Source organism: Arthrobacter sp. 05T45 (assembly GCF_056395875.1).
Genome location: NZ_JBFTKI010000008.1, coordinates 1 through 115,343 on the forward strand (window position 1 = coordinate 1; position 115,343 = coordinate 115,343).

Sequence of the window (115,343 nt, forward strand, 5' to 3'; positions counted from 1 at the left end):
AGTTCACGTTGGACGAACCGGGCCGCTGTGTCCCGGAGGCGTAGGCGGTGATAAACCCGATCAACCGTGGCTCGGTGACGGTGAGGTTGAAGGTCACGGCGGAAACCTTCGCCGGAATCCCGTGGGCCCCGCCGGCCTGGAAGGACACGGTCCCGTCCGGGCGCACTGCAGCAGAAGTCCGCGTGTCCAGTGCCCGGAAGGGCGTGACCGGGACCAAAGCACCCGGCACGGTCGGCTTCGCGTACGTCTCGGCCACCGCGACAGGGGACGTCAGCACGTCGTTTGCCTTCGCCGCTGGCGCGGCCACCGCTGATGCTGCAAGCAAGACACCCAACGCGGCAGCCAGACAGGCGGTCCGCCGCCGAAATTGCGCACTCAAAGCAGCCATGATTCCCCCAAAACATGGCCCCGGGACAGCAGACCGCGGATACTTCTCGCGAAGCTACCACATAAGCGCGCCCCGTCAAGGTCTACTCCCCGGCCCGGCCGCCGCCACTTCGGCGTCGACCGGTCCGCGGGACGATCAGCGCGCCGGCGACGTGCCTGGTGTCGTCGGCGGCATTCCGCCCGAGGCTGCTACCCGATCAGCGCGAGCACCGCGCCGACCGTGACAACCCCGCCCGCTTTGGTGCGGACGTCGGTGACGGTGCCGTCCCGGTGCGCGGAGACCTGGGTTTCCATCTTCATGGCCTCAAGGACCACCACCGGGTCCCCGGCCGATACTTCGGCTCCCGGCTCGACGAGCCATTTCACGACTGTCCCTGCCATGTCCGCACGCAGCTCCCCCGGGTCGCCAGCGGCGGCGGCACCGCCGTCGGACGCTACCGACACTCCGGCGGGCGCTGAGCTGCCCGAGCGGGCCCAGGCGTCGAGCAGATCGGCCGGAAGGCCGACGGCGAGGCGCCTGCCGTCCACGTCGACGGTGATGGTGCGGCGTTCGCCGTCGGGCGCGGTAGTGCTGTAGTCGGGATCGGCAGGGATGCTGTCCGCGAAGTCGGTTTCGATCCAGCGGGTGTGGATGCCGAGGCCGTCCTCGGAGGTGAAGTCCGGGGATTCCAGCACGGCCCGGTGGAACGGTAGCACGGTGGCGACGCCGGTGATCCGCATTTCGGCGAGGGCCCGGCGGGCACGGCGCAGGGCCTGCTGGCGGTCCGCGCCGGTGACGATCAGCTTCGCGAGCAGGGAATCGAACTGCGGCGCGACGAAGGACCCGGAGCGGACGCCGGTGTCGAGGCGGATGCCCGGGCCGGTGGGACCGGCGAATTCGCCGATGGTGCCGGGCGAGGGCAGGAAGCCGCGGCCCACGTCCTCGGCGTTAAGCCGGAATTCGAAGGCGTGTCCGTGCGGTGCCGGGTCTTCGGCCAGGCGCAGCGGCTCCCCCGCGGCGATCCGGAACTGTTCCTGGACGAGGTCGATCCCCGTGGTTTCCTCGGTGATCGGGTGCTCCACCTGGAGCCGGGTGTTGACCTCCAGGAAGGCCACGGTGCCGTCCGCCGCGACGAGGAATTCCACCGTGCCGGCGCCGGAGTAGCCCGCTTCCCGGCAGACGGCCTTGGCGGCGTCGTAGATCAGCGTGGTCTGCTCGTCGGTCAGGAACGGCGCGGGGGCCTCTTCGAGGAGCTTCTGGTGCCGGCGCTGCAGGGAGCAGTCACGGGTTCCGACGACCACGACGTTGCCGTGCGCGTCCGCCAGGACCTGCGCCTCGACGTGGCGCGGACGGTCCAGGTAGCGCTCCACGAAGCACTCGCCCCGGCCGAAGGCGGCAACGGCTTCGCGGACGGCGGAGTCGAAGGCTTCCTCGACCTCGTCGATGATCCGGACCACTTTCATGCCGCGGCCACCGCCGCCGAAGGCGGCCTTGATGGCGATCGGCAGGCCATGCTCTTCGGCGAAGGCGCGGGCCTCGGCCGCCGTGTCGACGGGACCGTCGCTGCCGGCCACCAGGGGTGCGCCGGCCCGGACGGCCGCGTCGCGGGCCGTGATCTTGTTCCCGAGCAGCCGGATCGCGTCCGGGGTCGGACCGATCCAGGTCAGCCCGGCGTCGAGGACGGCCTGGGCAAAGTCGGCGTTTTCGGAGAGGAAGCCGTAGCCGGGGTGGACGGCGTCCGCACCGGACTGGGCCGCCACGGCGAGGAGCTTGGGGATGTTCAGGTACGTGTCCGCGGGCGAGTTGCCGTCCAGGCTGAAGGCCTCATCCGCGGCCGAGACGTGCAGGGCGTCGGCGTCGATGTCGGCGTAGACAGCGACGGACGCCAGCTGCGCGTCGTCGCAGGCCCGGGCTATGCGGACCGCGATTTCTCCACGGTTGGCGATCAGGACCTTGCGCATCAGTTACTCGCTTCTTCTGTGGTGGTGGCGTGTTCAGTAGTGCCGTGTTCGGTGGTGTGTTCGGTGGTGGCGGATTCGGCCCAGCGGAAGCGGATCCTGCCGCCGATCGGGACCTGGGCGGCGAGGTCCAGCTGGGAGTCGACCACCACGGCGATCACCGGGTAGCCGCCGGTGATCGGATGGTCGGCCAGGAAGAGCACGGGCAGGCCCTCCGGCGGGACCTGCAGGGCTCCGGCGACGGTGCCTTCGCTGGGCAGTTCGCCCTGGCGGCTGCGCTGCAGCGGCGTACCGTCCAGCCGCATGCCGACGCGGTTGGACTGTGGCAGCACGGCCCAGTCCTGGGCGGTGAAGGAATCCAGTGCCGCCTGATCGAACCAGTCGGCGCGGGGGCCGGGGACGACGTCGAGGACGGTCACCCCGGTGCCCGGGTAGTCCGGCTGCAGTTCGGGATTTCCGACGACGCCGGTCTCGGCTTCTCCGCCGGCGCCCAGTTGCTGCCCGGCGGCCAGGGGCGCAGGACCGATCCCGGACATGGTGTCCGTGGAGCGGCTGCCCAGTACCGGGGCGGCATCCAGCCCGCCGCGGACCGCGAGGTAGCTGCGGAAGCCGCTGTGCGGCGCACCGATGCTGAGCGTTTCGCCGTCGAGCAGCGCGAAGGGAGTGGCCACCGGCACGGTGCGCTGCCACGTATCGCCGGCGTCGTCCGGTGCGGACGCGATGCTCAGTTCCGACGGCGCCCCGGCGACGGCGAGGACCTGGTCCCCCACGGCCTGGACCTTGAGTCCGCCCGCGACGGTCTCGATGCCGGCTGCGCCGGTGGCGTTGCCGACGAGGCGGTTGGCCCGGCGCAACGAGGCCCGGTCCAGCGCGCCGGCGGCGGAGACGCCCAGGCCGGAGTGGCCGTCCCGGCCGAGGTCCTGGATCAGGCTCTGAAGGCCCGGTGAAACGATCCGGATCCCGGCCATGACGTCCTGCCCGGCAACCGGTTCCGGCGCGGTGCCCTCGGCCGCAGGCACCGCGGCCGGCTCGACAGCTGGCTCGGTGGCTGGCTCGGGGGCCGGCTCGGCCGCTAGGGCGAGTGCATCCCGGACCGGACGGAACTGCACCCGGTGGCCGGGGGCGGCCAGGGCGGGCGGCTCCCGGTCCAAGTCCCACATCTTGGCGTTGGTGCGCCCGATCAGCTGCCAGCCGCCCGGGGAACGGCGCGGGTACACGGCCGAGTAGTTGCCGGCCAGCGCCACGGAGCCCGCGGGAACTGCGGTGCGGGGCGAGCTGCGGCGCGGCACTTCCAGCTGCTGGTTCTCCCCGACCATGTACCCGAATCCTGGGGCGAAGCCGGCGAAGGCCACGGTCCAGATCTGCCCGGAGTGGGCGGCGATCACGCCGTCGGTTCCCAGGCCGGTGAGCCGTCCGACTTCGGCGAGGTCCTCGCCGTCGTACACGGTGTCAATGACCACCAGCTCGCCGTCGCGTTGGACGGGTGCGGTGAGGTCGAGCTGCATCAGGCGGGCGGCGATGCGCCGGGCCGAGGCCGGGGATTCGGCCTTGACCAGGACGGTCTCGGCCGCGGCCAGGATGTCCTGCTGGCCCGGCAGCGGTTTCTCGAGGAGCAGCGCCTGCAGGGCGAGCACGTCCTGGGTGCCGGAGAGCTCAGCGAGGACCGCGCGCGTCCCCACGGCCCGCACGGAGCGGACCTTGTGAACTGCGGTTTCGCCTGCTGCGGCGGCTTGTACCTTCAGGGGTTCCCCTGCTGTCTCAATCACGAGTTGCCTCAATCATTGTGCCGGTGAAATCATGCCGGCGGACAGGATCCGCCGAAGAAGATCCGCGCCGCTCAGGCGCGGGCTTCCTGCAGGAGCCGCTCCTCCTCGTCGGTATGCGGGTTGCGCCCGATGGCCAGCCCGATCACGGTCACGATGGAGGCGACCGCGAGGTAGCCGGCGATCAGGAACCAGTTGCCGCTGACAGCGAAGAGGGCAGTGAAGACCAGCGGTGCGATGGCGCCGCCGACCACGCCGGCCAGGGTGTAAGCCAGCGAACTGCCGGCGTAGCGCAGCCGCGCCGGGAACTGTTCGGTGATGTAAGCCGCCTGCGGGCCATACATGAAGGCGTGGAAGGCCAGCCCGATCACGATTCCGATGGTCAGCGTGAGGACCGACTTGTCCTGAATCATGACGAAGAACAGCGGAATGTAGACAGCGGTTCCGACGGCGGCGATGCCGTATACGAGGCGGCGGTTGACGCGGTCCGTGAGGGCGCCCGCCGCCGGGATCAGGAACAGTTGGAAGGCTGAGCCGATCAGGATGGCGGTCAGTACGTTGCTGGTGCTCATGCCCAGTTCCTTGGTGGCGTACACGGCCATAAAGACGGTGAGCAGGGAGTACAGCACGTCCGGGCTGATGCGGGACAGGGCGGCCGAGACGAGGGCGCGCGGCTCCTTGGTGAAGACCTCCTTGATGGGGGCCTTGGGCTGTTCGCCGTGGGCCTGGATGGCCTTGAAGACGGGAGTTTCCTCGAGCTTCAGCCGGATCAGCAGGCCGAAGCCCACCAACACCGCCGAGGCGAGGAAGGCCACGCGCCAGCCCCAGGAGAGGAACTCTTCGTTGCTGAGCGTCGCGGCGAGCACGGCCAGAACGCCGTTGGCCATCAGGTTGCCGGCGGGCGGGCCAATCTGCGCGGCGGAAGACCAGAAGCCGCGCCGCTTCGCGTCGCCGAATTCGCTCGAGAGCAGCACGGCCCCGCCCCACTCGCCGCCGACGCCGATGCCCTGCGCCAGGCGCAGCAACACGAGGATGATGGGTGCGGCTATACCGATGGTGGCGTAGCCCGGGAGCGCGCCGATCACCACCGTAGCGATGCCGATCAGCAGCAGGGTGGTCACGAGGACCTGCTTGCGGCCGATCTTGTCACCGAGCCGGCCGAAGATCACGCCGCCGATGGGACGGGCGAGGTAGCCAACCGCAAAGGTCGAGAAGGACAGCAGCAGCCCGACGTATTCGTCGTTACCCGGGAAGAAGACCTTGGGGAACACGAGGGCCGAGGCCACGGAGTAGATCGCGAAGTCGTAGTACTCCAGCGAAGTGCCGGTGAGGCTCGCGACATAGGCCTTGAGGGCACCAGGCGGGATCCTCCTCTTGCCGGCGGCCGGGGTGGCCTGATGCGGTGCTGCAGTCATGGTTTTCCTCCAGGTGTGCGGGGTGCTGCCTGTTGCTTGGGTTTAGGTGCGGGTGGTCCCGGCAGAACCGGGGTGTGAAGCGTGAAGCTGCGGCCTAGACGAAGGCGGCGGTGGTGATGTCTGCGGCGTTGAGCGCTTCGCGGACGGCAGCGGCCATGGCGACGGCCCCCGGGGAGTCACCGTGCACGCAGATGCTTTCGGCGCGGATTTTCAGGATGGAGCCGTCGATGGTGCGGATGGCGGAATCGGTGGCCATCCGGAGGACATGCTCAGTGACGAGAGCGGGGTCCTCCAGCACGGCTCCGGGAAGCGTACGGGACACGAGGGTGCCGTCCGGGTTGTAGGCCCGGTCCGCGAAGGCTTCGGTCACCGCGCGGAGGCCGGCGGCCTCGGCCAGGCGCAGCACTTCCGAGCCCGGCAGGCCCAGGATGGGCAGGTTCGGGTCAACGGATTTCACGGCGTCGACGACGGCCTTCGCCTGGCCGGTGTGCGAGACGATCGCATTGTAGAGGCCGCCGTGCGGCTTGACGTACTTGACCGTGCCGCCCTCGACGGCAGCCAGCGCCTGCAGCGCACCGATCTGGTAGACGACGTCGTCGGCCAGTTCGATCGGGTCGATGTCCAGGAAGCGGCGGCCGAAGCCAGCGAGATCGCGGTAGCCGACGTGGGCGCCGATCACGACGCCGGCGGCAACCGCCTCGCGGCAGGTCCGGCGGATGACGCTGGGGTCGCCCGCATGGAATCCGCACGCCACGTTGGCGCTGGAGACCGAGCGGAACATCGCCGAGTCGTCGCCCAGGGTCCAGCGGCCGAAGGACTCGCCAACGTCGCTGTTCAGGTCAATGGTTGCCATTTGTGATCCTCGTCTCATGATAGCCCCCTACTAGGATGCATCAATTTCTCGGATTGTTCAACAATCCGACGATTCAACATTGGGACAATCGTGTAGATTCGGCACTATGACCACTCCCGATGCAGCTGCCGGCTCTGCCCTGGGCGCAGCCGCGGCGCGACTGCGCGTGGCCGTCCCATCCGTGGCGGACCGGGTGGCGGCCGAGCTGCGCCTGCAACTGGCGGAGGGCCTGCTCCTGCCGGGAGCCCGGCTCACGGAGTCGACCATCGCCGAAGACCTGGGCGTCTCCCGCAACACGGTCCGCGAGGCCTTCGCCGAGCTGGCGGCCGAGCGCCTGGTGGTCCGGCACCCCAACCGCGGCGTCTTCGTGGCCAGACTCGAGGCCGGCGACATCCACGACGTCTACACCGTGCGCCGCGCCATTGAAGTCAGTGCGATCCGCGGCGGCGGGAGCCCGGAGCGCGTGGCCGCGGTCCGCGCTGCCGTTGAAGAGGGCAAAGCCGCCGCCGCCGCCAATGACGAGGAGGGCCTGGGCAGCGCCAACCAGCATTTCCATGGCGCGATCGTGGCCCTGGCGGGCAGCCGGCGGCTGGACACGATCATGTCCCAAGTGCTGGCCGAGATGCGGCTGTTCTTCCACAAGGCCACCGTGGACGCGCACTTCTACCGGGGCTACCTGCCGGACAACGAGGAAATCTGCACAGCCCTGGAAGCCGGAGACCTGGACCAAGCCGGCGCGCTGCTGCTGGCCTATTTGAACCGGTCCGAGGAGCGCCAGGCCGCCGTCCACGGCGAGTGAACGATTCCATGGAATCGATTCCATGAATTGGTTTGAGCGCGAAAGGCGGCAGCAGTGATAGGAACATCCATCACATCAAGGACGTGGCGGCACTGGCCGGCGCCTCCCCCGCCACGGCGTCCAGGGTGCTCTCCGGAAACCCGGCAACCTCCGCCGAGTCCCGCCAGAGGGTGGCCGCCACCGTCACCCAGCTGGACTTCCGCCCCAACGCCCAGGCGCGCGCGCTCCGTTCCACCAGGACCAACGTCATCGTGACGGCAGCGCCCCTCAATTCCGCCCCTATGTACTGCGGCTTCGGGCACCGTCCCGCACCACCGAAGGAGCAGGTCCAATGAGCACGGTTTTTGTGGTCGGAAGCCTCAATATCGACCAGAACATCCGCGTCAGCGCCCTGCCCCGGGCGGGCGAAACCGTCCGGGGCTCGGACGCAACGTACAGCCCCGGGGGCAAGGGCGGCAACCAGGCCGTCGCGGCCGCCCGGGCCGGCGCCGCGGTGAGGTTCACCGGCGCCGTCGGCGACGACGCCCATGGCCGGCGGATTCTTGAGGTCCTCGCCGAGGCCGGCATCGATGCCGGCCACGTTCGGGTCAGCGGCACCGCCGCCACCGGAACGGCGGTCATCGCGGTCGATGACCAGGACGAAAACCAGATCATCGTGAGTCCGGGCGCGAACGCCGGGCTTACCGCCGCCGACGTCGAAGCGGGACTCGCCGGCGTCCAGCCCGGCGACGTCCTGGTCCTGCAGCTGGAAATCCCGACGGCGCTGGTCCGGCAGGCCGCGCGGACCGCGAAGAATCGCGGGGCATTCGTCATCCTCAACGCCGCGCCGGCCCCCCGGCAGATCGAGGCGCTGCTCGACGACGTCGACCTCCTGGTGGTGAACGAACAGGAAATCCAGGTTCTCGCGGCCCTCACCGGCCTGGCCGGAATCCAAGGAAACCACCGGGACCTGGTCATGTCGCTCCCGCCCGTCCTGGGGCCCGCCATCGTGTGCACCGCCGGCGCGGAAGGATCCTTCACCGTCGTCGACGGCAGTCCCGTGCACGTGCCGGCAACGAAAGTGGACGCCAGGGACACCACCGGAGCCGGCGACACGTTCGTGGGCTACCTCGCCGCATCCCTCGCCGGCAGCGACCGCGAGATGCCTGCGGCAATGCTCCACGCCACCCATGCCTCCGCTATCGCCGTGACGCGCCCCGGCGCTATGGAATCGATTCCATGGCGCGATGAAGTACCGGCATAGCCGCCAAACCCCGCAGCACCCCGCCTGAACGTCCCGCACTAAGTCCCATACGAAGGAGACCCATGAAAACGCACTCGGGCAACCCGTTCCTGATCGTGCTGGCGTTCGTGATCGGCATCGGCATCATCCACGCGACCTTTACCGGCACGCAGGGCGCCTGGTTCGCGGAGCTGTTCCGGACCAACACCAGGACGTCCGGCGCCTCCATCGGATACCAGGTCGCCGCCTCCATTTCCGGATTCGCGCCCTTCCTCGCCGTGCTCCTGGCCTCCATCTTCGGGTGGGCCAGCGGCGCCTCGCTGTACGTCCTGGTGGGTGTCATTGGCCTGATCGGCGTGCTGAACACCCGCGAAACCTGGGGCGCCAAGGAAAAGGCTGAAGTGGACGCCATCATCGCCGGCGAGCCGGCCGCCGCCGCGGAGGACCAGACGGCGCCATCGGCTGCCCGGTAGCCGCACAGCAAAGACCCGCAATAAACGTCCGACCGGGGCCGGCCTCTTGGAGGCCGGCCCCGGTCGCAGCAGTCTGAAGTATCCCGTGCTACTTTCCGGCCGCAACCGGCGCGGCGGGCCCGGGCGCGGCAGGCACCGGCGCGCAGCCGCAGGACGCGCGCAGGACCAGGTCCACGGGGAAGATCCTGTTCCGGGTGGGAGACACGCCGTCAAAGCCAATGAGCGCTTCGACGGCGGCCTCGGCCATGGCCTGGACGGGCTGCGCGACCGTGCTCAACGGCGGCCAGCTGAACTCCGCCTCAGCCGAGCCGTCGAAGGAGAAGACCGCCAGGTCCTCGGGGACCCGCAGCCCGGCCTCGGACACGGCGCGCAGCAGGCCGACGGCCTGCAGGTCGGAACTGACGAACACGGCGGTGGGTCGGTCCGCGGCCGCGAGCAGCCGCTGCCCGGCCCGGTAGCCGCCCTGCCGGTCGAAGTCACAGCGCAGAATGGGTCCTTCCGGGAGGCCGGCCTCCGCGAGCCCCTGCTGCCACCCGACCTCGCGGGCATCGAGATCATTGCCGGCGTTCATGCCCATGACCAGTGCGATGTTGCGGTGGCCGTGGCCCACCAGGTGCTCGACGGCACGCCGGGAGCCTTCCAGCAGCTCCACGCCGACCGAGTTGAAGCCCGGCACCTCGGTGCTGTGGTTGAGCAGCACGGCGGGGATCTCCGAATGCTCCAGCTCGGTCAGGTCGGGTTCGAACAGCACGCTGGAGAGGAAGACCCCGTCAACGCGGCGGCTCGCGAGGTTCCTGACCTGGCGCCGCTCATTGGCCGCCGATCCGCCCGAGTTCGCCAGCAGCAGGGCATAGCCGCGCGCCGCCGCGGCTTCCTCCACGGCGCGGGCCAAAGTGGCGAAGAAGGGGTTGGTGGTGTCCGGGACCACCATGCCGAGCATCTCGCTGGAGCCAAGTTTCAGTGCCCTCGCCGCGGCGTTCGGACGGTACCCCAGGGCGCTGATGGCCTCGCGGACTTTCGCAGCGGTCACCGGGGAGACCCGCTTGGGGCCGCCGTTCACCACATAGCTGACGACGGCGGTGCTGACGCCCGCCAGCCTGGCCACGTCTTTTCGGGTGATCGTGGGCCTGGCGGAGGCGGGCGAGTGTGGCACAGTGACCATGCTACCGCCGGAGTTCCCCGGCTAAGCCTTCCTCGTTGGTTCCCAGCGCAGGCAGCAGGACGGGGGCGTCGCCGTGGTCCGGCACGGGCAACCGCTCCCCGCCGCGGAGGGCGGACTCGTGCGCCACGATCCCCGGCAGCGTGTAGCGGGCGGCTTCCCAGGCGTTGACGGGCGGGAGCGTTCCCGTGTCGACGGCCGTGGCAAAGTCGTCCACCAGGAAGTGGTGGCTGCCCTCGTGCCCGTTGTGAAGTCCGCGGAACTCGGCCGGAAGCCGGCCGGCGTCATGCACGGGTGCCATTCCGGAGCTGAAGGCGTCCCGCAGTGCCGGTGCGACACTGGCCAGCGAAGGATCGTCGGCAGCCAGCGTGGCCCCGGTGGCCAGTTCCGCGCTGACGTCGGTCACGGACTCCTTGTCCTGCCACACACTGACCGTGGCCAGCTGCTCGAAGCTGGCGTCCGTGCCGAAGTACCGGAAGCGGCTTTCGCGCAGGTGGGAGGGGTAGCCGACGCGGCGCATCTCGTTGATGCGCATGGACCCGCCGGTTGAGAGTTCGAACAGCGCGGTGGCATTGGAGAAGTCGTTGCCGAACATGCTGACATCCTTATCGAACACGCCGTCGCCGCGCTCGTCGGAGACGCCAATGCAGCTGACGCTGACGGCATGGCCGCCGATTGCGCCCAGTACCCCGCCGGTGGAGTGAGTCGGATACAGCATGGGCGGGTAGCTGGCGGTGCGTTTCCAGTCCTCCCCGCCGCTGTACTGGTAGGCCTCGTAGAAGCCGAGATCCATGTCGTGGACGTAGTCGCCCTCGGCGTAGAAGATGCGGCCAAAGGCGCCTTCAGCCTTGCGCTTGCGGGCATAGACGGTGGCGGGGTTGTAGTAGCTTGTCTCGCCCATCATGTAGGTCAGGCCCGTCTCCCGGACAGCCTCGATGATCCGGGCGATCTCGTCCTCGCTGATGGCCATCGGCACTGCCGAATACACATGCTTGCCCGCCCGGAGCGCCTGCAGCACCAGCGGCCCGTGCGTCCAGCGCTGGGTGAAGATCGCCACGGCGTCGAGGCCGCCGTCGAGCATGGCCTCAAAGCTGGGATAGGTCCCCGCCAGGCCGAGCCGCTCCCGGAGGGCCTCGGCCCGTTCCGGCAGGACGTCCGTGACATGGACTTCTGAAATCGCGGGATGGGCGTCGAAGAGTTTGGCGAAGGCGCCTGCGAACTGTCCGGCGCCGACAATGCCTAGTGAGAAAGTCATGCACGCAAGTTTTACACCAGTTTCTACTCGAGTCAATAGCAGAAGATGAGCAGAAAGATTCCTCCCGGAAACATAAAAGAAACGCTTGCGCATAAGAAAGTTACTCGTGTAGATTCAGGCCTCAGTTGTAATCCACGTCACAGCATCCACGTAACTGCGGAGGACCCATCAATGACCACCACAACTGCCCGCGGAGCCGTTCCGGCCCGCAAGGCGCCCGGCACGGGAACGGGCAATGCTGCCCCCCGCGGCCGGCGCCGAACCCGCAGCGACCTGAGGGTCGCCCTTCTCTTCATCGCCCCGGCCTTGCTCGGCTTCGTTGCCTTCTACCTGGTGCCGAGCATCCGCGGCGTCTACCTCAGCTTCACCGAGTACAGCGTTTTGGGCGATCCCACCTGGATCGGCACCAAAAACTACACCGCGATCTTCGCGGACGATCTCTTCTGGAACGCCATGGCCGTGACGGTCCAGTACGTGGCACTGAACATCGGCTTCCAGACCGTCATCGCGCTCGGACTTGCCCTGCTGATGCACAACGTCGCCAAGTCCACGCTAATCCGCGGCGCCCTGCTGCTGCCCTTCCTGGTGGCGAACGTGATCGTCGCGCTGCTCTGGTTCTGGATGCTCGACTACCAGCTGGGAATCGTCAACGAGGTCATCAACTGGCTGGGCCTGCCGCGCATCGCCTTCTTCGGCAGCGAGCAATGGGCCATCCCCACCATCGCCGGCGTCAATGTCTGGCGGCACATGGGCTACACCGCCCTGCTGATCTTCGCCGGCCTGCAGTCCATCCCCAACCACGTGTACGAGGTCGCCTCGCTCGACGGCGCCTCCCCGACCCGGACCTTCTGGAGCATCACGATGCCGCTCCTGCGCCCGGTGCTGGTGTTGGTCCTGGTGGTCACCGTCATCGGCTCCTTCCAGGTCTTCGACACCGTGGCAGTGACCACGGGCGGCGGCCCGATCAATGCCTCCCGCGTCATCCAGATGTACATCTACCAGAAGGCCTTCGGTGAATCCGACTTCGGCTACGCCTCGGCCCTGTCCGTCATTCTCTTCGTCATTCTCGCTCTCGTGGCCTTCGTCCAGATGAAGTTCCTCAAGGGCAACGAATCGGATCTGGACTAAGGAACCCCAGCCATGACTACCCTCGCCCCTTCCCGCAAGAAGCCCGCCACCTCCGCTCCCGCTCCCAGGAAGCCGGTCAACTGGCGCCGCGTCGGCGCCTGGACCCTCGTCGCCATTGCCGTCGCCGTGACGATCGCGCCGTTCCTCTGGATGCTCCGCACCGCACTGTCCAGCAACGCCTCCCTGGCCTCGAATGCCAGCAACCTCCTGCCGGCCGATTTCAGCCTCGGCGCCTTCAAGCGGGTCCTGGGGCTGCAGAGCCCCGAGGAAGCAATCGCCGAGGGAGGCTCCGGCGCCGCCATCAACTTCTGGCTGTACCTGCGGAACTCCGTCATCTTCGCCACCGTCACCACCGCCGGGCAGGTCTTCTTCAGCGCGATGGCCGCCTACGCCTTCTCCCGGCTCCGCTGGCCGGGCCGGAACGTGGTGTTCGGCCTGTTCCTGGCCACCATGATGGTCCCGCCGATCTTCACAGCCCTGCCCAACTTCCTGATGATCAAGAACCTCGGCCTGCTCAATACCTTCGCCGGTCTGGCCCTGCCGTTCCTGTTCATGACCCCCTTCGCCATCTTCTTCCTGCGCCAGTTCTTCCTCTCCATGTCCCGCGAGGTGGAAGAGGCCGCCATGCTCGACGGCGCCAAGCACGTGCGGATCTTCTTCCAGATCGTGCTCCCGAACGCCGCGGCCCCCCTGGCCACCCTTGCGCTGCTGACCTTCATCGGCCAATGGAACGAGTACTTCTGGCCGCTGCTGGTGGGCCAGGACGAAAGCGTCCGCGTCCTCACCGTGGGCCTGGGCGTCTTCAAGTCCCAGTCCCCGCAGGGCGCCCCCGACTGGTCCGGCCTGATGGCCGCCACCCTGATCGCGGCCCTGCCCGTCCTCCTGCTCTTCATCGCCTTCGGCAAGCGGGTGGTCAACTCCATCGGCTTCTCCGGCATCAAGTAACCCCGGCCCAACACGCAGTGCCCCGTTAACAAACATTCCCCTCAAAGAAGCACTTCCATGAAAGGTCCACCATGAAGAAGACCCTCGGCGCCGTCGCTGCCGCTGCAGCCATCGCCATCTCCCTCTCCGCCTGCGGCGGGTCCGCCCCGGCATCCTCCGAAGCCAAGGGGGAGATCAACTACTGGCTCTGGGACGCCAACCAGCTCCCGGCCTACCAGCAGTGCGCCGACGATTTCACCAAGGCCAACCCGGATATCAAGGTCAAGATCACCCAGCGCGGCTGGGACGACTACTGGACCACCCTGACCAACGGCTTCATTGCCGGCACGGCGCCGGATGTCTTCACCGACCACCTCTCCAAGTACCCCGAGTACGCGGCGAAGAAGCAGCTCCTGGCCCTCGATGACGCCGTGGCCAAGGACGGCATCAAGCTGGACAGCTACACCAAGGGCCTGGCCGAGCTCTGGGTCGGCCAGGACGGGAAGCGCTACGGGCTGCCCAAGGACTGGGACACTGTAGGCCTCTTCTACAACAAGGCCATGACCGACTCCGCCGGTCTCACCGCCGAGCAGATGGCTACCCTGGACTGGAACCCGCAGGACGGCGGCAGCTACGAAAAAGCCATCGCCCACCTGACCGTGGACAAGCGCGGCAAGCGCGGCGACGAGGCCGGCTTCGACAAGAACAACGTGGCCGTCTACGGCCTCGGCCTGGAGTCCTCCGGCTCGGGCCAGGGCCAGACGCAGTGGAGCTTCCTCAGCGCCACCACCGGCTGGACCCACACCGACAAGAACCCCTGGGGCACCAAGTTCAACTACGACGACCCCAAGTTCCAGGAGACCATTGCCTGGTGGGCCGGCCTGGCGGACAAGGGCTACATGCCCAAGCTTGAAACCACGGTAGGCGCCAGCATGTCGGACAACTTCGGCGCCGGCAAGGCCGCCATCAACACCTCGGGCGACTGGCTGATCGGCCAGTACACCGGATACAAGGGTATCCAGACCGGCTTCGCACCCACCCCGACAGGGCCGGACGGCAAGCGTGCAAGCATGTTCAACGGCCTGGCCGACTCCATCTGGGCCGGCACCAAGAAGCCCGCAGCAGCCACCAAGTGGGTTGAATACCTCGCTTCCACCGCCTGCCAGGACGTCGTAGCTTCCAAGGCCGTCGTGTTCCCGGCTCTCACCAGCTCCTCCGAGAAGGCAGCCGAAGCGTTCAAGGCCAAGGGCACCGACGTCTCCGCCTTCACCACCCACGTCAAGGAAGGAACCACGTTCCTGTTCCCGATCGCGGACAAGGCGGCCAAGGTAGACGGCATCATGAAGCCGGCTATGGACGCCGTCCTCTCCGGCAAGCAGCCGGCCAGCTCCCTCTCGCAGGCCAACGAGCAGGTCAACTCACTTTTCAACAAGTAAGCCTGTTCAACAAGTAAGCCCCTGAAGCCACAGCCGCCCGCAACGGCGGCGCCCGGTGCGCGGGGTCCCCAACCCGGGATCCCGCGCACCAGCACCTGACTTCCGCACTACTGAAAGCGAATCCCCATGCACCCCGTGCACCTGCGTTCTGCCGGCACCAGCGTCCTGCTGGCCTTCGACTCCGGCGAGGCCGAGATCGTCCATTGGGGCGCCGACCTCGGGGAGAACCTCCCCGATCTGGCGATCCTCCACGGGGCCGTCCAGCACTCCGCCCTCGACATCCCCGTCACCGCCGGACTGCTCCCTCAGGCCTCCTCCGGCTGGGCCGGGCGGCCGGGCCTGCGCGGGCACCGGAACGCCGCCGGCGGCCCCGGCCTGGACTTCTCGCCGGCCCTGCGGGTGGTTGCCGCCCAAGTGCAGGACGGCGGGCGCACGGTGGTGATCATCCACCTGGACTCCGAGGCCGGGCTGGAGGTCAGTTCCGAACTCACCCTGCACCCCGGCGGCCTCCTGGAGCTGGCTCACACGCTGACCAACAGCGGCACTGCCGAATACCAGCTCGACGAACTCGCCACGGTGCTGCCGGTGCCGCGGGACGCCACGGAACTGCTCGACCTCACCGGACGCTGGTGCCGCGAAAACCACCCGCAGCGGCACGCCGTCCAGCAGGGCACCTGGGTCCGCACCGGCCGGCACGGCCGGACCGGCCACGACTCGTCCCTGCTGGTGGCAGCCGGGACCGCCGGCTTCGCCAACCGCACAGGCCAGGTCTGGGCCACGCACCTGGGCTGGAGCGGCAACCACGAGCAGTACCTCGACAGCCTCGCGGACGGCCGGCGCATGCTTGGTGCCGCCGAGCTGCTCGGCTCCGCCGAAGTGGTGCTGCGCCCCGGCGGCAGCTACCGGACGCCGTCGCTCTATGCCGCCTACTCCGGCCGCGGCCTGGACGGCATCACCGAGGCCTTCTACCACTGGTTCCGTGCCCGGCCGCAGCATGTGGACACCACCTCCGGCCGGGTCCGCCCGGTGGTGCTGAACACCTGGGAGGCCGTCTACTTCGACCACCGCCTCGAGCCCCTGCTCGAACTCGCCGAAGCGGCCGCCGGCCTCGGCGTGGAACGCTTCGTCCTCGACGACGGCTGGTTCCGCGGCCGCCGCGATGATCACGCGGGCCTTGGCGACTGGTACGTCGACGAGGGCATGTGGCCCGAGGGCCTCACGCCGCTGATCGACGCGGTCACCGGCCACGGCATGGAGTTTGGGCTGTGGGTGGAGCCGGAGATGGTCAACCTGGACTCCGACGTCGCGCGCGAGCACCCGGACTGGATCGTGGGCCCGTCGCTGCTTTCCCACAAGGACGGCGGCCGGCTTCCGCACGCCTGGCGCCATCAGCACGTCCTGGACCTCGCCAACCCGGAGGCCTGGCAGTACATCTACGGCCGCCTCGATGCCCTGTTGCGCGAGAACAACATCGCCTACCTCAAATGGGACCAGAACCGCGACCTCACCGAGCACGGCCGCGGCGGCCGGCCGTCCGTCCACGAGCAGACGCTGGCCGCGTACCGTCTCTTCGACGCGCTCAAGGCAGCCCACCCTGACGTGGAGATTGAAAGCTGCTCCTCCGGCGGGGCCCGCGTGGATCTCGGCATCCTGCAGCGAACCGACCGGGTGTGGGCCTCGGACTGCAACGATGCCCTGGAGCGCCAGACCATCCAGCGCTGGACCCAGGCCGTCCTCCCCCCCGAACTCGTCGGATCACACATCGGCCCCACCACCTCGCACACCACGGCCCGCACCCACGACATCTCCTTCCGCGCCATCACGGCCCTCTTTGGCCATTTCGGCATGGAGTGGGACATCCGCGCAGCCACGGACGAGGAACGGGCCACGCTGCGCCGCGCCATCGCGCTCTACAAGCGCCACCGCGCACTGCTTCACTCCGGCAAGCGCGTCAACGCGGACACCGCCGAGCCCCCCCTGAGGGTCCACGGTGTAGTTGCGCACGACGCCGGCGAGGCCCTGTTCGCTGCCGTGTCCCTGGCCTCCGCCCCGGCTGAGGTTCCCGGACTGGCCTCACTGCCGGGCCTTGACCCGAAGCGGAACTACCGCGTCCGGGCCGAACTGCCTACCCTTCTCGACGGCGACTACGCGCACACCTTTACCCAGATCCGGCCGCCGGCCTGGCTGGAAGACGGGGCCGTTGCCACCGGCGCCTTCCTGCAGCACGTCGGCCTGCCCCTGCCGGTCCTGAACCCGGAGCACGCCCTGCTCCTCCACGTCCAGGCCCTCTGACCGTCAGGTCCCGCCACCTGCTTCCGGGTCGGGCACCGACGTCCCCTCACTTTCGAAGGAACCCCATGACCAGCATCATCAGCCGCAGCGACGCCCCGGCGTCGGTGTCCGCGGTGACCAGTACGCGCCTCGCCGACGGGCGCGAGCTCCTGTATTTCGACGACACTTCCCATCCCCTGCAGCGCCCGTCAAGGGACCGCCGCGACCTTCCCGAGCGCGGCCCGTCCGGGGAAATCCGGTACGACGCGCTGACCGGGGAGTGGGTGGCGGTCGCCGCGCACCGGCAACACAGGACGCATCTTCCGCCGGCGGACGAGTGCCCGCTGTGCCCGAGCACTGACGCGCGGCCCTCGGAGATCCCGGCGGATTACGACGTCGCCGTGTTTGAAAACCGCTTCCCCTCACTCGGCCCGGATCTCGCCGCCGCCCCGGCAACGCCGGGCTGGGGTACCCGCGGGACCGCCGGCGGCCGGTGCGAGGTCGTAGCCTTCACACCCGAGCACACCGGGACGTTCGCCGCCCTCAGCACCCGGCGGGTGCGCACCGTGATCGACGCCTGGGCGCACCGCACCGAGGCCCTGAGCGCGCTGCCCGGCGTGGCGCAGGTGTTCTGTTTCGAGAACCGCGGCCAGGACATCGGCGTGACACTGCACCATCCGCACGGCCAGATCTACGCCTACCCCTACGTCACGCCGAGGACCGCGGTGATGGCCGCGGCCGCCCGGCAGTTCCATGAGGCGGCAGGCGGGACGGCCACCCTGACCGGGGCGATTTTGGCGAGTGAACGTGCCGACGGCGCCCGGATGGTGCTCGAGAGCGATTTCTTCAGCGCCTACGTGCCGTTCGCGGCGCGCTGGCCGCTGGAAATCCATCTGGTCCCGCACCGCCAGGTTCCGGACCTCGCCGCGCTGACCGGCGCCGAGCGTGACGAGCTCGCCGTCCTGTATCCGGACCTGCTGGGCCGCCTCGACAGCCTCTACGGCAGCCCGACGCCGTATATCAGCGCCTGGCACCAGGCCCCCCTTGACCCGGTGCTGCGCCGGTCCGGGTACCTGCACCTGCAGCTCACCTCCCCCCGGCGGGCCGCGGACAAACTCAAGTTCCTGGCCGGCTCCGAGGCCGCCATGGGCGCCTTCATCAACGACACGACTCCCGAAGAGGTTGCGGCCCGGCTCCGGGACGCCAGGAAAGGAACGGCATGACCACCACCGACACCGCAGGAACGGCCCTGGCGGACGCGGTGACCCGCGCCTTTGCCGGCCACTTCGGCCATGACGCCGACGGCGTGTGGCAGGCGCCGGGACGGGTTAACCTGATCGGCGAGCACACGGACTACAACGACGGCCTTGTCCTGCCGTTCGCCATCAACCGCACCACCACCGTGGCCGTGTCGGCCCGGGCGGACCGCACCGTGCGGCTGGCCTCGGCGTTCGCGGCCGCTGACCCGGTCGAATTCGATCTGGATACCTTCGCCCCGGACCAGGCGGCCGGCTGGTCCGCGTACCCGGCCGGAGTGGCGTGGGAGCTGGAACGTGCCGGCATCACGGTGCCGGGCTTTGACCTGTACGTGACCTCCGATGTCCCGGTCGGCGCCGGGCTGTCTTCCTCCGCCGCCCTGGAATGCGCCGTCGCGTTGGCCCTCTCCGACCTCACCGGAGCGGGCCTGGGCCGGGCCGAACTGGCGGACATCGGGCGGCGGGCCGAAAACAACGTCGTCGGCGCCCCCACCGGGATCATGGATCAGTCCGCGTCGATGCTCGGCACCCGGGACTGCGCGGTCTACCTGGACTGCCGCGAACTCAGCTCCCGCCCGGTGCCGCTCGGCCTGGAGGAGTCCGGGCTTCTCTGCCTGGTGATCGACACCAAGGTCTCGCACGCCCATGCCACCGGCGGGTACGCCGAACGCCGGTCCTCCTGCGTCCGCGGCGCCCGGGCCCTGGGCGTCGGCGCCCTTCGCGATCTTGACGCCGCCGATCTGCCGCGGGCCGGGCGCGTCCTCGACGACGTGACGTTCCGCCGGGTCCGGCACATTGTCACCGAGAACGAACGGGTCGCCCGGGCCGCGGAACTGCTCACGTCCCATGGGCCGCTGGCAATCGGAGACCTGCTGGACGCCAGCCACCGCTCCATGCGGGACGACTTCGAAATCTCCTGCCCGGAACTGAACCTCGCCGTTGACACCGCGCGCGCCAACGGGGCCATCGGGGCCCGGATGACCGGCGGCGGGTTCGGCGGCTCCGCCATCGCCCTGGTTCCAGTGGACGACGCCGATCAGGTCCGGTCCGCGGTCCTGGCCGGCTTCGCCGCCCGCGGGCTGCAGGCGCCCGATGTCTTCGCCGTCCTGCCGGCAGAGGGGGCGCGCCGGCTGTGATCAGGCCGCCGGCCGGGTGGTCAGCGCCCGAAGCCGGCGCAGCGCAGTCCTCTGCTGGGTCCCAGCCATCAGTACTTCCTCAGATCCAGCGGATCCTGGCCGTACCAGCGCTTGCGCAGCAGGGCGGTGGCGGCTCCCAGAACACACCTCAGTTCCTCCGTGCTGTTCGAGAGCGACCTCAGCACCAGCCCGGCCGTTCCCAGCACGGCGGCGGTGAGCGAGATGCCGGTATGGGCACCGAGCCCGGCCGTGATCTCGTGGAGTTCGTCGGCAAGGGCTTGGTCCACCCGCGGGTCCACCACGATCAGCGACCCCAGATGGCTGAAGCCCTCCATGAACGCCAGGCCCGTCACATCGCCCAGGGGCGGCCGGATGAGCACGTTGTCCAGGGCCAGCAGCCCGCCCGCCTCCCCGACGGACGCCTCCGACTCGACCCGGATCTCGGTCCGCAACCGCAGCTCCTCGTACCGGAACGAGGCCCCGTCCGGCGACCACCCCGGGGTCACAATTTCGGCCATGATGAGGCTCGACGACGGCCGCACCGTCACGTGCGTATTCTGCCGGTAGCTGGCCTCCCGGTAGGCGATCACCTGATCCGGGGCGAGCTCCAACCGGGCCCCCTCCCCGAGCCGCAGCCGCATCCTCTGCTCGGCAAACGAGTCCGGAGTCCGGTAGATCTTGGTGGCCGACTGCGTGGCGAGCAGCAGCTTCGCCCCATCGGCCACCTCCACGTCAATCACATACAGGTCAGCGCCCAGATAGGCACCGCCAGGATTGACGAGCACATAACAAACCTGCCCGCTGCCATCCAAGTAATGCGGCCGCAAAACCCTCAAAGCCCCCCGATGGAACTGATGCGTGGCGACACAACGTCCGCCCCGATTTTCGACGACGAGTTCCAGTTCCCCCATCGGCGACTTAACCGCTGAGGCGGCGAGGCCGGATTTTGGGGCCGCGGCGTGGCGGGCACCGCGGGGGGCCCACTGCCGCGAGGGTCCCGACTCGAGCTTGCGAGAGTCGGGAGCGGCTGGGGACGGGCACGGCCCCAAATCCGGCGAAGCCGCCGGACTCCGCACAATCGCCGTCACGACGCCAGGTCGAGCATCAGGACGTCCCGCCGCACCCATTCGATGACGCGGTCCAGCCCTTCGTCGGTCTTGAGGTTCGTGAAGCAGAACGGCTTCTCGCCCCGGAATTCCTTGGAGTCCCGCTCCATGACGGCCAGGTCCGCGCCGACGTGGGGTGCGAGGTCGGTCTTGTTGATGATGAACAGATCGGACTTGATCATGCCCTGGCCGGCCTTGCGCGGGATCTTCTCACCCTGGGCCACGTCGATGATGTAGATGGAAAAGTCCACCAGTTCGGGGCTGAACGTTGCGGAGAGGTTGTCGCCGCCGGATTCCACGAAGATCACCTGCAGGTCAGGGTGCCGCTTTTTCAGCTCCTCGATGGCGGCCGTATTCATGGACGTGTCTTCGCGGATGGCGGTGTGCGGGCAGCCGCCGGTTTCAACGCCGATGATCCGGTCGACAGGCAGGATCCCGTTCGCGGCGAGAATCTTGGCGTCCTCGATTGTGTAGATATCGTTGGTGATGGCCGCCATGGAGATCTCCCGGCTCATATGACGGGTGAGCCGCTCCACGAGCTGGGTCTTGCCGGCACCCACCGGGCCGCCGATGCCGATTTTGACGGGCTCAGACATATTCTTCTCCAGACATATTTCGTGTAGCTCGGTTAACTCATGAACATGCGGGCGCGCTGGCGTTCGTGCCGCATTTGCGAAATTTCCAGCCCGGGGCTGACGGCCCCAAAGTCGTCAGGCGTGAGGAGACTGATCCGCTCGATAGCGGCGGCGACGCCGTCGGCCGCCTTCCGCAGGATCCGCTGGCCGGCGTTCTGCCCCAGGGGGATCGCCCGGACGGCGTTCTGCGTCAACGACGTCACAGCGGCGAACAGGTAAGCGGCGAGGGCCTCCGGGAGCGGTACGTTCAGGGACCGTGCGACGACGGCGAACGCCAGCGGCTGATGCCCGGCGGCACGGCCGGAACCCACCAGCTCCCGGTACTCCGCCAGATCTGCGGACGGAAAGATCTCAGCGCCGATCTCCAACAGACGCCCGCCCATCTTGGTACTGGCCTCGCGCAACTGCCGTGGCAACAACTGGGCGGTCAACAACGCATCCAGTTCGGCAACCGGAACGTCCTCATAGAGGAACCGTATTGCCAGGGCGTCCGAGTACGTCAGCTGCTGTGAAATGAACGCCGCCAGCCACACCCCAAAGGACTCCTCGTCGTGCACCAGCCCGCGCTCCACATACGTCTCAAACCCCAGAGAGTGAGCAAACGCCCCGGTAGGCAAAGCAGAATCCGTCAGCTGCTGCAACGCCAACTGGTACTGGGTCACGACCGCCCCCGAATGCGCGAAGCTGGGAAGGGGGCTGCGGTGTGGTGGGCACCGCGGTGGGCCCACTGCCGCGAGGGCCCCGACTCGAGCTTGCGAGAGTTGGGAGCGGCTGGGGACGGGCACAGCCCCCTTCCCAGCGGAGCGCCCAGCGCGGCCGCGGCGAAACTAGTGCGAGTGTTCGGCATGGCGGAAGGGGACGGGCATCACGCGCTCCTGGCGGTTGTAGGGCGCTCCGACGTGTTTGAGATAGTCCTCCACGGTGTGGTCGTACTGGCAGACCATCACCTCCGCCCCGTACTCCGAGGAAGCGTCGAAGAACTGGGCCTGCAGGTGCCGGTTGCCCAGGGAGTGGGCCACCACCCCCATCTCGTGGATGGAGCGCGGGGCGATCACCAGGACGTCGGTGGGCAGGACCGACACCACGATCATGTTGGTGCCGGCCACGTGCAGGATGTCGCCGTCGCGCAGGTCCCCGGAACCGGCGGGGAGGCGGATGCCGAGTTCCTTCCCGTGGTCGGTGGTGACGCGCTGGATGCGTTTGACCAGCTGGGCGCTGGGCAGCACCACCTTCTCCCGGTGGAGCCCAAAGTAGGGGTCCGGACCGGGAGGGAGGTCGTGGGTGTTGCCGAGGACCTTTTCGATGATCATGGTGGTCTCCTCTGGAAGCCTAGAAAAGGAAGTAGCGCTGCGCCATGGGCAGCACGTCTGAGGGCTCGCAGGTGACGTCCTCGCCGTCAACGCTCACCTGATACGTTTCCGGGTCCACCTCGATATCAGGGGTGGCGCCGTTGTACTTGAGGTCCGCCTTGGTAAGGTTCCTGATTCCGGACACCGGCCGGATGACCTTCTCCAGTCCGAGCTCCGCCGGGACCCCGGCCTCGATGGCGGCCTGGGAGAGGAAGGTGATGGAGGACTGCTGCAGCGCCTTGCCATAGGCGGCGAACATCGGCCGCATGGTGCGCGGCTGCGGGGTGGGAATGGAGGCGTTGGCGTCACCCATGAGGGCGTAGGCGATCTGGCCGCCCTTGAGCACAAGGTCCGGCTTCACTCCGAAGAACGCGGGGTCCCAGAGCACAAGGTCGGCGAACTTGCCGACCTCCACGGAGCCGATGGAGTCGGCCATGCCCTGCGCGATGGCGGGGTTGATGGTGTATTTCGCCACGTAGCGCTTGAGCCGGAAGTTGTCGCTCTCGGCGCCCAGGCCTGACGCGGCCCCGTGGCTGCCGCCGTCGGGATCCTTCAGGACGCCGCGCTGTTTCTTCATCTTGTCCGCCACCTGCCAGGTGCGGATGACCACCTCGCCCACCCGGCCCATGGCCTGCGAGTCCGAGGACGTGATCGCGAAGATGCCCAGGTCCTGCAGGACGTCCTCGGCGGCGATGGTCTCGGCGCGGATGCGGGAGTCCGCGAATGCCACGTCCTCCGGGATGTCCGGGTTCAGGTGGTGGCAGACCATGAGCATGTCCAGGTGCTCTTCGATGGTGTTGCGCGTGTACGGCAGGGTGGGGTTGGTGGACGCCGGCAGGACGTTGGGCAGCCCGGCGATCTTGATGATGTCCGGGGCGTGGCCGCCGCCGGCGCCTTCGGTGTGGAAGGTGTGGATCACGCGGCCGCCGATGGCCCGGATGGTGTCCTCCACGAAGCCGCACTCGTTCAGGGTGTCGGTGTGGATGGCCACCTGGACGTCGTACTGGTCCGCTACCTGCAGCGACGTGTCGATCGAGGACGTGGTGGAGCCCCAGTCCTCATGGACTTTCAGCCCGATCGCGCCGGCGCGGATCTGCTCGGCCAGGGGTTCGACGGCGGACGCGTGGCCCTTGCCGAACAGGCCGATGTTGATGGGCAGCCCTTCGGCGGCCTGCAGCATCCGCTGGATGTGCCATTTTCCGGGGGTGACGGTGGTGGCCTTGGTGCCTTCGGCGGGGCCGGTGCCGCCGCCGACCATCGTGGTCACGCCGCTGCACAGGGCGGCAGGGACCTGGTCCGGGGAGATGAAGTGGATGTGCGAGTCCACCCCGCCGGCGGTCAGGATTTTCCGCTCACCCGCAATGATCTCGGTGCTCGCGCCGATCACGATGTCCACGCCGTCGGTGATCTGCGGGTTGCCGGCCTTGCCGATCCGGAAGATGTGGCCGTCCCGGAGCGCGACGTCGGCCTTGTAGATGCCGGTGTAGTCCAGCACCACGACGTTGGTGATCACGGTGTCCGGGACTCCGCCGCCGGAATCGGTACTGCCGGAACCAATACCGCCGGAACCGTCACCGTCCCGGGTCACCTGGCCGTTCTGGCCCATGCCGTCGCGGATCACCTTGCCGCCGCCGAACACCACTTCCTCGCCGTAAACGGTAAGGTCCTTCTCGATCTCAAGAAACAGATCCGTGTCGGCCAGGCGGATGGCGTCGCCCGTCGTCGGGCCGTAGAGGTCCGCATACTGCCTGCGGGATAGTTCGAAACTCACTTTGCGTCACCTTCCCCTTCGGAAACAGGGAGTCCGCTCTTGCGGAGTGTGCCGTTGACGGCGTTGCTGAGGCCGTACACTTCCCGTCTGCCCGCGAGCTCGATCAGCCGGACGGTCCTGCTGTCCCCGGGTTCGAACCGCGCGGCCGTGCCGGCCGGGATGTCCAGCCGGCGGCCGTAGGCGGCCGCCCGGTCAAACTGCAGCGCGGAGTTGGCTTCGGCAAAGTGATAATGCGAGCCCACCTGGACGGGCCGGTCTCCGGTGTTGGTCACCGCGACGTCCACCGCCTCACGGCCGGCGTTGATGAGCAGCGGCGCGGAACTGAGCACGTATTCTCCCGGAATCATCGAAGCTCCTAACGGATCGGGTCGTGAACGGTGACGAGCTTGGTGCCGTCCGGGAAGGTTGCTTCGATCTGGACGTCGTGGATCATTTCCGGCACTCCCTCCATCACGTCGTCGCGGCCAAGGATGGTGGTTCCGTAGCTCATGAGCTCCGGAACGGTCCGGCCGTCCCGGGCGCCCTCGATCAGTTCGTAGCTGATCACCGCGACGGCCTCGGGGAAGTTCAGCTTCAGTCCGCGTGCCTGGCGGCGGCGGGCGAGATCCGCCGCGACCACGATCATGAGCTTTTCCTGCTCACGGGGCAAGAGGTGCATGACGGTATCCCTTCAAGAACCAGCCGACTGGCGGACCGCAGAAGCCGCGGTGTGACCAGAGTAGGCCGCGGAGATTTCCTGCAGGTTTCCGGGACCCGTCAGCATCTCAGGAGCTAACCGCTGACAGCCCTATCCGGTGATCCGCCAGTGCGCCTGGAATTCGGGGTGGTCCGCATACGGCAGCGCCAGGGTGTGCAGGGAGAGCGTGGTCCATTCGATGACGTCCGGCACCCATCCGGCCTCGGCGGGTTCCTGGCTGACCAACATGGCCAGCACGGACTGGCGTGCGGATTCAATGATGCCGATGAGCTGGCGCTTGGCCTCGCACTCACGGAGCAGGCGGCGTTCATACCACTCGCCGGAGACGGCAAGCGTGGGGTCGCCGAGCAGCTTTAGGGCGACGGCTTCGTCTTCTCTAATGCGCGCGGTCAGGAACTCGACGATGTCCACTCACCGAGCCTATGCGCGCCGGTGCCCACACGGCTACGGCCTGGCGTTTGCCCTTTTTCCTCAGGCCGGCACAAGCCGCGCTTGTTAGGGTGGGTGGATGAAACGACGTCTCGCCGCCCTTGCCGCTGCCGCCTTCTTGATCGGACTTACCGGCTGTGGGCAAGTGCAGGACGCTACCGAAAAGGCCGTCAACGACGGGGCGTCACGGGCTGCGACGGCGGCCGGCAATGAAGTGAAGAAGCAGGCCTGCGCCATCGTGAAGAACGGCCTGGTCAGCGCCAAGGACAAGGAACTGCTGGGCGGTCTTGTCACCAGCGCGGAAGCCGCGGGTGCACCCGCTGAGATCACCACCCCGCTGCGCCAGATCGCCGACTCCGGCGACCAGGTTCCGGCCGAATCCGTCAAGGCCCTTCAGGACGCCTGCGCCAAGTAACCCACGTCATGCGAGGCATGGGTTTCGAGGCACGGGGGTTATGAGGCAGGCCGCCCGCAAGGGGACCGTCAGCGGTCGGTGTCGGAATCGGTCCGGTTTGTTGGCCAACGCTAGTCGTGGATTGGCTTGCGGCCAATATCCGCACGGTTCGGGGCGTGCGTGCCGGGGAGGTTCTCGGGTTCGTTCAGGAGAGTCCCGGCGACGACCCTGTTTTCGAACACTCTGAGTGTCGGCGATGTTGCGGGATCTCAAGGGCGGCGATCGAGAGGGCGGCGAGCCGAACCTGACGCCGTCGTGACCAGCCCGTGCGAACCCAGCGTCAGCCGCCGGCCGGCGGGACCGTCTTGCGCATCACGGTCTTGCTCTTGCCGATGTGACGCTCGAACGTGAATCCAGCCTTCTCGAACATGGCCCTCGTACCGTTGTGGAGGAATGAGGACGACGTCCTCTTGCCCGGGGCGAGCTCGTTGGGGAACGAGACCACCTCGCCCCCGCCGGCCTGCGCGATCAGCTCGAGCGCGCCATCCAGCGCCTCCCGTGCCACTCCCGAACGTCGGTGGTCGCGGTCGACGAAGAAGCATGTGATGCGCCACGGTGCCGGCTCGGTCTCGGCCGCATCGTACTCCTTGCGGTGATAGATGCGCGGCAGCTCGACCGGACTGCCGTACTCGCACCACGCGATCGCGTCGTCGCCGTCGAAGACGAGCGCGGCGTGCGCGACGCGCTCCGCCACGAGTCTCTGCTTGAACGTCGGCCCGTCGTACTCGCTCTTGACGGTGCGCTCCGTGTCGTCGTGGAAATACGAGCAGTAGCACCCACCCCAGACCCCGTTGTGCTTCTGCGCGAGCGCCAGCCACGCCGGGAAGGTCTCGGCCGTGAGCGGCTTGATCACGTGCGAAGTCGTCACGCCCACCTCAGGGGTTGTCTCGGGAACGAGTTGAAGAAAGTCAGGAGGTAGCTCTCGTCGCGGGGGACTCAGCGAAGCATAGGACTCCTGTGTTGCCGTCCTGGTCGGCGATCACGGTGAGCGACGGCGCGCCGGTGTCATCGACGACAGTCCCGCCCGCGGAGACGGCAGCGGCGATTCGTTGCTCGGCCACTTCGGGCGCCACATAGATCTCGACGTGGAACCGCTGGCTCGGGGTCTCACCGGCGTCCCCAAACCACAGGTTCGGTACACGCCCTGTGGCGTCCCGGATCTCGTCGCTGGGCGACCCGTGACCCTGGGCCTCGGCGTTCCCGGTCAACAGGGCGGCCCACACTGGGGCGATGGTCGCGGAGTGGGCCGTATCGAGACCGAGCTCGATGACGCTGACCGAGGCCGGGTCGGCGTCGACCTCGTGGTCGGCGGCGATCTCGGAGATCCGTCGCGCGAGGTCGACGTCCTGCTGGGTTACCCATTCGACGACGTGCTCGGTGCCCTCGTCGTCGCGGTAGATGGCGTCGGCGCTGACCATCTTGAGGTCGACGTACCCATTGCCGATCGACACGCTCGGGTGGTGTCCGAGCGCATCGCCCGCCTCGCCTACCGCGGTAACGAACCGTGCACCGGTGCCGAAGTCGTCGACCAGGTAGCGGGCATGGAGTCCCTGGGCCAACTTGCGCCAGTCGGTCAGCCTGGCCTCGGCGATCTCCTCGCCGTTCAGCATGTCCATGTTCGGGACCTCATCTGTGATTCAGTCTCAGCGCTGGAGCTCGTCATTTGTAAGTGCCTCCCGCCCCTTTGCCAACAGTTAAGCCGATACCAAAGGCATCTTCAAGGGAAGTCTGCGCCTGCTGCCCAAGCAAGGGCGTCTCCACGAGCGCGGATACTGGGCAACCGCCCGTAAGCCGGTCCCTCACCGGCCGCTTTCCTAATATTTCCACTACGGTGGCAGGATGATCGCTGACTTCATGAGAGACGATGCTCGGTCACTGCCTGCGCATCCGGCCCCAGCTGAAGTGACTGCTCTGCGGGTGTGGCACTGCAAATACAAGTCCCTGGCGGGCCTATCGGAATTCGTCAATCTGAAGACCCTTATCATTGCAACATATCCGGATATGGGCCTGGCGTCCTTGGGAGGTCTGGGCCGGCTCGATTATCTAAGCATCATGCACTTGCCTAACGTGTCGGACCTCGGCCCGCTCAGTCAACTGCAACGTCTAAGAACGATCAGACTCAGCACGCTGCCTAGTTGGGACTCATCTGGGAAGAAAACAATCGTTCAATCGCTGGCCCCGCTAACTGAGTTACCGGTTCTGGCGCACATTGAGCTCTTCGGGGTGCTCCCCGAAGACGGCACACTCAACGTCTTGGAGAACTGTCCGTCTCTGGAAACAGTCCGCGTGAGCAAGTACAGGAAACCTGAGACCGAACGCTTCTACCAAGTCACGGAACTTCCCAATTCATTCGCGCCCTCACCAGACATACCTGGCTGGTCCTGATACGCAGATATTTGACCGCATAGGACGGCGATCAAGATTCGTGCGCCATATACAGACGTGAGAATGGGCTACCCCGGCTTTCGTTAGCTCTTTCCTGAAGCGCCGGATGACTGGAGGTGTCCAGTGAAGGATCGTTGGGTGGGACACGTCAAGACGGGTTTCGATGCTCCGCAACGTGTCCGTAAGCCGACCCCTCATCGGGCAGCTCAGTTGAAACGCGGACCGAAGGCTATGGCATCCAGACCATGGGCGGTTACGGTGGCTCCAAGAGGGACAGGATGCTGCCGATCATATGCGGGACGACAGAGTTCCATGATGCCCTCGACCACGACAAGACGGAAGGCTGGCGCCGTGCGAAAACTGATCTACGGCATGAATCTGACCTTGGACGGCTACATCGCCGCGGCCGGCGACGACATCAGCTGGGGCGGGCCGAGCGACGAACTGTTCCAGTTCTGGCTCGACCAGGAGCGGGCCAGCAGCCTGTCGTTGTACGGCCGCAAGCTCTGGGAGACCATGAGCTCCTACTGGCCGACCGGCGACCAGCAGCCCAACGCCACCCCGGCGGAGATCGAGTTCGCGCGGAACTGGCGGGACACGCCGAAGGTGGTGTTCTCCTCGACGATCGACAAGGTCGACTGGAACACCCGCCTGGTCACCGGCGACGCGATCGCCGAGATCACCCGGCTCAAGTCCGGCGACGGCGGACCGATGAGCGTCGGCGGCGCAACGCTCGCCGGGGCGGCCATGCGGGCCGGGCTGATCGACGAATACGCGCTGGTCACCCATCCGGTCGTGGTGGGCGGCGGCACTCCGTTCTTCACCTCGCTCGACAGCTGGGTGAACCTGAATCTGGTGGAGACGCGGACGTTTCCCGGCGGCGTGGTCCTGACCAGGTACGAGACGAGGCGCTGAGCGCGATTGCTCCGCGCGGTCGGGGAAGTACTTCACCACCCGCGGCCCCACGTCGACGGGCAGCAGATAATCCGGAATGTGCCTGCGCACCGCTGCTGCGAAGCTCCGGCTGGGCAGAATGCAAACACCAGCCGAGATGCCGTTAAGGTCGCGTTGTCGCATAGAGCAGCATGTCGCGCCGGGTGTTACCAATCTCCTGGTGGCTGCGGAGCAGGCCCTCCCGCTGGAAACCAGACGCCTCGGCAACGCGACTTGAGTTGCTGTTCCACGGCTCGATGTACAGCTCGATCCGGTGCAGAGTGGGGATGGTCCAAGCGAACGCGGTCAGTGCCTTTAACGCGCTGGTGGCAATCCCGCGACCCCGGTGCGCGGGGGCAACCGAGTAGCCGACCGTTGCGCGGCCGGCCGACATGTTCTGAAGCCACAGTCCAATCGCACCGACGGCATTGTCGGATTCGGCATCGGCGATGGCGAAGGACAGCCCTTTTCCTTCGGCGAACCGGCCGCGCTGCCGGTAGATCCACTCCAGAGCCTGCTGTGCCGTGGGGAGTGCGGGAAGGCTGCCAATGAGAGGGATGTAAGGATCGTCTCCCAACTCGGTGGCGAGATGTACGTCGTCGTCGGTGAACTCGCGCAAAACGACTGAACCGTGGGTCGGTGGTGTGGTCGGCCAGGACGGTAAGTGCTCAGTCATGCGTCGATTATCGTCGTGATCATCGTCCCGGGCTGCTCAGATTCACCCGATCATGCCGCTTTCTCGCTTGATCGCGGAGACGAGAATTGGATGTTTCTCTGCGCCCAACCAAAAACCACAGAACCGAGCCAAATAGCGGTACTGCAAGAACGATGAGGGCCCAAACGACAGTACCGCCAGTGGTATGAGTCCTATTGCGCGCAATGCTCACGAGCGCTGCAATGAACAAGATTGCGTTCAGGATCAGCGGGAATCCCATGATGCCCCATGACGGCACCAGTGGATTCACTTCCGATGTAGAGAGCGCCAATATCATTTTTCCCCAAGATAGTGCGGCTACTGATGCTCAACCATATCGCCAGCTCTTAGCACTATCTGGAAATACCAACAGCGCAACAGCCACGGCGCCGCGGCAGCCTTAGCTCCTCGCCAACGTTTTGTAGGGGGTCTCCTCAAGTGATTGGAAGCGTCTCGTTAGCCGGTCCTCACGGGCCAGCTCGCCACTGACATGATTTCCTTCGAGTGTGAATCGCTGCAATAAGTGGCGGCATTTTCGCAGCGCTAAATGCAAAATCGTTGCGAAGGGAACGTCCGATGCTCCGTCGGCAGTTTCCGAGAAGACCCTGAACATATCCGTATCCGGGACGAGGAAGCCCGTTCCGATGGTTTATCAGCCGTATACGAATGCTGTCGAGTACAAGACCTTTATTCCGGACAACAGGGTCACTCTGGACGTCGCCGGGGGCGATCAGCTGCGGCGTAGTAGGCCAGGATGGCTGGAGCTTTGGCGGCGACAACAGGAGCTACCGGGCGCCGTCAACAGCAGCGCCCGCCGGAGCGGTTCCTATGCTCAGGTCAGGTTCAAGCACAACGTTGGAAACCCTTACTGCGGGATCGGGTCCATCCAGTCAACGTAATGAACCGGATCTACCGCTCGGGTCTCATTGAAATGGTTGGCTGGCGGATCCAGGCTCCCGCGCACGAAGCGTATGCTCGTTTCAACACGACAGGATCTGACACTTGGAAGACAATGATTCAGCGTCCCAACGGCGGGTTCTCTTGCCTGTTCGAGCCGGCCTGCGCCACCGACAACATCAACGTCTCTATGGCTGGATGAGAAGCCTCATCCAGATTCACGAGCTGAAGGTTTATGCAGTCTTCCTCGGCGCATCACTGGTTCTGTGCTCGGTGTATCTCTTCGTCATTCTGGCCAAGCCGGTAGAGCCCGGAAGTATCTTGCCGTCCTACGTGATTGCGCTGGCCGCGGCACTGGCGATGACCCAGATTCTGTGGGCCCCGACATTTTCTCTACTAAAACGTTCCGAAACTCCGAAAATATTGACTCCGGCGGTCCTCACGGCAGCAACCGTGGCTGTCGCCCTGAACTTCGGTGTTTTTGAACTGGCGCTCGTTCATTCGGCAGCAGTTGCCATTCTCGTGGGAATCTATTTGAGTTCTGTTGCCCTTTTTGGAGGATGTATTTTGATGGCGATAGAAACGAACCTGTCCGCATGAGCGGGCCAATCTGACGGCCTATCTTCGCCGTTCCCGCAACGGCTGAGCGCCACGTCGACTCCACAGGCCTAGCGTTTCCCCTTCTTCCGGGATCCCTTGCCGCGGCCCTTGTCCGGGTTGGGAGCGTAGCGCTGCGCCACCTTGGGCTTCTTCGCGGCTCCGGTGCCGCGCCGGTCCGGCTTGGGCTCGCGTTTGGGTTTCTCCTGCTGCGCCGAGGGCTGGCGGGAGCTCGCGGCGGTGCGTCCGCGGACAATACCGATGAATTCCTCGATGACCTCGTCCGTGGCGTCGCTCGGCCAGGCCAGGGCGATCTCCGTGCCGGGCGCCCCCGTGAGTTTCCGCGCCACGGTGTCCTTGACGTTGAAGTGCCGGGCCACGGACATCGGCAGGATCACCAGCCCGGCACCGGACGCCACCACCTGCAGCGCCATCGCCGGGCCGCCGAGCTCCTGCACATCGAGAAACGTCTCGGCGGACAGGTCCGCCAGGTCCACTTCTTCAAACAAGGAGACCTCGTGCCCCTTCGGTGCCACCACCACGGGCTGCTCCTCGTAGAGCGGGATCACGCTGAGGCCCTCGCGTTCCACCGGGAGCCGGACGAAACTCAGGTCCGCGGTACCGTCGCGGAGCACGGACAGTTGCGCGCCGTCGTCGGACATAAAGGAGTGCAGCGGAACATCGGGCATCCGTTCTTCCCAGCGGCGGATCCATTTGCCCGGTGTCACACCGGCGACGTACGCGAAGCGCAGCTCCCGCCCGACTGCGACGGCTGGGACGACGGCGGTTTCGTCGGGGGTCTGGGATGGTTCTTCTGCTGCGGACACATGTTCACAGTACCGCCCGGGGTGGCGCGGGGGTCCGTCTCGATGGCGGCACCGTGCTGATCGGGCGCTGGTTTGGTACTGGGTTGGTGCCCTGCGGGCATCCCGGCAGATACCCTAGGACTATGACCTCTGCAAACTCCCAGTCCATGAAACCGGCCACCGTTGCCAAGAAGCTTGGCATCTACCTGCCGGCGACACCCCAGGAGTTCCAGGATTCAACCATCACCCGCGCTGATTTTGCCGATCTCCAGGCCAACCCGCCGGAGTGGCTCGCGGAACTGCGCCGCAACGGCCCGCACCCGCGCCCCGTGGTCGCGCAGAAGCTCAACGTCTCCATCGCCGGCCTGGCCCGCGGTGGTGTTGAGGAAGCGCTGACGACGGCGGAAATCACCGCACTGCTCCAGGCTCCCCCGGCCTGGCTGGTGGCCGAGCGCGCCACCCACGCCGCCGTCCGCGCCGAGGCCCAGCGGGTCAAGGACGAGGCCGCCAAGAAGGACGCCAAGAAAGCCCGCGCCAAGGCCGAATAGCGGCACGCGCTTTCTCCCGACCCCTCTTTTCAACCCGCGGACGCAGGACTACGCTCGCGGAATGGGTCGGGGCCGCCGGTCCGATCCCCTCCATATCCCAATTCACCTGCCACCGGCGGCGTATCGGGAAGGAACAAGGCCATGGGCTTCAAGATCGGATATTTTGTCGGGAGCCTCTCGAGCAATTCCATCAACCGCACCTTGTCCAGGGCGCTGATCCGGCTTGCACCCGCGGAACTGGAGTTCACGGAGATCCCCATCAGGGATCTGCCGTTGTACAGCCCGGATTTTGATGCCGCTTTCCCACCCGTTGGGCAGGCCCTCAAAGATGCCATCTCGGCTTCCGACGGCATCCTGTTCGTCTCGCCCGAATACAACCGGTCCATCCCCGGAGCGCTCAAAAACGCCATCGACTGGGGATCCCGGCCCTGGGGCACGAACTCCTTCGCCCGCAAGCCCACCGGGATCATCGGCGCCTCCCCGGGCGGCATTGGGACGGCCGTGATGCAGTCCTCGTTCCGCAGTGTGCTGAGCTTCCTCGACGCGCCGCAGCTGAATGCTCCGGAGGCGTACATCCGCTTCGTCCCGGAGGCCTACGGCGAGGACGGCGAGGTCAAGGACGAGGCTACGGCCGGGTTGCTGCGCCACTATATGGAGGAGTATGCCTCCTTCGTGGCGCGGGTCCTGGCCGCCAATGCACCGGGCCATATCGGCGACGAGCACCCGGACAAGGACAAGACGAGCCGTTAGGCAGAGTCAGGGCGCGGTTCTCCGGCATCTAGTCCTGGTGCAGCTGCACGAAGTTCCCGCAGCCGTCATCCAACACCACACTGGTCCCGCCGGGCCCCTCGGACGGTTCCCCCTGGAACATCACGCCCTTGGCCGCCAGCCGGTCGTATTCGGCGCGCACGTCCGGCACGCCAAAGACGATCGCGGGAATCCCGGCGTCGTGCAGACCGTTCATGTAGGCCGCGCCGATCGGGTTGTCACTGGGTTCCAGCAGCAGTCCGGCGCCTCCGGCACCATCCGCATCCTTGATGATGAAGAGGTTGTGCTCCGGCATGGCCATCAGCGTTTCGAAGCCCAGCGTGCCGGTGTAGAACTCATGGGCCGAGGCTGGATCCTTGACGTGGATACTGCACATTTTCAGTCGCATGGCCCCTAGGCTACGCCGGGAGGCTCGGGGTAGGAACCGCGACGCGGCCTCCGCACCGGGCCTTGGCGCCTGGGTTTGCGTCAGCGCTGGCGCCGGGCATTGCCCCGGCCCGGCAGGCATTGACGGCCCCGCCGCCAGGGATTCCAATGGAACTAGCGGAACAGCGCCCGCCCGGGACCGTTCCGGGGAGGTGTGCAATGACGCTTTCACTATCCGGCGCCCTCGCGGCCTGGCAGTTCCTGGCCCTCGCCATTCTGGTTGCCGGGGCAGCGTTCGCCTCGGTCTATTTCGCCCGCAAGCACCTGGCGGCCGACGACGGGCCTTCCGAAGGCGCGGACGGCGCGTTTTGGGACGCATTCGCCGGACTCGCCGTCATTGTGCCCGCCATCGTCCTGGCCTCCTCCACATGGCCCTGGGCCGGCCTGGCGCTCGGGATGCTGGCCGCGGGGGCTGCCCTGGCGGCCGTGGCTGCGGCACCCCGGCTGCTCCGCCGGCAGGAAGCCCGCCGGGCCAGCCGGGAAACCCGGCTCTTGAACGAGGCGGCCGCCGCACGGCACCGGAGCGCCCTCGCCCGGTGGCAGCGGTACGAACTGGATCCGGGGTTCTCGATTGACTATCCCGCGATGAGCGATACCCGGCAACCGGAAACCGCGGCACTGATCCGGGCGATCAAGGCCGCCGAGGGCCTCGGCGGCCGTACGGACCGCGCCTGCACCGATGCCGCCTACGCCCCGGCCGTGGAACGGCTGGAACATGCCCTCGCTGCCGCCGAACGCGCGGCCGGCGTCAGCGCCGCCGGGCCGCCTGGCCCGGACCACGCGCACGGCTGATTCCCCGGAATTGCCGATCCGGCAGTTCGCGGCCACCTTGGAAAGGTTCCATCATGACTGACATCACGATCATCGGCAGCGGCAATATGGCACGGGCGATCGGAACCCGGGCTGTCGCCGCCGGGCGCTCCGTCCAGATCCTGGACCGGACGCCGGAGAATGCCGCCAAGCTCGCTGCTGAACTTGGCGGCACCACCAGCTCCGGCGGCCTGAGCGAGGTTCCCGAGGGAGACATCGTCGTCCTCGCGCTGTACTTCGGCCCGGCCAGGGAAGTTGCCACGCATTTCGGCGACACGCTCAGCGGCAAGACGGTGGTGGACATCAGCAATCCGATTGACACCGAAACCTTCGACTCGCTGGTGGTCGCCCCGGGGACGTCGGCGGCGGAGGAAATCGCCGGACTGCTCCCGGGCGCACGGGTGGTGAAAGCCTTCAACACCACCTTTGCCGGCCCGCTCGGGTCCGGGGCAGCCGGCGGCCAGCCGATGGATGTCTTCATCGCCTCGGACTCCGAAGAGGCCCGCAACGAGGTTGCGGTCTTCGCCGAAGCCGCCGGGCTGCGTCCGCTCCAGGTGGGCGGACTGCGTCACGCCCGAGAACTCGAGGGCTTCATGCTGCTGGTCATGGCGCTGCAGGCCAACCCCGCGTATCCAACCTTCAACTGGGGCACCGGCCTGAAAATCACCGACTAGGAGCAGTCCGGTCCCGATCGGCCGTCATCGGCCCAGAGCGGTGATATCGAGCGGCAATATCCACCGGTGAGACCGGGCGGTGGCCCGGGTTCGGCGCGCTACAGCTCGACCGTTCCGCTGTTGCCCACGCTCATCCGGCTGTTGGTCACCTTGGACTTGATCCACTGCAGCACGGTGGCCGCCGTGCCGCCCGGGCTGGTCCAGTACTCGGCGGAGTCCGAGTCGACGTGGAGCAGGACCACCTCAGGGGTGTCCGGCCCGTCCGGGAACCAGGCCTCCACCACCTGATTCCACATGTCGTGGATCAGTTGCCGGTCAGTGACCACTTCAGCGGTCCCGGCCACCGAAACCCACTCGGTGCGCTTGCCGAAGGAGACGTTCACCGCCGGGTTGGCGCGGATGTGGGCCACCTGAGAGGTGGTCGCCGACGTGAAAAACCACATGTCGCCGTCGTCCTTGACCTCCTGGACGGCCAGTGGCCGGCTGACGAGCGCGCCTGCTTCGTTGATGGTGGTGAACATTCCGATGTGCGAATCGTTGATGATGTCCGTGACCTTGCTGATGCTTTCGGCATCCGACATGCTCTCACCTCGTTCTGGTTCCAACGGAGGAAGGTCCCCCTCCGGACAGCCTATTGGTAAGTGTGCTTACTTTCCAATGGCTGCCGGCCGGAGACCTTCCCGGGACCTTCCCTGAACCGGCAGTGGACTCAGTGCCCGCGGGTCAGGACCTGGCCCCTGAAGAACTCGGGGCGGAGCTTGGCCATGACCAGCATGAGCACCACGCCCAGCAGGAGGACGCCCATGCCCAGGATGAAGACCAGCCCCACACCGCCGATCGACGACCCTGATCCGTACGCGGGATCCATGGAGTCGTAGGCGGTCTTGACGAACATGACCAGCAGGATGACGCCGCCCAGGAGTGGCGCGAGGAACTTGAAGAAGAAGGCCCTCGCTCCGCTGAACGCCTCGGCGCGGAAGAACCAGACACAGGCCAACGCGGTGATGCCGTAGTAGAAGCAGATCATCATACCCAGGGCCGTGATGGTGTCCCACAGTGCGTTTTCCGACGTGGTCCGGGTGATGACATAGAACGCCGCGGCCGCGATGGCAGAGGCGATCGTGGCATAACTCGGCGACTTGTATGTGGGGCTGATCCTGCCGAACTTCTGCGGCAGCGCCCGGTAATGGCCCATGGACAGCAGGGTGCGCGCCGGCGAGACAAATGTGGACTGCAGAGACGCGGCGGAGCTGCTCAGGATAGCCAGGGACATCAGGATGGCGAACGGGCCCATTACCGGTCCCGCCAGAACGGCGAAGATGCTGCCCTGGTTCTCCGGGTTGCCGGTGCCCAGCCCCGTGTCGCCGACGCCGGCGTAGCTCAGCGTGGCCAGGGCAACCGTCATGTAGATGATCACGATGACCAGCACGGTGATCGTGGCGGCACGTCCCGGCGTTTTCTCCGGGTTCTTGGTCTCCTCGTTCATGGTCAGCGTGACGTCCCAGCCCCAGTAGATGAAGATGGACAGCGAAACGCCGGCGGCGAAGGCGGAGAAGGATCCCACGGCGAACGGGTTAAACCAGTCCGGGGAGATGGCCGTGGCGTCAAAGGCGGTTCCGTTGGCGACGTGGCTGAACGCTGAGATCGAGAACCAGGCGAGGACCAGCAACTGAAATCCCACGAGAACGTACTGGACGGTCTTGGTGGTTTCCATGCCGCGGTAGGAGATCCAGCACGCGAGGGCGATAAACACCAGCGTGGTCGCGATATTCAGCGGCAGGTTGGTGGTGAGGTCGGCGAGTTCGGGATTGCCGAAGATCTGCGCCAGCATGAGGTAGAAGAAGTCCACCGCTACGGCGGCCAGGTTCGAGAGCACGATGATGGTGGCGGCGATGAGTCCCCAGCCGCCCATCCAGCCAATCCAGGGGCCGAACGCCCGCGACGCCCAGGTGAAGGAGGTCCCGGCGTCGGGCATGGCGTTGTTCAGCTCCCGGTAGCCGAAGGCCACCAGCAGCATGGGGATAAAGCCCACCAGGAAGATCGCCGGCAGTTGCACGCCGACCTCGGCCACGGTGGGACCCAGGGCGGCCGTAAGGGTGTATGCCGGGGCGATACAGGAAATGCCGATGACGACGGCGCCAATGAGCCCCACCGATCCGGCTTTCAGGCCCTTCTCACTGAGTCCGTGCTGCTGTTCGGTGTGCTGTCCTGTCGGCTGCCCTGTCTGCGACGGCTTGGACATCGCATGGTCTGCGCTCATTGTTGTGCCTCTCGGGGGGTGTCACTCGACGCTGAATGATTGAGGTGCTTGAGTTCATAGTCGCTGGGGACCACGATCATCGGCACCGGCAGGGCGCGCAGAATGCGGCCCGCTGTGCTGCCGAGGAAGATGGACCGGCCCTTGGCAAGCCGGCTGGATCCGATCAACAGGACCTCGCCGTCTTCCCAGTCCAGGCGGTCCACGGCTTCCTCGATGCTGCGCCCGTGGGCGACGACGATTTCCGTCTTCGCCTCCACCTGGGCTTCCGTCTTGGCCTCCCCCGGGACCTCCGCCTTCGCCTCCCCCGGGACTGCCGGCCCGCCGGCAGCCAGTGCGTCGGCAAGGCACTTGGCCGCATACTCCCGGGCCGCGTCGGCTGAATCGGCCGCGTCGCCGTCGAGGGCCAGAAGCGACACCACCCGCAGTGGCACGTCCCGGTTCGACGCCATGCCTAGGGCGAATTCGAGCAGCTTCTCCGCACCGGCCCGGGTTCCGAGCCCGCAACTGATCCGGGTCAGAGCCTCCTGGCGGTGATAGCCGTGCGGTGCCAGGGCCACCGGAACGGTCGAGGCGTGGAGCAATGCACTGGCCACCGACCCGATCGTGAACCGTTTGAAGAGTCCGGTGCTGGTGGCCCCGATGATGAGCATGTCCGCGCCCAATTCCTCGGCCGCCTCGATCAGTGCGTGCGCGTCGGAATCATGGCTGCGGATGTGTGCCTGCGCCGGGACACTGGATGGAACCAGCGCCAGGGCCTGGTCGAGCCACTCCTGGGCCTGCTCGGTGAGCAGATTTTCGAAGCCGGCCTTCGGCGCGAGGGCGTGCCCGGACTGCTGCACTTCGGGCACCACCAGCACAAGGTCCAGGCTCGCCCCCCGCCCGAGCGCCAGGGAGACGGCCAGATTGACCGCATCATGGCCCCTGGCATTGGCTGAATACCCCACTACGTAACGCATCTGGCCGCTCTCCTAACTGAACTGGACTGCATTCAACTGAATTGTTGGGATTCTCTACGAGGCGACGGACGCACGGTCCGCAGCAGCGACGATCCGGGCCGCCGTGAGCTGCCCCATCCGGACGGCGCCGTCAACATGCTGGTAGCCCTCGGCCGCAAGATCCGAGCAGGACCAGTAGATCGGCCCGACCGGCGTCAGCTGGTCCTTGCCGTAGCGGTGCAGTCCGCCAAGGTCGTAGCTGGCGGCGTAAGCCCCCCGGGTCCATTCCTCCGAACCCCAGTCGGACTCGTAGTAAACCTCGGGATCCAGGGCCTTTTCGCCGAGGAAGGACGCAATCGACTCGAGGATGGCGCGGCGGCGGTCCTCCGCGCTGAGCTCGAACATGGCGTCGGCCTTCTCATCCGAGACAAAGCCCACCAGCGTGCCGCGCGGGTCCTCGTGGTTGGTGTTGTCGTAGACCTCCTGCACAATGGCGCCGGCGCCGAAGGCCGTCCCGGACAGGCCGTCTTCGCGCCAGAACGGGCTGCTGTAGACGGCGTGGACCTTGATGACCAGGCCAAGTGACTGGTGCTGGTGCATCTGGTGCTGGCGGCGGGGCAACGGCGGGTTAAAGGACACCCGGGTGTAGAGGTTTGGCGGCACGGCCATGATGACGAAACGTGCGTTCACCGTGGCCCGGTCGGAGACGGCAGTGACACGGTAGCCTCCGCTCGCGTCATTGGCCCAGTTGATGGTGCGGACCGGGCTGCCGAGGACGACGTCGTCGCCCAGTTCCGCTGCCTGCAGCAGCGAAACCTGCTGCATCCCGCCGACAACCCGCTTGTCCAGGATGAAGTCCTCATCCGTGAGGTTGGTGAAGGACCCCGCCGAGGCAGCCATGAGGACGGCCTGCAGGGCGGAGAAGGCGTGGGCCGGTTTGGTCAGCATGCCGCCGGCGATGAACAGGCCGATGTTGTTGCAGGCTTCCTCATCTGTTGAGTTCTGCCGCAGCCAATGGTGAAAGGAGATGGTGTCCAGCTCGCGGGCCTTGGGGTGGGCCCACGGCTCCTCGGGAACCATCTCCGCGGCCAGGGAGTCCAGCAGTGCCGTGAGCTTGTCCATTTCAACGGCGGTGGTTTCGCTGACCGGGAAGGTGTCACCGGTGTACAGGGTGCGCCTGCCGTCCGCGCCAATGTAGACGGATTCGCCGTCGCGGTAGCGGGAATAGGTCTGCAGTCCGAGCTCATCCAGGAGCCCCAGGAGCCCGGTCTGGTCCGGCGAAACCCACTGGCCGCCGATCTCGAGCATGGCCCCGTCAACCGTGTCGGTCCAGGTCCGGCCGCCCACGCGGTCCCGCGCCTCGAGCACCGCCACACTGAGTCCGGCCTTTTTCAGCTCGCGGGCGGCGGTCAAGCCTGACGGGCCGGCTCCTACGATGACGACGTCGCGGTCAAGTTCCAGCATGATGTTCCTCCCCGTGGCCGCTAGAGTGATGCGGACCACAAAATGAATGGCGTTCATTTAGAATGATAGACCTTCCACACGCTTCGGGGAAGACCCTCCGCCTAATGAATTTCGCCCGTAAAGTAGGGGCAGAACGGGCTCACCCCGAACCCGCCAGCCAAACTGAGAAGCCAAGCAGAGAAGAAAGGCCCGGAATGACGGCAGCAACCAGCGCCCCCGCCGATCCGCACGGCCCCGCAGCCAGGCCCCGCCGCCGTGCGGGACGGCCCGCCGCGGCAGTGCTGGACCAGAACGGCATCACCGTGGCGGCCCTGCAGCTGATTGGCAAGAGCGGCTACGACGGGTTCACCATGGCTGCCCTGGCGCGGACCCTCAACGTGGCTCCCTCGGCGCTGTACAACCATGTCTCGTCCAAACGGGACGTGCTGGTCCTCGTCCAGGACCACTTGACCTCGTTCGTGGACGTCACCGCCTTCGAGGCCGGGGACTGGGAACAGGCCGTGAGGGATTGGGCCTGGAGCTACCGCGACGTATTTTCCAAGCACACCCCGCTGATTCCCGTCATTGCCGTACTGCCCGTGACCGACGCGCCCAAGACACTGGCCATGTATGAGGCCGTCAGTGCCGGTTTCAGCCGCGCAGGCTTTCCGCAGGAGCGCATTGTCCCGGCCATTGTCGCGATCGAATCGTTCATCTTTGGCTCCGCCTACGACGTCACCGCACCCGCGGACATCTTCGATTCCGGCACCATGGCCGCGTCGACACCGCATTTCACCGCCGCCGTCCAGCGCCTGGCCGAGGAAGGCCATGAAAAACCGGCCGACGTCGCCTTCAAGCTGGGACTCGAGGCACTCCTCGCCGGGCTCGGGGCGCTGCGGGCAGCCTAGCGGTCTTGCCGCGTGGTCTTGCCGCGTCGTCCGCTGCTGCGGAGTCCGCTGCTGCGGAGTTTCCCCACTTTTGACGGACCGGCGCCGCCCCACACCGGCGGGTCGGCGCAACACGCCGGGCCAAGCCTTCGAATGTGGGGAAACCGGGAAACCCCGACGCCGGCTGCCCCCGTGCGGGTTAAACAAAAGAACCCCGGTCCAAGACCGGGGTTCTTTCGATTGCGTGCGCGAGGGGGGATTTGAACCCCCACGCCCTTTCGGACACTGGCACCTGAAGCCAGCGCGTCTGCCGTTCCGCCACTCGCGCGCAACTTCTTCCACTCGGATAGGGCCGGTTTCCCGGACCGCCAACCTCGTAAAAGCAGCGAGATCAAGCATAACGGACAATTGCCGGAAAACACCAATCGAGCCCCAGAGCCCCCTGAATGGGGTCGTTTGCCGGCCACGCTTGCCCCGCCGCCGGGCGTCAAGCGGGGACCCGCCGCGGCAGTCCCGGCGGCGGTGTCCGCGCACGTCAGGGCGCGGCGGGCACTCATTTTGACGTCGCCCCGGCGGCGTCCGTTGAGGCCATTCCCAGACACGCCCAGTAGTATCTGATGTAGGAGTGTCCGCTGAGCGCGGGCTCGCAAAAGTTGGAAACCGAGTTCCGGAACGAACGCTGCCCCGCAGCCAACAGGAAAGGAGAAGGACCATGGGATTGCTGGACAAAGTCGAGCGCGGCATCGAAAAGGCCGTCCGCGGAGTCTTCTCCACCGGTTCCCGCGCCCAGGTTGAGCCTGTCGAGATCGCGAGCCGCCTCCGCACCGAGGTGGACAACAAGGCCATCACGATCGCCGCGGGACGCACCTTGGCCCCTAACGTTTTTGACGTACTCCTCAGCAGCGAGGACTTCCAGCGCGCCCAGGAATGGGGCACACCGCTCGCGGAGGAACTGTGCGACGTCGTCATCAACCATGTCCGCAGCCAGGGCTACACCCTCCAGGGCCCGGTCCGGATCAGTTTCCGCCGCGATGAGGAGCACCGCGCCGGGAATTTCGACATCACCTCGCGGACCGAGAAAGCCTCCGCCCCTTCCGTCCCGGCGCAGCCGGGTATTCACGGCAACGTACCCGCGGCTCCGACACGCCAGCCGGCGCAGCTTCAGCCTGTACTGGACATCGACGGCCAGCGCTATTCGCTGAACGCGCCCTCAATCGTCCTCGGACGGTCCTCCGAAGCAGACATCCTTATTGACGACACCGGCGTTTCGCGCCGCCACCTGGAAATCCGGACTGGGCCTGGTACGGCCCAGGCGATCGATCTCGGCTCCACGAACGGCAGCTACGTCAACGGCCAAAAGATCGTGGGCAGTTCGGATCTTGCTGACGGCGCCACGATCATGATGGGACGAACCAAAATCATCTTCCGCCTACTGCCCGCCCACCCAGGCGGCCACGCATGAGCGAATTGACCATCACGGCCCTGCGTTTCGGGTTCCTCATCCTCCTGTGGGTGCTGATCTTCAGCATTGTCTCGGCCATGCGCCGCGACCTGATGATCGGCCGCAAGGCGGCGGCCGGTGCCCCCACGGCACGCCAGGTGCGCAAGAATCCTTCCCTTGCCGAACCGCCGCCCGCCCCCGTCAAACAACAGGCCCGCCAGCTGATCGTGACCGAGGGACCGTTGAAGGGCACCACCATCGCCCTCGCGGCGAGCCCCATCCTCCTTGGCCGGGCACAGGAAGCCACCCTGGTCCTGGAGGACGACTACGCCTCGGGCCGCCATGCCCGCCTGTTCCCGCAGGGCAGCCGCTGGTTCATCGAGGACCTCGGCTCCACTAATGGCACGTATCTGGCAGACCAGCAGCTGACCCGGGCCCTCCCGGTGGAGCTGGGCGTCCCCGTGAGAATCGGCAAGACGGTCATCGAATTGAGGCCGTAGCCGTGGCTGCCCCGGAATTTCCCGCAGACAGGGCCGAAGGCAAGCCAACTGCCCCGAAGCGGCCGCTCATCATGCGCTACGCCGCGCGGTCAGACGTCGGCCGCATACGCGCCAAGAATGACGACTCCGCCTACGTCGGCCGGCACCTCGCCGTCGTTGCCGACGGCATGGGTGGCCATGCCGGCGGCGACGTCGCCTCCGCCGCGACCGTCCTGGACATGATCCACCTGGACCATGACGACTACGACGGCGACGCCGGCACCGTGCTCGCCGACGAAATCCAGACGGCCAACTCCCTGCTGTCCGAACTGGTGCACATGAATCCCAAGCTCGCCGGGATGGGCACCACGGTCACGGCCCTGCTCCTCGCCGAAGGAAAGCTCCACTTCGCCCACATCGGCGACTCCCGGGCCTACCGGCTGCGCGACGGCGAGTTCGAACAGGTCAGTGTCGACCACACCTTTGTCCAGCGGCTCATCGATGAGGGCAGGCTCCGCCCCGAAGAGGCCGAAACGCATCCGCACAAGAACGTCCTCATGCGCGTGCTGGGCGACGTCGATGCCAGCCCGGAGCTGGATCTTGACACACTGGCAGTCCAGGCCGGGGAACGATGGCTGCTCTGCTCGGACGGCCTGAACTATGTGGCCGGCCACGTCGTGGAGCGCACCGTCCGGGAGACGAAGGACCTGGGCGAATGCGCCGAACTGCTGGTTGAACTCACGCTGGAGGCCGGCGCCCCGGACAACGTGACCGTGGTGGTACTCGACATCGCCGAGCCGACACGCGATGACGTCCGGACCGCCGCCGTCGACGTCGTGCCCGCGCCCGCAGCGGCCGCCGGGACGTCAGCGCCCGCCGCCCCGGCCGGACCCCTGGCCGGGCCCCTGGCCGGCAGCACCGTTGGTGCCGCGAAAACCCCCGGCGAGTCCGTAAAGAAGGACAACTCCGCCCAGGACACCGGGTCCGCCGCGCTGGCCGCCGCGGCACGAGCCTCGGGGCCGCCGGCCGACCCGGCCCCAGGGTCCCCGGCCGACGGCACATCGCCGGCCGCCGCCACACAGAAGGCCGCCGAGGGCAAGGAACCCGAGACCACCACCGACCCGCATCTGGGCGAACACCTCTCGGCCGAAGTCCTGCGGGAAGAACTCTCCATGCGCCCGCACGAACTTGTCGGGGCCGCCGCCGCAGCGGCGGAATCAGGGTCCATTCCTTCCATCGCCGGACGCACCGTGGCCCGGCGCGCGGCCACGGTCCTCACGCACAAGTCCGAACAGGACCGCGAGGAGGCAGACGACTTCAGGCCCGCCGGACGGCCGCGCCGGTGGCTTACCGTATCCATTGCCGCCGCGATCGTCGCGCTGCTGGCCGTCGGACTCTGGCTTGGCTACGCCTGGACCCAGACGCGCTACTACATCGGCGAACACGATCAGCATGTGGCCATCTTCAACGGCGTCTCCCAGCGTCTCGGGCCCATCCAGCTTTCCACTCTCGAAGCGGTAACCGATATCAAGATGTCCGACCTTCCCGAATTTTCGCAGCAGCGGGTGCGCCAGACTGTGCCCGCCCGCGACCTCTACGACGCGCAGCGGATCGTCAAAAACCTGGAACGCACCGGCACGACCGCCCCGGCCGATGAATGCCTCACCCCGTCCCCCGCAGCGACGGCCGCCGGTGCCACCCCCTCCCCCGGCACCACGGCCAAGCCGGGCTCCACGGCGTCGCCAAGTGCCACAGCCTCCCCAGGAGCGGCGGCCAAGCCGTCGCCATCCGCCACCCCGACTACGAATTGCGAGGGGGCCAAATGACACCCATCGACCCCGTGCCCAGGCCACGACGAAACGTGGAGCTTGTCCTCCTGGTCCTCGCCCTCGCCGTAGGGATTGGTGCCCAGGCACTCGTGGGCGTGGACCGGCAAAAAGCGTTTGACACCGACTTCTGGTTCCAGTCCGGACTCCTGGCGTTGGCCGCCCTCGCCTTCCATGTGGTGCTGCGGCTCCGCGCAAAATATGCCGACCCGGTAATACTTCCGCTCGTGGTCGCCCTTAACGGGCTGGGCCTGGCCATGATCCACCGGCTGGACAGGGTGGGCGAAGACACCGGCAACAACCAGCTGCGCTGGACCCTGGTGGCCATGGCGGTCGCGATCGCGGTCATTTGGTTCCTCAAGGACCACCGGATCCTGCGCCGCTTCACCTATATCTCCCTGGCCATCAGCGCCGTGCTCCTCATCCTGCCGCTGGTTCCCGGCGTCTCCGCCGGAGAGGTCCTGGGTGCCAGCGTCTGGATCAAGATCGGTTCCATGACCTTTCAGCCGGGTGAAATCGCCAAGATCACGCTGGCCATCTTCTTTGCCGGCTATCTGTCGTCGAACCGGGACCTCATCCTGCTGGCGGGCCGCAAGATCGGCCCGGTGCAGTTCCCGCGGTTCAAGGACATGGGCCCCATGATCACCGCCTGGCTCGTGAGCATCGGCGTGCTGGTCTTCCAGCGTGACCTGGGATCCTCGATCCTGTTCTTCGGCCTGTTCCTCGTCATGATCTACGTCGCCACGAGCCGCATCAGCTGGGTGATCATCGGCCTCGTGCTGATTGCCGTCGGCGGCGTCGTCGCTGCCCGCGTGTTCTCGCACGTGGCCCTGCGGATCGACGGCTGGCTCAACGCGTTCACCGATGAGGTCTACGGCCGGCAGTTCGGCGGCAGCCTCCAAATTGTCGAGGGCCTGTTCGGCATGGCCAACGGCGGCCTGGTCGGCACCGGCCTCGGCCAGGGCCGGCCCAACCTCGTCCCCTTCGCCAACAGCGACATGATCATCGCCTCCTTTGGTGAGGAACTGGGCCTGATCGGCGTCTTCGCGATCGTCCTGATGTACCTGCTGCTGTTCACCCGGGGCTTCCGCGCCGCGCTGGGCACCCGCGACGCGTTCGGCAAACTGCTCGCCACCGGGCTCTCCTTCGCGATCGCGCTGCAGTGCTTTGTGGTGATCGGCGGCGTGACGCGCCTGATCCCCCTGACCGGACTTACGACGCCGTTCCTCGCCGCCGGCGGGTCCTCGCTCCTGGCGAACTGGATCATTGTGGGTCTGCTGCTCATGATTTCGCACTCCGCGCGCGGCCCGGTGGATACAACGCCGTTGCCGCCCGGCCAGGAACCCGGTGCGCGCAAGAACTTCCCCGTGCTGCCTGCCAAACCGGCGCCGGATCCCCGTAACAGTCCCGACGCACCCACCGAGGCGGTGAAACAGCTGTGAACCAGGCCATCCGCAATTCATGGATTGCCGCCATCGCGATGTTCGTGCTGATCTTCGGCGCGCTCAGCTATGTGCAGGTGGTTGGCGCCGACGAGCTTAAGGCCAACGCCTGGAACAGGCGCGCCATCCTGCAGAACTACTGCAACGACCGCGGTGCGATCATTGTCGGCGGCACCCCGGTGGCAGAGTCCGTGCCCGCCACGGAAAGCTGCAAATTCCAGCGGACCTACTCCCAGCCCGAACTCTACGCGGGCGTCACCGGCTACTTCTCCAAGAACTACGGCCTCACCGGACTCGAGAAGTCCATGAACGATGTCCTGGCCGGCAGCTCGGACCAGCAGTTCCTGGACCGGGTGGGCCAGTTGTTCCTCGGCAACCAGCCCAAGGGCGCGTCCGTGGAGCTTACCCTGGACCCCAAGCTCCAGAAGCTGGCGTACGACCTCATCCCGGACGGCATTCGCGGGCACATCGTGGTCACCAACCCGAAGACCGGCGCGGTCCTGGCCATGGTGTCCAAACCGTCCTATGACCCCAACCTGATTGCCACCCAGGACGCTGCCGCCGAACAGGCCAACTACACCGAGCTGAACCAGGTCCCCGGGATCAACCTGAACCAGAACGTCTCTGGACCCACGGGCGAGCTGCTGGCACCGGGATCGGTGTTCAAGCTCATCGACACCTCTGCGGCGCTGAAATCGGGCAAGTACAACAAGGACAGCGACCTGCCCAACCCGGCCGAGATGTCCTTCCCCGGCATCGACTACAAGCTGCCCAACTACGCGGGCGGCAACTGCTACACGCGCACGACGGCGTCGTTCGCGTTTGCCCTGCAGCAGTCCTGCAACACACCGTTCGCCAGCATCGCCCTGGACCTGAAGCAGAAAGCCATCGCGGACGAGGCGGAGAAATTCGGCTTCGGCCAGGACTTCGGCGACCAGCTCAAGCTGGACAGTGCCCCAAGCTTCTTCCCGACCGAACCGCTGGACGACGCCGGGCTGGCGCAGTCCTCGATCGGCCAGCGCGACGTCCGCGCCACGCCGCTGCAGATCAACACCATGACGGCGGCGATCGCCAACGACGGAGTGCAGATGCAGCCGAACCTGATCAAGGCCGTACGCGCCCCCGACCTGCGGACGATCAACGAACCGAAACCCCAGGCCCTGCGCACCGCCACGACTCCGGAGATCGCACGGCAGATCAACGAGTGGATGGTCAGCGTTGTCGACGACGGCATCGCACACCGTGCGGCCGTGCCCGGTGTCCAGGTGGCCGGCAAGACCGGTACCGCGGAACTCGGCAACGGCCTGAACAATTCTTGGTTTACCGGGTTTGCCCCGGCAAATGACCCGCAAGTGGCCGTCACCATCGTCATGGAAGGCGTAGACATCACCACTGGCGCAAACCTAACCAGTCCGAACGCGAAGAAGATTTTTGAGGCGGTGTTGAATAAGTGAGGCCTACTTCGGGAATCACCCTCGGCGGCAGATTCCAGCTGACCACGCGCATTGCGATCGGCGGCATGGGAGAAGTCTGGAAAGCCAAAGACCTGATCCTTGGCCGCATCGTCGCCATCAAGGTGCTCAAGGAGGAATACACGGGCGACCCCGGTTTCCTGCAGCGCTTCCGCGCCGAGGCACGCCATACCGCCCTGCTGAACCACGTGGGCATCGCCAACGTCTTCGATTACGGCGAGGAAGAGGGTTCCGCCTACCTGGTCATGGAACTGGTTCCGGGCCAGCCGCTGAGCAGCATCATCGAGCACGAACAGGTGCTTTCCCCGGACCGCACCCTTTCGATGATCGCCCAGACGGCGCGGGCCCTGGCAGTCGCCCACGCCCAGGGCCTCGTGCACCGCGACATCAAGCCGGGGAACCTGCTCATCACCCCCGACGGCCGCGTCAAGGTCACCGACTTCGGCATCGCGCGCCTGGCCGACCAGGTTCCGCTGACCCAGACCGGCCAGGTGATGGGCACCGCCCAGTACCTGGCACCCGAACAGGCCACGGGGCAGACTGCCACCGGAGCCTCGGACATCTACTCCCTCGGCGTCATCGGCTACGAGTGCCTCACGGGCCACCGGCCGTTCTCCGGGGAATCCCAGATCGCCATCGCGCTGGCCCAGGTCAACGATGCGCCTCCGCCCCTGCCGGACACGCTGCCCAGGCCCGTCCGCGCCCTGCTGATGTCCATGCTGGCCAAGGATCCGAAGAACCGCCCGGCCGACGCCATCAAGCTGTCCGAGGCGGCCGAGGCCATCCGCAACGGTGATATCGCCGCCGCACACGCAGCCGTACCGGGCATGCTGCTTTTCGAGGCAGCCACCGGGCCCATCACGGCCCCCGTCGACGTCCCCACAGCGGCCACCAGCGTCATTGGCTCCAGCGCCGCGGAGGACAAGTCGACGTCGGCGACGTCCGCGCTGCCCGTCGTGGGCGCCGCCGGTGCAGGTGCGGCCGCGGGCTTGGCAGCAGGCGCTGCCGCAGCCAGCGGCTACGGCGCCCGCAACGCTCTCAACCGCGCCGATGCCCTGGCGGCCGAGCGAAGCTGGGTGCAGGAAGAGGAGGAAGAAGACTACGACGAGCCGGAGGAGGAGCCGAAGCGCCGCGGACGCAGCCCGTGGACGTGGCCGCTGATTGCGCTGATCCTGCTGGTGGTGTTCGCCCTGGTCGGTGTGGTCCTGAGCCAGGCCGGCAGCCTCTTCCCCTCGCAGGGTCCGGCCACGAGCAGTGCCACGTCCAGCATCGCGAAACCGAGCAGTGCCACGCCGTCGGCGTCGTCGGCTTCCCCGACCGAGACCCCCACCCCCACGCCCAGCTCAGCGACACCCACCGAATCCACCCCGGCCGCGGTCAACCTGATCCCGGACGCCTACCTCGGGCGGCCGTACAACGATGTCCGCAATGAGCTGATTGGCAAGGGGCTGCAAGTCACCGGTGTCGAGGTCGTCAACGACGCGACGCCAGGCACCGTCACCAACATCGATCCCTCCGGTGCCGTCCAGCCGGGCACCACCATCACGGTCAGCTACTCCAAGGGCCCGGAAATGGTCGACGTCCCGTCCATCAAGGCGGGCGCCAGCGAGGCTGAAGTCCAGCAGGCAATCCAGGACGCCGGGCTGCGCTGGGCCAAGGGAGCCGACGTCAGTCCCACGAACAAGAAGGAAGATCCGGGCACTTTCGTGAGCTCGCAGCCTCCTTCCGGGTCCAAAGTGACCGCGGGAAGCGTCGTGACCTACCACCTCGCCAAGGCCACGGCCGCATCCCCTTCACCTTCAGCTACCAAGTCCGGACCCTAAGCGATCATGAGCAATACACCCCGCACTCCCTCGCACAGGGAGGAACGCCCGGCGAACACGCAGCGCGTCCTCAGCGGGCGCTATGAGCTGGGTGAGCTGATCGGCCGTGGCGGCATGGCGGATGTTTTCCGCGGCCTCGATACCCGGCTGGGACGTACCGTGGCCGTCAAGCTGCTGCGCCCGGACCTGGCCCGGGATCCGCAGTTCCAGGCCCGCTTCAAGCGCGAGGCCCAGGCTGTCGCGGCACTCAACCACCCCTCGATTGTGGCTGTCTTCGACACCGGGGACCACGCGGTCCCCGGTGATCACGACGACAGCGTCCGGGTGCCCTACATCGTGATGGAGTTCGTTTCCGGCAAGACCATCCGCGACATGGTGCGGGCCAAGGACGTCACCATCGACCAGGCGATCGACTTCACCCTGGGCGTGCTGTCCGCGCTCGATTACAGCCACAAGGCCGGGATCGTGCACCGCGACATCAAGCCCGCCAACGTGATGTTTTGCCCCGATTCAAACAACGTCAAGGTCATGGACTTCGGAATCGCCCGCGCCATTGCGGATTCGTCCGCCACCATGACACAGACGCAGGCCGTCGTCGGCACGGCGCAGTACCTGTCCCCGGAACAGGCCCGGGGCGAAGCCGTCGACGCGCGCAGCGACCTGTACTCCGCCGGATGCCTTCTCTACGAGATGCTGACCGGCCGGCCGCCGTTCATCGGCGACAGCCCCGTCTCCGTGGCCTACCAGCACGTTCGTGAGATCCCCGAGCCCGCCAGCAGCCTCAATCCCGAAGTCTCCGCCGCGCTGAACAGCGTGTTGATGAAGGCGCTGCAGAAGAACCGCGCAGACCGTTTCCAGGACGCCGCCGCCTTCCGCCGCGCCCTGCGGGCCGCGCGCAGCGGCGTTCCGGTGACGGCGCCGTCCGCCAGCGAGGCCCCCACTGACCCCACCAACGAGGTTCCCCGGCACGACCCCCTGGCGCCCACGGCAGCTTTCTCCCTGACCGGCGCCAAGTTCCTCGACGATTCCCCCGGCGGCCGGCTGCGGCCCGCCGAAGAAATACCCGACGACGAGGAAGTGCTGCAGCCGGCGGGCACCGAACTCTATGGCATTGCGGACACCGGCAGCCTGCCGCTGGCGCTGCCGGTCGAACGCGAGCACACCCCTCGCCAGAAGACGCGCCGCCGCACCTGGATCGCGACGCTCGTGGTCCTCACACTGCTGGTGCTGGCCGGCGGCGGCCTGTGGCTGTACAACCTCATGAATCAGGCCCCGCCGCAGGCAACCAAGGTACTGGTTCCCACGGTGACGTCCCTGACGGAATCAGAGGCCCTGCAAAGGCTGTACAACGCAGGTTTCAAGCCACAGCTCCAACGGCTGCAGCACGAGAGCATTCCCAAAGGCACCGCGATTGGCACCGTGCCGACGTCGGGGAGTTCCATGGACGCCAACTCGGACATCATCCTCAACATCTCCGAGGGCCCCAGCGCGATCACCATTCCGACGGACCTGCCCGGCCGGACCGAGGCGGCAGCCCGGGATCTTCTCCACCAAACGGGGCTGACTGGCGTCCTCACCACCAAGATGTCCAACAACCCCACCGTTCCGGTCGGCATTGTCATCACCACCAACCCGGCCCCGGGCCAGGTTGTGGCCGTGGCGGACGCGGTCGAAATCGTCGTCTCCACCGGCAAGGTTGCTGTGCCGCAGCTGATCGGGCTGCCGCTGGCGGAGGCGGAGGCGAAACTGAAGGAACAGGGCCTGGTGCTCAAGGCCACCGAGGTGGAGAACTCCCAGGTGGCTCCGGGCAAGGTGACAGGCCAGGCCGATGCCGCGGATTCGCTCGTCGAACAGGGCAAGACCATTACCGTGACCGTGGCGAAGGCACCGGCGCCGCCGCCGCCCCCGCCGTCGCCCACACCGACGCCGACCAAGAGCGCGTCCAAAGAGGACGCGGCCCTGGGCGGACTGTTCCCCTAACCCGGTCGGGAAAAACCTAAGGTGCCGGCTACCGCCGCGCCCGCGCTTTCAGTGCCTGCCGGGTCAGTGTTTGATGAGCGGGCTCAGGTCCGCTGCCCGTTCGGCAGCGCCCGCCATGCCCAGTGACTCCAGCCAGTTGCCGAGCATCTGGTAGCCGCCTTCGGTCAGGACGGATTCCGGGTGGAACTGGACGCCGCACAGCGGGGCGGTGCGGTGCTGCAGGCCCATCACCACACCGGTGCCCGTTTCCGCGGTGATCTCCAGGACCTCCGGGATGCTCTCGCGGACAGCGGCCAGCGAATGGTAACGGGTGGCCGTGAGGGGCGAGGGGAGCCCCGCAAAGACGCTGGTTCCATGGTGTTCGACGAGGGAAGTCTTGCCGTGCATCAGTTCGGGAGCGTGCGTCACGGTTCCGCCGTAGGCCTCCGCCAGCGCCTGGTGCCCCAGGCAGACACCCAGCATGGGCTTGTCGTAGCTGCCGCACCACTTGATCAGCTCAATGCAGACGCCGGCCCCGGCTGGATTCCCCGGACCGGGAGAGATAAGGACCCCGTCCCGCGCCTCGGCCATTTCGATCGCCTCGGCGAGCGTGACGTCGTCGTTGCGGACTACGGTGGTCTCCGCACCGAGCTCCTGGAGATAGCCGACCAGGGTGTAGACAAAGCTGTCGTAGTTGTCTACGACCAGGATCTTCGTTGTGCTCATGGGTGCCTTGCCGAACCAATCGTTGAATCTGTTAACTGGGTGAATTGCGCCAGCCAGGGAAAAAGGAACTGAACCATCAATACCAGTGCTCCGGCCGCCAGCACCAGCGCGGTCGCAATCCTGAGCCACAAGGGCCCGGGAAGGCGGCGGAAAAGCCAGCCATACATTCGTCAGCCTTCCCCGGCCGCGCGGGCCGCCCGGGAAATTTCAGCCGGCGGTCCAGCCGAAAGGGACTGCCACCGCTCCAGCAGGGCGTAGGCCACAAAGCGTTCCTCGGAGCCTAACCGCGGGTTGCAGGTCGTCATGGTCAGGTAGCTCTCTGTCGGCGCGGCGCCCGGCCGCATCGGCACCGGCAACAGCACATCGGTCCGCGAGGGGAGGACTGTCTGGCTGTTCCGGAACACGTAGACATAGTAGCCCTCACGGGTCTGGACGTAGATCCGGTCCCCGGGCACCAGGGCGTCGATATGGTCCAGGACGGCGCCGTGGGTCTGCCGGTGCCCTGCCAGGGCGAAGTTTCCCGCAGCCCCTGGCATGGCCGTGCCCTGATAGTGCCCGATGCCCAGCGTGTCCAACACCGCCGGAGTGGTTCCCTGAACGATTGGACGCGTGTATCCGGCGCCGAAACGGGGAACATACAGGATGCCGATGGTCGCGCCCTCGGCCGGTTCGGGAGCGTCGGCGGGATCCGGGGCAACAGCCGACGGCAGAGGCGGCGCTGCGGGAGCGGCTGTTCCAATCCCGCGGGCAAAGTCGTGCACCGCCTCGCGCTGCCGGGCGTCGGAGGCCACATTCGTCCACCACAACTGCCAGGCTACAAAGAGCAGGACAATGACGCCCACGGTCAGGAGCAGCTCGCCCGCGACGTGGATGGTGCGCAGGAGCAGCCCGCGGCGGCTGCGCGCCGTCCGGCCGGATTCCTGCTCCAACTCCAGCACTGCGGGTTCTCCTCCAGGACGGTTGCGCGGGTCCCCGGCGTGGCCGGAACTACAGCTAGAATTGTGCGACACAAGAATTCAAGCTCGACCAAGAGCACGTTGGCCGGCGGGGGCTCGTTTCCTGCAGGATACCAAGCCACGTTGGCCGCTCTTGTTCCAGCCCGCCAAGGAGGATCAGTGCCCGAGTCGAAGCCGCGTAAAAGGACTGCCCGTGTGGCCCCGCAGACTTCTGCCGCGGAGGCCTACAAGCCCAATCCGGTCTGGTTCAAGCCCGTCATGTTTGGCCTGATGATCATTGGCCTGCTGTGGATCATCACGTTCTACATCACAGAGGGCGCCTTCCCGGTTCAGGCTTGGGGCTCGTTGAACATCGTCGCCGGCTTCGGAATCGCGATCATCGGCTTCCTGATGACCACCCGCTGGCGTTCCTGACACCAGGCCCGCGCGGCGCAGATCCCTGACGGGCCGGTACACACAGTGTGCCGGCCCGTCGCCGTTAACCCACAGCATTAGTCCCTGCCCAGCGAAGGAATCCAGATGACCCCGGCAGTAAACGGCTCGACCATTGGCGACGACGGACTGGCGCGGCCGGCGTGGGCCGCCGTGGATCCCATGCTGCGCGAGTATTACGACTCCGAGTGGGGCATGCCCGTCCGGGACGAACAGGGCCTCTACGAACGCATCAGCCTCGAGGGATTTCAGGCGGGGCTTTCATGGGCGACGATCCTGCGCAAGCGGCCCGCTTTCCGCGCGGCGTTCAAGGAGTTCGACCCGGAACTGGTGGCGCGATTCACGGACGCCGATGTGGAGCGGCTCATGCTCGATGCCGGGATCGTCCGGAACCGGCTGAAGATCCAGGCAACCATCACCAATGCCCGCGCTACTCTGGCGTTGAGGGACGACGGCGGCCTGGTTGACTTCGTATGGGCGTTCCAGCCGCCCGCCACACCCCGGCCGAACTCCCTGGATGAGGTCCCCACCACCTCGGCCGAGTCCGTCGCGCTCTCCAAGGCGCTGCGCAAGAAGGGCTTCGCCTTCGTGGGGCCCACCACGATGTTCGCGCTCATGGAGGCCATCGGAATGGTCGACACCCATCTGCTGGACAGCCACAGGCGCGGGTCATCGGGCGTCTGGCCGCAGTGACCCGGCGGTGACCCGGCGAGGTCCCGCCTCATTATCCACAGCTGTGCACAAGGCTGGGGAAACTTATCCACACTGTTCATAAGTTTCCGGGTCTTCATGCGGTTCAGCCGGGTTCGGCGGCCACAGCGGGGCGCAAAGCCACGGTTGAGATCCCCGGCCGGTCCTGAATTACACGGCTGTAAGTTATTAACAGTGTGGATTTCCTGTGGACAAGTTCCCTGATCCCGGCAACAGGCCGCGGATGGCACCGCGGTCCCGCCGCACGGCCGGCTCACGGCAGCCTCGGGGCCGCCTCGGGGCAGGCCGGCCGCCCGCCGTTGTGGCCCGTCCCGACCACAGCTGCACCGGACGAGTTATCCACTTAATAACAGCTCACTACCCACAAGTTATCCACAGCTGGGGATAACAGCCGGCGCATCGGAGCCGCAACCCCCTCTGCCGGGCCATGAGCCGGGTTAAATCCCGCGGATGCTCAGACCATCAAGTTATTAACACTGTGAATAACCCTGTTGAAACACACACCGCGGCCGTCCCACGGCCCGTCGCGACCTGCCGCCGCCGCGCGCGGGCCCTGTGGGGGCGACGGCGCTGGGAGAACGTCGGGGAGACGCGGCGCCGCCTGGAGGTCCTGAGGCACCGGTCCTGGTGTGCCCGTGGCACCGTTCTGTGGAGTACTCCCTGGGGTGCCCGCGGCGCACGGCCGGAACAGGGCTGGTGCCGCCCGGCGCCAGGCAACAGGGCCTGGGCGGGCACAGTTGTCCACTTACTCACAGGGCAACCCACAGAAGTTATCCACAGGTGTGGAGATCGGGTCGGCAGCATCGCCTGCAAGCTGGATAATCGCCAGCCCGGGCGGTCAGAACCGGGTCGTCACAGTGAACTACACGCTTGTAAGTTATTAACAATGTGGATAACCGCTGTGGAAAACTCTCGGATCCGCACCTGTGATTTCAGGTTCGGGGCGCGGCCCGGGTGTACAGGGGGAAAGATCCACAAAGCGGAGGGAACAGCCAAGGAACACCAGCGAGGGAAACACTGCAAAAGAGTGAAGGGGCCGGGCGTTCAATTCCGGCCGGTTACGGCCGATTGCGGCCGGGGACTTCGGCAGGAGCGGGCTAAGCGCCGGCGCCGGCCATCCGCACGACGGACACGGCGATCACCAGGGCCAGGACCACCGCGAGGCCGATGGCCTGCAGCAGGGTCTGCCGCGGGCCGCGGGGGGTGTAGGCAATCACGGCGGCGCTCAGGGCGCCGGTGACGAGGCCGCCAAGATGGGCCTGCCAGGCGATCTGCGGGACCATGAAGCCGATGACGCCGTTGATGGCAATCAGGACCAGGAGCTGGCGGACTTCGCCGCCGCGCTGGCGCTGGACCACCAGCAGGGCGCCGAACAGGCCGAAGATGGCGCCGGAGGCGCCGACGAGGCCCACCGGGCCGTTCAGCGGATACACCGGGGTCAGCAGGAGGAAGCCGACGGAGCCTCCGACGGCCGAGAGCAGGTAGATGGCCAGGAAGCGGGCGTGGCCCAGCAGCGGCTCGAGGATCTGGCCGAATATCCACAGCGTGTACATGTTCAGGACGATGTGGAGCAGGAATCCCTGCGAGTGCAGGAACGCCGAGGTGAGCATCCGCCACGGTTCAACGCCGGTCAGGGCGGGAGCGTAGGCCAGTTGCTGGTAAATCCCGTCGTTGGGGACTATCCACTGCAGCGCATAGACAAGGGCACACAGCGCGATGATCACGTAAGTGACCACGGGTTTGCCGGCGGTCACGGCGCCGCCGTAGACGGTCCTGACGGCCGGCGTCGTGCGCTTGGTTTCGTTGACACAGTCAACGCATTGGAATCCGACGGCGGCCGCCCGCTGGCAGTCGGGGCACGCAGGGCGCCCGCACCGCTGGCAACGCACATAGGCGGGCCGGTCCGGGTGCCTGGGGCATACCGGGACCTCTGCGGACGGCTCTGCCGCCGGAATTCCGTAGCTCATGGTGGTGGGTTAGAGCTTTTCGATGTCAATGCTGTTAATGGTGACATCCTCGACGGGGCGGTCGCCCATGCCGGTGCGGACGCCTTCGATCGCGTCGACGACCTTCTTGGATTCGTCATCGGCGACCTCACCGAAGATGCTGTGCTTGCCCTGCAGCCAGCCGGTGGGGATGGTGGTGATGAAGAACTGCGAGCCGTTGGTGCCGCGGCCCATCTGGACGCCGGCGTTGGCCATGGCCAGCTTGTACGGCTCGTTGAAAGTCAGTTCCGGGTGGATCTCATCGTCGAACTTGTAGCCCGGTCCACCGGTGCCGCGGCCCAGCGGATCGCCGGCCTGGATCATGAAGTCCTTGATGATGCGGTGGAAGATGGTGCCGTTGTAGAGCGGCGTGCCGGTCTTGTCCTCGCCCGTTTCCGGGTGGGTCCAGGCCTTCTCACCGGTGGCCAGCCCGACGAAGTTGTCGACGGTCTTCGGCGCGTGGTTGCCAAAGAGGTTGACGACGATGTCGCCGAGGCTCGTGTGGATAGTGGCTTTTGCGGTTGCGTTGGCAGTCATAGGGCCCATTCTTCCATGACGGCTACGCCCGCATAGGGCCGCACAGTCAGTTCCGCGCTGGGTGAAATCCACTGGAAATCGGCCTGAAGAATAGCCGGTGCGTTCCTAGACACGTAGGCTAACAGCAGAACCGTCACATTAATCGGGAGGTAGTTGTGAAGAAAACGGATCGTATTGCCCGTGACTTGGAGCAGTCAGTCAGCACCGGAGTAGACAGCGCCAAGGATTGGGCGGCCCCGCGGGTTGAGGCTGCCGTGAACTGGGCTGTTCCCCGCCTGCAGCACGGACTGGACACCGCCTCTCCCAAGATCCAGGAGGGCCTCAAGTCGGCGGCCCACAATCTGGCCGGCGGCGTTGCCACTGTCACTCCCCGCCTTCAGGATGGCCTGGCCCAGCTGGCGCCGAGGATCCACGATGCCGCGGACAGCGCTACCCCGCGCCTGCACGAAGCTGTGGACAAGGCAGCCCCGGTCATCGCCAATGCACGCGACCGGGTTGTTGTCGAGTACCTGCCCAGGCTTTCCGACCAGATCGGGCAGGCTTCCGTGGCCGTCCACCGCACGTTGGAAAACGCCCCGGCCCACGTGGACGCCGTCGCACAGAAGCTTGTTGATTCCGGTGTTGTCACCGGCGTCCAGACGCAGGCCCAGGCCGTCAAGGGACACGCCAAGAAGGCAGGCAAGAACGCCAGCAAGAACATCAAGGCGGCCGCCAATGAGATCACCAAGACGGCTAATGCCAAGCTCGCCAAGCAGCAGAAGCCCAAGCACCGCGGCCTGCTGATCTTCGGCATCATCGCTGCCGCCGTTGCAGCCGGTGTCGCCGCCTGGCGGGCGTCCAGGCCGGTGGAGGACCCCTGGAAGGTACCGACGCCGGTAAAGCCCGCCCCCACGGCCGCCCCGGCCGGCGAATCGCTGAAGGACGCCGCCGACAAGGCCGGTTCCGCGACTGTAGCGGCAGCGGACTCCGCGGCTGAGGCATCCAAGGAGGCTTCCGATTCCGCAGCCACCGCGGCGGACAACGCCACGGAAACGGCCAAGGACGCCGCCGGCAACGCCGCTGAGGCCGCCGACAAGGTTGCCACCGACGCCAAAACGGCCGTACGCAACATCGCGGCCAGCCTGAACAACGGCGCAGACAAGCCCGGCAAGTAGAACCTGGCCGGCACAGGCCGGCTGAGTCGAGACCCTGCGCCGGGCAGTCCCGCTGCCGGCAGGTGACCTGCACTCTCCCAAGGAGGGATTCCGCCACGGTGCGGGATCCCTCCTTTTGTTTGACGCGGCCTCCGCAGGCACGTCAAGGTCCGGCTTGAAACGCCAGGCTAGATGCTAAATTTGTGGTGATGTCACCCCATAGATCACCCCAGGATGCCTTGCTCCTTGCTCCGCCGCCGGCTGTGTCTATCGTCATCCCGGCGTACAACGAGGAAAGCGTCATCCGGCAGTGTCTGATCGCCGCGGTTTACCAGTCGGTGCCCGCCCACGAAATCATTGTGGTGGACAACCTGTCCAAGGACCGCACGGCGGAAATCGTGCGGCAGATGCAGCTGGAGTATCCGGAGAGCCCGATCGTCCTGCTCAGCCAGGACCGCGACCAGGGGCTCATCCCCACACGCAATTTCGGTTTGGACCATGCCACGGGCGATATCCTCGGCCGGATCGACGCCGATTCCGTGCTGGAACCGGACTGGGTGGAGCAGGTGCAGAAGGCCTTCGCCGACGAGTCTGTGCACGCTGCGACCGGTCCGGTGGTCTATTACGACATGCCCATGCGCCGGTTCGGGCTTAAGGCCGACGACAAAATGCGCCAACTGATGCTCAGGCTTGCCAAGCACCAGTATCACTTCCTCTTCGGTTCCAACATGGCAATGCGCCGCTCGGCCTGGGAGACCATCCGCACAGAAGCCTGCCGCGACGAGCGGGACGAGATGCACGAGGACATCGATCTGTCGCTGCACCTGGCCGACCACGAGCTCCGGATCCAGTACTGGCCGCAGATGATCTCGGGCATGTCGGCCCGGCGGCTGGAGGACTCGCCGCGGGATTACCGCTACTACGTGACGCGCTTTGACCGCACCTACAAGGCCCACAACGTCAAGAAGATGGCACTGAAGGCGCCCATGGTGGTCTTCTTCTCGGTCTACTTCCCGGCGAAACTGCTCCGTGCCATCCACACGGTCAACGTTCCCCAGCCGGCCCGCCGCGGCGGCCAATAGCGGCCAATGACGGCGGCCACGCGGCCACCGGGAGATGCGGCCGCCGGGAGCGGCCTAGTCGGTGCCGAGCTCCGCCAGCCGCTCTTCACCGGCTCCCTCGCCCGTTCTCCGGGCGGAGCGTGAGCCTCGCTGCCCCAGGACCACGACGGCGAGCCCCACCAGGATCATCGCCAGCCCCGCGTTGGTTCCGGCCGGCAGCGTCTCGTCCAGGAAGGCTGCGGCCAGGAGCGCCGCTCCGGGGATTTCCAGCAGGATGATCATGGACACCAGCAGCGGGCTCATGGTCGCCAGCAGATAGTTGAACGCGGTGTGCCCCACCAGCTGTGCGCACACGGTAATGGCGAGGATCCCCAGCCAGCCGGTGGCTTCGAACCCTGCCAGCGGCTGTCCAGCCAACAGCGCCATCCCGGCCACAATCGCGGCGCACATGCCGTAGCACAGGGTCGTATAGACGCCGGTGCCCATGCTCTGCCGCGCCTTGCCTCCGGCGAGCGTGTAGATGCCCGCCAGGGCGCCGCCGGCGACGGCCAGGAGATCGCCCACAAGCGCCTCGGGCGAGGAACCCATATCAAAACCGGTGATTGTCACGACACCGCCGAAGGCGAGCCCCAGCCCTACCAGGACCGGCCAGCGGAACCGGACTCCCCGGAAGAGTTGGAAGATCGCGATCCAGCCTGACTGAAGGCACACCAGCGCCGTCGCCGCCGCGACCGACGTCAGCTGCAGGGAGGTAATGAAGCACGCGAAGTGCAGGGCCAGGGCCACCGCCGCGGCGAGCGACCAGCGGAACTCGGCTCCGGTCACCTTTCCGAACTGACGGGGGTTGCGGACCACAACCGGACCGGCCATCACGACTGCTCCAATGGCGTTGCGCCAGAAAGCGATGGCGAGGGCACTGACCGACGTGGCGCCCAGCGTGGCGGCAATGAGGGGCCCCGACGAGGCCACACCCAGCACGCCTACGGCCGCAAGTAAGAAGTTCACGCTCCAACACTAATGGGACGGACAGCAGGGGCCCTTACGGCCGCTGCTCCTTGACGGGTGCATACCGCGGTGCCAATCTTAAGGCGCGGTCTCACGTTCCGGTCTCGCCATCATCGAAGAAGGAGACCATCATGGCGTCAATGATCCGCAAGAGCCTGGACGATCCCGAAGAGACGCGCCCCGTTGCCGAGGGCATGGGTCAGGTGGATCTCGTCAACCTCGAGGCCGGCCCGGTTGGACGGGCCACCTTCCTTCCGGGCTGGAAATGGTCAGACCACGTCAAGCCGATCGCCAAAACTGACAGCTGCATGGCCAGCCATACCGGCTACACGATTTCCGGCCGCATCAAAGTCGTCATGGACGACGGCGAAGAACTCGAATTCGGGCCCGGCGACTTCGGTGTGATTCCGCCGGGCCACGACGCCTGGGTCCTCGGCGACGAGCCCTACGTGTATATCGACTGGCAAGGGATGGCGGACTACGCCAAGCCGAAGGAGTGAGTGGGGAAGGCATGAAAAAAGCCCCGGACAGCGTTTCCGCTGTCCGGGGCTTTTCCTATGGTGGAGGCACGGGGACTCGAACCCCGAACCCCCTGCTTGCAAAGCAGGTGCGCTACCAATTGCGCCATGCCCCCATAAGAAGCAACCAGACAATCATACCCTAGGTCCGGAGAGCCGGTTTCCAGCTTCCATCCCCAGATTCCGGGCTAGTCAACCGTATCGGTTGAATTGCTCCAGACCACTTTCCGGGCTTCGGATTCCTGCACTTTCCTGTAGAGGAGGACGCCTGCGACCGTGGCTGCGATAACCAGCAACTTCTTCACATGCACCCCGTTCCGGTTCTGTCATGGACGAACCTTCACTAACCTCTGCCAGAACCAGTACAGGTTCCGTGGGCGTACCAGGACTTGAACCTGGGACCTCTTCGTTATCAGCGAAGCGCTCTAACCGCCTGAGCTATACGCCCCGATGCCTCATCGGGCCGAGATATGACTGTACAGCACATCCCGGCCCGATCTCAAATCGAGGCCTTTTTCCGCGGGAATCCGCGGAAAAGTACGGGAATTAGTCGTCCGTGAGGGTCACGCCGATGCCGCCGACGAGCGTCGCGGCAATGTTGTAGAGCACCGCCGAAAGCATCGACAACGCCGTCAGCAGCACCACATTGATCACGGCGATGATGGTGGCGAATGAAGCCACCTGGCCCAGGGATGCCACCTTCTTCAATTCGAAGCCGCCGCCTTCAGAGCCCGCGAGGGTCCCGAGCAGGCTGTCCACCTGGTCAAAGATCCCGGTCAGGTCCAGGACGGTCCAGAGCACGATCGCCGCCACGACGGTGACGATTCCCAGCGCTACGGAGAGCAGGAAGGCCATTTTCAGCACGGACCAGGGGTCCACCTTGCTGACCAGCAGCCGGGCACGGCGCACCTTGGCCTTGGGAGCGGGCTTGATCAGCCCGGCAGTGCCTTGCCCGCCGGACTGGGCGGGGCGCTGCCCCGGGACGGCTGGGCGCTGGCCGGGGACCGTGGGGCGCTGGCCGGGTGCGGCGGGCCGCTGGCCCGTTCCCGTGGCTGCGCCGGACACGCCGGGGCGCTGCTGCGGACGCGAGGGGGCGCCTACGCGCGGTGCGGCGGCGGGCTGCCGCACTCCGCTCGGCACGCCGCTGCTCGGCTTGGGATATGAGTCGGAATTACTCACTCGTTACCTCCGGTATTGTCTTCGTCCAGCTCGGCATTGCCTGATGACTCATCTGACTCCGGGGCCGGTACTGATTCTGCCGCTGCGGACTCCTCATGCAGTCCGCCATCTTCAGCCAACGTTACGTCATCGGGCGTGGATGCCCGATTTTCGGTCACGTCTGCGGTATTTTCGCCGGTGTCTTCACCGGCATCTTGACCTTCGGCCGGTTCCTCGACTTCGAGCCCGCGTTCGCTGTTGCGCGCGACGGCGATGATGCGGTCGTTCTTGTCCGGCTTGGCAAAGATCACGCCCATGGTGTCGCGGCCCTTGGCCGGCACGCCGCTGACCGACGAGCGGACCACCTTGCCGCCTTCCATGACCACCAGGACTTCGTCTTCCTCGTTGACAATGAGGGCCCCGACGAGGTGGCCGCGTTCTTCCTGGTACTTGCCCACCTTGATGCCAAGGCCGCCGCGGCCCTGGAGGCGGTATTCCTCCACAGCGGTCCGCTTGGCGAAGCCGCCTTCGGTGACAATGAAGACAAACGAACCGTCCTGCACGACGTCGGCCGCCAGCAGTTCGTCGTCCTCGCGGAACTTCATGCCGGTCACGCCCGAGGTGGCACGGCCCATCGGGCGCAGCGCATCGTCCGTCGCGGTGAAGCGGACGGACTGGCCCTTGCGGGAGACCAGCATGAGGTCATCGGTCTCGGACACCAGCTGGGCCGAGACAAGCTCATCGCCGTCGCGCAGGTTGATGGCGATGACGCCGGCGGACCGGTTGGTGTCGTAGTCCTCCAGACGGGTCTTTTTGACGAGGCCGCGTTTGGTGGCGAGCACCAGGTACGGGGCGTGCTGGTAGTCGCGCAGGTCCAGCACCTGGGCGATGTGCTCGTCCGGCTGGAACGCCATCAGGTTTGCCACGTGCTGGCCCTTGGCGTCGCGGCCGGCTTCCACGAGCTCGTACGCCTTGGCGCGGTAGACCCGGCCCAGGTTGGTGAAGAAGAGCAGCCAGTGGTGGGTGGTGGTGACGAAGAAGTGTTCGACGACGTCGTCGCCGCGCAGCTGCGCGCCCTTGATGCCCTTGCCGCCGCGCTGCTGCGAGCGGTAGTTGTCGCTGCGGGTGCGCTTGACGTAGCCGCCGCGGGTAATGGTGACGACCATTTCCTCCTCGGGGATCAGATCCTCGATGGACATGTCGCCGTCGTAGCCCAGCAGGACCTTGGTGCGGCGGTCATCGCCGTGCTTGGCCACGATCTCCGAGAGTTCGGTGCTGATGATCTCGCGCTGGCGTTCCTCCGAGGCCAGGATCGAGTTGTATTCGACGATCAGGGCCTCAAGTTCGGCGTGCTTGTCCTGGATCTTCTGGCGCTCCAAGGCGGCGAGCCGGCGCAGCTGCATGTCCAGGATGGCCCGGGCCTGCACCTCGTCGATGTCCAGCAGCTCCATCAGCCCGTCGCGGGCCGCTTCGGTGGTGGTGGACGCACGGATCAGGGCAATGACCTCATCGAGCGCATCCAGCGCCTTGAGAAGTGCCCGCAGGATGTGCGCTTCCTCCTCCGCCTTCCGCAGCCGGTACCGGGTGCGGCGGGCAATGACGTCCATCTGGTGCGTGACCCAGTGCCGGATGAAGGCATCGAGGCTGAGCGTGCGCGGCACGCCGTCGACGATCGCGAGCATGTTGGCGGCGAAGTTGTCCTGCAGCTGGGTGTGCTTGTAGAGGTTGTTCAGCACCACCTTGGCCACGGCGTCGCGCTTGAGCACGATCACCAGTCGCTGGCCGGTGCGGCCCGAGGTCTCGTCGCGGAGGTCGGCGATGCCGGAGATCTTGCCGTCCTTGACGAGTTCGGCGATCTTGATGGCCAGGTTGTCCGGGTTGGCCTGGTACGGCAGCTCGGTGACCACCAGGCACGTGCGGCCCTGGAGTTCCTCGACGTTGACCACGGCGCGCATCGTGATGGAGCCGCGGCCCGTGCGGTAGGCGTCCTCGATGCCCTTGTGGCCCAGGATCGTGGCGCCGGTCGGGAAGTCCGGTCCCTTGACGCGCTGGATCAGCTCTTCGAGCAGCTCTTCGCGGCTGGCGGTCGGGTTGGCCAAGTACCACTGCACACCGTCGGCGACCTCACGGAGGTTGTGCGGCGGGATGTTGGTGGCCATGCCGACGGCGATGCCCGAGGAACCGTTCACCAGCAGGTTCGGGAACCGGGCCGGCAGGATGGTCGGCTCCTGGTTCTTGCCGTCGTAGTTGTCCTGGAAGTCGACGGTTTCCTCGTCGATGTCCCGGACCATCTCCATGGCCAGCGGCGCCATCTTGGTTTCGGTGTACCGCGGGGCGGCCGCGCCGTCGTTGCCGGGCGAGCCGAAGTTGCCCTGGCCCAGTGCCAGCGGGTAGCGCATGGTCCAGTCCTGGATCAGGCGGACCAGGGCGTCGTAGATCGCGGTGTCGCCGTGCGGGTGGTACTGGCCCATGACCTCGCCCACCACGCGGGCACACTTGTTGAAGGAGCGTTCCGGGCGGTAGCCGCCGTCGAACATCGCATAGAGCACGCGGCGGTGGACGGGCTTGAGGCCGTCGCGGACATCCGGCAGGGCACGGCCCACGATCACAGCCATGGCGTAGTCGAGGTAGGAGCGCTGCATTTCGGTCTGCAGGTCCACCTGCTCGACGCGGTCGGTCAGTACGTCGCCATCGAGGATGGCGCCTTCAAGGACGGGCTCGGAGCCGGCCGGCACCTCTGGTGTTTCGTCACTCATAGTCTATATTTTCCGTTTCAGGTATATATCAGTCCGGGCATATTCGGGGCTTGACTGCCCTCTAGATGTCCAGGAACCGAACGTCCTTGGCGTTCTGCTGAATGAAGTTTCGGCGCGATTCAACGTCCTCGCCCATCAGGACCGAGAAGATCTGGTCCGCCGCCAGGGCATCGTCCATCGTCACCTGCAGCAGGGTCCGGTGGTCCGGGTCCATGGTGGTGTCCCACAGTTCCGTGTAGTCCATTTCACCGAGGCCCTTGTAGCGCTGAATGCCGTTGTCCTTGGGGATGCGGCGGCCGGCGGCCTGGCCCGAGAGCAGCTTCGCGTCGCGTTCACGGTCGCTGTAGACGTAGTCGTGCGGGGCATTGGACCACTTGATCCGGTACAGCGGCGGCTGCGCGAGGTAGACGTAGCCGTTTTCGATCAGCGGGCGCATGTAGCGGAACAGCAGCGTCATCAGCAGCGTCGTGATGTGCTGGCCGTCGACGTCGGCATCGGCCATGAGCACGATCTTGTGGTAGCGCAGCTTGGCGATGTCGAAGTCCTCGCCAATGCCGGTGCCGAATGCCGTGATCATGGACTGGACCTCCGCATTGCCGAGCGCCTTGTCCAGCCGGGCACGCTCGACGTTCAGGATCTTGCCGCGCAGCGGCAGGATGGCCTGGGTCTCCGGGTTGCGGCCGCGCTTGGCGGAGCCGCCGGCCGAGTCACCCTCCACGATGTAGACCTCGCACCTCTCCGGGTTCTTCGAGGAGCAGTCGGACAGCTTGCCGGGCATGCCGAAGGATTCCAGCGGGCTCTTGCGGCGGGCGTTGTCCCGGGCCTTCCGGGCGGCCATGCGCGCCTGGGCTGCGGAGATGGCCTTGCGGATGACGTCCCGGGCGGGGCCGGGGTTGCGCTCGAGCCAGTCGCCCAGGCCGTCGGTGACAACGCGCTGGACAAAGCCCTTGACCTCGGAGTTGCCGAGCTTGGTCTTGGTCTGGCCCTCGAACTGCGGTTCGGAGAGCTTCACGGAAATGACTGCCGTCAGGCCCTCGCGGATGTCGTCCCCGGTGAGGTTGTCTTCCTTTTCCTTGATGATGTTCTTCTCCCGCGCATAGCGGTTGATGAGTGAAGTCATCGCGGCGCGGAAACCCTCTTCGTGGGTGCCGCCCTCGTGCGTGTTGATCGTGTTGGCGTAGGTGTGGACGCTTTCGGAGTACGCGTTGGTCCACTGCATCGCCATTTCCAGGGCAATGTGCCGTTCCGTGTCCTCGGTTTCGAAGGCGATGACGTCCTCGTGGACCACATCAACCTTCTTGCCGGAGTTCAGGTGCTTGACGTAGTCCAGCAGGCCGTCGTCGTACTGGTAGACCACGGTGTGGAATTCCGCGGCGATCTCACCTTCGGTGGGGACGGTGTCCAGGTCCAGGTCGTCGTCCTCGGACGATTCCTCCGGAGCGCGGCGCTCGTCCGTCAACGTGATGCGCAGGCCCTTGTTGAGGAATGCCATCTGCTGGAAGCGGGCCCGCAGTGTTTCGAAGTCGAAGTCGGTGCTCTCGAAGATGCTGGCATCGGGGTAGAACGTCTGGGTGGTGCCGGTCTCGGTGGTTTCCTCGCCCTCGACCAGGCCGCCTTGCGGCTTGCCGCCGTCAGCGAAAGACATCCGCCAGACGTGTCCCTGGCGGCGGACCTCGGTGTCGACCCGGCTGGAGAGTGCGTTGACCACCGAAATGCCGACGCCGTGCAGGCCGCCGGAGACAGCATATCCGCCGCCGCCGAACTTGCCGCCGGCGTGCAGGATCGTCATGACGACTTCCACGGTGGGCTTGTGCTCGGTGGGGTGCATGTCCACGGGGATGCCGCGGCCGTTGTCGACCACCTTGACCCCGCCGTCGGCCTGCAGCACGATTTCGATGTGCGTGCAGTAGCCGGCCAGGGCCTCGTCCACCGAGTTGTCCACCACTTCATAGACCAGGTGGTGCAGGCCGCGGGGGCCGGTGGAGCCGATGTACATGCCGGGACGTTTCCGGACAGCTTCCAGGCCTTCAAGTACGGTGATGTCGCTGGCGCCGTATTCGCGCGATGTCGCGGTCCCCGACGGCGCCGCCACCGCAGCCTCTTGTTCCACCGCTTCCGCTACGTCTTCCACTGCCGGGATCTCTGCATTGTCGTTAGCCACAGGCGCTTTCGACTCCTCTATGTTCGTTGAAGGCCGGCGGTTGCCCCTTCCGTGGAAAAGGCTCCTGCCAACAGGCACGTCACTGACGACGCCGGGTGTTTCCGCTGACTTGGGGATCCCGTCCGCCGCACGCTGAAATTGCGTCGGAAACGGACTCAGTCAACGCTTCACCGGCGCCCAGTTATCTACACCGATTCTATCGTGTTATAGGGGCCAAACTTGCATTCCAGGGCGCCAAACGGGCGGGAAAGTGCCGCTGGGAGGGCGCTGGCTCCCCCTGCAAGGCTTTCGGGGTCCAGCCCTAGGGTTCCTATACGACTCCGGGAGGTTCAAGCGCCCTACACGCCGCTTGCGGATTTTTCAAGGGTTTTTGCAAGAAGTGCTTCAGATCCGGTGCCCGCCATTGGGCCGGGGCTATCCGTACGTGTCGCGGGGACCCCGGCCGTTGACCGTCCGGAGGCCCTTGCGCCAGCTCGGGGCGGCGGGTCCGAGCACCTGGATGCTGGTGACGACGCCATCGCCAAGCTCGGTCCGGAATTTTTCCACCAGGCTGCTGCTGAGCAGCCGCAGCTGGGTTGCCCAAGCCGTGGAATCGGTCCGCACATGCAAGGTGGTGTCGGTAAAACTCTCGGGAGTGCAGTGCGCCGAGATCTCCGGGCCCACCAGCACGGCCCACTGCGCCATGACGGACCCGACGGCCACCGGCGAGCTCCAGCCGCGTTCGACCACGAGGCGTCCCACGACTTTTCCGAGGCCCAACGGATCCCTGCCGGTACCGTGGAATTGGGAGAACCCGCGGGTTCCAGCGCTGCGGGCAGGCTTTTGGGTACTGCCGGGCCGCGGCGGCGCCTTTCGGCGGATTTCGCCCCGGGCCCCGGCGGCGTCGCGCATCCGGTTCAATGCGGCCTGCGCGGCATCGATATCGTCGGGGTCACGGCCGGGCTGCAGGCCGCCGTCGGTATCCTTATTCATCGATTTTCCTGCTCATCGATTCCTCCCGGGATGACCTTCACCCGCCGTCCGGTCAGCTCCGCCGGGATATCGTCCTCGACGGCGGCAGTGACCAACACTTGCTCGGCGCCGGATACTATTGCCGCCAGTTTACGCCGCCGCTGGACGTCGAGTTCGGCAAAGACATCGTCCAGAATCAGGATCGGGGGCGAGCCGCCCGTGCGGGCATCGTCGAGCATGACGTAGTAGGAGGCCAGGCGCAGGGACAGGCACATGGACCAGGTTTCCCCGTGGGAGGCGTAGCCCTTGGCCGGCGCCGATCCAAGCACGAGCTCAAGTTCGTCGCGGTGTGGCCCGACCAGCGAGATTCCCCGTTCCAGTTCCTTGCGCCGGGCTGCGGCGAGGGCCTGGATGTAGCGGTTGGTGAGCTGCTCCACCGAGAGCACGCGCAGGTCGTCCGCCGGTGCGGCCTCATCGGCTGCGGTTCCGTCCGCAGGCCTGGAATCCGCTGGTCCTGAGGTGGCGCCGTCGTCGTCCAGGCTGTCCTGCAGCGTGGAACGGTACACCGCAGTGGCCTCCTTGGAGCCGTCGGTCAGCTGCGCGTAGGCGTTTTTCAGGTGCGGTTGCAGCCGGTCCACCAGCTCCAGGCGCGCGTGCAGCAGCTCAGCCCCGGCCCGGGCCATGTGCTGGTCCCAGACATCGAGCGTTGCCTCGTGGCCGGTGCTGAATTTTCCGGCGCGGACCGACTTGAGCAGCGCGTTGCGCTGCTTCAGGACCCGGTCATAGTCGCTCCTGGTCGCGGCGTGGCGCGGCATGAGGCTGACCAGGAGCTCGTCCAGAAACCGGCGGCGGCTGGACGGATCGCCCTTGACCAGCGCCAGGTCCTCCGGCGCGAAGAGCACCGTCTGGCAGATCCCGAGCAGGTCCCTGGCACGGACCGGATTGCTCCGGTTGATTCGGCCGCGGTTGGCCCGGCCCGCGTTGATTTCCAGCTCCAGCACGGTGGACTGCTCGCCACGGACCAGCTTGGCCCGGATCATGGCCCGCTCGGCACCGAACCGCAACAGCGGCGCGTCCGTGCTGACCCGGTGCGAGTTGAGCGTGGCCAGATACCCGATCGCTTCCATCAGATTGGTCTTGCCGATGCCGTTGGAACCCACCAGCACGGTGACTCCGGGCTCAAGGCTGAGATCGACCTGGGCGTAGCTGCGGAAATCGGTGAGCGAGAGCTTTTCTAGGTACACGCGGGATTCAGGACTTCACAGGCAGGATCAAGTGGCCGGGCAGGATTATTTGGCCGGCCGGGTCGCGTGGCCGCCGAACTGGTGGCGCAGCGCCGAGACCATCTTCATGGCCGGCGAATTGTCCTCGCGGGAGGAGAACCTGGCGAACAGCGCAGCCGTGATCGCCGGGGCCGGCACCGCGTTGGCAATGGCCTCCTCGACGGTCCAGCGGCCTTCGCCCGAATCCTCGACGTAGTCGGAGATCGATTCCAGTCCGGGATCCTCGTCAAGGGCCTTGACCATGAGGTCCAGGAGCCAGGAGCGGACAACCGTTCCCTTCTGCCAGGCCCGGAATGTCCCGGGAAGATCGGCGACGATCTCCTTGGCGGCCAGGAGCTCGTACCCCTCGGCGTAAGCCTGCATCAGGCCATATTCGATCCCGTTGTGGACCATTTTGGCGTAGTGGCCGGCGCCGACGCCGCCGACGTGCACAAAGCTGTCGGCCCGCTCACCTGCGGGACGGAGCGCATCGAAGACGGGGAGTGCCCGTTCGATGTCCGCGGCATCGCCGCCCGCCATCAGGCCGTAACCGTTCTGGAGGCCCCAGACCCCGCCGGACACGCCGCAGTCCGCAAAGCGGATTCCCTTTTCGGCCAGCGCGGCACCGTGCTTCTGGTCTTCCGTGAAGCGGGAGTTGCCGCCGTCGATCACGAGGTCACCGGCGTCGAGCTTGGTGCCCAGTTCGGTGATCACGGCGTCGGTAATCTCGCCCGAGGGGACCATGACCCAGATCAGGCGCGGCGCCGGGACGGCGGCGATGAGTTCGTCCAGGGTGGCGACGTCGGCAACGTCGGGGTTGCGGTCAAACCCGGTGACCTCGATCCCGCCGTTGCGCAGCCGTTCACGCATGTTGAAGCCCATTTTTCCAAGGCCGATTAGTCCGATGTGCACGGGGATGAACTCTTTTCTGCGCTGGGGTGCTTCGTTGGAGACGGCCGTGATGGCCCGCAGGTGCCGTGCTCCGGAGGTCCGGGGCACGGCAATGACGGGCTAGTTGGGCAGCCGGACGGGCATGACGAGGTAGCGGTAGTCGCCCTGGTCCTCGCCCTCGGCGTCCTGCTGGGCAGTGATCATGGCCGGCTTGGGTGCGGTGGTGAAGGAGAACCGCACAAACTTGGTTTCGATGACGCTGAGGCCCTCGATCAGGTAGTGCGGGTTGAAGGCCACGGTGATGTCTTCACCGGACAGCTGGGCTTCGAGCTCTTCGGAGGCCTGGGCGTCCTCGCCGGTGCCGGCGTCCAGGTGCAGCTGGCCCTGGGTGAAAGCGAGCCGGACAGGCGTGTTGCGTTCGGCCACGAGCGAGACGCGGCGCACGGCTTCGACCAGTTCCTGGGTCTGCACGGTGGCGTGGATGGGGGTCGAATCCGGGAAGAGCGAACGGATCTTCGGGTAGTCGCCGTCGACCAGGAGTGAAGTGGTGGTCCTGCCGCCGCTCTCGAAGCCGATCAGCCGGCTGTCGTCGTCGGCGAGGGCGATGTTGATGTCGCCGCTGCTGCCCAGGGTCTTCGCCACTTCGTTGAGGGTCTTGGCCTTGACCAGGGCGCTCGTGGAGATGCCCGGCGTCGCAGGCTTCCAGGGGACTTCCCGCATGGCCAGGCGGTAGCGGTCGGTGGCCAGGAGGGTGATGAGGTCGTCCTCGATTTCCATCCGCACACCGGTCAGGATCGGCAGGGTGTCGTCCTTGCTGGCCGCGATGATCACCTGGGATACGGCCTGGGCGAACGAATCGCCGGGCACGGTGCCGCTGATCGTCGGCAGGGCCGGCAGCGGCGGGTATTCAGCCTCGGGCATCGTGGCCAGGTGGAAGCTGCTTCGGCGGCAGGTGAGCGTCACTTTGTTGCCGTCGGTTTCGACCTCGACGGGGGCGGACGGCAGGCTGCGGCAGATGTCCGCGAGCAGGCGGCCCGATACCAGGATAGTGCCCTCGGCGCTGATGTCAGCGGGGATTTCGAGCCTCGCGGAGGTCTCGTAGTCGAAGCTCGACAGGCTGACGGTACCGGCTTCAGCTTTCAGGAGCAGGCCCGAAAGTACGGGAACGGGCGGCCGCGGAGACAACGACCGGGCGGTCCATGTCACGGCTTCTGCCAGGACGTCCCGTTCGACTCTGAACTTCACGGAAGGGTGCCGCCTTTCATTGCTGCTGTTAGTGCTGAAAATCGCTGAAACTGCTCGAGCTGCGGCGGACCTCGGCAGGGACGCCGAATTCCGTCAACAAAGGAATCGTCCGCCCGCCCGGGCCCCATGGCCCGGTAGGAACCACAAAAGATGTCCGGGACGGACGCACTGCAGACAGCTTAGCCCCAAGGTGAGCGTTTCTCCCATCCCCGGGTTACATCGGTGTTGTTCGCGGGGCCGGTCTCCTGCGCCGGTCCGGAACGGGCCTGGGCGCTGCTTGGAGGTGGGATGGAGATTGTTGTTTGAGGGAATTTCATTTTCTTGGGATTAGTAGTGTTAATAACTGCTGTGGAAACTGTGGATAACTCGATCCTGCCGTGCGAATCCGCGGTTAAGCCCTGTTCATGGACTGTGGGCGGAGCAGGTTTTAAACAGGGTGTGGATGGGGACAAGATTTTTGGCCGACTGGCCAATCCACAGGCGCCTTAAGGGTTTTAAGCCCATTAACCGCGGTTGTCCCCTTAACTATCCACAGGGTTGTCCACAGGGCCCTGTTAATAAGGTATGAGTGCGCCGGCCGATGGCTCAGGAATTGCGCTGCTGCTGCTTGATCCGGTTGGTCAGCTCGGTCACCTGGTTGTAGATGACCCGGCGCTCGGCCATGAGTTCGCGGATCTTGCGGTCGGCGTGGATCACGGTGGTGTGGTCGCGGCCGCCCAGCTCCTGTCCGATCTTGGGCAGGGACATGTCCGTCAGCTCCCGGCACAGGTACATCGCGATCTGCCGGGCGGTCACCAGCGTGCGGGTGCGCGACTTGCTGCAGAGTTCTTCCATGCTGAGCTTGAAGTAGTCGGCTGTCTGGGTGAGGATCTGCGCAGAGGTGATTTCCTGGGCACCGTCGTCGGTGATCAGGTCCTTGAGCACCATCTCGGCCAGGGCCACATCCACCGGCTGCCGGTTCAGGCTGGCGAACGCCGTGACGCGGATGAGGGCTCCCTCAAGTTCGCGGATGTTGCTGGAAATCTTGGAGGCGATGTATTCGAGCGCATCGTCCGGCGCGGAAAGGCCCTCGCTGAGGGCCTTCTTCCGGAGGATCGCAATGCGGGTCTCCAGTTCGGGCGGCTGGATGTCGGTCAGCAGGCCCCATTCGAAGCGCGACTTCATCCGGTCCTCGAAGCCGGCGAGCAGTTTCGGCGGCTGGTCCGAGGTGATGACCACCTGCTTGTTGTTGTTGTGCAGGGCGTTGAACGTGTGGAAGAACTCCTCCAGCGTCCGGTCCTTGCCGGCCAGGAACTGGATGTCGTCGATCAGCAGCACATCCACGTTGCGGTACGTGGTCTTGAAGCTGGTGCCTTCATCGTCGCGGATGGAGTTGATGAAGTCGTTGGTGAATTCCTCGGAATTGACGTAGCGGACCCGGATCCCGCTGTAGAGCCGGCGCGCATAGTGGCCGATCGCGTGAAGCAGGTGGGTCTTGCCGAGTCCGGAGTCCCCGTAGATGAACAGCGGGTTGTAGGCCTTCGCCGGCGCCTCGGCTACTGCCACGGCGGCTGCGTGGGCGAACCGGTTGGAGGAACCGATCACGAAGGTGTCGAAAACGTACTTCGGATTAAGCCGGCCGAATTCATGCGAGGTGCTCGGCAGCATCGGCTGCGGCTTCAACTCCACGGTCGGGTCGGCGGCCAGGGAAAGTTCGACGGCGGGTTCGGGTTCTGTGTGCAGCGGCACCAGATCCGTGTCGACGTCGATCGCGCAGCGGATTTCGTCGGAAAACACGCTGCGGAGCGCGTCGTCGAGGGCTTCCTTGACCTGGGTCTGCAGCACTTCGCGGGTGAGCTCATTCGGAACTGCCACCAGCAGGGTGGAACCGATGAGCCCCTGCGCCTGGGCGAGGATGACGAAGCCGCGCTGCCGGGGAGAGACACGGTGGTCGTTCTCCAGGAGGCTCACTACCCGCCGCCAGGAACTTCCGACAGTGTTGGCTTGGTTGGCTTCGTCTACTGTCATCAATCAGTTCCTCAAACTTGCTGGCCTGCATTACGTGCATCCACGCGGTCCGGAGCTGTCCACCGGCCGGCTCAATCCACAGGGTTATGCACAGTCCGTGGATAAGGGGTTACTGAGACACTGTAGGGGATGAAAACGCCAGAAGATAGCTGGGTTCAGTCCTGTGGATAATTACACCGTTGTGGTTCTGAAATGGGGCGCGTGACGCACTTCATCCACAGGCTGCGGGAGCAGTTAGCCACAGCTGGGGATAGCGTGCGGAGCGGTCCCCGGTTTGACTCGGGAGGTTGGCAAGCCCTAACGTTGTGAAGTCCCATGTGTACGCTTTTCGCCTCATCTGCATCTTTCCTGACGCCCCGCGTCGTGTGAGATACGAGGGAAGCGGCACATACCAAAACTTAGCGTCGGCCAGTTCTTCCCCTTGATCGGGTGGGCGCACCTTTGATCCACTGGAGTAACTAACGTGAGCAAGCGGACTTTTCAGCCGAATAACCGCCGTCGAGCCAAGAAGCACGGCTTCCGCCTTCGTATGCGTACCCGTGCCGGCCGTGCCATCCTGGCAGCCCGTCGTGGCAAGGGCCGCACCGAACTGTCGGCCTAAATAACTGACTCGTCGGTCCATATCCCTGTGCGAGTTGAACGGTGCTAGCCACCAGGAACCGTCTGCGGACATCAACCGATTTTTCAACAACTGTACGTTCCGGTGTCCGCAATGGACGCCGGAACGTAGTGTTATATGCGGCAGCTCTCGCTGCCGATGAACCAAGCCGGATCGGATTCATCGTTTCCAAGAGTGTCGGGAACGCTGTTGTCAGGAACCTCGTTAAGAGGAGACTGAGAGAAGCCGGTGCATTGTCGTTGCAGAAATACGGCAGCGGGTTCGCCATTGTGGTCCGGGCCCTGCCCGCCGCAGCGGGAGCCAGCTGGGACCAGCTGCTTGCCGACTATGACGCCGCTTTGGAGACGACCATGAAAAGGCTGGGCAACCGCCTTTCGCAGGCTGCTTCACCAGGTTCTAACGAGACGACACAGGAAGGGACCCCGCGTGCGTAACTCAACTGCCGCCGTCGTCCCTCCTGCAAGATCCGCAGCAGCATGGTTGGGCCGGGCAGTCTGGAACCTGCCCCGCGATGTCCTCATCCTGTTGCTCCTGGCGTACCGCAAGGTGATCTCACCGCTGTACGGCCAGGTTTGCCGTTTTTTCCCCAGCTGTTCGGCCTATGCCCTTGAAGCGATCACCGTCCACGGCGCGGTGAAAGGAAGCTGGCTCGCTGCGAGGCGCCTGTTGCGCTGCCATCCATGGAATGCCGGTGGTGTGGACCATGTCCCCGCCGGGCATCGGGAATGGCCCGCGGGCCGCACCCCCACAATTGTTGTGCTGAACAATCCGGACATATACCTGGCTGCTCAGCCTGATGGAGAAGGCCGCACTGCGGCCTGACGAATAGGGAATCGTATGGACATCTTTGGAACAATCTTGGCCCCGTTCAAATGGCTGGTCTCAGCCATCATGGTCGGCTTCCATGACGGACTCAGCGCCATTGGCATGCCGGCGGCCAGCGGCTGGACCTGGACCCTGGCCATCATCGGGCTGGTGCTGGTCATCCGCGCCGCCCTGATTCCCGTCTTCGTCAAGCAGATCAAGGCCCAGCGCGGGATGCAGCTCCTGCAGCCGGACCTGAAGAAAATGCAGGACAAGTACAAGGGCAAGACGGACCAGCTCTCCCGCCAGGCCATGGCGCAGGAACAGATGGCGCTGTACAAGAAGCACGGCACCAACCCGTTCTCCGCCTGCCTGCCCATGCTGATCCAGATGCCCTTCTTCTTTGCGCTCTTCCAGGTGCTCTCCGGCATCAGTTCGGCTAAGGCGGGCGGCCAGGGCATCGGCGCCATGAGCCCGGAACAGGTCAAGCAGTTCGACGAATCCACCATCTTCGGTGCCCCGCTCTCCGCCTCCCTGCTCCACGGCGGCGGCGGGAACCAGATGTCGGTGTGGATCCTCTCCATCGTGATGATCCTGGCCATGACGGCCTCGCAGTTCATCACGCAGAAGCAGATCATGGCCAAGAACATGTCCGAAGAGGCCCTGGCCAGCCCGTTCATGCGCCAGCAGAAAATGATGCTCTACATCCTGCCGGTCGTCTTCGGTGTGGGCGGTATTAACTTCCCCATCGGCGTCCTGATCTACTGGACCACCACCAACCTGTGGACCATGGGACAGCAGTTCTTCGTGATCCGCCGGATGCCTACGCCGGGATCGCCGGCGGCCAAGGCTCTCGCCGAGCGCCGGGCAGCCAAGGGCCTGCCCGCCCTGCCCCTTTTGGGCGGCAAGAAGGTCGACGCCGAGGCCGAAGCCTCCGCCGCGGCCGCCGTCGAAGCCAAGACCCAGCGCGTCCAGCCGCAACGCAAGAACAGGAAGAGGAAGTAATGTCCGCCGAGAGCACCGAACACGCTATTTCCGCCGAGTTTGACGAGGACCGGGACGACGCCCAGAGCGCGGCCGACGACTCGTCACAGGGTGCGGACGCCGGCACCGGCAAGAGTGTTTCCGCCAGCCGCCTCGAAGAAGAAGGCGACGTCGCTGCGGACTACCTCGAGGAACTGCTGGATATCGCGGACATTGATGGCGACATCGACATCGAGGTCCGCAACGGCCGCACCTACATCTCGATCGTCGCCGAAGAGGAAGCCGCCGGGCTGGACAGCCTGGTGGGCCGTGACGGCGAAGTCCTTGAGGCCCTCCAGGAGCTCACGCGGCTCGCGGTCCTCTCCGCGACGGAGAACCGCTCCCGCCTGGTGCTGGATATCAACGGCTACCGTGCCGAGCGCGCCGGCGACCTGCAGAAGATCGCTGAAGACGCCGTCGCCGCTGTGAAGGATTCCGGTGAGGCAGTTGCCCTGGCTCCGATGAGCGCCTACGAACGCAAGATCGTGCATGACGCCGTCGCTGATTTGGGACTCGTGAGCGAGTCCGAAGGCGAAGGCGCCGACCGGCACATCGTTGTCTCCGCAGACTGAACCGTTGACTAGCTTGATGGTTGAAATTACCGCGCCGGAACTCAAGGCAGCAGAGTCCATCTTCGGCGACCGCCTGGAACTGGCGAAACGCTACGTCGAGCACCTGGCGACATCCGGGACCGAGCGGGGCCTGATCGGGCCCCGTGAGGTGCCGCGGCTTTGGAGCCGGCACGTGCTTAACTGCGCCGTCATTGAGAGCCAGATTGCCCACGGAAGCCATGTCGCCGACGTCGGCAGCGGCGCCGGCCTGCCTGGCCTGTGCCTGGCCATTGCGCGGCCGGATCTGGAACTGACGCTGATCGAACCACTGGAGCGCCGCGTCATCTGGCTCCAGGAGGTGGTGGATGATCTTGGCCTCCAGAACGTCACGATCATGCGCACCCGCGCGGAACTCGCAGTGGGACTCGTGAACGCCGACGTCGTGACTGCCCGCGCCGTATCCGCGCTGTCCAATCTCGCCGGGCTGACCATTCCGCTCCTGGCCGGCAAGGGAGAAGTCGTCGCCATCAAGGGACGCAGCGCCGGCGAGGAAATCGAAAAGGCCGCCAAGGTTATCCGCAAACTGGGCGGCATTCAGACGTCCGTGGTGGTGGTGGGTGAAGACCTGCTTGAGGAACCCACCACCGTTGTGCGAATCGTAGTGAACAAGCCTCAAAAGATTACCTAGCACCGGCCCCGGTGCCCGGGGAGTCTGAGGGGAAGAGGTTAGGCTAGTAACCGGCAGTAAGAGCCGAATGAGAGTGAGCGTGTCATAGTGAGCAGTAGCGAAGCCTCCACACAACGGATCCCGCCGTTTGTGTCCCTGGGGTCCGCACGGGCGTTTACGGCTCCTGCAGTAGCTTTTGACTACTCCGGAAATCACACGGCTTCGGTTGCGAAGACGACCGGGATGGCCGGTGTTTCACGTGAAACATCCCTTCCGCACACGGGGAACGTGCTGGATTCCATCGACGATTCCAGTCCCATCGCCCGCGAACTCGCACACGAAAACAAGCGCCGCGAGCGGTTGCTCGGCCGGCAGCTCCCCAAACCGGAGAAAACCCGGATCTTCACCGTTTCCAACCAGAAGGGCGGCGTCGGCAAGACCACGACGACCGTGAACATCGCCGCCGCGCTGGCGGCCGCTGGCCTGAACGTGCTCGTCATCGACATCGATCCGCAGGGCAACGCCTCCACCGCCCTGGGAATCGAGCACCACGCCGATGTCGACAGCATCTACGATGTGCTGATCAATGATGTCCCGCTGAAGGACGTCGTGGCCCCGTGCCCCGACATCGACAACCTGATCTGTGCGCCCGCCACCATCCACCTTGCCGGTGCCGAAATTGAACTCGTCAGCCTGGTGGCCCGCGAGCAGCGGCTGCGCCGCGCAATCGATGTGTACTCCAAGGAGCGCGCCAAGAATGGCGAGGAGCGGCTGGACTACATCTTCATCGACTGCCCGCCGAGCCTCGGGCTCCTGACGGTCAATGCGTTCTGTGCGGCCGGCGAAGTCCTCATCCCGATCCAGTGCGAGTACTACGCCCTCGAAGGCCTCAGCCAGCTCCTGAAGAACATCGAGATGATCCAGAAGCACCTGAACGCTGATCTGGTTGTTTCCACTATTCTGCTGACCATGTATGACGGCCGCACCAACCTCGCCGCCCAGGTGGCAGCCGAGGTCCGGGAACACTTCCCGAAGCAGGTGCTCGGCGCTGTGGTGCCGAGGTCGGTCCGTATTTCCGAGGCGCCGAGCTACCAGCAAACTGTCATGACGTATGATCCTTCTTCCAGCGGTGCCCTGTCCTACCTGGAAGCCGCCGCGGAAATCGCGGAACGTTAGAATCTTTCAAGAATTGCACTAACCAGAGCCAGGTGAATCCCGGCTCTTCCACTGGAGGGATTTATCCATGAGCGATAAGCGACGCGGCCTCGGCCGTGGACTTGGCGCACTCATTCCAAGTTCCGCCGCGGCTAATGCCTCCGGAAACGGTGCTGCCCCGTCCCGGCCCGTGGACCTCTTCTTCCCTGAAGCCCGAAAAAAGACCTCCGACGCCGAGACGCTCGCGGACACCAAGGCCGCGCTGGCCAAGGAGCCGGAGTCCACACCTGTCAAGGCCGACGATTCCGCTGATCTCACGGTTGACACCACTGAAGCAACCAGCGCTGCTGCCGGAGCCGACGTTGCTGCCGACAAAGCCGACGCAGCTGCCGCCGCCGTGACCAAGAAAACCCCCGCCCGAAAGTCGGCTGCCTCCAAGCCGGCGACCGCTGCTGCCAAGGCGGCCGCATCCGACGCCGGCGAACAGCTGACGTTTGACTCCACGCCCGAGCACGGTGACGAGGGAACTGTTGACCTCGTAGAGGTGCCCGGCGTCAGATTTGCCGAAATCCCGGTCACGGACATCCATCCCAACCGCAAGCAGCCCCGCTCGGTCTTCGATGAGGATGACATGGCGGAGCTGGTGCACTCTGTGCGGGAAATTGGCGTCCTCCAGCCAATTGTGGTCCGTACCTCAACCGAAGAGGGTGTCGAACCCTATGAGCTCGTCATGGGTGAGCGACGGTGGCGTGCAGTACAGGCCGCAGGCCTGGAAACTATCCCCGCGATTGTCCGTGACACCACCGATGACGACCTGCTTCGCGACGCGCTGCTGGAGAACCTGCATCGCAGCCAGCTGAATCCGCTCGAAGAGGCGGCGGCCTACCAGCAGCTACTCGAGGACTTCGGCACCACGCACGAGCAGCTGGCGGACCGGATCGGACGTTCGCGTCCCCAGGTTTCCAACACCCTGCGCCTGCTGAAGCTGCCCCCGCTGGTGCAGCGCCGGGTTGCGGCAAATGTCATCTCCGCAGGGCACGCCCGCGCACTCCTGGCACTTCCTGACGCCGCGGCCATGGAACGCCTGGCGCAGAAGATTGTTTCAGAAGGCATGTCGGTCCGGGCGACCGAAGAAGCTGTGACCCTGTATCAGAGCCCCGCCTCGCCGGCCAAGAACAACATCCCGCGGGCCGGAGCCCGCCACGAACGACTGGATTACCTGGCGTCATCGCTGTCTGACCGCCTTGATACTAACGTCAAGATTTCGCTTGGTGCCCGCAAGGGTCGTGTCAGCATTGAGTTCGCCAGCGTCGAGGACCTGAACCGCATCATGGACGTCCTCACGCCGGGAGCGCCTAGCTAGGTCGCGACTCGCTGAGTTCTCCGGGAGGGTCTGTTTCACGTGAAACAGACCCTCCCTTCTTTGTCTCTACCGATGCTGCCGGTGCCGGCGGATTCGGTGGAGCCGAGTTCGGCGCTGCCGTGTTCGCCCACTGCCGGAGAGTTGCGGGGGGTGCCTCTATGGTTTCGTCAAGCCGCTGGGGTTTAGCCGTGGTTCGTAGAGAGTGCCGTCGCGCAACATGGCGTAGAGGGTGTCGGAACGGCGGCGGGCGAGGGCGATGAGGGCTTGGTTGTGGCGTTGGCCTTCGGTTCGTTTGCGGTCGTAGTAGGCCCTGGATGGCGGGTCCATCAGTGCGGCGAAGGCGGAGAGGAACAGGGCTCGCTTGAGGATCTTGTTTCCTTTCCGCGATGGGTGGTCGCCGCGGATGGATGTCCCGGATCTCCAGGTCACTGGGGCGAGGCCTGCGTAGGAGGCCAGGTGTCCTGCGGATGCGAAGTCTTTGCCGACTATCTCGGTGAGTATCCGTGCTGCGGTCCTGACGCCGACCGCCGGGAGTGACGTCAGGACCGGGTAAAGAGGGTGGGCCTCCACGAGGGCCTCGACCCGGGTGAAGACGGTGTCCCGGGACTCGCGGATGTCGGCGAGCATCCGGGCCAGTTGGGGCAGCACGATCGTGGCCGCGTTCGTCCCCACGACAGTGACTGTTTGCTGGCCGAGCGCGTCGATGATTTCGCCGGCAAGGCGTTCGCCCATCCGGGGTGCACGCTTTTTGAGCCGGTTTCCGATCCTGCGCCGACCTGCATGGCGCAAGGCTTCTGGGGTTGGCCAGGTCCGCAGCAGGTCCGACACTGCCGGGTGGTCCAGGTGCGGGCCAAGGACACGCTCCAGGGCAGGGTGGATCTGGGTCAGCAGGCCTCGGATCCTGTTCGATGTTGCGGTGGCCTGTTTGGCCAAGTCGTCGTCGAAGCCGCAGAGCATGGTCAGTTCGGCGAGCTGTTCATCGGCGATCTGGATGGAGCGCAGTGTGTGGGGCATGGTCCGGGCCGCTTCGGCGATGATGAACGCGTCCCGGGCGTCGGTTTTCGCTTCGCCCGGGTGCAGGTCCGCGATCCGGCGCATCGCCAGCCCGGGCAGGTATCCGACGGTGACACGGGCGGCCTGGGCAACCGCGACGGGGAGTGCACCGATGGTCGCGGGCTGGTCAACGACCAGCAGAATGTGGCCGTGTTTGCCCAGAGAAGTCAGTATTTCGCGGAGCCGGGCCTCGTCGTTGGGCAAAGCCTTGTCGAAGAGCTTCATCCCCGTCCGGTCCACTGCAACGGCGTGGTGCTCGCCGTTGCCGACGTCCAGGCCGATGAAGACATCAATGCTTTCGTGGTTTCCGATCACCTGTACCTCCCCGTCACAGCAGCTGATACCTGTGCTGGACTGTCCGCGGTGTCCGAGCCCGGCATCCACGTTACGCACGACGATCCCAAACTGTCCTGCCTCTATTAGCGGTCTCTCCGGCACCTACCGGACCCCGGTGACAACACCCCCCGGATCATTGACGACTGGGGGCGGCAATCATGCCGGGGCCGGCAGGCCAGCACACCCTCATCCTGCAACAGGAACGGGCTACGAAAAAGCTAACGGGGCGGCACCGGTGGCGCCGACTAGTTCCGGCGGCTCTCTCGCTTCCGTCCTGGCCCGGGCTCTCGCGGGTTGCGGCCGTGGGTGGGGGGCCGACGCAGTGCCGTGGTCTTTCTGTGGAAATCGTCAGCATCGCGGCCCTGCTTGGGCGAGACCGAGGGACACGTGCGGAACGACGGGTTGGTGCTGGGCAGGCGGGTGTCCCTGACTGGGGCGGAGCTTCCTGAGCGTGGAGTCCGATGCGTTTCCGGTGGCCGTACCGTCCACTCTGTTGCGTTCCGTGGGTGGAGCTTCTGATCGCATGGAACGGCCACACCGTGCATAAATGGCAGCTGCACAGTTCTCGTTGTTGCGGAAGGGCCCCCTCTCTGCCGGTGCCGCTGCGATCGCGCTAGTCAGCAACAGCCATCTTCGCCGCCTTCCAGAGCTCACTGACCATCTGGGCTGGAGTGGTCCGTCAATGTTTCACGTGAAACGGGGCCGCGAATCTGCGCCTTGCCCCATCGAACGCCAGGCAGGCTGGGCACCTATGTGAGGAGACAAAAGGGCAGATGAATCCGGCCAGCGGTTGGAGACCGCTGCGCAGTCGTCAATCCGGCAGCCGGACCACATCCCTGCCCATGCGAGTCCGCCTGCGGATTGGCGATCCGGCTCGGCCATTGCGCCGTAGGTGGTCAGCGCAATGCCGGTGGACTGGGGTGCCGACCAGTCGTTTGACCAAGGGTCCATCGTCTGCGTCATGATGGTTCGGCTTCCCCTTGCAAGGAATCGACCCACAGCTATGGCCCACTTTTGCCTGTCGGCCGGGCCGGCCGCGGGTGCGCCATGCGACCACATTGGTCCATGCCGGTGCGAAGCAGGAGAAGCGGCTCACTACGGCGCGGCTGCTGCTTGGCGGCGGAGCAAGCTCGCCGCAGCCACAGACGAACCTCGGAGCGACTGTTGTACCGTTCCCAGTCTCTGCGGGATCACCTGCTCCTGGGCGCCTCTGAAAGCGTCATATGGCGCCGCTACTGCGTTGTATGCCCGCGTGGTTGGCTGAACGAAGGCTAAGCAGGCTGCAGGGCATCCGAAGCCTTGCACGCCTCGGGATGCTCTAATACGGCACTGTCCGGTCCTGGCGGAGGCCGGCGGCACTCTCTCGCTGCTTACGATCACGGGTCGTGGGGGCAGCTTCCGTGAACGAAAATTGAAGTGGGTTGAACCGTGGGTTCGCGCGCGGGCCGGCAGGTTGGTCTGCTTGCTGCTTCGTCGGGTTCGGGCCATGGCTTTGTAGGAACGTTCCGGTGGTTACGGTAGAAATTGGCGCCGGACACGCGCCTCGAAAAGCGAACCTCAACAGAGGTCTCGATGTGGGCGTGGACGAAGATCGGGACAAAGTCGACGGCGCAGACCTGGACGCCGACCTTGGCGCGGGAACGGATGCGGGCCGTGATGCGGACGGTGATCTGGCGTCGGCGCCACAGGAAGCATGTAGTCTCGATCGCATTGTTGAAGACCTCTTGTGGGAGTCTGATCGCGAAAGCTGACCGGAACTGCCTCGCTTTGCGGATGTCTGCGTCCTTCGACTCCCCCGCTAACTTGCCGCTCACCCCTTCGCCGGCTTGCACCCACGTCCCCGATTCCGCATTCGGTACATGATTGTGCCTGTCAGTTTGCCGGGACCCGGGCAAAGGGAACCGGGGCCCTGACACGCATCCTCCCCACCCAGGTAGCCGGGTGCCATGACCGCCAACGTTCTGCTGCAGTCCCATCGCCGCATCCAGCTGTAACCATGCGCCATGGGGCATGCCGGCGTGCCAGGCATGCCTGATCTCCTTGGGGCCCCGGCGGGCGTGCTGTTCCTGCCGCATTTTTCAGCTTCCTCCGGTGAGCCCGACGCCTTATCCAATAGCCGAGATGGCACTCTGGGGGTCTATTCCGGCACTCCGGACACGGCTCCCCTCATCCGGAACAGCACACCGGACGCCTCGCGGGCCCCCCACACTGTGCCGCTGCTGACGCACCTGCCGGCTTGCCAGTACCCGCTTGATGAGAGTGCAGTGCAGATCCTGTACTGCTGCACACCGGCTGATCCTGCTGCAGAGTGTTGGAAGGAGTCTTCCGGTAGGAGCTCAGGCCGCGCGACGCACCCGCGAGAAGGGAAGCGGAGGCCATGTGAAGTAGGGCCGGGGTCGTGCCGACTGATCCCAGACGCCGACCGCGCCTTCCTGTGGATTCGGCCTGGCTGGAACTGTCGGGATGGCTCTTGTGTGGGCATCCAACCGCCATCATAGGGAAGCAGCCGAGCTGCTGCATGTTCCAACTACACGGCTACCCGCGCCGGGTCCGCTCCCCCGGACCAGTGTGTTTCGGGCGGCCAGGTTCGTCGCCCCGGGCACCAGGGCGCAGTTGCCTGCAGGATCCAATCCGCTGATCGCACCGGACCCGTAAGTTGGTGCGGCAACCGGAGGGATTCAAACCGCAAAGAAGGAAGGTCTGCATCCGGACCAATCTGATTGGGTTCGGGACTCGTGCTTGCGCGTGTCACCTGTGCGGGCTCGACCGGCCCGACCGCTTTTGCAGTCCGGTGCCTCCCTCATCCAAATCCCCGGGTCGACTGGCAATGCTTCAGTCGGGACACGTCCAGGGCCGTCTCAATGCAAACAACGCATGGCAAAAACACGGTCGACGAGCCTCTTCGTGTCTGCATCGGCCAACGGACACGGCGGTTCCGCGAGGACCGGAGTGGAAAGATGATCAACCGGACAGACCCAGCGAGTGCGTGAGGCCCGCCAAGGTCTCCGAGCTCAGAGCATGTGAGCTGCCCGGCAAAGCCCACGATTCAGCGGGTGCCGTCGTCGCATCTTGGCCCGGCAAAACGATCCCCTGGACGTGGGGCGGGAGGGTTCCTTGGGACAGTGGCTCCGCTCCCCTGGTCTTCTTGAAGTCCGCCTTGCGCTGTGGAACAAGCTGGCTTCGGCCGGCGCGACGGGCGATGCAATGACACGTCGGCGGTCCCGGCGCTCGACGAGTTTTGGTTCGACCCACGTGGATTTGCAGCTCCCGGCCGCCCTGGGATGACACGTCCGGAGGGTACTTCACCGCAGGTCAAAGCTGCATCCAGGTGAGGTTCGCGGGGCCGCTCCCGGCCCGAGTTTTAGCCAGCGGCCGGTCGATGGCGCGGTGGATAGGGCGGTGGATATTGCTGTGGATAACTTTGTGGATTAGTGACTGACTGCAGCCCGCTCGGGACGCCAGATTCTTGTACGAGCTGCTGCCGTGACAACTGCCACGAAGCTCCTTTAAGGGCCCACTGTCCGTTTCACGTGAAACATGATTATGGTGTGCAGCGACGATGGTCGAAGCATTCGCGAAGATGTACTAAATCGCCGTTCAACGGTTAATTTTTCGGGGATATTCGCTCGAACACCTGATTGCGAGCCGGAGTTCCTCATTGGGGTCCAGGACATATCCCCGGCACGGTGGGTGGCTGGTCAGAGGACCAGTGCCGGAGGGGCGACGGCGCTCGGCCGCTCACCAGGAAGGGCATGTGAATAATCTCTCAGCACCTGTGGATAACGGTGTGAATAACTTCTGTGGAGAAACTGGTGGATATCGAGTGAGCTCCGGATCATATAGCCGCTGGACAGACCGGAAATGCTTGGGTGTCGGCCACCGCCGACCTCCGCTTGGTACCCAGGTCGGCGGTCGTGATGGCTCGTGGATTGACGGTCGGAAGGCCTGCACCGGTCACTATGAGAGTGGGGAATTGCGGACAGACGCCGAGGGCTCGAAGGACATCCATAGCGGGCAGCGGCGGTTGCGGCGCCTGCCGGGGCGGGGGCAGGTTCGCGGCTGGACCTGGGTGTCCTTGGTCTTGCCGCCATGGAATCGAACCTGCTGCGCCGCGACTGTCAGGGCACAGACACCAACCTTCATGAGAACAAGACTTCATGAGAGCAGGCGTGCGATCTTCTTGTCCCGCGAATGCCGAATTGGCCCTACTCGGGGACACAAGAGCCGGCCCAATCCGGTCCCCTCTAGAGCAAAATGGGGCGACCAGCTGCTGACGGCACAGGAGTTTGGGCAAGCTTAATGCAGCTTGAGTGGAGCCTGAGATCGAACCGGGCCGGGGCGGAGACAGTGGGCATTGATCAACGGAGACAATATCATGGCGCGAGCTGAACGGAGATGGTGTTTGGGGAACCGATCAGCCCACGAACTCTGAACAGGCAGTGCACGATTGACTTTGCCGCCGCCGGATGAGCCCTGGACAGGAACCTTGGTGAAGCGGAGCAGCGACTCGTACAGGGGCGTAGGACGCGGACCGGAGGCTGCGACGGTCCAATTGTCGGGACGAGCCATGGATTGGACAAAATGTCGGACCTAACCGTCAGAATCGCCTCCGAGCCGGGCCCTGTGTTTGGTCGGGTGCCCTATGGAATGCAGGACCGGTTCCGTGCGTCCCACGCCGCGCAGGGTGCGGGAACTGCGCCGGCCGTAACGGCGGCGGGGCGTGTTCATTCGATGACTGACTGCCGCAGCGATCCGAAATTGATCATCGGTTCGCTTTCAAATCAAACAACATAGGCCCATGGTCGTAGGCGGGCGGCCGAGAACGCCCATGAACACTCTGCCCCAAGCTCCGGCGGCTGAGCACAGGCAAGTCCCCTCGCCGGTTCCGGGGCGCACTGCACGCCGCTTCAAAGGCACCCACGTTCGCCTTTCCCCACACACGGCGGGTCACAGAGGCCTGAAGGCTGGCGGCCGTTCCCCCGTCGGTGGCTACGGACGGGAATCTTGGGTCTGCTTCGCCGCAGACTGTTTCTGGTCCGCCGACATGTTTCACGTGAAACTAGGCGGTCTGGAGATGTTGGGACGGGATCGGATCCGGTGAACCGTACGAAATCCGGTCTGTTGTGCGGAATTTGGGTCGGAGCCGGCGGTGCTGGAGCGAGCGTTAGGGCGAGGAACGATGGCGTTCACGGGCGCAGGCCAACGTCCCTGGGGCCGCTCGGCCAAGGTTGGGCCAGGCCTTTCCAGCAGGGAGGCGCAGACCATCAAGCGCATCTTTGCGTCCCACCGACCTTTTTTCCTGCGGAAATGGGCACGCTGAATTGGTAACCGCAGAGGATTATCGAAGAGTTAACTATTACTTCGCTCCAAGTTGCGATTTATGGATTGCGACTAGGGGTGTTTCACGTGAAACATCGGCGCGGGGGGGTGGGCGGAAGTAGTCGGCACTCTCGCGACGTGCACACCCGTTTCACGTGAAACATGGGTAGCGTGGAGGTGGGCCGGACAATTCGGCAGCTGCGACGTACACACCTGTTTCACGTGAAACAGGGTCCGAACCGGGCGGCCGGTGGCTACGGCCGGTCGTGACTGGCCGGCATTGATCGCCGTTCTTGGAAAACGGGGCGAATGTGTGTGTTAGAGACATTCGATCGCAGTCCTGGTCACCCGCCGACTAGTCTACTATTTTGCCGCGGACCCGGGTGACCCCCAACTCTCCCCGGACCCGTGGCGGACGTGCAGGAGCAGTCATGGCGTGTTGCGCTGGCAGGAGGGCCCTGGCCCTGCCCGAACTCGGGGCGGCAGCGGAGTGCGGCGCCGCCTTAACGGCAGTATCGGCGGAAGCCTTCCCGTCAGAAAACCACGAACCTAGTATAAGTGAGACCTCTACCGTAGACTCCCCCGCGGCGGGCCGCGAGTGTTGGAGTGCATTTCGAGTCCGGACTCATCCGAAAGCCGTCCCAAACTTCATGACCCTGGAAGTTGGATGTTTCACGTGAAACACGTCCATTACGCGACATGGCGCATGGTGCTTCGGTGGAATTTGGGCAACCAACCCTCGGCATAAACGCAGTCAACGCAAATCGACTGTGATGTTCTAATGGGAACCCGCTGTGTCTACGCACAGGTTCACATCGCGCACCGAACTGATAAGTGGGGGTGCAGCGGTCATCATGTTTCACGTGAAACAAGAGGGTGGCGTCCCCTAAGCAACGGCCAAACACCTTCCGTGACTGTCAGCACGAATAGCAGTTCGCCGGCCGAGGGATAGCCCATTTCACAAGACGGCGGCGCCCAGGGGAATTGTGAGCCAGCAGACCAAAAAACCAATCCGATAGACAGCCACCCAAGGTTGCAAAACCGTTCATGGCAGATTTAGGGGCTGTCCCTACTCCCCGATCGTGGGCCGTGGAGCACAACAAAAAAATGGCCCCCGCCAGAAGCGGGGGCCACTTTCGGTCAGCCTAGGACAGGACGTCCGCAAATTCCTTCTCGAAGAACTGCTTGGGCCGGGCGCCGATCACGGTGCCCTTGACCTCGCCGCCCTGGAACAGGTACACGGCAGGGATGGAGGTGATGCCGTACTCGGCAGCGATGGCCGGGTTGTCGTCAACGTTCACCTTGACCACATCAACCTTCTCGCCGTACTCGACCGAAATCTCGTCAAGAATCGGACCGAGCTTGCGGCAGGGGCCGCACCATTCGGCCCAGAAATCGACAATGACGGGCTTCTCGGAGGCCAGTACATCAGTGCTGAAGCTGGCGTCCGTTACGTCTTTTGCGTTGCTCATAACCTTTGTCTCTCTTCCGTTGGTTGCTGCGCGCCGGTTAGGCGTGGAAATCTGCGAGGTAGTGCTCGACGTCGAGGGCGGCCACGCACCCGGAACCGGAGGCTGTGATGGCCTGGCGGTAGGTCGGATCAATGACGTCACCGGCAGCGAAGACGCCCTGGACGCTGGTCTTCGAGGTGCGGCCGTCCACGGCGATGGTTCCCTCTGCGGTCAGCTCGAGTTTGCCCTTGACCAGATCGGTGCGGGGATCGTTGCCGATTGCCACGAATACTCCGGTTACGGCCAGTTCGGATTCCGTGCCGTCCACCAGGTTCTTCAACCGCAATGCGGTGACTTTGTCCTGTCCCAACACGTCTTCCACACCGGTGTTCCACACAAAGTTGATCTTCTCGTGGGCCAAGGCGCGGTCAGCCATGATCTTTGAAGCGCGGAGGGCATCGCGGCGGTGGACCACCGTGACGGACTTGGCGAACTTGGTGAGGAACAGGGCCTCTTCCATGGCGGAGTCGCCGCCGCCAATGACGGCAATGTCTTGATCCTTGAAGAAGAAACCGTCGCAGGTTGCACACCAGCTCACACCGTGGCCCGAAAGCCTCTTCTCGTTCGGCAAGCCGAGCTCGCGGTAGGCCGAACCGGTGGAAAGAATGATGGAACGGGCCTTGAAGGTCTCCCCCGTACCGATGGTGACGGTCTTGACGTCGCCGTCGAGGTCCAAATCGGTGACGTCCTCAAACTGGATCTCCGTGCCGAAACGGGCGGCCTGCTTCTCGAAGTTCTCCATCAGGTCCGGGCCCATGATGCCGTCGGGGAACCCTGGGTAGTTCTCCACGTCCGTAGTGTTCATCAGTTCGCCGCCGGCCGTAACCGAGCCTGCCAGGAGCAGCGGCTTCAGGTTCGCGCGCGCCGTGTACACCGCTGCGGTGTAGCCCGCCGGGCCGGAGCCGACGATGATGACATCACGTACTTCGGAGGCAGTGTTTTCTGCGTTGCTCACTGAACGGTGAACCTCTTCCTTTGTCGATGCGCCCGCCTCGATGGCCGGCCACATGGCACAACTATTGCCGGGCATTGAATATTCCGGCCGAAATGGGCGTCACGGAGCAACACCACTACTCAGGGTACCGGTTTGCCGGGGCCGGGGCCGGAGACGGCCCAGGATTACCGGCCATCCGGCGGGCGTGGCCTCCGCTGCACGACAGCCGCCTTAGGGCGCAGCGGCAGCCTTAGAGCGCAGCCGCAGCCTTACAGCGCAGCCGCCGCCTTTGGGCGCAGCGGCAGCCGCGCAGGGCCGTTACTGGACTTTGATTTCGGCCAAGCGCAGGCCGTACCCATAGCGGGTCTTGGGTGCGGCCAGCTTCGGAAGCTTCTTGATGGACACGATCACGTACTGCGCCGTGACGGGTTCAGACAGCGGCATGGTCAGGTCCGGTGACGTAAAGCTGTTGCTGCCAATCTGCTTTGCACCGTCCAGGGTCGGCTTGTCATTGGTGAAGACGCTGATGTTGCCACCGGAGGCCCCCAACTGGCTCAGAGTGACGGAGGAGACCTTGGAAGGGTCCTTCAGCTTGACCACGAGCGGAACTTCGGAGGCGAGTCCGCCCCAGTCGTCCGTCGCGAATTCCATGTCTGACCAGAAGCTCGCGCCGTTCCCGTCAAAAGTCTTGACGAGGTCGGAGTCGTAATTTCCGGCGAAATCGAAGTTGCCGAGTCGCGTCACGTCTTCGATGACGGGCGGTCCGGCCGCCGGCGCCTCGGTGGCGGTCGACGACGGCTGCGCGGTGGACGGTTCCGGTGCGCTGGAGGAGGCGGAGGTTGCGGCGTTGGTCTGCGGGCTGCTCTTGAAGAGGCTGCCAAGGTTGGTGACCGCGAAGATCAGGCCGACCACCAGCACGGCAGCCAGGAGCCCGCCCACCAGCCAGCGCATGGAACGCGGCTCCCGGTTGGGCTCGTCCTCGTCTTCGTACTCGTACTCGTCCTCATCCTGGTCGACGGCGGCACGGGCGGAGGCGGGGAAGTTGCCCGGAGCCCGATCCGCCGAGTCGAAGCCGGCAGCAGCCACTCCGGCAGCCGCGGCTGCGCCGCCGTGGTGCTCTCCGCCGCGGTGATCGTCACCGGTGTAGTCGTCGTCGGACCACAAGGAAACTTTTGGTGCCGCGGCGGTTGCCGGCTGCTGCGCTGCCGCTTCGGCCTGGCGGGGCGCGCCGCCGTTCTGGACGGGCTGCGGCGCCGTTGAATGCGCCGCCGTCTCCTGCGGTGCGGTTGTGGGGGCCTTGGGTGCCCTGGCGGCCGCCGCGGCTGCTGCCGCGGCAGCAGGAGCGGAAGCGGGCCGCGACGGTACTCCCGCGGGGGGCGGTGCCGGAGAAGCCGGCGGCTGTGCGTTTGTGCCCTGGGCCTGGCCATAGTTGATGTACCCGGCGTCGACTTCCTCGTCGTCGTAAAGCCCGTCGTAGGTTTCGGGTTCGTGGGAGCGGGCCTGCCCAAAGATCTCGCTGCCCAGCGTGTCCGTGAAGAAGGGTTCGACGTACGGCGGGTTGGAAGAGACCACAAGATCCAGCAGATCCGCGGCCGAGGTGTGATTGGTGATCAGGTACGTGGTGGCGTCGCTGACGCCAAGATCGAGGATCTGCACGTTGCCGGGACGTTCGCCCGTGGCCACTTCACGGGCGCTCTGGGCCACCTGGTCGGCGTTGCCCGGGCCTGCGACGAGTATGCTCACGGGGCGGTTGAGCACCTGGTCCACACCGTCCAGCACCAGATCCTGGTCATGTGAGGTCAGTACGGTGGCAGTGACCTTGTAGCGGCCACCGAGTACTGATCCGACATCGATCGGGTGGGACACGGGCTCCTCCTAGACTGTCCGGGACCTGCCGACGTGGTCACTCCGAGAGCGACCGTGTGCCCTCCGGTAAGCCGGTTGACCGCTGGTCCGCAACTTCCCTTGTTAGTCTTCGATCCTAGCCGATGCTCTGTCCAGGCCGCGTGAGCACGGCAGTTCGAAACGGAGCCGGGATCATTTTTTCTTTTTCCCGCCAAACGGGAAGTAGGGGTTGTGGCCGGCCGGCCCCTGGTAGGTGCGGCGGCCCGGCAGGGGAACATCGCCCTTGCCCAAGCCGCCCTGCGCGGTGCTGGGGAGGTCTTCTGCCGGCAGGTAACCGCCCTCCGGGCCCGCGGGACGGCCGTAAGGGAACGAGTCCTCTTCTCTGATGTCGGGACCGGCACGGAACGACTCGGCGTCGAACTCGCCGGAAATTCGCGGAATCAGGCCCGTATCCACCGAGACGGTGGCCCGCTCCGGTGCCCTCCGGACCTCCGCCGCGCCGCCTGCCTGCGGCCCCGTGCCGGGCCCTGCGGCGGTGCTGCGCCGGAGCCGCCCAAGCAGCGGCTGCAGGAGGTCCTGCAGCTCGGTGACCCGGAAGAGCTTCAGCAGCAGGAAATAGGCGGCCAGCATGACGGGACCGACGACGACGATTGTCACCAGGGCGGCGGTCCGGTCGCTCCAGGCGTAGCCGTCCGGGTTGTAGCTGCCCAGCAGCCACAACGCCACAGCTCCGGCGAGGGCGGAACCCAGGGCCGCATACCCCATGCGGATGTAGGAGCTGGCGATGCGGGGCCCGTCGAGGTGGCCCAGGAGCCGGCGCAGGAAGGTCGCGCTGACGATCACGGAAAGGATGTTGCCGGCCGTGTAGAGGATCGCGATGGCGAAGATGATCTGATCGAACGGCAGGAACTGGATCGCGAACGCGGCCGACAGGTTGACCAGCGCCAGGACCAGCTGGATGAAGAACGGCGTCCGTGCGTCCTCATTGGCGTAGAACACCCGCGACATCATGAAGTTGGCGCTCATGAACGGGGTGCTGAGGGCCAGGATCGTGAGGGTTTGGGCCAGCATGACGCCGTCCAGGCGATTGTTGCCGGAGAAGAACATGCCCAGCGGTCCGGCCAGCGCGAAGAGCGCCAGCGCGCCGAAGACGGTTGCCACGGCCATGGTCCGCAGCCCGTGGGAGAGCGCGTTTCGCAGGGCGGCCCGGTCACCGTCCTGGGACGCCCGGGTCATCCGGTTGAACAGCACGGTGGCCAGGGACAGGGCAATGATGGAGTGCGGCAGCAGGTACAGCTGGCTGGCCACCTCCAGCACCGCGTTGCCCGGAATGAAGGCTGCCGCGGGATCCCCGGCCTGCTGGAGGCGGAGCCGTTCCGCGCCCGGGATCGTCGCGATGCGCATGACGTAAAGGAAGGCGAACTGCCCGACGGCGGCTGTCGCCAGGGTCCAGACGCTCAGCTTCGCGGCATGGCCCAGACCGACCCCGCGCCAGCCGAAGCGCGGCCGCAGCCCCAGCCGGAGCCTGAACACGGGGATGAGCAGCACGGCGGTCTGGGTGACGACGCCGATTGTGGAGAACCCGGCGACGAGGATGGTCTGGAACGGGCCCCAGTTGTCGATCGTGTGCGGGTTGGTGGCGTTGGACCCCATGATGCCGATGAACATGCCCAGCCCGGCGATCGCCACGACGTTGTTGATGATTGGCGCCCACATCGCGGGTCCAAAGGCCCCGTGGGCGTTGAGGACCTGGGTCAGCAGGGCGTACAGGCCGTAGAAGAAGATCTGCGGAAGGCACCAGAACGCGAACGACACCGCGAGGGCCTTCTGCTGCGGCGAGTAGCCCTGGGTGGTCAGTTGAATGACTGACGGCGCCAGGAGCGTGACCAGCAGCGTGAGAACGAGCAGCACCAGCACCGCCAGCGTCAGCAGCCGGCTGATGTAGTCCGCTCCCTTGTCCGGCGCCTTGCTGGCTTTGATGATCTGCGGCACCAGAACAGCATTGAACACCCCGCCGGCCACCAGCAGGAAGATCAGGTTGGGAAGGTTGTTGGCGTTGATGAAAGTGTCGTTGACCGTCGAGCCCAGGCCCAGGGCGGCGGCCAGCATCCAGGTCTTGGCGAAGCCCAGGAAACGCGAAACGAGGGTTCCGGCAGCCATGACGGCGCTGGAACGGGCTTCTCCGGATTGGGCAGCTTTGGAATCGGCGGGGCCGGAGGGTACGGGGGCGGGTTTGGCTGATGACATCGTCTTCATCGTCTCACCCGCGCGGGGCATTAGTCGCTATCCGTGGACGTGACCGGCCGCACCGGCGGCCTTCAGCGGTCTTCCGGCAGGACTTCTTTGGCCAGATCCGCGATGCGGCGTTCGTTGGGGAAGGACAGCTTGCGCGCCAGCTCCTGGATCGGAACCCACGCGACGTCCACGGCTTCTTTGTCCGGATCGTTTTCGATGGTGAGTTCCCCGCCGGTGGCCCGCAACAGGTAGTGGTGCACGGTCTTGTGGACGCGGTGCCCGCTCACGGTGAACCAGTAGTCGATGCTTCCCAGCGGTGCCAGGATCCTGCCTTCGATCCCGGTTTCCTCGGCGATCTCGCGGACCGCGGCTTCCTCGTTGCTTTCCTTGCCTTCCGGGTGGCCCTTCGGCAGGCACCACTCGAGACGTCCGCCGCGGTTAAGGCGCGCGATGATCGCTACCCGCAGGTCGGCGTCGGACATGTCCACCACGACGCCGCCGGCGGAGATTTCCTCCACGGTGGGCAGGGAGGCCTGGCCCGTGTGCTGGACAGGCGCGACGTTGGCACCTATTGCCGACGGCAACGGTGCGTTTGTCCTCCTGCCGGGAGCGCTCGGTACGGGATGGGCCATGAGGTCCACTCTAACGACTCTTGCCCGCTGTTGATGACCTAAACATGGCCGGAAAGTAGACGGCCGGGAAAGTCTGCCCGCGCCGGTTCGTGCGCAATCGTGACGAACCCGCCGGATCCTTGCGGGTTCCGGTGTGGTGCTGGCGCGGTTTTCTGACAAGCTTAAGTAACTATGGCGCACGCACATCACAAGACTGACTCCCACACCGTTTCTTTCCAGGTGGATCCGGTGGTTCTGGAGCTCGGGCAGCGCTTCGTGGACGCCGGCCACGAGCTGTCCCTCGTGGGCGGGCCGGTCCGTGACCTTTTTCTTGGCCGGGTCTCGCCCGACCTGGACTTCACCACTGACGCCACTCCGGACCAGACGGTTGCCCTGATCAAGAAATGGGCGGACAACTACTGGGAGATCGGGCGCGCCTTCGGCACCATCGGGATGCGCAAGGACGACTTCCAGATCGAAATCACCACCTACCGGGCCGACGCCTATGATCCGGAGTCCCGCAAGCCGATAGTGGCCTTCGGAACATCCCTGACGGATGACCTGTTGCGGCGGGACTTCACGATCAATGCCATGGCCCTGCGGCTGCCCATGCTGGAGCTCGTCGATCCTTTCGGCGGCGTCCGCGACCTGCACGCCTCGATCCTCAACACGCCCGGGCCGCCGGAAACGTCCTTCTCCGACGACCCCCTGCGCATGATGCGCGCCGCGAGGTTCGCGGCCCAACTGGGGGTGTCGCTGCACGCCGACGTCCGCGAGGCCATGGTCCGGATGGCTGAACGGATCAGCATCATCTCGGCCGAACGCGTGCGCGATGAACTGATCAAGCTCATCTGCGCCGCGCAACCGCGGGCCGGCGTGGACCTGCTCGTCGATACCGGACTTGCGGACCTGGTGCTGCCGGAAGTCTCGGCCCTGCGCCTGGAATCCGATGAACACCACCGCCACAAGGACGTCTACCAGCACTCGCTGCAGGTCCTGGAACAGGCAGCAGCGCTGGAGTCGAAGGCGGACGGCCCGGTTCCCGGCCCGGACTTCGTGTTGCGGTTCGCCGCCCTCATGCACGACGTCGGCAAGCCGGCCACGCGCCGCTTTGAACCGGGCGGCGCAGTGAGCTTCCGCCACCACGACATGGTGGGCGCCAAGCTGACCGCCAAGCGCATGAAGGCGCTGCGCTTCGACAACGACACCATCAAGGCCGTGGCCAGGCTTGTGGAGCTGCACATGCGCTTTTACGGCTACGGTGAGGCCGGCTGGAGCGATTCCGCGGTGCGCCGCTACATCACCGACGCCGGTCCCCTCCTGGAGCGCCTGCACCGGCTCACCCGCTCCGACGTCACCACCCGGAACCAGCGCAAGGCGGACCGGCTGTCCTTCGCCTACGACGACCTCGAGGACAGGATTGCGGCGCTGCGGGAGCAGGAGTCCCTCGACGCCGTCCGCCCGGACCTGGACGGCGGCCGGATTATGGCGCTGCTTGGTCTCAAGCCCGGTCCCGTGGTGGGCCGCGCCTACAAATTCCTGCTGGAAGAACGCATGGAGCACGGCCCGCTCGATCCCGCCGTCGCCGAATCCCGCCTGCGGGACTGGTGGGCGGCACAGCCCGAGGCGGCGCCCGCCGGCGCCGAACTCTCCACCACTGAGGAGTCCTAAGTGATTGCACCATCCAACGGCCCCCGCCCCCAACTGTGGATCCTGCGGCACGGTGAAACAGAGTGGTCCAAGAGCGGGCAATACACCGGTCTCACGGACATGCCCCTCACGGTGGAAGGCGAGCAGCAGGCCGTGGAGGCGCGCAGGGTGCTCGAGACCGTCGACTTCGACCTCGTACTGACCTCACCCCTGCGCCGTGCCCGCCGGACCGCCGAACTCGCCGGCTACCCCGACGCCCAGTTGGAGCCGCTGGCGGTGGAGTGGGACTACGGCGACTATGAGGGCATCAGCTCGGACCTCATCCGCAAGGACAACCCCGAATACCTGATCTGGACGCACGGCGTGCCCAATGGTGAAGCGCTCGACGACGTCGCCGCCCGCGCGGACAAGATCGTGGCCCGGGTGCTCGAATCGGGCCTGGACAATGTGCTGATCGTCGCGCACGGGCATTTCTCCCGCATCCTGACCGCCCGGTGGCTCGGATTGGACCCCCGCGAGGGCCGGCATTTCGTGTTGGGGACCGCCAAAGTCTGCACACTGGGATGGGATAAGAAGACACCGGCAATCGTGCGCTGGGGACTCTAAAACCGGTTTTTAAAACAAAGTTAAAAAAAGTTTATGAATTCGGTAGGCAACTGCCGCATTCGTAGTGTATTTTTATTTCTGACCCCAAGGCGACTTGCCGGGGTCACGGCGCGCGTCGCCCGGCCTGTCAGCCGGAGCCACGGCAGAACAGAAAAGGAGGTTGGGAAAATGATGATTACTTTGACTAGCGGATGGATGTACTCCACCACCGCCAACCCGGCCTCGTTCGCTGACCCGCGCCCAAATGTCGGACTGACTGTTTCCTGACCGCTTTCCCGTCCCAGGCAATGCAGCCTGGGGCCCGCGGCAGTTGGCCTTCCATGACGGAAAGCCCAATGACGGCAGCCTGAACAGGCGGAACCACGCGGTTGCGCAGCCTCCCCATAGTTCGGAACCCAGCTTCTTGTTGGGGTTTCGGCGCTACCGCGTCCAGGGGCCATTCTCCATCGAATAACTTTTTCCTATCCGGAATTCCGGCCTAATTAAGGCCAGGGATTTTCGGGCTAATTGCCACGCCCGGAACCGGTTATTCGAATTCCCTGCATCCAGCGCTCTATTTGTCGCGCCCAAAATACGGCGGCCCGTTCATCCGCCCATTCCTGCTGCCTCCTGTTCGCCCCATTGAACCAAGGCGGCTCAATCCCCACCAACGAAAGGTCCCTGTGACTACCGCAACCACCGCTCCTGCCCACCGCACAGCCCTGCCCGCCACCAGGGCGCGCCGATCGAGTCCCCGAGGGGAGGTAAGAACCATGATGAACAAGCTCTATACGGTCCTGTTCCGAAAGCTGAGCCGCAGGGAGTCGACACGCTTCAACGGCCAACTCCTGGACCAAAGGCGGGACGACACGTTCCTCGCCATGCATCAGGCCGGCCTGATTCGCTGACGCCCGATCTGCTGACGGCCGGACATTTCCGCCACCGGCGCATGGACTAGTCCCGTGCAGGGGCGGAGCCCGTTGCCGGCAGGACTGTCCGCAGCGAAGGAGGACCTGATGACTGACATTGGAACCGATCCCAGGGAGCCCGTGCGTCGCCGCACGGGCTCCCCCTTTTAAGCATCCCTTCGTGGCCAGCCGTTGTGGCGGCTCCGATACGACGTGCCAGCGAAGACCGCGGCGCGGCACGGGTCAATGTCCCCCGGTAAGCTCAAGGTCATGCAGGAGACAAAGCCGCCGGAGCGCAAACGGGTCCGATTGGTCATCCCGAGCCGCAGCGACCCTTTTCTCCGAAACTTCACGGAACTGGTAGGCGGTCCCTTGGGCCACCGCTCGGCGCCCGGGATCGTTTCGCCGGGATTCTTTACGGTGGATCGTGTTCTGGTCATCCTCACTGTCCTCGCCGCCCTGGCCGGGATTCTGCTCAAGAACTTCTGCCGCACCAACGGCTGGGAAACACCCGGGCAGTTCTACGCCACGTGCTACTCGGACTTTCCGGAGCTGTTCCGCAACCGCGGCCTCGGCGATGGCGCCTTCCCCTTCATTACCCCGGGAAGCCTCTTCGAGTACCCCGTGCTGATGGGTTTGATTGCGGGTGCCACCGCACTTCTGGTGCCCGGCGCCGGCACCGACGATCCCCGCGTCCTTGGCTACTTCGACGTCAACGCCACCTTGATCGCCGCCGTCTGGATCATCACCGTGCTGGCCACGGCGCGGACGAACCGCCGGCGGTCCTGGGACGCGGCGATGGTTGCCCTCGCCCCCGGCATTGTCCTGGCGGGCGTCATTAACTGGGACATGTGGGCCGTGTGCATGCTGGCTCTTGGCATGTACTTCTTTGCGCGGAACAAGCTCGTCCTCGCCGGGATCTTCATCGGCCTGGGCACGGCCACCAAGCTCTACCCGCTGTTGATCCTCGGCGCCGTCCTGCTGCTGGCGCTCCGGAGCGGGCGCATCCGGGCGCTGCTGATCACGGCCGGTGCCGCAACCGCGGCCTGGCTGGCGGTCAACGTCCCGGCAGCCGCGGCAAATCCGGACGGCTGGAAGTACTTCTACCAGTTCACGCAGGAGCGGCCGGCGGGCTACAGCTCGCCCTGGTTCGCCTACAACCTGGTGGCCGCCCGGCTGGGCTGGAATCCGCTTGAGGCCGCGGCCATCAACTCCCTGGCACTGGATCTGTTTCTCCTGGCCTGCATCCTGATTGCGGTCCTGGCACTGACGGCACCCCGCCGGCCGAGGATCGCGCAGCTGGCGTTCCTGATCGTGGCCGCGTTCATCCTGACCAACAAGGTGTACTCCCCCCAGTTCGTGTTGTGGCTGATCCCCCTGATCGCCCTTGCCCGGCCCCGCTGGCGTGACTTCGTCATCTGGCAAGCCATCGAAGCGCTGCACTGGGGCGCCATCTGGATGTACCTCGGGCAGGCAACCAGCGGCGGCTCGACCCAGCACAACATCGACATGCCCTACTACGTCCTGGCCGTGGTTGCCCACATGCTCGCCACCGCGTACCTGATGGCCCGTGTCGCCTGGGACATCTGGGATCCGTCCAGCGACGTGATCCGCCGCCACCGCATCGATGATCCGCATGGCGGCCCCTTCGACGGTGCACCGGACTGGCTGCGGATTGATCTGCGCCGCCCCGCGGCGTCCCTGGTGCCGTGGCGGAAGCGTGCCGTGGCGGAAAGCCACAGCGCATGACTGACGTCGCCGTCGTCGGTTCCGGCCCCAACGGGCTGGCCGCGGCGGTGACCATGGCGCGGGCCGGACTCAAAGTCCACGTGTTCGAGGCAGCCGCCACACCCGGCGGCGGACTGCGCACCGCCGAACTGATGGAACCGGGCCACTTCCACGACGTCTGTTCGGCCGTGCACCCCATGGTTCTGGCCTCACCCTTTTTCCGCCGGTTCGAGCTGTCCAGGCGCGTGCCCCTGGAGGTGCCCGAGCTCTCGTACGGATCCCCGCTCGACGGCGGCCGCGCGGCGCTGGCCTACCGTTCCCTGGACCGCACCGTTGCGGAACTCGGGAGGGACGGCGCCGCCTACCGCCAGCTCATGGAGCCCCTCGTGCGGCGGGTGGAGGGCGTCGCGGACCTCACCCTGAACCAGCTGCTGCGGATTCCGGCAGATCCCCTGGCCGCCGCCGCGTTCGGCCTCCGGGCGCTCGAACAAGGCTCGCCGCTGTGGAATGCGAGGTTCAGCCAGGACCTGGCTCCCGCACTGCTGAGCGGCGTCGCTGCGCATGCCGTGGCGCCGCTGCCCTCGATCACCGCCGCCGGCGCCGGGCTGATGCTGGGCGCCCTGGGCCATGCCGGCGGCTGGCCGGTTCCGCGCGGCGGATCGGCCGCGATTGCCCGGGCGCTGACCGCTGACATCGAGGCCCATGGCGGGGTGGTCGAGACCGGCAGGCGGATCACATCGCTCGCGGAGCTGCCGCCGGCCCGGGCCACGCTGCTGGATGTGGCACCCCCCGCGCTGCTGCACCTGGCGGAGGGCCGGCTCCCGTCGCGCTATAAGAGCGCCCTGGCGTCCTTCCGCTTCGGGAACGCTTCCTGCAAGGTCGATTTCATCCTCTCCGGACCGGTGCCGTGGGCGGCGGACGGCCTCGCCGATGCCGGGACGGTGCACGTGGGCGGCACCCGGGCGGAAACCGCCGAAGCGGAACGCCTGGTCGCCTCGGGACGGCATCCGGACCGGCCCTACGTGCTGGTATCCCAGCCCTCGCGTTTTGATGCCGGCCGCGCGCCGGCCGGCCGGCACATCCTGTGGACCTATTGCCACGTTCCGGCCGGTTCCACTGTGGACATGAGCGATGCGGTCATGGCGCAACTGGAGCGCTTCGCGCCCGGGTTCCGGGATGTGGTGGTGCAGTTCAAGGTGACCACGGCCGCAGGGCTGGCGGCGTACGACGAGAACTTCGTCGGTGGGGACTTCGGCGCAGGCCGCATGGACCTTTGGGGCATGTTGCGGCGGCCGGTGCTGAGCCCGGTGCCCTGGCGGACGCCGCTGCCAGGGGTGTACTTGTGCTCGTCGTCGACCCCGCCCGGTCCCGGCGTCACCGGGATGCCCGGCTTCCACGCCGCCCGGCATGCCCTCAAGGACATGTTCGGTCTCGGCGTCCCGGACCTCGGATACCGGGTCCCCTAGCCGCTAGCCCCGACGCGGCGCCGCAGCGGCCGCCGTCGCCGCCCTGGCGGACAGCCGTCCGTCGCGCATGCTCGCGACGGCGTCGGTGAGCGGCACGTAATCGGTGTCGTGGGTGACCATGACCGTTGCCACGCTGAACTCGTCGGTGACCTGCCGCAGCAACCGGATGATCGCTTCGCTGCGCTGGTGGTCAAGGGCTGCCGTCGGCTCGTCCACCAGCAGCACGGCAGGGTTGCCCATGAGTGCCCGGGCAATGTTGACGCGCTGGCGCTGGCCGCCGGAGAGCTGGTGCGGCCGCTTCGCCAGGGCATGCCCGAGACCGACAAGGTCCAGCAGAGCCGCGGCACGTTCCCCGGCCGCCCGCGCCGTCCCGCCGCGCAGGCGCTGGGTGATCACGAGCTGCTCCACCGCGGTGAGGGAGGGCAGGAGGTTGGGCTGCTGGAAGATGATGCCGATCTTGTCTCGCCGCAGTGCGGTGCGGCCGGAGTCGGGCAATCCGCCGGCGTCCTCGCCGTCGACCACCACCAGGCCGGCGGTGGGCCGGACCAGGGTGGCGGCGACGGCCAGCAGGGACGACTTGCCGGACCCCGAGGGGCCGATCAGGGACACGAATTCGCCTGCGCTCACCTTGAGGCTCACGGAATCCAGGGCCTTAAGGGTGCCGTCTCCGTCCGCGTACTCCAGGGTGACGTTGACGAGGTTCAGGGCGGTGTTGTTCAGGGTTGAGTTCACGAGATATGCCTTTCTAGGAATATATGAGGCGGGCCGGGGCTGCTCAGTTGCCGCCGAGGGCGATGAGCGGATCGACGCGGGCCACGCTGCGGACCGCGAGGGCTGCCCCAGCCAGGCCCAGGAGCACGATTCCGGCGACGGGCAGCAGCGTTGTCCAAGGCGTGAGGAGGAACGGTGCCGCCTGCGACGCGAGGACTCCACCGGCCACACCGGCCAGCCCGCCGGCCACCGCGCCGGCCAGCAGGACCAGGGCCGCCTGCGCCATGGCGTCCCGGAGGATGTAGCGGGCGGACCCGCCCAGTGCCTTCAGAACGGCGATGTCCCGGGTGCGCTGGACCGTCCAGACCGTCAGGAAGGCAACAATCACGAGGGCTGAGATGCCGTAAAGGAAGGCCTGCATGAGCAGCAGCGAGCCGTTCTCGCTCTTGTACGAGCCGAGGGCCTGGAAAGACCCTTCGATCGTGGTGCTGACGGTTCCCGCGGCGGTATTGGCGGCACCGAGATCCACCCCTGTACCGGACGTGGAGTCGAATGTCACGGCCAGCACCGTCGCGGCGTCCGCGTCTTGGATATGGGCCAGCTTCTGCCAGTCGGCCAGCGTGGTCCACACGACGCCGGTGTGGGAATACCACTGCTCCGGCACGACCGCCGTCACCACGAGGTCGGCGCCGCCCACCGAGGCGTGGCTGCCGATGCTGAGCTCCAGGTCCTCCGCCAGTCCAGCTCCGACGGCGATGGTTCCCTCTGCCAGCGGGGCGGGAGCCAGGCCTGCGCCGGGCTCGGTGCCGAAGACCGCAACGCTTGCCGTGCGTGCCGGCACGCCTCCGGCGCCGAGTGCCTGGAAGCGGCTCTGGCTGATCCCAACGGCGTCGGCGCGGGCGACGCCGTCGCGCGCCGACCACAGGCCCTGTTGGGCGCGCGTGACCTCGGATTCGGTAAACGAGGCCTTGGGTTCGCTCCCGGCCGGGGCGCCGAAGACCAGCTGGTCGGCCGGGAGGGCGGCGAGGGCCGACGTCGACTGGTTTCCGAGGCCGGCCGTCAGTCCGGAAAGCATGACGAGCAGGAGGGTAATGAGGGCGACGACCGCACCCATCAGGGCGAACCGTCCCTTGGCAAAGCGGATATCGCGGATGGCGAGATACATGGTGTCCTTCGTGGTGTCGTTTGAGGCGCTTGTGGCGTTTCTTCCAGCCTTCCCTCCGCCGGACTCCGGGGCATCGGCCGCCCGGTTGGACCGCCGGCACCGGTCGGACGGCCCTGCGATCAACCAAAAGGTTGATTCCGCCGGGGGCGGGCCGTTTTCCGCAGGAGCCCCGCCGCACCGGCACTACGCTGGAAGCATGGAGGGCGACGCCGGCAACACGGTCCACAACGGCACAGGACCCAAGGGCGCTGGGCATGCCGGCGCACCGGCGCCGGGCACGGAGCCCACCGGGGCGGCCGTCATTCTGCGCGTCCTTCGCGTGAGCCTGCACGTCGGCTTTGCGGTGCTGCTCTTGGTGGCGCTGCTCCGGCTCCTGGCCGGTGGCATCACGGGCCAGGAGTGGATCACCTTGTTGCTGGCCGTGCTGCTCGCCGCGTTCTACCTCGCGGGCACGGTGCTGGAGAAACGGCACGCCGCCCGCCGGTCCCGGTTCGATCCGCGGCCCTACTCGGCCTGGTGGCTGGGCGGCGTCTGCCTCCTCTGGCTACTGCTGGTCTGGGCCAGTGCCGACTTCGTCTGGCTGGCCTTCCCGCTGTTCTTCCTGCAGTTGCACGTGCTCCGGCGCCGGCTGGCGCTGCCGGCGATCGCACTGAGCACAGTGTTTGTCATTGCGGCGCTCTGGTTCCACAACGGCGGTACCGCGTCTCCCGATCTGGCCAGTGCGGATCCGGCCAGCGTGGGGCTGCAGCTGCCCATGGTGCTCGGGCCCGTTTTCGGCGCAGCCTTCGCTGTGGTCACCGGGCTGGCCTACCGGGCACTGTTCCTGGAAGCGGAAAACCAGCGGCTGGCGGCCGAAGAGCTCCGCCGCACCCGTGCCGAACTCGCCCGGACCCAGCACAATGCCGGCACCCTGGCCGAGCGGACCCGGCTGGCCCGCGAAATCCATGACACCCTCGCCCAGGGCTTGTCCAGCATTGTGCTGATGGGGCGCGCGGCCGAGAAGGCCCTGGACGACGGCGAACCCGCCGTGGCACGGGACAGGCTCCGCATTGTCCGGGACACGGCCGCCGCCAACCTGGCAGAGGCCCGCAACTTCGTCCGGGCCCTGCAGTCCCCCGATCTTGAGGACGGCTCCCTCGTGGCCGGACTTCTCCGGCTGTGCGAAACGACCGAAGCGGAGACCGCGGCGCGGGGTGCCCGGCTGCGTTGCCGCCTCGACGTCGAAGGCGTGCCGTTGGAACTCCCCGGCGCCCACCAGACGGTCCTGCTCCGGGCCGCGCAGGCGAGCCTGGCCAACGTGCGGGCGCATGCGCAGGCGGGCACCGCCGTCGTCACCCTTTCCTTCCTCGGCCCGGACGTGGCCATGGACATCTACGACGACGGCGCCGGATTCGACCCCTTGGCCTTGCCGGCCCGTCCGGACGGGTCCGGCTATGGTCTGACGTCGCTGCGGGACCGCGTGGCCGCCCTCCACGGGCAGCTGGACATCGAGTCTGCCCCGGGTGAGGGAACCGTGGTGGCCATCCGGCTGCCACTGGGCCAAGCACCCGGTTCCAACGCCGCGCCGGCGCCGGCCCGCGGGGACCGGAAATGAACAACATCCGGGTGTTCCTGGTGGACGACCACCCGGTGGTCCGGGCCGGTCTGCGGGCAATGCTGGGTGATCTGGAGGACATCACAGTGGTGGCCGAGGCCGCCGACGGCGCCGCCGCGCTGGCCGGACTGGCCAGGCTCCACACCCTGGGCGAGCCCGCGGACGTGGTGCTCATGGACCTGCAGATGGGCGCGGGCATGGACGGCGTCACCGCGACCGGCCGGATCAAGGCAGGAGAGGCCGGCGAGCCGGCGCCGCCAGTGCTCATCCTGACCACCTATGACTCCGACGCCGACATCCTGGCCGCCGTCGAGGCCGGCGCCAGCGGCTACATGCTCAAGGATGCCCCGCCCGAGCAGATCCGCCAGGCGGTGCTCTCTGCCGCGGCGGGCGGCACCGCGCTGGCCCCCGAGGTCGCGGCCCGGCTGATGGGCCGGATCAGGAATCCGGAGCCCGCCCTGTCCGCCCGCGAGGTCCAGCTGCTCGGATTGCTGGCCACCGGGATGGGAAACCGGGCGATCGCGAAGCAGCTGTTCATTTCCGAGGCCACGGTCAAGACGCACCTGGTGCACATCTACGGCAAACTCGGCGTGGACAACCGCACCGCCGCGATCGCCGTGGCAGCGCAGCGCAGGATCATCCGGCGGCCCTAGGCGTCCCCGGCGGGCAGGTGACGGTGTTATGTGACAACAGAATTGTCGGTGGCCCGGGGCATAATGGGCGCCATGGGGAACTCATCAAAACTTGCACTGGCCCTTGTGGGCCTTGTTCTTGGCGGCTCGCTGGTCGCCTGCGGCGACGGCCGTGAGGGCGCCGAAAGCGCTGCCAAACAGCTCGCCTCCGCGGTGTCCGCGCTCGACGTCGGATCCGTCGCCTTTGAGGGCAAGGACTCCGGTGCCGCCAACGACCAGCTCAAGGAAATATTCAAGGGGCTTGACCCGGCCCGGCCTGCAGTGGACAGCGGCCAACTGACGCTGGAGTCCGATAAGGCCACGGTCCCGCTCAACTACCGCTGGAAGATCGGCTCCGAAGAGTGGAAGTACACCACCTTCGCCGAATTCAAGAAGTCCGGCGACAAATGGCTGACGGTCTGGAACCCGGCCACCCTGGTCCCCGAACTGGCCGAAGGCGAGCTCGTCGGCTCGGCAACCCATTCGCCGTCGCGCGCCGACATCCTGGGCGCCGGCGGGGTCCCGCTGGTCACGTACCGGCCCGTGGTCAATGTTGGCATCGACAAGCCGGCGCTCGGCGGTGCAGACGCCGCCGATTCCGCCACCAAGCTTGCCCAACTGGTGGGGGTCGACCCTGCGGCGTACGGCCAGCAGGTCGCGGCGGCCGGCCCCGAGGCGTTCGTTGCCGCCATCACTTTGCGTGAAGAAGGACGGACCATCACCGACGCTCAGATCGGTGAGATTCCCGGCGCCCGTGCCATCCGCGACTCCCTTCCGCTGGCACCAAACCGCACCTTCGCCCGCGCCCTGCTGGGCACGGCAGCGGAGGCGAATGCAGAACAGATCGAAAAATCGAACGGCGCACTCAAAGCAGGGGACACCACGGGCACCGGTGGCCTGCAACAGCAATACGACGCGCAGCTTCGCGGCAGCGACGGCATTCAGGTCTTCGCCGAGAAGGCAGGCCTCACCGCCGCAGAGAAGCAGGCTCTGCCCAACGCGGGACGCCGCGTACTTTTTCAGACTGAGATAAAAGAAGGCACCCCGCTGAAAACCACCCTGGACCCGAAGCTGCAGCAGCTTGCGGAAGACGTCCTCGGCAAGGTCGGCCCGGCGTCGGCGATTGTGGCGCTCCGGCCCTCCAGCGGCGCCGTCCTGGCGGCCGCCTCCGGGCCGGGCAGCAACGGCTACGACACCGCGATGCTGGGACAGTATGCCCCCGGATCGATCTTCAAGATGGTCGATTCCCTGGCCATGTTCCGCAACGGCATGACGCCCGACTCCAAGGTGAACTGCCCGCCCACCCTCACGGTGGACGGCCGCACCTTCAAGAACGCCGAGGGATACCCTGAGTCCTCCCTGGGGTCCGTGACGCTGCGCGACGCCTTTGCGCACTCCTGCAACACCGCGTTCATCAACGCCCGCGACACCGTCACCCAGGCACAGCTCGAATCCGCCGCGACCTCCCTGGGCGTGGCAGTTGAAGCACCTGCGCTCGGCGCGGCCGCATTCCTCGGCTCCGTCCCCGGGGATGCCGAAGGAACCGAACATGCCGCCTCCATGATCGGCCAGGGCAAAGTGCTCCTGTCCCCCCTGGCCGCCGCCGTCATGGCCGGCTCGGTTGCCAAGGGAGCCCCGGTGGCCGCCCAGCTGGTATTGAATCCGAACGAGGGCGACAGTCCCCCAGATGCCCAGGGCGCCGCCCCCACAGGAACGGCTACAGCCGGCACGTCGCCGGCTGCCCCGGCCTCCGGTGACGCGACGCCGACGGCCCCAGCACCGGCCACGGCCGTCGAAAAGCCGGTAACTGCAGCGGAAGCCGCGGCACTGGCTGACATGATGCGGGCCGTCGTCACCAGCGGTCATGCCGGGTTCCTGGCCTCCGTCCCGGGCGAGCCCGTCGGGGCCAAGACCGGAACGGCCGAGTTCGGCAACGACACCCCGCCCAAGACGCACGCCTGGATCGTGGCCGTGCACGGTGACCTCGCCGTCGCCGTGTTCGTCGAGGACGGCGGACTCGGGGCCACCACGTCCGGGCCGCTGCTCAAGGAGTTCCTGACCCGGGCCGGCTGAGCGGACGCTTTCCCGGCCGTGGGAAGATTGAACGCGTGGCTCATATTGACGTATCCGGCATCGACTACTTCCTCTCCGACGGCACCCAGCTGCTCAACGGGGTGACCTTCAAGGTCCCGGACGGCACCAAGACAGCGCTGATCGGGCCCAACGGGACCGGCAAGACCACGCTGTTCCGGATCATTTCCGGCGATCTCGTCCCGGACGAAGGCGTGATCGGCCGGTCCGGCAACATGGGCATCATGCGCCAGTTCGTGGGCCAGGTCCGGGACGAGTCCACGGTCCGCGACCTGCTGGTCTCCGCCGCCCCGCCTGCCCTGGCCGCCGCCGCGCGGGCCGTCGACGAGGCAGAGCTCGCCATGCTGGAGCACGACGACGAGCCCACCCAAATGGCCTATGCCCAGGCGATCGTGGACTGGGGGGATGCCGGCGGCTACGACGTCGAAACCGTCTGGGACGAGGTCTGCATGGCCGCCCTCGGACTGCCCTTCGACCGGGCACAGCACCGCCCGGCGTCGAGCCTGTCCGGCGGCGAGCAGAAGCGGCTGGTCCTCGAGGCCCTCTTCGCCGGCCCCGACGAACTGCTGCTCCTCGACGAGCCGGACAACTACCTCGATGTTCCGGGCAAGCGCTGGCTCGAGGCCAAACTGAATGATTCGAAGAAGACCGTGTTCTTCATCAGCCACGACCGCGAACTGCTCAACAACGCCGCCGGCCGCATCGTCACCCTGGAACCGGGCATCAACGGCGCCGGCGCCTGGATCCACGGCGGCGGCTTCGGGTCCTACGTGGACGCCCGGGCCGACCGGAACGCGCGCTTCGAGGAACTGCGCAAGCGCTGGGACGAGGAGCACGTCAAGCTCAAGGAACTCGTCAACATGTACAAGAACAAGGCCGCGTTCCGCTCCGACATGGCCAACCGCTATCACGCGGCGCAGACCCGGCTCGCGAAGTTCCTCGAAGCCGGCCCGCCCGAGGCCCTTCCCATCGAACAGAACGTGCAGATGCGGCTCAAGGGCGGGCGCACCGCCAAGCGCGCCGTCGTGGCCGACAAGCTGGAACTGACCGGCTTGATGAAGCCGTTCTCCACCGAAATCTGGTTCGGCGACCGGGTGGGCGTCCTGGGTTCCAACGGTTCGGGCAAGAGCCACTTCCTGCGCCTGCTCGCCACCGGCGGCACGGATCCCGAGCGGGAGCACCTGCCGGTGTCCGACGTCGAGATCGCCGAGGTGCCGCACGAGGGCACCGTGAAACTCGGCGCCCGGATCCGGCCCGGATTCTTCGCCCAGACCCACGTCCGGCCCGACCTGCTGGGTAAGACCCTGCTCGAAATCCTGCACCGGGGCGACGAGCACCGCTCGGGCATGGGCCGCGAAGCCGCCGCCGGGGCCCTCGACGGCTACGGGCTGGCGGCGCAGTCCGAGCAGAAGTACGAATCCCTCTCCGGCGGCCAGCAGGCGAGGTTCCAGATCCTGCTGCTGCAACTCTCCGGGGCCACGCTGCTGCTGCTCGACGAGCCCACGGACAACCTGGACCTGCACTCGGCCGAGGCCCTGGAACGGGCGATCGACCACTTCGAGGGCACCGTCCTGGCCGTCACCCACGACCGCTGGTTCGCCCGAACCTTCGACCGCTTCCTGGTTTTCGGCTCCGACGGCAGGGTCTACGAGTCCGCCGAACCGGTCTGGGACGAAAAGCGCGTCGAGCGCGCCCGCTAGAGCCATCGCGGGGTCCACTAAGCAACGCGGGGTCAGATACCGCCCATTCCGGGGCGGTTATGGGCGCTAAGTGACCCCGCGTTGCTATTTGAAACGCGCAACAAATGATTAAATGATCACCAACCGCTAGCATTTGAGCATGAACACTGATGAGCGGCACCGCCTGATCGGCGGACTGCTGCGCGACCGGGAGCACGTGACGGTGGACGATCTGACGGCCGCCTGCGGCGCCTCCGGCGCCACCATCCGCCGTGACCTCGACATCCTGGCCCTGCACGGCGTGTTGCGGAGGGTCCACGGCGGAGCCAAGAGCCTCGTTTTCGGCGGCGAAAACCCGCACTACGGGCAACGCGAACTCGAGGACCACACCGCCAAGATGCGGATCGCCGCCGGGGTGGCGGCCATGCTCGCGGACCGTGGACACGTCTGGCTGGACAGCGGCACCACCGCCACGGAGATCGCCCGCCAGTTGCGCCAGCGTGAGATGACGATCATGCCGATGTCGCTGCGGGCCGTCACCGCGCTGTCCGCGGACGACGGTCCGGCCGGGCGCCGCCCCGAACTCCTGATGCCCGGCGGCAGCCTCGTCCCCGGCGAACTTTCCTTCCGGGGGCCGATGACGGAATCCAACATCCGCTCGCTGCGCTTCGACACCGCCGTCGTCACGCCCTGCGCCCTGAACCTCAAGGACGGGCTGTTGGCCCACGACCTCGACGACGCCGCAGTCAAACGCGCCGGCCTCGAATCCGCCGCCCGGGTGATCGTCGCCTGTGCCGCCGCCAAATGGAACGCCACCGCCGTCGCCCTCGTCGCATCTCTGGACGCCGTGGATGCCATCGTGACCGACCGGCAGCTCAGCCCTGAAGAACTTGACCAACTCGCCCAGCACTCGGTGGAAGCAGTGATCGTATGACCAGTACCGCAACCGTCCCGCAACTCAAGGCTGCCACCGGGGCGACTTTCCTTGTCTTCGGGATCAACGGATTAGTTTTCGCCAGCTGGGCAGCCCGCATCCCGGCCGTGACGGAGATCCTGCAGATCACCGCGGGCCAGATGGGAACCCTGCTGCTGTGCGTCGCGGTCGGTTCGCTGATCGCCCTGCCGACGGCCGGGTTCGTCGTCGGCCGGATCGGCACCGCCAACACCGTCCGCAGCGCCGGACTCGTGGCCGCGGCGGCCGGTGTCGGCGTCGCGCTCTCCCTGATGGCGGCCTCCATCCCTGGGACTGCCATTGCCCTGTTCTTCTTCGGGATAGGCGTCGGGTTGTGGGATGTTTCGCAGAACATTGAAGGTGCCGACGTCGAACACCGGCTCGGGCGCACCATCATGCCGCAGTTCCACGCGGCCTTCAGCGGCGGCGCGTTCGTCGGTGCCCTGATCGGCGCCGGATTATCCACCCTGGGGGTCGGGCTCCCGGAGCACCTGCTGGTCATAGCCGCCGTCGTCGCCGTCCTGACCACGGTGGCCCCCCGGTATTTCCTGCCCCATCTGCCTGCCGAGGCACCCGCCGCGGGGGACGCGGACCGGGGCAACGCAGGTTCGGCCTGGCGGGACGGGCGCACGCTGCTGATCGGTGTCGTCGTCCTCGGCGCCACCCTGACCGAAGGCGCCGGCAACGACTGGATTGCCAAGGCCGCGGTTGACGGCCTGGGCGCCGAACAGTCCACGGGGGCGCTGCTGTTCGCCGCGTTCGTCCTGGCCATGACCGCCATGCGCTTCTTCGGTGGCCGTGCGATCGACGTCTACGGCCGCGTTGCCGTGCTGCGGGCCAGCATGGCGGCGGCGACCGCGGGCCTCTGCCTCTTCGTGTTCGCCGGCACCATCTGGCTGGCCGCCGCCGGCGCCGTGCTCTGGGGCGTGGGGGCGGCCCTCGCGTTCCCGATCGGAATGTCCGCCGCCGCGGACGACCCCAAGAAGGCGGCCGCCCGGGTGTCCGTGGTGTCCACACTGGGCTACATTGCCTTCCTCGCCGGGCCGCCCCTGCTCGGCTACCTGGGCGATGTCACCGGTGTCAGGACCGCCCTGCTGGCGATCGGGATTCCGATTGTGGTGGCGCTGGTCCTCGCCGGAGCCGCGAAGCCGCTGCCCGCGAGGTAGCAGTATGGTGGTCCAATGCGAACCATGCTGAGGAAGGCCCCCGGCCGCCTGTCGAAATTCGATCGCAAACTGGTGCGCGCCGTCTCCAATCTGCCGGGAGGAGGCCATGACGACTTCTTCCGCCGTCTGTCCGCCGCCGCCAACAAGGGCAAACTTTGGTTCGGCGTTGCCGGAGCCATGGCCCTGGTGCCCGGCAAGACGCGCCGGGCAGCGGTGCACGGACTCATCGCGCAAGGCGCCGCCTCGGCGGTCACCAACGTCGTGTTCAAGACCCTCCTGCCCCGGGCCCGCCCCCTGCCCGAACACCTTCCGGTCTTCCGCTTCGTGAACCCGCAACCGACGAGTTCGTCGATGCCGTCGGGACACTCCGCCTCCGCGGTGGCTTTCGCACTCGGGGTGGGCATGGTCCGCCCGGCCCTCGGTGCGGCGCTGGCCCCCGTCGCGGCCGGAGTGGCCTACTCCCGGGTCCACACCGGGGCCCACTGGCCCTCGGATGTGCTGTTCGGGTCCGCGATCGGCGCCGGCGCGGCCATGGTGACGCGGAAGTGGTGGCCCGTCCGTCCGCCGTTCCCGGAAACCAGCCGCGGCGCCGCCCCGGCCGCGGAACTACCGGACGGCCAGGGGCTCGGCATCGCGGTCAACACCCTCGGCGGGTCCTATGCTGACGAGACTGTCGACGCCCTGCAAAAAGTATTCCCTAAGGCGTATATAAAGGAAATCGGGCCCGGTGAGTCCGTCGACGCGGGCATCGCCCAGGTCGCGACCCGACCGGGCATTGCGGCCCTGGGCGTCTGGGGCGGCGACGGAACCGTGGGCGCCGCGGCGGCCGCCGCCGTCGAACGTTCCCTTCCGCTGCTGGTGCTCCCCGGCGGAACGCTGAACCATTTCGCCCGCGACGCCGGAACCCCCACCCTGGCGGACGCCGTGCAGGCGGCGTCGCGCGGCGAGGCCGCCGTGGCCGACGTCGGCCACGTGAGTGTCGAGCGCGGGCTCCCCGACAGCCCGGAGCAGCTCGAGCTGATCATGCTCAACACGGCCAGCATCGGCCTCTACCCGAACCTGGTCCGCCGGCGGGAGCAGCTCCAGCCGGCACTGGGCAAACCCCTGGCCGGAGTGGTGGCCATGTTCCGGACCTTCGCGGCCGGCACCCCCACCACGCTGATCGTCAACGGGGTCCGGCACCGGCTCTGGATCCTGTACATCGGCCGCGGCCGCTATTACCCCCGCGACCACGCGCCGCTGGTGCGCCCGGTACTCGCCGACGGTGTCCTGGACCTGCGGATGATCACTGCCGATGAGCCGTTCGCCCGGTTGCGCCTGCTCTGGGCCGTGCTCACGGGCACCGTGGCCACGTCCGGGATCACCCATCTGAGCGAAACGGACCGGATCACGGTGGAACCCGGGAACGGGCCCATGGTCCTCGCCGTCGACGGAGAGGTCATGCCCGGGGTGCGGCGGGTGGAATTCACGGTCCGCCCCGGCGCGCTGACCTACTACTCGCCCCTCGGCTGAACCCCGTCATCCAAACCCGTCATCCAACCCCTGTCATCCTCCCGGACTACCCTGATTAGCCCCTGAATCATCCCTGAGACCGGCGAAATACGCAGCTTGCCTCGGTAGCGTGGTGTGCAGACGGGCCCGTGACTGCGGTGCCCCGGATCATCTCCCGCTACGCAAAGGAACGCTTCCATGATCGAAGCACGAGGCCTGACCAAGGTTTACGGCGACAAGACCGCCGTCGCCGGCGTCAACTTCACCGTCGAAGCCGGCCGGGTCACCGGCTTCCTGGGTCCGAACGGGGCCGGAAAATCCACCACCATGCGCATGATCATGGGGCTGGACCGGCCGACGTCGGGCTCGGTGACCGTCAACGGGTCCCCGCTGACCAGGCACGCCGCCCCGCTGCGCGACGTCGGCGCGCTGCTCGATGCCAAGGCAGTCCACACGAGCCGCTCCGCCTACAACCACCTTCTGGCCATGGCGGCGACCCACAGCATCCCGAAGAAACGGGTCCACGAAGTCATTGAGATGACCGGGCTGGCCGAGGTGGCCAGGAAGAAGGTCGGCGGCTTCTCGCTCGGCATGGGCCAGCGGCTGGGCATCGCCGCCGCCCTTCTGGGCGACCCGCAGACCGTCATCCTGGACGAGCCCGTCAACGGCCTTGACCCGGAGGGCGTGGTGTGGGTCCGCAACCTGGTGAAGTACCTGGCCTCCGAGGGCCGCACGGTCTTCCTTTCCAGCCACCTCATGAGCGAGATGGCAGTCACGGCGGACCACCTGATCGTGATCGGCCGCGGGAGGATCATTGCGGACGCCCCGATCCAGGAGATCATCACAGGCAAGGGCCAGGGCCGGACGCGGGTCCGCACCGACCAGCCGGACCGGCTCATGCAGCTGCTGGCCGGGACCGGGGTCTCGGTGGAGGTCCAAGAGCGCGAACTCCTCGAAGTCACAGGCCTGGACCCGCGCCAGATCGCCACTGCGGCGCTGGAGAACCACGTCATGATCTACGAACTCACCCCGCTGCAGGCCAGCCTCGAGGAGGCCTACATGGAACTGACCAAGGATGAGGTCGAATACCACTCGCTGATCACCACGGGCGCCGTTCCCGTCGAAGCCGGAGGCAACTAAGCCATGAGCTCCACAACCGTTGAATCCACGCCCTCGCGCCGCGGCGCCGACTCACAGCGGTCCGGAAACGGCAGCAGTTCCGGCCCCGGCCCCAGCTTCCTGCGGGTCCTCAACTCCGAATTCATCAAGTTCCGCACCCTGCTCTCCACGCTGATCCTGCTCGGCTCAACAGTGGTGGTCATGGTGGGGTTCGGGGCGCTTTCGGCCTGGGGGACGGGCCAGTTCTCCGAGGCCGCGGCCCGGGACCCGGAGGTCGGGGCCAGGCTCGCGGCCCAGGGCGGCGACATCGCCGTCAGCGTTCCCACCTCCGGCATCGCGTTCGCCCAGCTGATCCTGGGCTCCCTCGGCGTGCTGCTGATGAGCTCCGAGTTCACCACGGGCATGGCCCGGTCCACGTTCGCGGCGGTGCCTAAACGCATCCCCGCCTTCGCGGCCAAGCTCGTGGTGGTGGTGGTGACCTCCTTCGTCGTCACCGCCGCATCCACCCTGGCCGCCGGATTCGTATCCGTGCCGATCCTGGACAACTACGGCCTGGGCCTGGACCTGGGCAGCCCGCAGTCGGTCAAGCTGCTCCTTGTCAACAGCATTTACGTGGCGGCGGTCGCGGCCATCGGCATGGCGCTGGGCACGCTGATCCGCAACTCGGCGGGCGGCATCATGAGCCTGGTGGGACTGTTCTTCGTGGCACCCATCGCGTTCCAGCTCATTCCGGGCGACTTCTTCGTGGAGGCCCGCAAATACCTGCCCGGCAACACCGTGGATCCGCTGACCGCGGTGGAGCACATCCCGGACACCCTCGAAGCCTGGCAGGCGGCCCTGGTGCTGGGCGCGTGGGTTGTCATCCCGGTGCTCCTGGCCGCCGTCCTGCTCAAGAGGCGGGACGTCTAGGCCGGCGCCACGGGCAGCGTCCAAGCCCTTCAGCATTTAGGCTCAGAGCATGATCGATGCGGTACCTGTCAGGGACGCGCCGGCCGGACCGGCCGACGCGTCCCTTGCTGAACTCACGGCCCGCCGCCGCGGCCGGCTCCGGCGCTACCTGCTGGCCAATCCGCGGGTCATGGACGTCCTGGTGGTGCTCTGCTACCTGGTCCTGGTCACGCCCACGGCGGTCGAATCGGTCATCCACGGCGACTGGCCGGTGGCCGTGTTGCTCGCCGCGGCCGCGCCGGTCCTGCTCTTCCGGCGGGCGTATCCGGTGCGGGTGGCGGCTGTTGTGGGGGCCCTGGAACTGGCGGTCACCTTCCTGCATCCCTGGGGGTCCAATGTCTCCGCCGGGCTCTGGTTTTCGCTGTACGCCGTCGCCGTCGTCCGCACCCGGCGGTTCGCCCTAGCCGCCCTGGCCCTGACCACCGCCCCGCTGCTGCTCCTGTACTTCCTGCTGGCCGTCGGCCCGCTGGACGGCCGGCTCCCGGACATGGCCGTCCGCACACCGGAGAATTTCCAGCTGCTGACGGGCATCGCGGCGGGCATCGGCATCGCGCTCTCGAATGTGATCGCCACGGGGATCGGGATCTCGGTGCGGCAGCGGCGCGAGCACGAGCACGAGATCGCGGCCTGGGCCGCCCGGGCCCAGCAGCTGGGCTCGGTCACGGAACGGAACCGGATCGCGCGCGAAATGCACGACGTCGTGGCGCACTCGCTGACGGTCATGATCAGCCTGTCGGACGGCGCCGCCGTCGTGGTCAAGAAGGATCCGGAGCGCGCCGCCGGCGTCCTGGCCGAACTCTCCCGGACCGGGCGCACCGCGCTGGCCGACATGCGGCGCGTCCTTGGCGTGCTGCGCGAGGACGCCCCCACCGGACATGCCCCGCGCGAGCCGCTGGTGGCCGGGGGCAGCCTGGCCAAACTGCTCGAGGGCTTCCGCACCGCGGGACTGCCCCTGCACTACACGCACACCGGCCCGTCCCTGCCCGACGATGCGGCGTTCCAGCTGACCGTCTACAGAATTGTGCAGGAGTCGCTGACCAACGTGCTGCGTTACGGCCGCGCCCTCAGCCGGGTGGAGGTCAGCATTGTCCGGAACGGCTCCCGCGTCACCATTGAAGTGCTCGACGACGGCAGGGGCACCGTTGACCCGGGCGCTCCCGGGACCGGCGCGCAGGCGAAGCCTGACGCACTGGACTCCTTCGGCACCGGGCATGGAATCGCCGGGATGCGGGAGCGGGCCAGGATCTACGCTGGCACCGTGTACGCCGGGCGCGCCGGTGACCGCGGCTGGCGCGTGCACGCGGAACTGAACTGCAACGGCGAGAATGCCACGGAATCAAGGGGAAACAATGTCCGACAACACGCCGGTACGCGTCCTGCTGGTGGATGACCAGCCGCTGCTTAGGATGGGCTTCCGCCTCATCCTGGAGGGTGAAGACGATTTGCGCATCGTGGGCGAGGCATCCAACGGCGCCGAAGCGGTCCGCCACGTCCGGGAGCTCGCGCCCGACGTCGTCCTGATGGATGTACGGATGCCGGTGCTGGACGGGATCGAGGCCACCCGGGCGATCGCCGCCTCGGGCTCCGACGCCAAAATCATCATCCTGACCACCTTTGACCTCGATGAATACGCCTTTGCAGCACTGCGGGCAGGGGCCTCTGCGTTCCTGCTCAAGGACGTGGCGCCGGCAGAACTGGTCAGCGCGGTCCGGGTGGTGGCCAGTGGCGACGCCGTGGTGGCACCCCGTGTTACGCAGCGGCTGTTGGAGACCTATGTCCGCGGTGCAGGCGGCCCGGATCCTGCAGGGACAGGCGGCGCCGGCGGCCAGCACGCCGGGGCGGACGAGGGCGGCCAGCAGGCCGGCAGCCCCGCACGCCCGGCGCGGGACCCGTTGCTGGAGGACCTGACACCCCGCGAAAACGAGATGCTCGGGGCGATGGCGGAGGGACTCTCCAACGCCGAAATCGCGCACCGGTACTTCCTGTCCGAGGCCACCGTCAAGACGCATGTGCGCCGGATCCTGACCAAGCTCCACCTCCGCGACCGCGTCCAGGCCGTGGTGTACGCATATGAGACCGGCCTCGTGGTGCCCAGCAACGCGGACTACTGACGGCCGCCGCCCTGCCGCCGCAAGGCAGGTTACCGGCAGGTAGTACCTGAAGCAGTGGTTTCAGGCACATTGCCGAATTGCCCGTGAGGCAACTTTGGTTGACCCTATGGCCCTCGCGTTGGGTGATGGCCCGGTCTGACCGGCCGTCATTTGTGGGACTGCACAAGACGGACGGTCCGCCGCGCGGTCTAGTGTGAAACGACATTGTGGTCCGCCGCACAGCATGGATTCGATTCCGTGCCGGCATCGAGCGGGCCTGAACCCCCCACGAAGGACGGCGCTTCCATGCCCGCTGACCAGCAGCTTTCAAAATCCCTGAAACCCAGGCATCTGTCCATGATTGCCATCGCCGGAGTGATCGGCGCCGGACTGTTTGTCGGTTCGGGTGCGGCGATCCAGCAGGCCGGCCCCGGCATCCTGGTTGCG

The 115,343-nt window shown here is 66.3% G+C and carries 103 protein-coding genes, 3 tRNA genes and 1 pseudogene (1 of these 107 running past the window's edge); 57 read left to right on the forward strand and 50 right to left on the reverse strand.

Translation table 11 applies throughout. The features are described from left to right. The 5 genes from AC1DGD_RS10235 to AC1DGD_RS10255 form a co-directional block, all read right to left on the reverse strand. Positions 1-277: hypothetical protein (locus tag AC1DGD_RS10235; protein WP_476856731.1), on the reverse strand; the 277-nt coding region annotated here is incomplete at its 3' end. Positions 278-576: 299 nt separating this feature from the next. Continuing rightward, positions 577-2,328: an acetyl/propionyl/methylcrotonyl-CoA carboxylase subunit alpha gene (locus AC1DGD_RS10240; protein ID WP_476856732.1), complete on the reverse strand. Its 1,752-nt coding sequence runs from the start codon at positions 2,326-2,328 to the stop codon at positions 577-579. Further along, on the reverse strand, positions 2,328-4,004 hold the full coding sequence (locus AC1DGD_RS10245) for a 5-oxoprolinase subunit B/C family protein (RefSeq protein ID WP_476856792.1): 1,677 nt from the start codon (positions 4,002-4,004) through the stop codon (positions 2,328-2,330). Before AC1DGD_RS10245 ends, AC1DGD_RS10240 begins: the two co-directional genes overlap by 1 nt. A 158-nt stretch (positions 4,005-4,162) precedes the next feature. Beyond that, positions 4,163-5,503: an MFS transporter gene (locus AC1DGD_RS10250; protein WP_476856733.1), complete on the reverse strand. Its 1,341-nt coding sequence runs from the start codon at positions 5,501-5,503 to the stop codon at positions 4,163-4,165. Between the two features lie 94 nt (positions 5,504-5,597). Further along, positions 5,598-6,356, reverse strand: a complete 759-nt coding sequence (locus tag AC1DGD_RS10255) for a LamB/YcsF family protein (protein WP_223914816.1) — start codon at positions 6,354-6,356, stop codon at positions 5,598-5,600. A 106-nt stretch (positions 6,357-6,462) separates the two neighbouring features. Between AC1DGD_RS10255 and AC1DGD_RS10260 the strand changes: the two genes are divergently transcribed. The 4 genes from AC1DGD_RS10260 (at position 6,463) to AC1DGD_RS10275 (ending at position 8,850) form a co-directional block, all read left to right on the forward strand. Then, positions 6,463-7,155, forward strand: coding sequence for a GntR family transcriptional regulator (locus AC1DGD_RS10260; protein ID WP_230007789.1), 693 nt, complete (start codon positions 6,463-6,465; stop codon positions 7,153-7,155). A 32-nt stretch (positions 7,156-7,187) separates the two neighbouring features. Continuing rightward, on the forward strand, positions 7,188-7,490 hold the full coding sequence (locus AC1DGD_RS10265) for a LacI family DNA-binding transcriptional regulator (RefSeq protein ID WP_476856734.1): 303 nt from the start codon (positions 7,188-7,190) through the stop codon (positions 7,488-7,490). After that, positions 7,487-8,398 (forward strand): ribokinase, encoded by a 912-nt coding sequence (locus AC1DGD_RS10270; protein ID WP_230007791.1) that lies wholly within the window; start codon positions 7,487-7,489, stop codon positions 8,396-8,398. Before AC1DGD_RS10265 ends, AC1DGD_RS10270 begins: the two co-directional genes overlap by 4 nt. Positions 8,399-8,460: 62 nt before the next feature. Then, entirely contained in the window at positions 8,461-8,850 is a 390-nt protein-coding gene (locus AC1DGD_RS10275) for a hypothetical protein (RefSeq protein WP_476856735.1), read from the forward strand. Between the two features lie 88 nt (positions 8,851-8,938). Here the strand turns inward: AC1DGD_RS10275 and AC1DGD_RS10280 are convergent, their stop codons facing one another. Continuing rightward, positions 8,939-10,012 (reverse strand): LacI family DNA-binding transcriptional regulator, encoded by a 1,074-nt coding sequence (locus tag AC1DGD_RS10280; protein ID WP_476856736.1) that lies wholly within the window; start codon positions 10,010-10,012, stop codon positions 8,939-8,941. 1 nt (position 10,013) lies between these two features. Beyond that, positions 10,014-11,264: a Gfo/Idh/MocA family protein gene (locus AC1DGD_RS10285; RefSeq protein WP_476856737.1), complete on the reverse strand. Its 1,251-nt coding sequence runs from the start codon at positions 11,262-11,264 to the stop codon at positions 10,014-10,016. 171 nt (positions 11,265-11,435) lie between these two features. Between AC1DGD_RS10285 and AC1DGD_RS10290 the strand changes: the two genes are divergently transcribed. From AC1DGD_RS10290 to galK, 6 genes are all read left to right on the forward strand, one after another. Then, positions 11,436-12,392, forward strand: coding sequence for a carbohydrate ABC transporter permease (locus AC1DGD_RS10290; protein WP_476856738.1), 957 nt, complete (start codon positions 11,436-11,438; stop codon positions 12,390-12,392). Positions 12,393-12,404: 12 nt separating this feature from the next. After that, on the forward strand, positions 12,405-13,337 hold the full coding sequence (locus tag AC1DGD_RS10295) for a carbohydrate ABC transporter permease (RefSeq protein WP_476856739.1): 933 nt from the start codon (positions 12,405-12,407) through the stop codon (positions 13,335-13,337). 71 nt (positions 13,338-13,408) lie between these two features. Further along, positions 13,409-14,752, forward strand: a complete 1,344-nt coding sequence (locus AC1DGD_RS10300) for an ABC transporter substrate-binding protein (RefSeq protein ID WP_230008475.1) — start codon at positions 13,409-13,411, stop codon at positions 14,750-14,752. A 126-nt stretch (positions 14,753-14,878) separates the two neighbouring features. Further along, positions 14,879-17,044: an alpha-galactosidase gene (locus AC1DGD_RS10305; RefSeq protein WP_476856740.1), complete on the forward strand. Its 2,166-nt coding sequence runs from the start codon at positions 14,879-14,881 to the stop codon at positions 17,042-17,044. Between the two features lie 65 nt (positions 17,045-17,109). Then, the gene (gene galT / locus AC1DGD_RS10310) at positions 17,110-18,246 is read left to right on the forward strand and encodes a galactose-1-phosphate uridylyltransferase (protein WP_476856741.1); all 1,137 of its coding nucleotides are present in this window, start codon (positions 17,110-17,112) and stop codon (positions 18,244-18,246) included. Then, a complete protein-coding gene (gene galK / locus AC1DGD_RS10315; RefSeq protein ID WP_476856742.1) occupies positions 18,243-19,415 on the forward strand; it encodes a galactokinase in 1,173 nt (390 codons plus the stop codon). Before galT ends, galK begins: the two co-directional genes overlap by 4 nt. Before the next feature lie 68 nt (positions 19,416-19,483). Here the strand turns inward: galK and AC1DGD_RS10320 are convergent, their stop codons facing one another. From AC1DGD_RS10320 to AC1DGD_RS10355, 8 genes are all read right to left on the reverse strand, one after another. Then, positions 19,484-20,200, reverse strand: a complete 717-nt coding sequence (locus AC1DGD_RS10320; protein ID WP_476856743.1) for an urease accessory protein UreD — start codon at positions 20,198-20,200, stop codon at positions 19,484-19,486. Between the two features lie 299 nt (positions 20,201-20,499). Then, positions 20,500-21,117, reverse strand: a complete 618-nt coding sequence (gene ureG / locus AC1DGD_RS10325; protein ID WP_476856744.1) for an urease accessory protein UreG — start codon at positions 21,115-21,117, stop codon at positions 20,500-20,502. Between the two features lie 32 nt (positions 21,118-21,149). Further along, positions 21,150-21,818 carry an urease accessory protein UreF gene (locus AC1DGD_RS10330; RefSeq protein WP_476856745.1) on the reverse strand — a complete coding sequence of 223 codons (669 nt, stop codon included), beginning with the start codon at positions 21,816-21,818 and terminating at the stop codon, positions 21,150-21,152. Between the two features lie 165 nt (positions 21,819-21,983). Continuing rightward, positions 21,984-22,466: an urease accessory protein UreE gene (gene ureE, locus AC1DGD_RS10335; RefSeq protein ID WP_079552642.1), complete on the reverse strand. Its 483-nt coding sequence runs from the start codon at positions 22,464-22,466 to the stop codon at positions 21,984-21,986. A gap of 19 nt (positions 22,467-22,485) precedes the next feature. Continuing rightward, on the reverse strand, positions 22,486-24,276 hold the full coding sequence (ureC, locus tag AC1DGD_RS10340; RefSeq protein WP_476856746.1) for an urease subunit alpha: 1,791 nt from the start codon (positions 24,274-24,276) through the stop codon (positions 22,486-22,488). Next, complete coding sequence (locus AC1DGD_RS10345) at positions 24,273-24,623, reverse strand: urease subunit beta (protein ID WP_476851765.1); 351 nt, start codon at positions 24,621-24,623, stop codon at positions 24,273-24,275. The genes ureC and AC1DGD_RS10345 overlap by 4 nt, the downstream gene beginning before the upstream one ends. A gap of 8 nt (positions 24,624-24,631) precedes the next feature. After that, entirely contained in the window at positions 24,632-24,934 is a 303-nt protein-coding gene (locus AC1DGD_RS10350) for an urease subunit gamma (protein ID WP_079552648.1), read from the reverse strand. A gap of 129 nt (positions 24,935-25,063) precedes the next feature. Further along, the gene (locus AC1DGD_RS10355) at positions 25,064-25,384 is read right to left on the reverse strand and encodes a DUF6221 family protein (RefSeq protein ID WP_230010922.1); all 321 of its coding nucleotides are present in this window, start codon (positions 25,382-25,384) and stop codon (positions 25,064-25,066) included. 97 nt (positions 25,385-25,481) lie between these two features. Here AC1DGD_RS10355 and AC1DGD_RS10360 point away from each other — a divergent pair, with 97 nt between their 5' ends. Further along, on the forward strand, positions 25,482-25,817 hold the full coding sequence (locus AC1DGD_RS10360) for a hypothetical protein (RefSeq protein ID WP_230012656.1): 336 nt from the start codon (positions 25,482-25,484) through the stop codon (positions 25,815-25,817). 319 nt (positions 25,818-26,136) lie between these two features. On the opposite strand, the gene AC1DGD_RS10365 is transcribed toward AC1DGD_RS10360, so the two are convergent. Together AC1DGD_RS10365 and AC1DGD_RS10370 are read right to left on the reverse strand one after the other, a co-directional pair. After that, on the reverse strand, positions 26,137-26,730 hold the full coding sequence (locus tag AC1DGD_RS10365) for a GNAT family N-acetyltransferase (RefSeq protein ID WP_476856747.1): 594 nt from the start codon (positions 26,728-26,730) through the stop codon (positions 26,137-26,139). A gap of 34 nt (positions 26,731-26,764) precedes the next feature. Further along, positions 26,765-27,472 carry a VOC family protein gene (locus AC1DGD_RS10370; RefSeq protein ID WP_476856748.1) on the reverse strand — a complete coding sequence of 236 codons (708 nt, stop codon included), beginning with the start codon at positions 27,470-27,472 and terminating at the stop codon, positions 26,765-26,767. Positions 27,473-27,695: 223 nt separating this feature from the next. On the opposite strand from AC1DGD_RS10370, the gene AC1DGD_RS10375 reads away from it, so the two are divergent. Together AC1DGD_RS10375 and AC1DGD_RS10380 are read left to right on the forward strand one after the other, a co-directional pair. Continuing rightward, positions 27,696-28,241, forward strand: coding sequence for a hypothetical protein (locus tag AC1DGD_RS10375; RefSeq protein WP_476851761.1), 546 nt, complete (start codon positions 27,696-27,698; stop codon positions 28,239-28,241). 351 nt (positions 28,242-28,592) lie between these two features. Further along, positions 28,593-29,156, forward strand: coding sequence for a dihydrofolate reductase family protein (locus AC1DGD_RS10380; RefSeq protein ID WP_476856749.1), 564 nt, complete (start codon positions 28,593-28,595; stop codon positions 29,154-29,156). A gap of 142 nt (positions 29,157-29,298) precedes the next feature. Here the strand turns inward: AC1DGD_RS10380 and AC1DGD_RS10385 are convergent, their stop codons facing one another. Both AC1DGD_RS10385 and AC1DGD_RS10390 read right to left on the reverse strand, forming a co-directional pair. Then, complete coding sequence (locus AC1DGD_RS10385; RefSeq protein WP_476856750.1) at positions 29,299-29,850, reverse strand: GNAT family N-acetyltransferase; 552 nt, start codon at positions 29,848-29,850, stop codon at positions 29,299-29,301. A gap of 19 nt (positions 29,851-29,869) precedes the next feature. Then, positions 29,870-30,166 carry a PLD nuclease N-terminal domain-containing protein gene (locus AC1DGD_RS10390; RefSeq protein ID WP_476856751.1) on the reverse strand — a complete coding sequence of 99 codons (297 nt, stop codon included), beginning with the start codon at positions 30,164-30,166 and terminating at the stop codon, positions 29,870-29,872. A gap of 704 nt (positions 30,167-30,870) precedes the next feature. Between AC1DGD_RS10390 and AC1DGD_RS10395 the strand changes: the two genes are divergently transcribed. After that, entirely contained in the window at positions 30,871-31,365 is a 495-nt protein-coding gene (locus AC1DGD_RS10395; RefSeq protein ID WP_476856752.1) for a hypothetical protein, read from the forward strand. Positions 31,366-31,433: 68 nt separating this feature from the next. On the opposite strand, the gene AC1DGD_RS10400 is transcribed toward AC1DGD_RS10395, so the two are convergent. Then, complete coding sequence (locus tag AC1DGD_RS10400) at positions 31,434-32,189, reverse strand: LysR family substrate-binding domain-containing protein (protein ID WP_374208301.1); 756 nt, start codon at positions 32,187-32,189, stop codon at positions 31,434-31,436. A gap of 122 nt (positions 32,190-32,311) precedes the next feature. Between AC1DGD_RS10400 and AC1DGD_RS10405 the strand changes: the two genes are divergently transcribed. Together AC1DGD_RS10405 and AC1DGD_RS10410 are read left to right on the forward strand one after the other, a co-directional pair. Further along, positions 32,312-32,716 (forward strand): DUF5997 family protein, encoded by a 405-nt coding sequence (locus AC1DGD_RS10405; RefSeq protein ID WP_018775636.1) that lies wholly within the window; start codon positions 32,312-32,314, stop codon positions 32,714-32,716. Positions 32,717-32,857: 141 nt separating this feature from the next. Further along, positions 32,858-33,466, forward strand: coding sequence for an NADPH-dependent FMN reductase (locus AC1DGD_RS10410; protein ID WP_230008239.1), 609 nt, complete (start codon positions 32,858-32,860; stop codon positions 33,464-33,466). A 28-nt stretch (positions 33,467-33,494) separates the two neighbouring features. Here the strand turns inward: AC1DGD_RS10410 and AC1DGD_RS10415 are convergent, their stop codons facing one another. After that, the gene (locus AC1DGD_RS10415; protein WP_230008240.1) at positions 33,495-33,872 is read right to left on the reverse strand and encodes a VOC family protein; all 378 of its coding nucleotides are present in this window, start codon (positions 33,870-33,872) and stop codon (positions 33,495-33,497) included. 197 nt (positions 33,873-34,069) lie between these two features. On the opposite strand from AC1DGD_RS10415, the gene AC1DGD_RS10420 reads away from it, so the two are divergent. Both AC1DGD_RS10420 and AC1DGD_RS10425 read left to right on the forward strand, forming a co-directional pair. Further along, entirely contained in the window at positions 34,070-34,702 is a 633-nt protein-coding gene (locus tag AC1DGD_RS10420) for a hypothetical protein (protein ID WP_230008241.1), read from the forward strand. A gap of 53 nt (positions 34,703-34,755) precedes the next feature. Further along, a complete protein-coding gene (locus tag AC1DGD_RS10425; RefSeq protein ID WP_230008242.1) occupies positions 34,756-35,394 on the forward strand; it encodes an NADPH-dependent F420 reductase in 639 nt (212 codons plus the stop codon). Between the two features lie 98 nt (positions 35,395-35,492). On the opposite strand, the gene AC1DGD_RS10430 is transcribed toward AC1DGD_RS10425, so the two are convergent. From AC1DGD_RS10430 to AC1DGD_RS10445, 4 genes are all read right to left on the reverse strand, one after another. Continuing rightward, complete coding sequence (locus tag AC1DGD_RS10430; protein WP_230008243.1) at positions 35,493-35,975, reverse strand: pyridoxamine 5'-phosphate oxidase family protein; 483 nt, start codon at positions 35,973-35,975, stop codon at positions 35,493-35,495. A gap of 128 nt (positions 35,976-36,103) precedes the next feature. Next, positions 36,104-37,636, reverse strand: coding sequence for an APC family permease (locus AC1DGD_RS10435; RefSeq protein ID WP_476856793.1), 1,533 nt, complete (start codon positions 37,634-37,636; stop codon positions 36,104-36,106). Between the two features lie 14 nt (positions 37,637-37,650). Then, positions 37,651-38,610 (reverse strand): universal stress protein, encoded by a 960-nt coding sequence (locus tag AC1DGD_RS10440; protein WP_459383496.1) that lies wholly within the window; start codon positions 38,608-38,610, stop codon positions 37,651-37,653. 54 nt (positions 38,611-38,664) lie between these two features. Continuing rightward, positions 38,665-40,053 (reverse strand): flavin monoamine oxidase family protein, encoded by a 1,389-nt coding sequence (locus tag AC1DGD_RS10445; protein WP_476850726.1) that lies wholly within the window; start codon positions 40,051-40,053, stop codon positions 38,665-38,667. A gap of 194 nt (positions 40,054-40,247) precedes the next feature. Here AC1DGD_RS10445 and AC1DGD_RS10450 point away from each other — a divergent pair, with 194 nt between their 5' ends. Next, positions 40,248-40,940 carry a TetR/AcrR family transcriptional regulator gene (locus AC1DGD_RS10450; RefSeq protein WP_476850718.1) on the forward strand — a complete coding sequence of 231 codons (693 nt, stop codon included), beginning with the start codon at positions 40,248-40,250 and terminating at the stop codon, positions 40,938-40,940. Positions 40,941-41,164: 224 nt separating this feature from the next. Here AC1DGD_RS10450 and AC1DGD_RS10455 read toward each other — a convergent pair. After that, a tRNA-Leu gene (locus tag AC1DGD_RS10455) sits at positions 41,165-41,247 on the reverse strand. Between the two features lie 384 nt (positions 41,248-41,631). Between AC1DGD_RS10455 and AC1DGD_RS10460 the strand changes: the two genes are divergently transcribed. Genes AC1DGD_RS10460 through pknB form a run of 7 tightly spaced genes read left to right on the forward strand, consistent with a single transcriptional unit; the run spans position 41,632 to position 51,382 of the window. Further along, complete coding sequence (locus AC1DGD_RS10460) at positions 41,632-42,381, forward strand: FhaA domain-containing protein (RefSeq protein WP_223914854.1); 750 nt, start codon at positions 41,632-41,634, stop codon at positions 42,379-42,381. Then, positions 42,378-42,860 carry an FHA domain-containing protein FhaB/FipA gene (locus AC1DGD_RS10465; protein WP_018775647.1) on the forward strand — a complete coding sequence of 161 codons (483 nt, stop codon included), beginning with the start codon at positions 42,378-42,380 and terminating at the stop codon, positions 42,858-42,860. The genes AC1DGD_RS10460 and AC1DGD_RS10465 overlap by 4 nt, the downstream gene beginning before the upstream one ends. 2 nt (positions 42,861-42,862) lie before the next feature. Further along, entirely contained in the window at positions 42,863-44,665 is a 1,803-nt protein-coding gene (locus AC1DGD_RS10470; protein WP_476856753.1) for a PP2C family protein-serine/threonine phosphatase, read from the forward strand. Then, on the forward strand, positions 44,662-46,107 hold the full coding sequence (locus tag AC1DGD_RS10475) for an FtsW/RodA/SpoVE family cell cycle protein (RefSeq protein ID WP_476850716.1): 1,446 nt from the start codon (positions 44,662-44,664) through the stop codon (positions 46,105-46,107). Before AC1DGD_RS10470 ends, AC1DGD_RS10475 begins: the two co-directional genes overlap by 4 nt. Next, on the forward strand, positions 46,104-47,561 hold the full coding sequence (locus AC1DGD_RS10480; protein ID WP_476850715.1) for a peptidoglycan D,D-transpeptidase FtsI family protein: 1,458 nt from the start codon (positions 46,104-46,106) through the stop codon (positions 47,559-47,561). The genes AC1DGD_RS10475 and AC1DGD_RS10480 overlap by 4 nt, the downstream gene beginning before the upstream one ends. Beyond that, positions 47,558-49,402, forward strand: a complete 1,845-nt coding sequence (locus AC1DGD_RS10485; protein ID WP_476850714.1) for a protein kinase domain-containing protein — start codon at positions 47,558-47,560, stop codon at positions 49,400-49,402. The genes AC1DGD_RS10480 and AC1DGD_RS10485 overlap by 4 nt, the downstream gene beginning before the upstream one ends. Before the next feature lie 6 nt (positions 49,403-49,408). Then, positions 49,409-51,382: a Stk1 family PASTA domain-containing Ser/Thr kinase gene (gene pknB, locus AC1DGD_RS10490; RefSeq protein WP_476856754.1), complete on the forward strand. Its 1,974-nt coding sequence runs from the start codon at positions 49,409-49,411 to the stop codon at positions 51,380-51,382. Positions 51,383-51,445: 63 nt separating this feature from the next. Here pknB and AC1DGD_RS10495 read toward each other — a convergent pair whose 3' ends face one another. Together AC1DGD_RS10495 and AC1DGD_RS10500 are read right to left on the reverse strand one after the other, a co-directional pair. Continuing rightward, positions 51,446-52,087, reverse strand: a complete 642-nt coding sequence (locus AC1DGD_RS10495) for an anthranilate synthase component II (RefSeq protein WP_476856755.1) — start codon at positions 52,085-52,087, stop codon at positions 51,446-51,448. 170 nt (positions 52,088-52,257) lie between these two features. Continuing rightward, positions 52,258-53,025, reverse strand: a complete 768-nt coding sequence (locus AC1DGD_RS10500; protein ID WP_476856756.1) for a class E sortase — start codon at positions 53,023-53,025, stop codon at positions 52,258-52,260. 177 nt (positions 53,026-53,202) lie between these two features. On the opposite strand from AC1DGD_RS10500, the gene AC1DGD_RS10505 reads away from it, so the two are divergent. Continuing rightward, complete coding sequence (locus AC1DGD_RS10505; protein WP_028278234.1) at positions 53,203-53,457, forward strand: cell division protein CrgA; 255 nt, start codon at positions 53,203-53,205, stop codon at positions 53,455-53,457. A 105-nt stretch (positions 53,458-53,562) separates the two neighbouring features. After that, positions 53,563-54,168, forward strand: a complete 606-nt coding sequence (locus tag AC1DGD_RS10510) for a DNA-3-methyladenine glycosylase I (RefSeq protein WP_476850711.1) — start codon at positions 53,563-53,565, stop codon at positions 54,166-54,168. Positions 54,169-55,283: 1,115 nt separating this feature from the next. On the opposite strand, the gene AC1DGD_RS10515 is transcribed toward AC1DGD_RS10510, so the two are convergent. Both AC1DGD_RS10515 and AC1DGD_RS10520 read right to left on the reverse strand, forming a co-directional pair. Beyond that, the gene (locus AC1DGD_RS10515) at positions 55,284-56,153 is read right to left on the reverse strand and encodes a rhomboid family intramembrane serine protease (protein WP_230008395.1); all 870 of its coding nucleotides are present in this window, start codon (positions 56,151-56,153) and stop codon (positions 55,284-55,286) included. 9 nt (positions 56,154-56,162) lie between these two features. After that, positions 56,163-56,708 carry a peptidylprolyl isomerase gene (locus AC1DGD_RS10520; protein WP_026538031.1) on the reverse strand — a complete coding sequence of 182 codons (546 nt, stop codon included), beginning with the start codon at positions 56,706-56,708 and terminating at the stop codon, positions 56,163-56,165. A 155-nt stretch (positions 56,709-56,863) separates the two neighbouring features. On the opposite strand from AC1DGD_RS10520, the gene AC1DGD_RS10525 reads away from it, so the two are divergent. Both AC1DGD_RS10525 and AC1DGD_RS10530 read left to right on the forward strand, forming a co-directional pair. After that, the gene (locus tag AC1DGD_RS10525) at positions 56,864-57,862 is read left to right on the forward strand and encodes a hypothetical protein (RefSeq protein ID WP_476856757.1); all 999 of its coding nucleotides are present in this window, start codon (positions 56,864-56,866) and stop codon (positions 57,860-57,862) included. 188 nt (positions 57,863-58,050) lie between these two features. Beyond that, positions 58,051-58,923, forward strand: a complete 873-nt coding sequence (locus tag AC1DGD_RS10530) for a glycosyltransferase family 2 protein (protein WP_476856758.1) — start codon at positions 58,051-58,053, stop codon at positions 58,921-58,923. Between the two features lie 54 nt (positions 58,924-58,977). Here the strand turns inward: AC1DGD_RS10530 and AC1DGD_RS10535 are convergent, their stop codons facing one another. Further along, complete coding sequence (locus tag AC1DGD_RS10535) at positions 58,978-59,907, reverse strand: DMT family transporter (protein WP_476856759.1); 930 nt, start codon at positions 59,905-59,907, stop codon at positions 58,978-58,980. Between the two features lie 131 nt (positions 59,908-60,038). Here AC1DGD_RS10535 and AC1DGD_RS10540 point away from each other — a divergent pair, with 131 nt between their 5' ends. Beyond that, complete coding sequence (locus tag AC1DGD_RS10540) at positions 60,039-60,407, forward strand: cupin domain-containing protein (protein ID WP_230006371.1); 369 nt, start codon at positions 60,039-60,041, stop codon at positions 60,405-60,407. A 58-nt stretch (positions 60,408-60,465) separates the two neighbouring features. Here the strand turns inward: AC1DGD_RS10540 and AC1DGD_RS10545 are convergent. From AC1DGD_RS10545 to dnaA, 11 genes are all read right to left on the reverse strand, one after another. Then, positions 60,466-60,541: transfer RNA gene (locus AC1DGD_RS10545), tRNA-Ala, on the reverse strand. A 72-nt stretch (positions 60,542-60,613) separates the two neighbouring features. Then, positions 60,614-60,736: a DLW-39 family protein gene (locus AC1DGD_RS10550; RefSeq protein ID WP_308288829.1), complete on the reverse strand. Its 123-nt coding sequence runs from the start codon at positions 60,734-60,736 to the stop codon at positions 60,614-60,616. 63 nt (positions 60,737-60,799) lie between these two features. After that, positions 60,800-60,873: transfer RNA gene (locus AC1DGD_RS10555), tRNA-Ile, on the reverse strand. 98 nt (positions 60,874-60,971) lie between these two features. Next, entirely contained in the window at positions 60,972-61,604 is a 633-nt protein-coding gene (locus tag AC1DGD_RS10560) for a DUF3566 domain-containing protein (RefSeq protein WP_243178157.1), read from the reverse strand. Next, positions 61,601-64,339, reverse strand: coding sequence for a DNA gyrase subunit A (gene gyrA, locus AC1DGD_RS10565; protein ID WP_476850707.1), 2,739 nt, complete (start codon positions 64,337-64,339; stop codon positions 61,601-61,603). The genes AC1DGD_RS10560 and gyrA overlap by 4 nt, the downstream gene beginning before the upstream one ends. Before the next feature lie 61 nt (positions 64,340-64,400). After that, the gene (gyrB, locus tag AC1DGD_RS10570) at positions 64,401-66,500 is read right to left on the reverse strand and encodes a DNA topoisomerase (ATP-hydrolyzing) subunit B (protein WP_374706707.1); all 2,100 of its coding nucleotides are present in this window, start codon (positions 66,498-66,500) and stop codon (positions 64,401-64,403) included. A 414-nt stretch (positions 66,501-66,914) separates the two neighbouring features. Then, complete coding sequence (locus AC1DGD_RS10575; RefSeq protein WP_476856760.1) at positions 66,915-67,472, reverse strand: DciA family protein; 558 nt, start codon at positions 67,470-67,472, stop codon at positions 66,915-66,917. Further along, complete coding sequence (gene recF / locus AC1DGD_RS10580) at positions 67,469-68,695, reverse strand: DNA replication/repair protein RecF (RefSeq protein ID WP_476856761.1); 1,227 nt, start codon at positions 68,693-68,695, stop codon at positions 67,469-67,471. Before recF ends, AC1DGD_RS10575 begins: the two co-directional genes overlap by 4 nt. Positions 68,696-68,740: 45 nt before the next feature. After that, positions 68,741-69,625: a phosphogluconate dehydrogenase (NAD(+)-dependent, decarboxylating) gene (gnd, locus tag AC1DGD_RS10585; protein WP_223915420.1), complete on the reverse strand. Its 885-nt coding sequence runs from the start codon at positions 69,623-69,625 to the stop codon at positions 68,741-68,743. 99 nt (positions 69,626-69,724) lie between these two features. Next, positions 69,725-70,849, reverse strand: a complete 1,125-nt coding sequence (dnaN, locus tag AC1DGD_RS10590) for a DNA polymerase III subunit beta (protein ID WP_018775670.1) — start codon at positions 70,847-70,849, stop codon at positions 69,725-69,727. A gap of 585 nt (positions 70,850-71,434) precedes the next feature. Continuing rightward, a complete protein-coding gene (dnaA, locus tag AC1DGD_RS10595; RefSeq protein WP_018775671.1) occupies positions 71,435-72,856 on the reverse strand; it encodes a chromosomal replication initiator protein DnaA in 1,422 nt (473 codons plus the stop codon). 463 nt (positions 72,857-73,319) lie between these two features. Between dnaA and rpmH the strand changes: the two genes are divergently transcribed. From rpmH to AC1DGD_RS10635, 8 genes are all read left to right on the forward strand, one after another. Then, positions 73,320-73,457, forward strand: a complete 138-nt coding sequence (rpmH, locus tag AC1DGD_RS10600; protein WP_003800212.1) for a 50S ribosomal protein L34 — start codon at positions 73,320-73,322, stop codon at positions 73,455-73,457. Between the two features lie 41 nt (positions 73,458-73,498). Beyond that, complete coding sequence (gene rnpA / locus AC1DGD_RS10605; protein WP_079552763.1) at positions 73,499-73,909, forward strand: ribonuclease P protein component; 411 nt, start codon at positions 73,499-73,501, stop codon at positions 73,907-73,909. Continuing rightward, positions 73,902-74,297, forward strand: coding sequence for a membrane protein insertion efficiency factor YidD (yidD, locus tag AC1DGD_RS10610; RefSeq protein ID WP_230009110.1), 396 nt, complete (start codon positions 73,902-73,904; stop codon positions 74,295-74,297). Before rnpA ends, yidD begins: the two co-directional genes overlap by 8 nt. A gap of 15 nt (positions 74,298-74,312) precedes the next feature. Then, positions 74,313-75,284 carry a membrane protein insertase YidC gene (yidC, locus tag AC1DGD_RS10615; protein ID WP_223914872.1) on the forward strand — a complete coding sequence of 324 codons (972 nt, stop codon included), beginning with the start codon at positions 74,313-74,315 and terminating at the stop codon, positions 75,282-75,284. After that, on the forward strand, positions 75,284-75,874 hold the full coding sequence (locus AC1DGD_RS10620; protein WP_476856762.1) for a Jag family protein: 591 nt from the start codon (positions 75,284-75,286) through the stop codon (positions 75,872-75,874). Before yidC ends, AC1DGD_RS10620 begins: the two co-directional genes overlap by 1 nt. A 16-nt stretch (positions 75,875-75,890) precedes the next feature. Beyond that, the gene (rsmG, locus tag AC1DGD_RS10625; RefSeq protein WP_370116794.1) at positions 75,891-76,541 is read left to right on the forward strand and encodes a 16S rRNA (guanine(527)-N(7))-methyltransferase RsmG; all 651 of its coding nucleotides are present in this window, start codon (positions 75,891-75,893) and stop codon (positions 76,539-76,541) included. A gap of 87 nt (positions 76,542-76,628) precedes the next feature. Then, the gene (locus tag AC1DGD_RS10630) at positions 76,629-77,696 is read left to right on the forward strand and encodes a ParA family protein (RefSeq protein ID WP_275450894.1); all 1,068 of its coding nucleotides are present in this window, start codon (positions 76,629-76,631) and stop codon (positions 77,694-77,696) included. A gap of 67 nt (positions 77,697-77,763) precedes the next feature. Next, on the forward strand, positions 77,764-79,038 hold the full coding sequence (locus tag AC1DGD_RS10635; RefSeq protein ID WP_476856763.1) for a ParB/RepB/Spo0J family partition protein: 1,275 nt from the start codon (positions 77,764-77,766) through the stop codon (positions 79,036-79,038). Between the two features lie 156 nt (positions 79,039-79,194). Here AC1DGD_RS10635 and AC1DGD_RS10640 read toward each other — a convergent pair. Next, positions 79,195-80,471, reverse strand: a pseudogene (locus AC1DGD_RS10640) (IS110 family RNA-guided transposase). Between the two features lie 1,464 nt (positions 80,472-81,935). Here AC1DGD_RS10640 and AC1DGD_RS10645 point away from each other — a divergent pair. Further along, positions 81,936-82,178: a hypothetical protein gene (locus AC1DGD_RS10645; protein WP_230008313.1), complete on the forward strand. Its 243-nt coding sequence runs from the start codon at positions 81,936-81,938 to the stop codon at positions 82,176-82,178. A 4,713-nt stretch (positions 82,179-86,891) separates the two neighbouring features. Here AC1DGD_RS10645 and trxA read toward each other — a convergent pair. From trxA to AC1DGD_RS10670, 5 genes are all read right to left on the reverse strand, one after another. After that, positions 86,892-87,218 carry a thioredoxin gene (gene trxA, locus AC1DGD_RS10650; protein WP_223914875.1) on the reverse strand — a complete coding sequence of 109 codons (327 nt, stop codon included), beginning with the start codon at positions 87,216-87,218 and terminating at the stop codon, positions 86,892-86,894. Between the two features lie 37 nt (positions 87,219-87,255). Beyond that, positions 87,256-88,212, reverse strand: a complete 957-nt coding sequence (trxB, locus tag AC1DGD_RS10655; RefSeq protein ID WP_028277980.1) for a thioredoxin-disulfide reductase — start codon at positions 88,210-88,212, stop codon at positions 87,256-87,258. A gap of 297 nt (positions 88,213-88,509) precedes the next feature. Next, on the reverse strand, positions 88,510-90,057 hold the full coding sequence (locus AC1DGD_RS10660) for an ABC transporter substrate-binding protein (protein WP_476856764.1): 1,548 nt from the start codon (positions 90,055-90,057) through the stop codon (positions 88,510-88,512). Positions 90,058-90,228: 171 nt separating this feature from the next. After that, positions 90,229-92,292: a murein biosynthesis integral membrane protein MurJ gene (gene murJ, locus AC1DGD_RS10665; RefSeq protein WP_476856794.1), complete on the reverse strand. Its 2,064-nt coding sequence runs from the start codon at positions 92,290-92,292 to the stop codon at positions 90,229-90,231. Positions 92,293-92,354: 62 nt separating this feature from the next. Beyond that, positions 92,355-92,903, reverse strand: a complete 549-nt coding sequence (locus AC1DGD_RS10670; protein ID WP_223914878.1) for an NUDIX hydrolase — start codon at positions 92,901-92,903, stop codon at positions 92,355-92,357. 171 nt (positions 92,904-93,074) lie between these two features. Between AC1DGD_RS10670 and AC1DGD_RS10675 the strand changes: the two genes are divergently transcribed. The 5 genes from AC1DGD_RS10675 to AC1DGD_RS10695 all read left to right on the forward strand — a co-directional run bounded on the left by AC1DGD_RS10675 (position 93,075) and on the right by AC1DGD_RS10695 (position 99,219). After that, complete coding sequence (locus AC1DGD_RS10675; RefSeq protein ID WP_223914879.1) at positions 93,075-94,553, forward strand: CCA tRNA nucleotidyltransferase; 1,479 nt, start codon at positions 93,075-93,077, stop codon at positions 94,551-94,553. Further along, positions 94,554-95,138, forward strand: coding sequence for a histidine phosphatase family protein (locus AC1DGD_RS10680; protein ID WP_028277661.1), 585 nt, complete (start codon positions 94,554-94,556; stop codon positions 95,136-95,138). 752 nt (positions 95,139-95,890) lie between these two features. Beyond that, positions 95,891-96,025, forward strand: coding sequence for a hypothetical protein (locus AC1DGD_RS10685; RefSeq protein ID WP_263407439.1), 135 nt, complete (start codon positions 95,891-95,893; stop codon positions 96,023-96,025). A gap of 270 nt (positions 96,026-96,295) precedes the next feature. Continuing rightward, the gene (locus AC1DGD_RS10690; protein ID WP_476850699.1) at positions 96,296-97,774 is read left to right on the forward strand and encodes a glycosyltransferase family 87 protein; all 1,479 of its coding nucleotides are present in this window, start codon (positions 96,296-96,298) and stop codon (positions 97,772-97,774) included. Continuing rightward, positions 97,771-99,219 carry a phytoene desaturase family protein gene (locus AC1DGD_RS10695; protein WP_476856765.1) on the forward strand — a complete coding sequence of 483 codons (1,449 nt, stop codon included), beginning with the start codon at positions 97,771-97,773 and terminating at the stop codon, positions 99,217-99,219. Before AC1DGD_RS10690 ends, AC1DGD_RS10695 begins: the two co-directional genes overlap by 4 nt. Before the next feature lie 3 nt (positions 99,220-99,222). Here AC1DGD_RS10695 and AC1DGD_RS10700 read toward each other — a convergent pair whose 3' ends face one another. Continuing rightward, positions 99,223-99,951: an ABC transporter ATP-binding protein gene (locus AC1DGD_RS10700; RefSeq protein ID WP_476856766.1), complete on the reverse strand. Its 729-nt coding sequence runs from the start codon at positions 99,949-99,951 to the stop codon at positions 99,223-99,225. Between the two features lie 43 nt (positions 99,952-99,994). Beyond that, complete coding sequence (locus AC1DGD_RS10705; RefSeq protein WP_476856767.1) at positions 99,995-101,095, reverse strand: FtsX-like permease family protein; 1,101 nt, start codon at positions 101,093-101,095, stop codon at positions 99,995-99,997. 196 nt (positions 101,096-101,291) lie between these two features. Between AC1DGD_RS10705 and AC1DGD_RS10710 the strand changes: the two genes are divergently transcribed. The 12 genes from AC1DGD_RS10710 to AC1DGD_RS10765 form a co-directional block, all read left to right on the forward strand. Next, on the forward strand, positions 101,292-102,689 hold the full coding sequence (locus AC1DGD_RS10710; protein WP_476850696.1) for a sensor histidine kinase: 1,398 nt from the start codon (positions 101,292-101,294) through the stop codon (positions 102,687-102,689). Beyond that, positions 102,686-103,342 (forward strand): response regulator, encoded by a 657-nt coding sequence (locus AC1DGD_RS10715; RefSeq protein WP_476856768.1) that lies wholly within the window; start codon positions 102,686-102,688, stop codon positions 103,340-103,342. The genes AC1DGD_RS10710 and AC1DGD_RS10715 overlap by 4 nt, the downstream gene beginning before the upstream one ends. 72 nt (positions 103,343-103,414) lie before the next feature. Next, positions 103,415-105,433 carry a penicillin-binding transpeptidase domain-containing protein gene (locus AC1DGD_RS10720; protein WP_476856769.1) on the forward strand — a complete coding sequence of 673 codons (2,019 nt, stop codon included), beginning with the start codon at positions 103,415-103,417 and terminating at the stop codon, positions 105,431-105,433. 35 nt (positions 105,434-105,468) lie between these two features. Further along, the gene (locus AC1DGD_RS10725) at positions 105,469-107,151 is read left to right on the forward strand and encodes an ABC-F family ATP-binding cassette domain-containing protein (protein WP_476856770.1); all 1,683 of its coding nucleotides are present in this window, start codon (positions 105,469-105,471) and stop codon (positions 107,149-107,151) included. Between the two features lie 139 nt (positions 107,152-107,290). After that, the gene (locus AC1DGD_RS10730; RefSeq protein WP_476856771.1) at positions 107,291-108,064 is read left to right on the forward strand and encodes a DeoR/GlpR family DNA-binding transcription regulator; all 774 of its coding nucleotides are present in this window, start codon (positions 107,291-107,293) and stop codon (positions 108,062-108,064) included. Further along, on the forward strand, positions 108,061-109,248 hold the full coding sequence (locus AC1DGD_RS10735; protein ID WP_476856772.1) for an MFS transporter: 1,188 nt from the start codon (positions 108,061-108,063) through the stop codon (positions 109,246-109,248). Before AC1DGD_RS10730 ends, AC1DGD_RS10735 begins: the two co-directional genes overlap by 4 nt. A 15-nt stretch (positions 109,249-109,263) precedes the next feature. After that, a complete protein-coding gene (locus tag AC1DGD_RS10740) occupies positions 109,264-110,760 on the forward strand; it encodes a phosphatase PAP2 family protein (RefSeq protein WP_476856773.1) in 1,497 nt (498 codons plus the stop codon). A 177-nt stretch (positions 110,761-110,937) separates the two neighbouring features. Next, entirely contained in the window at positions 110,938-111,879 is a 942-nt protein-coding gene (locus tag AC1DGD_RS10745) for an ABC transporter ATP-binding protein (RefSeq protein ID WP_476856774.1), read from the forward strand. Positions 111,880-111,882: 3 nt separating this feature from the next. Then, positions 111,883-112,767, forward strand: a complete 885-nt coding sequence (locus AC1DGD_RS10750) for an ABC transporter permease (RefSeq protein ID WP_476856775.1) — start codon at positions 111,883-111,885, stop codon at positions 112,765-112,767. Positions 112,768-112,816: 49 nt separating this feature from the next. Continuing rightward, the gene (locus AC1DGD_RS10755; protein ID WP_476856776.1) at positions 112,817-114,196 is read left to right on the forward strand and encodes a sensor histidine kinase; all 1,380 of its coding nucleotides are present in this window, start codon (positions 112,817-112,819) and stop codon (positions 114,194-114,196) included. Beyond that, positions 114,156-114,917, forward strand: coding sequence for a response regulator (locus tag AC1DGD_RS10760; protein WP_476856777.1), 762 nt, complete (start codon positions 114,156-114,158; stop codon positions 114,915-114,917). The genes AC1DGD_RS10755 and AC1DGD_RS10760 overlap by 41 nt, the downstream gene beginning before the upstream one ends. 285 nt (positions 114,918-115,202) lie before the next feature. Beyond that, positions 115,203-115,343, forward strand: the 5' end (the start) of a protein-coding gene (locus tag AC1DGD_RS10765; protein WP_223914895.1) for an amino acid permease. Its footprint extends 1,323 nt past the window's final position; the window shows 141 of its 1,464 coding nt (coding positions 1-141); it begins with the start codon at positions 115,203-115,205; its stop codon lies off the right edge, out of view.

Bases quoted from the DNA above. Each gene is read 5' to 3' on its own strand.
- galT (WP_476856741.1), top strand. From the start codon at position 17,110: ATGACCAGCATCATCAGCCGCAGCGACGCCCCGGCGTCGGTGTCCGCG.
- AC1DGD_RS10495 (WP_476856755.1), bottom strand. From the start codon at position 52,087: ATGAGCACAACGAAGATCCTGGTCGTAGACAACTACGACAGCTTTGTC.
- AC1DGD_RS10270 (WP_230007791.1), top strand. From the start codon at position 7,487: ATGAGCACGGTTTTTGTGGTCGGAAGCCTCAATATCGACCAGAACATC.
- AC1DGD_RS10390 (WP_476856751.1), bottom strand. From the start codon at position 30,166: ATGATATTGGCGCTCTCTACATCGGAAGTGAATCCACTGGTGCCGTCA.
- AC1DGD_RS10410 (WP_230008239.1), top strand. From the start codon at position 32,858: ATGGGCTTCAAGATCGGATATTTTGTCGGGAGCCTCTCGAGCAATTCC.
- AC1DGD_RS10730 (WP_476856771.1), top strand. From the start codon at position 107,291: ATGAACACTGATGAGCGGCACCGCCTGATCGGCGGACTGCTGCGCGAC.
- AC1DGD_RS10635 (WP_476856763.1), top strand. From the start codon at position 77,764: ATGAGCGATAAGCGACGCGGCCTCGGCCGTGGACTTGGCGCACTCATT.
- galK (WP_476856742.1), top strand. From the start codon at position 18,243: ATGACCACCACCGACACCGCAGGAACGGCCCTGGCGGACGCGGTGACC.
- AC1DGD_RS10675 (WP_223914879.1), top strand. From the start codon at position 93,075: ATGGCGCACGCACATCACAAGACTGACTCCCACACCGTTTCTTTCCAG.
- AC1DGD_RS10285 (WP_476856737.1), bottom strand. From the start codon at position 11,264: ATGACTTTCTCACTAGGCATTGTCGGCGCCGGACAGTTCGCAGGCGCC.
- AC1DGD_RS10695 (WP_476856765.1), top strand. From the start codon at position 97,771: ATGACTGACGTCGCCGTCGTCGGTTCCGGCCCCAACGGGCTGGCCGCG.
- AC1DGD_RS10705 (WP_476856767.1), bottom strand. From the start codon at position 101,095: ATGTATCTCGCCATCCGCGATATCCGCTTTGCCAAGGGACGGTTCGCC.
- AC1DGD_RS10415 (WP_230008240.1), bottom strand. From the start codon at position 33,872: ATGCGACTGAAAATGTGCAGTATCCACGTCAAGGATCCAGCCTCGGCC.
- AC1DGD_RS10375 (WP_476851761.1), top strand. From the start codon at position 27,696: ATGATCGCTGACTTCATGAGAGACGATGCTCGGTCACTGCCTGCGCAT.
- AC1DGD_RS10275 (WP_476856735.1), top strand. From the start codon at position 8,461: ATGAAAACGCACTCGGGCAACCCGTTCCTGATCGTGCTGGCGTTCGTG.
- AC1DGD_RS10670 (WP_223914878.1), bottom strand. From the start codon at position 92,903: ATGGCCCATCCCGTACCGAGCGCTCCCGGCAGGAGGACAAACGCACCG.
- AC1DGD_RS10385 (WP_476856750.1), bottom strand. From the start codon at position 29,850: ATGACTGAGCACTTACCGTCCTGGCCGACCACACCACCGACCCACGGT.
- AC1DGD_RS10575 (WP_476856760.1), bottom strand. From the start codon at position 67,472: ATGAATAAGGATACCGACGGCGGCCTGCAGCCCGGCCGTGACCCCGAC.
- AC1DGD_RS10280 (WP_476856736.1), bottom strand. From the start codon at position 10,012: ATGGTCACTGTGCCACACTCGCCCGCCTCCGCCAGGCCCACGATCACC.
- AC1DGD_RS10350 (WP_079552648.1), bottom strand. From the start codon at position 24,934: ATGCACCTCTTGCCCCGTGAGCAGGAAAAGCTCATGATCGTGGTCGCG.
- AC1DGD_RS10620 (WP_476856762.1), top strand. From the start codon at position 75,284: ATGTCCGCCGAGAGCACCGAACACGCTATTTCCGCCGAGTTTGACGAG.
- AC1DGD_RS10475 (WP_476850716.1), top strand. From the start codon at position 44,662: ATGACACCCATCGACCCCGTGCCCAGGCCACGACGAAACGTGGAGCTT.
- AC1DGD_RS10250 (WP_476856733.1), bottom strand. From the start codon at position 5,503: ATGACTGCAGCACCGCATCAGGCCACCCCGGCCGCCGGCAAGAGGAGG.
- AC1DGD_RS10710 (WP_476850696.1), top strand. From the start codon at position 101,292: ATGGAGGGCGACGCCGGCAACACGGTCCACAACGGCACAGGACCCAAG.
- AC1DGD_RS10465 (WP_018775647.1), top strand. From the start codon at position 42,378: ATGAGCGAATTGACCATCACGGCCCTGCGTTTCGGGTTCCTCATCCTC.
- AC1DGD_RS10290 (WP_476856738.1), top strand. From the start codon at position 11,436: ATGACCACCACAACTGCCCGCGGAGCCGTTCCGGCCCGCAAGGCGCCC.
- ureG (WP_476856744.1), bottom strand. From the start codon at position 21,117: ATGTCTGAGCCCGTCAAAATCGGCATCGGCGGCCCGGTGGGTGCCGGC.
- AC1DGD_RS10435 (WP_476856793.1), bottom strand. From the start codon at position 37,636: ATGTCCAAGCCGTCGCAGACAGGGCAGCCGACAGGACAGCACACCGAA.
- AC1DGD_RS10240 (WP_476856732.1), bottom strand. From the start codon at position 2,328: ATGCGCAAGGTCCTGATCGCCAACCGTGGAGAAATCGCGGTCCGCATA.
- AC1DGD_RS10715 (WP_476856768.1), top strand. From the start codon at position 102,686: ATGAACAACATCCGGGTGTTCCTGGTGGACGACCACCCGGTGGTCCGG.
- AC1DGD_RS10445 (WP_476850726.1), bottom strand. From the start codon at position 40,053: ATGCTGGAACTTGACCGCGACGTCGTCATCGTAGGAGCCGGCCCGTCA.
- pknB (WP_476856754.1), top strand. From the start codon at position 49,409: ATGAGCAATACACCCCGCACTCCCTCGCACAGGGAGGAACGCCCGGCG.
- AC1DGD_RS10735 (WP_476856772.1), top strand. From the start codon at position 108,061: ATGACCAGTACCGCAACCGTCCCGCAACTCAAGGCTGCCACCGGGGCG.
- yidC (WP_223914872.1), top strand. From the start codon at position 74,313: ATGGACATCTTTGGAACAATCTTGGCCCCGTTCAAATGGCTGGTCTCA.
- AC1DGD_RS10740 (WP_476856773.1), top strand. From the start codon at position 109,264: ATGCGAACCATGCTGAGGAAGGCCCCCGGCCGCCTGTCGAAATTCGAT.
- AC1DGD_RS10430 (WP_230008243.1), bottom strand. From the start codon at position 35,975: ATGTCGGATGCCGAAAGCATCAGCAAGGTCACGGACATCATCAACGAT.
- AC1DGD_RS10760 (WP_476856777.1), top strand. From the start codon at position 114,156: ATGTCCGACAACACGCCGGTACGCGTCCTGCTGGTGGATGACCAGCCG.
- gyrA (WP_476850707.1), bottom strand. From the start codon at position 64,339: ATGAGTGACGAAACACCAGAGGTGCCGGCCGGCTCCGAGCCCGTCCTT.
- AC1DGD_RS10690 (WP_476850699.1), top strand. From the start codon at position 96,296: ATGCAGGAGACAAAGCCGCCGGAGCGCAAACGGGTCCGATTGGTCATC.
- AC1DGD_RS10685 (WP_263407439.1), top strand. From the start codon at position 95,891: ATGATGAACAAGCTCTATACGGTCCTGTTCCGAAAGCTGAGCCGCAGG.
- AC1DGD_RS10515 (WP_230008395.1), bottom strand. From the start codon at position 56,153: ATGAGCTACGGAATTCCGGCGGCAGAGCCGTCCGCAGAGGTCCCGGTA.
- AC1DGD_RS10510 (WP_476850711.1), top strand. From the start codon at position 53,563: ATGACCCCGGCAGTAAACGGCTCGACCATTGGCGACGACGGACTGGCG.
- AC1DGD_RS10300 (WP_230008475.1), top strand. From the start codon at position 13,409: ATGAAGAAGACCCTCGGCGCCGTCGCTGCCGCTGCAGCCATCGCCATC.
- AC1DGD_RS10720 (WP_476856769.1), top strand. From the start codon at position 103,415: ATGGGGAACTCATCAAAACTTGCACTGGCCCTTGTGGGCCTTGTTCTT.
- AC1DGD_RS10520 (WP_026538031.1), bottom strand. From the start codon at position 56,708: ATGACTGCCAACGCAACCGCAAAAGCCACTATCCACACGAGCCTCGGC.
- AC1DGD_RS10360 (WP_230012656.1), top strand. From the start codon at position 25,482: ATGAAACGACGTCTCGCCGCCCTTGCCGCTGCCGCCTTCTTGATCGGA.
- AC1DGD_RS10295 (WP_476856739.1), top strand. From the start codon at position 12,405: ATGACTACCCTCGCCCCTTCCCGCAAGAAGCCCGCCACCTCCGCTCCC.
- AC1DGD_RS10450 (WP_476850718.1), top strand. From the start codon at position 40,248: ATGACGGCAGCAACCAGCGCCCCCGCCGATCCGCACGGCCCCGCAGCC.
- AC1DGD_RS10370 (WP_476856748.1), bottom strand. From the start codon at position 27,472: ATGGACATGCTGAACGGCGAGGAGATCGCCGAGGCCAGGCTGACCGAC.
- AC1DGD_RS10305 (WP_476856740.1), top strand. From the start codon at position 14,879: ATGCACCCCGTGCACCTGCGTTCTGCCGGCACCAGCGTCCTGCTGGCC.
- rsmG (WP_370116794.1), top strand. From the start codon at position 75,891: ATGGTTGAAATTACCGCGCCGGAACTCAAGGCAGCAGAGTCCATCTTC.
- AC1DGD_RS10460 (WP_223914854.1), top strand. From the start codon at position 41,632: ATGGGATTGCTGGACAAAGTCGAGCGCGGCATCGAAAAGGCCGTCCGC.
- AC1DGD_RS10745 (WP_476856774.1), top strand. From the start codon at position 110,938: ATGATCGAAGCACGAGGCCTGACCAAGGTTTACGGCGACAAGACCGCC.
- trxA (WP_223914875.1), bottom strand. From the start codon at position 87,218: ATGAGCAACGCAAAAGACGTAACGGACGCCAGCTTCAGCACTGATGTA.
- AC1DGD_RS10255 (WP_223914816.1), bottom strand. From the start codon at position 6,356: ATGGCAACCATTGACCTGAACAGCGACGTTGGCGAGTCCTTCGGCCGC.
- murJ (WP_476856794.1), bottom strand. From the start codon at position 92,292: ATGAAGACGATGTCATCAGCCAAACCCGCCCCCGTACCCTCCGGCCCC.
- AC1DGD_RS10440 (WP_459383496.1), bottom strand. From the start codon at position 38,610: ATGCGTTACGTAGTGGGGTATTCAGCCAATGCCAGGGGCCATGATGCG.
- AC1DGD_RS10750 (WP_476856775.1), top strand. From the start codon at position 111,883: ATGAGCTCCACAACCGTTGAATCCACGCCCTCGCGCCGCGGCGCCGAC.
- AC1DGD_RS10530 (WP_476856758.1), top strand. From the start codon at position 58,051: ATGTCACCCCATAGATCACCCCAGGATGCCTTGCTCCTTGCTCCGCCG.
- AC1DGD_RS10420 (WP_230008241.1), top strand. From the start codon at position 34,070: ATGACGCTTTCACTATCCGGCGCCCTCGCGGCCTGGCAGTTCCTGGCC.
- AC1DGD_RS10405 (WP_018775636.1), top strand. From the start codon at position 32,312: ATGACCTCTGCAAACTCCCAGTCCATGAAACCGGCCACCGTTGCCAAG.
- ureE (WP_079552642.1), bottom strand. From the start codon at position 22,466: ATGATCATCGAAAAGGTCCTCGGCAACACCCACGACCTCCCTCCCGGT.
- AC1DGD_RS10345 (WP_476851765.1), bottom strand. From the start codon at position 24,623: ATGATTCCGGGAGAATACGTGCTCAGTTCCGCGCCGCTGCTCATCAAC.
- AC1DGD_RS10755 (WP_476856776.1), top strand. From the start codon at position 112,817: ATGATCGATGCGGTACCTGTCAGGGACGCGCCGGCCGGACCGGCCGAC.
- AC1DGD_RS10425 (WP_230008242.1), top strand. From the start codon at position 34,756: ATGACTGACATCACGATCATCGGCAGCGGCAATATGGCACGGGCGATC.
- AC1DGD_RS10540 (WP_230006371.1), top strand. From the start codon at position 60,039: ATGGCGTCAATGATCCGCAAGAGCCTGGACGATCCCGAAGAGACGCGC.
- dnaA (WP_018775671.1), bottom strand. From the start codon at position 72,856: ATGACAGTAGACGAAGCCAACCAAGCCAACACTGTCGGAAGTTCCTGG.
- AC1DGD_RS10260 (WP_230007789.1), top strand. From the start codon at position 6,463: ATGACCACTCCCGATGCAGCTGCCGGCTCTGCCCTGGGCGCAGCCGCG.